We start from the raw sequence: 115,343 nt of genomic DNA on the forward strand, positions 1-115,343 counted from the left end.
CATTGTGCTCCGGTGCTTGTCGCTTGCTGCTACGGGTCTCGAAGCAGACCCCGTTTAACCCCGATTTGTCTCCCCACTTCTCGGGGTTTCTTTTGCCCGGCGTTTGCCCTGTGCGCAGTTTTCTGCTCGAAAACCAAACCTCCAGCGTTGTTCAAATGGCCCCGTCTTCGCGCAGCCGAGCGATTTGCGCCGCGTCGTAGCCCAGATCGCCAAGCACCTGCGCATTGTGTTCGCCAAGCTGCGGTCCGACCCATTCGGACGAGCCCGGCGTTTCCGACAGCTTCGGCACGATGCCGGGCATCTTGAAATCCTTGCCGTCCGGCAGCTTGGCATGCAGGAACATCTCCCGCGCCAGGTATTGCGGATCGTTGAACATGTCCTCGGCGCTGAAGATCCGGCTGACCGGTACGTCGGCCTGATTGAGCAAGTCGAGAACGGTCTGCAGCGGTAAGGAATTGACCCAGCGATCAATCACGCCATACAACTCGTCCCGGCGACTGTCACGTCCGTCGTTACTGGCCAGCACCGGGTCGTTGGCAAGATCTGCGCGGCCAATCACGAGCATGAAGCGTTTGAAGATCGCATCACCATTGGCGCCGATCTGTACATGTTTGCCGTCGGCACTGGTGTGGATCGAAGAGGGCGTGATGCCCGGCATGATGTTACCGCTGCGCTCGCGGATGAAACCGAAGACGTCGAACTCCGGCACCATGCTTTCCATCATCGCGAAGATAGCTTCGTACAGCGCAACGTCGACCACTTGGCCCAGTCCGCCATTGACCTCGCGATGACGCAGCGCCATCAGTGCACCGATCACGCCCCACAGCGCGGCAATCGAATCGCCGATGGAAATCCCGGTGCGCACTGGCGGCCGGTCTTCGAAACCGGTGATGTAACGCAAACCGCCCATGGATTCGCCGACAGCGCCGAAGCCGGGCTGATCTTTCATCGGCCCGGTCTGACCGAAACCGGAGAGGCGCACCATCACCAGTTTCGGGTTCAGTGCGTGCAGGGTTTCCCAGCTCAGACCGAGTTTTTCCAGGACGCCGGGGCGGAAATTCTCGATGAGGATGTCGGCTTCGCCCAGCAGTTGTTTCAGGATCGCCAAACCGTCGGGGTGTTTCAGATTGAGGGTCAGCGACTTCTTGTTGCGCGCCTGGACAAACCACCACAACGAGGTGCCTTCGTACAACTTGCGCCATTTGCGCAGGGGATCGCCGCCGTCCGGCGATTCGATCTTGATCACTTCGGCGCCGAATTCGCCGCAAATGCGCGTGGCAAACGGCCCGGCAATCAACGTACCCAATTCAATGACTTTCAGACCCGAGAGCGGTTTGCTGGTGAACGGCATGCGAAATCCTGTAGGACAAGGCTGAACGGATACAGGGTTTTAACATAGCCGGCTGTCAGACGCCGCAGCTGGATTGCCATCAATTCGATGATTGCCTGTGGCATCGGTTAGACTTGCCGACTTTCCTCGTATCAAGAAGCCCGTTCATGGCACAGCCGTCCACTACCTACAAATTCGAACTGAACCTCACCGACCTCGACCGCAGCGTCTACGAAAGCGTCAAGCAGACTATCGCCCGTCATCCTTCGGAGACCGAAGAACGCATGACTGTGCGGCTGCTGGCCTACGCGCTCTGGTACAACGAGCAGCTGTCGTTCGGCCGTGGTCTGTCAGACGTGGATGAACCGGCCTTGTGGGAAAAGAGCCTGGACGACCGTGTCCTGCACTGGATCGAAGTCGGCCAGCCGGATGCCGATCGCCTGACCTGGTGCTCGCGCCGCACCGAACGCACCAGCCTGCTGGCCTACGGCAGCCTGCGTGTGTGGGAAACCAAGGTGATCCCGGCGATCAAGAACCTGAAAAACGTCAACATCGCCGCCGTCCCGCAAGAAGTGCTGGAGACCCTGGCCAAGGACATGCCCCGCGTCATCAAGTGGGACGTGATGATCAGCGAAGGCACGATCTTCGTCACCGACGATCGCGGTCAGCACGAAGTCCAGTTGCAATGGCTGCAAGGTGAGCGCGGCTGAGGTCGCGACACCGCTGATATTTCCCACGAATCAAAGAGAAGCCTCCGTCGCCCCATGCGTATCGAACCTCGTGAATTGCCTGCCACGCTGCCTTTCCTCGGTGATCTGCCGCCACTGCTGACCCGCCTGTACGCGGCGCGGGGCGTGCAGTCGGAGGCGGAGCTGGACAAAAGTCTGGCGCGCTTGATCCCGTTCCAGCAGCTCAAAGGCATCGATGCGGCGGTTGACCTGCTGGTGACGGCATTGGAGCAACGCCAGCGCATTCTGATCGTCGGCGACTTCGACGCGGACGGCGCCACCGCCAGCACTGTCGGTGTGCTCGGTCTTCGCCTGTTGGGCGCGGCGCATGTCGATTACCTGGTGCCGAACCGCTTCGAATACGGCTACGGCCTGACGCCGGAAATCGTCGAAGTCGCGCTGACCCGTGAACCGCAATTATTGATCACCGTCGACAATGGTATTTCCAGTGTCGAAGGCGTCGCGGCGGCCAAGCGCGCCGGACTGAAGGTGTTGATCACCGACCACCATTTGCCCGGCGATGAACTGCCGCAGGCTGATGCGCTGGTCAATCCGAATCAGCCGGGCTGCGAATTTCCGAGCAAAGCGCTGGCCGGCGTCGGGGTGATCTTTTACGTACTCATGGCGTTGCGCGCGCGTCTGCGCAGCCTCGGCTGGTACGAGAGCAAGCCACAACCGAACATCGGCGAACTGCTCGATCTGGTGGCGCTGGGCAGCGTCGCCGACGTGGTGCCGCTGGATGCCAACAACCGCATTCTTGTGCATCAAGGGCTGGAGCGGATTCGCGCCGGCCGGGCACGGCCGGGGATCAAGGCGATTCTCGAAGTCGCCAAGCGAGAGGCTGCGCGGATCACTTCCACCGACCTGGGTTTCATCGTCGGCCCGCGCCTGAACGCCGCCGGACGTCTGGACGACATGAGCCTGGGCATCGAATGCCTGCTCACGGCCGACGCCAATCTGGCGCGGGAAATGGCTGCGCAACTGGACGGCATGAACCAGGATCGCAAATCCATCGAGCAGGGCATGCAGCGTGAAGCGCTGGCGCAGCTCAAGGATCTGCCGGTCGAGTCGATGCCGTTTGGTCTGTGCCTGTTCGATCCGGAGTGGCATCAGGGCGTGATCGGCATCCTCGCCTCGCGCATGAAAGAGCGCTATTTCCGCCCGACCATTGCCTTCGCCGATGCCGGTGATGGTCTGCTCAAGGGCTCCGGTCGCTCGGTGCAGGGCTTCCATATTCGCGATGCGCTGAGTGTGGTCGCGGCGCAGCATCCGAACCTGATCGCCAAGTACGGTGGTCATGCGATGGCCGCTGGTCTGACCTTGCCGCAGGAGAATTTTCAGCTGTTCGCCGAGGCATTTGACGCTGAAGTGCGTAGGCAACTTCGCGAAGAAGACCTCACCGGGCGCATGTTGTCGGACGGCACGCTGGCCGTTGAAGAGTTTCATCTCGAACTGGCTCGCGCCTTGCGCCAAGCCGGGCCGTGGGGGCAGCATTTTCCCGAGCCGCTGTTTCACGGTGTGTTTCAACTGGTCGAGCAGCGCGTGGTCGGCGAACGGCATTTGAAAGTGGTGCTGAAAAGCGAATGCGGTTCGGTGAAGCTCGATGGCATCGCGTTTGGCATTGATCGCGATGTGTGGCCGAACCCGACGATTCAATGGGTTGAACTGGCTTACAAGCTCGACGTTAACGAGTTTCGTGGCAACGAGACTGTGCAGTTGATGATTGCTCATATCGAACCGCGCTGAAGATCAAAAGATCGCAGCCTTCGGCAGCTCCTACAGGGGATCGCATTCCTCTGTTGGAGCTGCCGAAGGCTGCGATCTTTTCTGGAACCCCCAAGATCCCCCGTTGTCGACTAGGCTCTAAGCACTGCTTGATTGGCCTTGTGACGTCTTGTCGAATTTTTGCCCGCGGGGGCGGGTGCTGCACCCTTTTTCTGTCACTCGTCGACTTTTCAAACAGAACCCTGGAGCCTGCCCACTGATTCGAGAGGTGCCCCATGAGTCTGCTGCTTGAACCCTTTACTCTTCGCCAACTGACCCTGCCCAACCGCATCGCCGTGTCGCCGATGTGTCAGTACTCCAGCGTCGACGGCCTGGCCAACGACTGGCATCTGGTGCACTTGGGCAGCCGCGCGGTGGGCGGTGCCGGTCTGGTTTTTACCGAAGCCACGGCGGTTACCGCCGACGGACGCATCACCGCCGAAGACCTTGGACTGTGGAACGACGAACAGATCGAACCGCTGCAACGCATCACTCGCTTCATCACCGCCCAGGGCGCGGTCGCCGGTATTCAACTGGCCCACGCCGGGCGCAAGGCCAGCACCCACCGGCCGTGGATCGGCAAGCATGGCAGTGTCAAACCCGAGGACGGCGGCTGGACCCCGGTCGGGCCATCGCCGATTGCTTTCGACCCGCAGCACACCCAACCCAAGCAGCTGGATGAAGGGCAGATCGCCGAAGTGATCCAGGCCTTTGTCGACGCGGCAAAACGCGCGCTGACGGCGGGTTTCAGCGTGGTCGAGGTGCATGCTGCGCATGGCTATCTGCTGCATCAGTTTCTCTCGCCGCTGAGCAATCAACGCCGCGATCAGTACGGTGGTTCGTTCGAGAATCGTATCCGTCTGGTGCTGCAAGTCACTGAAGCGGTGAGGGCGGTATGGCCGGAGGAATTACCGGTGTTTGTCCGCGTCTCGGCGACCGATTGGGTCGAAGATGGCTGGAATCCGGATGAGACCGTGGAGCTTGCGCGCCGCCTTCATACGCTGGGCGCCGATCTCATTGACGTGTCTTCAGGAGGGACTGCTGCAAACGCGGAAATCCCGGTTGGACCCGGATATCAGACGCGCTTCGCCGAGCGTGTGCGCAAAGAGTCAGGCATCGCCACCGGTACTGTCGGAATGATTACCGAGCCGGCCCAGGCCGAGCACATTCTGCGTACCTGTCAGGCCGATATCATTTTCCTCGCCCGAGAGCTGCTGCGCGATCCGTACTGGCCGCTGCATGCCGACGATGATCTGGGTGGGCGCAAAGCGGTGTGGCCGGCGCAGTATCAGCGCGCGACCCATCGCGACCAGCCGATTCATGAATCGGATTTGCGCGATTGATTGAAGGCTGGAAAGGAAAAGCCCCTAGCCGGTGAGGGTCGGGGCTTTTCTATTCGGCACAATTTTGCGTTGTCAGGCGGGCCTCTTCGCGAGCAGGCTCGCTCCCACAATAGGAATGCGGACCCCTGTGGGAGCGAGCCTGCTCGCGAATGACGCCAGAACAGCCGCCTTAGAACCTCAAGGGTATTTACGCTTGTCCGGCGCCGGCGGGAAATACTGGTACAGCCAGGTCTCGCTCAACGTGCGGTCATTGGTGCGAATGAACAGGCGCAGTTCCACTGGCTCGACACTGTCATTGGTCGGATACCAATCGAACAGAATCCGGTAGCCCTTGATGTCATCCAGCACCAGCACGCTGAAGTCCTGCACCTTGCCGTTGGAACAGGTAATCACCGGCTCGATCCCGGTGCCCTGTGGCAGGCGCTCGAGGCCGCCACCGGTGAAGTCCACGGCAAAGCGCCGCGCCCAGACCGGCGGGTAGTGCTCACCCGGCGCCCAGCCCTCGGTGAAGCCGCCCATGCCCGAACGCGTCGCGTGCACTCGCGCCAGTGGCGTGCCGACCGGTGGCAGGGCGCTCCAGTAGAGCTTGTACCCGTAGTTCAGCGAATCACCGGCAGCCACGGGTTTCTTCGGCGTCCAGAAGGCGACGATGTTATCCAGCGTCTCGCCGGTCGTAGGAATTTCCAGCAGATCGATAGAGCCTTCGCCCCAGGCGGTTGTAGGTTCTACCCACAGGCTCGGGCGCTTGCTGTACCAGTCGACAGTGTCCTGATAGTTGGCGAATTCGTGGTCGGTCTGCACCAGGCCGAAACCCTTCGGGTCCTTGTCGGCAAATGCATTGAATTGCAGCTTTGCCGGATTGTTCAACGGACGGCAGATCCACTCGCCATTGCCGCGCCACATTGCCAGGCGATCGGAGTCGTGAATCTGCGGATGAATGGTGTCGCACATGCGCCGTTCGTGGGTGCCGCAGCTGAACATGCTGGTCATCGGCGCCACGCCCAACTGTTCGATGGTGGTGCGGGCGTTGATGTGCGCGTCGATTTCCATGACCACGCGCTCGGCCTGGCAATCGATGTCAAAGCGATAGGCGCCGGTCGCGCTCGGCGAGTCGAGCAGGGCGTAGACCACAAAACGCGTGGCGTTCTTGTCAGGCGTCTCGAACCAGAACTTGGTGAAGTCGGGAAACTCTTCGCGTTTCTTCGCGTAAGTGTCGATGGCCAGGCCGCGCGCGGAGAGGCCATATTGGCCAGTAGCATCGACCGCACGGAAATAGCTGGCGCCGAGAAACGACACCACGTCATGCCGATCCAGCTCCGGCGCCTTGAACAGCTTGAAGCCGGCAAAACCCAGATCGCCCTTGAGCTGCTGAGTGTCGACCGAAGTGTTCTCGTAATTGAACAGCGCCGGACGGAAATGCACCTCGCGCGCCATGCGCGTCTTCGGATCAACGCTGTACATGCGCACCGGCTGACGGAAACCCATGCCGACGTGGAAGAACTGCACGTCCAGCTGACCTTTGTTTTCCTTCCACAAGGAATGCTCGCCGTCGTAGCGGATCGCGTTGAAGTTCTGCGGAGTCATGGTCGCCAGGGTTGGCGGCAACACCTGTTTCGTATCCTGATAGGCACTGCCGGCGAGCTGCTTGGCCTGACGCTTCAACGACTCGAAATCGAAGGCCTGAGCCTCGCCATCGGCGGCGCCGCCATTGGCTGCCCAAGCGCGGGCGGCCAACAGGCCCGACGCGGAAAGACCGGTATAGGCCGCAATGGCCATGGACGCTTTGAGCAAATTCCTGCGGTGCATAAATACAACCTGTCGTGTGCAATCCAGCGCCGTTCCTGGCACCTGTCGGATCGGAAATTACGGTTCGGTCATGCCTTCGGCCAAACGCAACGGACTATAAACAGATGCCCGCTAGCTTAATCGGTTCGATTGTCGGGCAAAAAGGCTTGTTTGCGTTGCGTCACCTGGCAATGAAACAAGACATGTCTGTAATTTTTCTGACAGGGCTCTCTGATTTAGAGGGCATATCTGCTTTTTTCGATTAATTACTCTAAAAACCGCTTTTCAACGCCGATTTAATTCCTATTCTATGGGCAAGACCGGATACAAGCCTTCGTGCCGGCGGGGCACACGACGCTGCTCGAAGAGGCAGGGCGATGTGAGGTTCAGCAGTTTCTTGACTCAATAGAGAAGGACATCGTCCATGGCAAAAATACAGAGCATCACCGAAATGTTGGGCATCTTCCCTTGCTTGGGCGGCGGGCGCAGAAGACGCCGCCTCAATTCCGAAGAATTGAAACTTGTGGAGCGTTATCGAGAACTATCGGAAAGCGACCGGATCGCCATGCGCTATCTGGTGGATGCGATGCGGAGTGTTTCGCGATTCTAAGGGGGAGGGGAGAAGGGGCAGGCCGAGAAGCCTGCCCCTTTTTCATTTGCGTAACGCTCGAAACATGCCCTTCTGAGTGGCGAGCAACATCTCGAAGCACACTCACGGGGCGGTTTGGGGCACTTTCGAACTAGGCTGAGGGCCTTAGATCCGGATAACCCTTGTTTGGAGACGGAACATGAACACCCGTGGATTGCTCGATCAACTGCTCAAGTCCGGGCAGGAAATGCTGCAGAACAAGACTGGTGGCGCTTCCAACAAGTCGGCTGCCAGCGGACTGGGCGGTTTGCTCGGTGGCTCGTCTGGCTCCAGCGGCCTCGGCGGCCTGCTGTCCGGCGCGGGCGGCGGCGCATTGGCCGCGGGCGCGATGGGCCTGCTGCTCGGCAACAAAAAAGTCCGCAAGGTCGGCGGCAAAGTCGCCATCTACGGCGGCCTCGCCGCGCTGGGCGTACTGGCTTACAAGGCCTACGGCAACTACAACGCCCAAAAAGGCAGCGCACCCCAACGCGAACCACAAACCCTCGACCGCCTGCCACCCGCGCAAGTCGAAGAACACAGCCAGGCCATCCTCAAAGCCCTGGTCGCCGCCGCCAAGGCCGACGGCCACATCGACGAGCGCGAGCGCGAACTGATCGAAGGCGAATTCACCAAACTCGACAACGACCAGGAGCTGCAACACTGGCTCCACGCCGAACTCAACAAACCACTCGACCCCACCGACGTCGCCCGCGCGGCAAGCACGCCGGAAATGGCGGCGGAGATGTACATCGCCAGTGTGATGCTGGTGGATGAGGAGAATTTTATGGAGAAGAGTTATCTGGATGAACTGGCACGGCAGTTGAAGCTGGAGCCGGGGTTGAAGGTGGAGTTGGAGAGGCAGGTGCGGTTGGCGGCAGATTGATTCTATGGGGTGAGAAATCGCAGTGTTGTGCTGCGATTTTTCCTGTGTCGCTTATTGAGGCGTCAATACAGATTTAGCTCGGAAAGCCGTTTTTAATCTTTTTGATTCGTGAACAATGATGTAATCAAGCCTCAATCATAAAATCTTCAATTCTTTCAATGAATTCGATTTTGCTTTTGGTTCTGAATTCACCTAGAAACTTTTCGGAGTTTTTGATTGGCTCACCTCTTCTATCGTATTCGATCGTTAGCATATCAATCACAAATTCTCCGTCGGGATCCCCTTCGGGCTCGACTCTCATGTCAAAGCAATGGCCGGTACTCTGGCGGACTCCTCCGATCAGTACCGAACTAGAGAACCAGTTGCAAGTCTCCGGTGTCAGCTCCACCTCAAACAGATTGTTGATTGTTATTGTCCAGCCGCTTGGTACTCGGATGGGTTGGAGTTTGTATTCGAGTTTTGATCTCATTGGGTCTCTCCGAATCTTTGCATTCGTGAATACTTTGCTCTGATCATTCAAACGATAATCGTGCTTACTGCAGCGTTGAATAAATGCGCTGGCAAGTATCAATTTTTTTTACTTTAATTTGTATTCGAATTTTTCATCTAAGCCCAGGGATATGTCCTGATTTTCTGTTTGCTCGAATATAAATATCATTTTTTTAAAAGTTTCGCCCATGCTTTGTTCAGATTCTTTCGAATTTTTCCATACTATTTCAATCGGACGCTCCACGTCCGTACTGAGCAAATCCCACAGAGAATTTAGGTTGTTTCCATAGTACTGAGCCCAAAAAAATGCAGAAGCTATCCGCTTGTGGAAATCCTGCTCGGAAGAAATGGATAGGCCGTCAAGTTCAATTATCATTCAGGTTATTTCCACTTTCCTATTGGGCTGACAGCGCCCATCCGCTCTGAGCAGCCTGCCTTAAGAAAAGGGGACAGATTTATATTCAGTTTGAAGAAAGAAATCTGTCCTCTTTTACTCAGTCCCTTTTGCTCAGAAGACAAAGCGACCACATGATCGCTCTGTCTTCAGAGATGAATTAGACCTCCTGCCGCCAAGCGGAAAACGTGATCACTGTGCCGGCTTCTTTTCTATTGGTGATTTCTACTTTATAGGTACCACCATTGATGCGGCCTTCAACGAGCGCTTTGCGCTCGTTGCCGCTGACTTCGGCGTCCTTTGCATGTTGCTGATAGAAGTCGATAACATCCGCGTATTCGGTAAAAGTCCTGAGAATGACCTCATATTCATGCTGAGGGCGTCCGGCTATTTTGTCCCAGTCACCGTCAATTGACGTGCCCTCCATACCCGGTGTCGTAAAGACACCGTGAGCGCCGGCGCCAATCAAGTGAGCTCGCTGCGGAAGCAACGGCAGCATCGCTTTTGGAAAATCGGAAGGTAATTGAGCCGCAGTCCAGGCTCCCTGTTTCGGCTGAGTCACGATGTACTCAACGTGGGCAATCTTCTGCGCAGCGGCTCGGCGTTCTGGATCGTCACTCTCCGCCCACAGCGCCATCATAGGAGGCAGTTGCTTACTCCAGGGGATCAAAGCATCGGCGTCAGACTTGCCGGCGCCTTCTGGCTGGAAAATAGTCAGCACGGTTTCCGGCGCATCGTTACAAGTCAATGGTTCCTCGCGAGACTTGACGATGCAGTGGCCATTGACCAGTCCTACGGCGAGCAACTGCCCCTTGTCGTCCAGCAGCAATGCGGCGCGCTCGAACCCGTTGTTACCGTCGTCCATGGCAGTGATCATTTTTCTGCCGGGAGGCACACCATCAACAAAAGTCGACATTTCTGAGTCGAGCGCTTCAAGAACCTGCTGCACGATCATCGTATTGTCATTGGTGTAACTTCCGGTTTGGTAGCCAAAAAAATCAACGAGTGCAGAGCGAACCGCCGGGTCTTGGTTGAGCTTGTGAGCCCGTTCTGGACTGGCTTCGTTTGTAAGCAACAAGACAGTTGTGCCGTCGGGACGTTGTTCGGATCGTAGTGACAGCGCGCTTGCGCTTAGGGAGAAGGTAAGGGCTAGAAGCAAGGTGAGAGTGCGGCTTAAGTGTTTCAAGATAACAGTCCTTTGATTATTTAATCCGTGAGAGTGGTCGCAGAGATTTGATCTGGTGATTATGCGTTGAGCATAAGTTTTCTGTTTTTCATTATTCTTGAATGGAGAGTTTAAGTTGACAGTCGCCTTGAAGGTTTCAGTGACGTATTTTTCACGCATATCAGGCGGCTCAGCAGATTTCTTCGTACAGCTAAGCATTCAAGGCTTCCAGAATTCAATTCCCTCCACATGACGCTCTATGTCATCCATGTCATCCTCGCCAAGAGTTGAGTCAAAGTTTTTGCTGATAATTGTTCTGATTTTTGCTAGTCGCTGAGTTACGTTTTCATTGTCAATGAACTCGGTTGTAGCTTTTCGATATTCTTCAACCGGTTTGTCGCTATAGTAACTTCCCATTTTATGTAGGGAAATCATGATGAATTCAATATTTGCGAGTGCTTCCAGAGCATCTTCGCCAGTCAGTATGATTTTCTTGTTTTTTTCTAACATTATTTTCTCCGAGTAAAAGTTGGGTTCTCTAATTTTAAGTTTCCTTTAATGGTCAGCTCCATAGTTCCATACCTAGGGTTTTTAACCCATTCGAGCTGCGAGTCAGGTACGTCTGTCTCAATGTAATCCCGGCCGCGGCCTCTGCCAATTTGGTATTTTTCTTCAGCATCAAGCTGGCTCAGCGGCTTCTTGTTGGCGGGTTCGACGTAAACACGATTGTTATCCTGAGCTTGGATTACACCATCGCTTTCCATACCAGTAGAGCCTTTTCTGTTGGTGTAGTGCCGGACACGAGTAGTACTTTCTCCGCGAGGGACGGGGGAAGGTGTCGCTGGTTCGCCTTCGTTGACCTTGGCTTTTTCGGAAGGGTTACCGATATCGCCCTTAGATTTAGCTTTCTTCTGTGGACATTCGCTACTCAACCCCAAAGGATCCACCCACCCAGTAGGGTTAGGCACGTACTGGTAGCTATTCAACCCGCCCGCAAGCTTGATCGGATCCGGCGTCAAGAACCGGCCAGTCCCCGGATTGTAGTAGCGGTGGCGGTTGTAATGTAAGCCTGTCTCGGCGTCGAAATACTGACCCTGAAAACGCAGCGGGTTATCGATTTCGTTGACGTCCAGCGCGGCGAGGTTGCCATAGGCGCGGTACTTCGCCGACCACATGATCTCGCCGCTGTAGTCGGTCAGTTCCTGCGGCGTGCCGAGGTGGTCGAGTTGGTAATAGAACGGGGCCGCTTTTAGCGGGCCTTCGCCGTCGAGCATTGCCAAGGGTCGGAAGCTGCCCGGTTCGTAGATATAGCTGCGGTAGCGGTTCTTGGCGCTTTCGGCGATGAGGCGTTCGCCTTGCCAGAGGAATTCAGTGGTGTGGCCGTCGACGGTTTTCTCGATGCGGCGGCCGAAGGCGTCGTATTTGTAAGATGCGGTGCTGCCTCCCGGCAGGCTGACGCCAATCAGGCGGTGTTGGCAGTCGTAGCGGTATTCGGTGATGAGCTTTTGGCCGGTGCCGCGACGCTCGCGGATCAGATTGCCGTAGGCGTCGTAATCGTAATGGCGGTCGCCTTGTATCAGCAGGCGATTGCCTTTGACGTTGGCGAGGTTGGCTGCGGGCAGGTCATTCTGGCCGAGGAGGTTGCCTGCCGGGTCATGGGCGAAGCTCTCTGGTATGGCGCCGCGTACGCTGATCAGGCGATCCAGTGGATCGTAGTGATAGCTGCGGTTGCCTTTGCGGCTGTCGTTAATGCCGGCGAGGTTGCCGTTGGCATCGTAGTTGTAGCGACGCTGGAACAGGTGCTTGTCCCGCTGGCTCACGCTGTGCGCTTGCAGGCGGCCCTGTTCATCGTATTGGTATTGGCTGAGTAACAGACCTTGCTGGCGCTGTTGTTCGCGACCGGCGTTGAACTGGTGGCTGGTCAGGCGTGAGCCATTGAGGTCGATGCTGCTCAGGCGTCCACCGGACAAATGACGGTAATCGAGCGTGCAGCCATCCGGCAGACGGCAGTGGCTAAGTTGGCCGACGCTGTCGTATTCGTAGCGCAAGGAGCCCCAGACTTGGTGTTCCTCGATGAGTTGGTCTGCAAGTCATATTTATAGGCGAAAGGCTAACGACCGTCGTCGACGCTGGCTAGTCAACGCGAGCTCGTCGATCCATTAAATTTTTACTTTATTCAATGTATGGTCTAACGCTTTTTCAAGATCGGCCCAGGTTTTGGCCGTTTCGGTGTATATAGGCGATGCCCAATTTTGATTTGCTATTAATGAGATTCTGAAGGCGCCGTGTTCACTGAATTCGGGATACCAACCAATGTCTATTGTTTGCTCGTGCGGGAGTAGCGCTTGCAAAAGATCCTCCCTTAATTCATCTGTAATGAGCGAAATATCCGATCCGACTAGGCTGGATATTTCGTCAAAAGTTATCTTGCCACCAAGTTTTTTTATGTTTTCAAGATTCATAAATCATTTCTTCTTTTTCGTTAGTTTTCTAAACGATTCTTCTGATATTGGATGTCCATGTATTGTGTTTGCACTTAACTCCACTCTCATGTACTGAGTTTCTTTTCCGTCATTGGCGCCTATGGTTTTTCCCATGTCAATTACTTTCCATGGTTTTCCGTTGTTAACATCTTGACCATTTGCAAACGCGTGCCGCTCTAACGCTTCAATGTCCGTGCCGGGTAGATATTTAGCTGCACCTCCATTAGCGGTCGATTTTACAACAGATGGCCAAGGAGCCTTAGGCGCCACATGTTTATTGCCATGATTTGTCCATTGAACGTCGGGAGGAGGCGGGGCTCCATCGCTTACCCTGGCTTTTCCTTCAGGTATTTCAGCGCTTTGCCCCGGAACGCATTTATCTCCGCCTGGACAAGTATTCAACCCTAGGGGATCCACCCACCCCGTAGGGTTAGGCACGTACTGGTAGCTATTCAACCCACCCGCAAGCTTGATCGGATCCGGGGTCAAAAACCGTCCAGTCCCAGGATTGTAATAGCGGTGGCGGTTGTAATGTAACCCTGTCTCGGCGTCGAAATACTGCCCTTGAAAACGCAGCGGATTATCGATCTCGCTGATGTCCAGCGCAGCGAGGTTGCCGTAGGCGCGGTATTTTGCCGACCACATGATTTCGCCGCTGTAGTCGGTGAGTTCCTGCGGTGTGCCGAGGTGGTCGAGTTGGTAATAGAACGGGGCCGCTTTTAGCGGGCCTTCGCCGTCGAGCATTGCCAATGGGCGGAAGCTGCCCGGTTCGTAGATGTAGCTGCGATAACGATTTTCTGCGCTTTCGGCGATCAATCGTTCGCCTTGCCAGAGGAATTCAGTGGTATGGCCGTCGACGGTTTTCTCGATGCGGCGGCCGAAGGCGTCGTATTTGTAAGATGCGTTGCTGCCTCCCGGCAGGCTGACGCCGATTAAGCGGTGTTGGCAATCGTAGCGGTATTCGGTGACGAGTTTTTGTCCGGTGCCGCGACTTTCACGGGTCAGGTTGCCATAGGCGTCGTAATCGTAGTGGCGGTCGCCTTGCATGAGCAGGCGATTGCCTTTGACGTTGGCGAGATTCGCAACGGGCAGGTCATTTTGTCCGAGGAGGTTGCCTGCCGGGTCATGGGCGAAGCTCTCTGGTATGGCGCCGCGCACGCTGATCAGGCGATCCAGCGGGTCGTAGTGATAGCTGCGGTTGCCTTTGCGGCTGTCGTCGATTCCGGCGAGGTTGCCGTTGGCGTCGTAGTTGTAGCGACGCTGGAACAGGTGCTTGTCCCGCTGGCTGACGCTGTGTGCTTGCAGGCGGCCCTGTTCGTCGTATTGGTACTGGCTGAGCAGCAAGCCTTGTTGGCGCTGTTGTTCGCGGCCGGCACTGAACTGGTGGCTGGTCAGGCGCGAGCCGTTGAGGCCGATGCTGCTGAGTTGCCCGCCAGGCTGGTGGCGGTAATCGAGTTTGCTGCCATCGGGCAAGCGGCAGTGCTTGAGCTGGCCGACGCTGTCGTATTCGTAGCGCAGAGTGCCCCAGCCCTGGTGTTCTTCGATGAGTCGGTCTTGCAAATCGTATTTATAGGCGAGCGGCCAATGACCGTCATCGACATTGACAAGGCGACCGAGCGCATCGTGGCTGTAATGAATCTCGTCACCATCGGGCAGCGTCTTGACCAGCAAGCGGCCTGCGGCATCACGCTGGTATTCGGTCACCAGTTCACTACCGTCGTCACCGCACTCGGTTTTCTTCAGCAGTTGGCCGTTCAGGTCGTACTCGTAGGCAGTCCGACGACCATCGAAGCCTGTTTCCTGTTGGATCAGGCCGTTGGCGTAGTAATCGAGGTGGTAATGCTCGCCGCGCTCGTTTTCAATTTCAGTGAGCAGCAGGCGCGAGTTGTCGTAGCGATAGCGCAGTTGGCTGCCGTCGGGATTGATGCGGCGGCTGACGAGGTGCAGATTGTCGGCGTATTCGTAGCGGGTGATACGGCCGAGCTCGTCGCGTTCGGCGGTGACTCGACCGTATGCGTTGTATGTAAATGCCCGTGTTGCTCCACCGGGCAAAGTAATTTGTGCCAGGCGATTCGCGGCATCCCATTGGAAGTGCGTGATGGCACCGTTTTCGTCCTGACGTGTGATCTGCCGGCCGAGTGCGTCGTAACGGTATTTGCGCTGACTACCATCGGGCAGGCGCTCTTCCAGAAGCTGGCCGAGACTATTCCAGCCCAACTGGTGCCGGCTGCCATCGGGCAGGCCGATTTCCTGCAGGCGGCCCCGACGGTCATAGCTGTAGTAGGTGGTGTTGCCTTCTGGATCTGTCTGTTGGGTGATATCGCCTTGATTGTTGCGCTGATATTTCCAGACTGCTTTACCGCGAACAACCTTACTTACGAACCCACGGCTGTACTCGTAGCCGGTTGGTTCGTCTTCTGGAGGTATGACTGCGACCAGGTGCCCTGATTCGCTGTATCGGTATTCGGTGATAGCTCCGAGCGGATTTTGCTCTGCGATCAGGCGTCCCTTTTCGTCATATGCCTTGAGATTTTCGGCTCCGTCCGGATCAATTTGAGCAACCAGTCGGGCTTGGTCGTCGTGGGTGTATATCTCTTCGCTACCGTCTGCGTTCGTGACAGTGACACTTCCCTTATCATCCCAAACGTAGCGAGTATCCATCTGCGAGAAGTTCGCCCAGTGATGAATACAGCGTGCAGATTTGCCCTCTCTTTCCCATTCCCAGTAGAAGCTGGCACCTCCGGCTAGACGGCGCTCGAGAATGACGTTTTGATCGTTATAGGCGTAACGCTCGGCTTCTCCAGCGGCGTTTTTCGCTTCAATCAAGCGGTGTTGCGAGTCGTAGGCATAACTGATTATCGTCTGGACAGTGGTCCATCCGTCTTCCAGATTGTCTGCTGGTGTGAACTGTTGATAGTCGACCGCCACAATATGCGTGCGATCGTAGCGCAACAGCAAGGCACGACCGGCACCATTGTCGATACGTTTGATCCGACTGTGAATATCGCGCGTGACATGAAGGCGGTTGTCGTATTTGTCACTGATGGCTATCAGTGTTGCGCCTTTGCGATCGTAGCGGAAGTGATAGAACTGAGCATGCTCACCAGCCTGAGTGAGAATAAGTTCTGATGGATCGTCCCCGATGAAGATGGCTGCTTCCGAGAGGCTATTGGTTATCGCCGGGCGTTGGATGCTTGGAAGTGGGAAGGTGATCACCCGGTTTTCATGATCGGTCCATACCACTTCATCGACGTTGATTTCTAACCGCTGTGCTAACGCGTGGCTCCAGCCAAAACCCAGCCCACAATCGATTTCCGCTGCGCTGGTTCTATAGAGACGAGTCCAGCTAAATGGTACAGCCCCTCCGAGCTCTCCATCGGTCAGCGTCAGTAGCTCTTCGCCAGTGACCATGGAGACCGGGCAGCCGTTAGTGCAAGTGTTCTTTGCGCAAGTTGCGCTTTTTTCATCTGGGGTCTTGGATTGTGCAGGGGCATCGTGCCGGGTTTTCGGGGTTTCGACGGTGGTCACACGCTTCCCATCAAAACGCAACTCGGAAATCCCGTTCCTGACCTTCGCCGTCACCCCTCGGGCCGCCACTGCGGTGTACTTGGCGACATACTCCATAAAGCCGTTGATGATCTTGAACACCGACTTCACGAAGCCGATCACAGCCTTGATGACAAGCTCTCCGTACTTCTTCAGTCGGGCCGCAAGGTAGATGACGCCGGTACCTTCTGCCGCGATGGTCAGTACCACGCCGATCACGATGTCGATCGCAATGCCAACCACAATTGCCGTGGTCATCTTCGCTACATCGCCTGCCATTTTCATCGGCGGCAAGCCCGCCAGCCAGATCACCGCGCTGCGCACCAGCAAAAACAAGGCCGCTTCATCACTGGCCAGCAACATGGCTTTTTTCATGATGTCCGGCGAGCTTTTAGCGACTTTGATCAGCTCGTCTGCGCCAGCGCCGAGATCCTTGGCGAATTTCTTCGGATCCTGGAGGATATCGAGCACAAGGCTGATGCCGTCCCACACACCCTTGATGGCCTCCCAGCCACCTTCAAGAATGCCGTTGCCGATGGCCATGGCTGTGCCGGAGGTCGAAAGATTCGACCATTGCGGTTTGAAGCCGGCCCATTCCTTGCGCAGGAAACCTTCAAGGTCCGCAGTCACGCCGCTGTAAGAACTGAAGAGGGCGTCGATCTGCGCCGGGGTCACTTCGTTATGGACGCGAATCGTGTAGAACTTGCCGGGCACACCGCCGGTCCATGCGGCTTTGCCTTGGGCGTCGAGTTTGACCTTGCTGACAGCACCACCGTCCACGGCCACGATTTCGACTTCGATATCGCCGACGGGAATGTCGTAAACCGATTCGAATTTGCTCTCGATCAGCAACGGACCCTTGAGCGGACATTGAGCCACGTTCGAGGTGAAGTTACCGTCGGTCATGCTCACCGTTTTACTGGTGTTGCCCGCCTTGATGACACGCTCCATGCCCAACAAGGACGGCATGTCCGCGGCACGGCTACCCTTGTCGAGAGCCTGTGCGTACCAGGTTTTTGTTTGTTCCTGATACAGCTTCAGACTGTCCTTGAAGGTGTTCAGTTGGTTGTCAACAAAGGCAACGCGATCCATCAGCCTTGCTCCAGAATCAGGTGGTTTATCAATGCTTCTTTAAGATTTTGCGGCGCATCCGGGCGGCGCACGAAGCGGGTGATTTTCAGCTTCAGATTGTTCTCGGGCCATGCGGTGTAGAGGTCCGGGCGGTCTTCTTCCAGCCACTGCATCAGGTTGCTGACCAGCGTCGCCGGATTGTCCTTGCTCAACCCTTCCAACAACCCCTTCGGCACCTCCCACCACGGCCAGTCCTTGACCTTCGGCACCACCCGCGTGCCGACTTCCAGCGCCTGCCCATTGATCAGATACCGCTCAAACACCGGCAGCACTTCTCCAGCCTTCTCCCCAAGCCCCCGCAGAATCGGATAAATATGCCGGCCATCCCAAAACCGGAAAAACACCTCGGTGCCATCCGGCATTTTCACCTGCGTCAGGCTGCGCAGATGTTCGAACACTTCGTTTGGCTCTGAGCGCGATACGGCCAGCCAGCCCCAGTCGAGGGCGTCGGTTTCGGCGATCCATGGCAGGAAGGCGGAGTTGGCTTTGAGTTCGGTGAGGTAGGGCATCACCGGTTGCCAGGTGGAGTAGGGCGTGCCGCCCCAGATCGGGATGAGCTGGGCGGTGGGTTCGGTGAGGTACAGGGTTTTCAGGGCGTCGGCATCGCTGGCCGCGCTGACGACCAGATACAAGCGCTCGCCGCTTTGCAGCGGCTGTTGCGCCAGCCAGTCTTTGGGGGTGATTCGTTCAGATGGCACAGGCACCTGCCTTGCATTTTTCGCATTCTTCACAGAACGGCGCGTTACGTTTTAGGGTGTTGATCTGCGCCGGGGTCAGGACTTGGCCAGCCTTGTCGGCATCCGCCTGTTTCAGCACGCCGGGCATCAATGGCGCGGCGCCCGTTCCAACGCCGGGGCTGCCGCCGGAGTTCATGTTGATCACTGGCCCGCTCATGGTCACGCCGCCAGCATCGATCTTGATGAAGCTGCCGCCACCCACCAAGGTCAGCTCCGCACCAGCCTCCATCACTACCTTCATGCCACTGCTAAGGTGGATTTCCTGGCCGGCGTCGATGAACTGACCGGTGCCGATCTTGATGTGCTGGTTCACGCCGACGGTAAGGTGGTCGTTGGCGCGGGTTTCGACTTTGCGGTCGGCGTAGACGGTGTGGTGTTCTTCGGCTTTGAGCTCGGTGTAGCTGTTCTTTTCGACGGTGTCGTGTCGTTCGTTGCCGACGCGGATTTTCTGGTCGTGCTCGATGTTTTCGTCCCAGTCGCGCTGGGCGTGCAGGTAGATCTGCTCCTGACCTTTTTTGTCTTCGATGCGCAGTTCGTTGTAGCCGCCACCGCCCATGGAGCTCAGGGTCTTGAAGGTGCTGCGGGTCTTGTTCGCCGGCAGTGGATAGGGGACGGTGTTTTCCTTGTGGTACAGGCAGCCGCTGATCAGCGGTTGATCGGGGTCGCCTTCAAGGAACGTGACCAGCACTTCCATGCCGATGCGCGGGATGGCGATGCCGCCGTACTGGGCGCCGGCCCAGGCGCTGGAGACGCGCAGCCAGCAGCTGGTCTTGTCGTCGGCCTGACCTTCGCGGTCCCAGTGAAACTGGACTTTGACGCGGCCGTACTCGTCGCAGTGGATTTCTTCACCTTTCGGGCCAGTGACCACGGCGCTCTGGCTGCCGAGGATGCGTGGTTTCGGATGGCGTAGCGGCGGGCGGTTGGGCACGTCCCACGGCGTGGCCTGGAAGCGGTTGCGGTAGCCCTGGTGGAAATCGTCTTTCAGCGCCGTGGTGTCGCTGGTCACCGACTCTTCGAGCACCTGCGGCTGCTTGCCTTCATGCAGCACTTCGGTGAGCAGCCACAGGTCGTTCCACTTGGCTTTCGGGTGTTCGGTCAGGGCGAGAAAGTGGCCGCTGACCAGCAGTGGCTGATCACTCTTGCCTTCGGCCAATTGGAAGTCGCTGCGATGACGTTCGAGGGCGCGTTTGGCCAAATGTTTGCCGCGCTCGCGGTCGATGAAGCGGCCCGGGTAATCGTAGTCTTCGAGGTCGGGCAGGGCGTCGCCACGGTTTTCGCTTTCCAGGGTCAGGCGCGGTTTTTCGAAATCGTAATCGCGGCGCGTGGTGCGGCTGGTGCGGGTTTCCAGGCGCAGGTCGAAACGCTTGATCACCGGGTTGCTGGCGACCATGCCGGAGTCTTGCTGATAGGGCACCGGCTTGAGCTTCGGGAACACCGTCTGGTCGTCGCCGAACACCAACTTGTGCGCGTTGGCGCTGTGCTGGAAGTGGAAGTGAATGCCTTCCTCTTCGCACAGGCGCTGGATGAAGTGCAGGTCCGACTCGTCGTATTGCACGCAGTAGATGCGTTCGGGATAGATCGAGCCGGTCTTGAATTCGTAGGCGTTGCCTTGAATGCCGTGCTCTTCCAGCACCTGACCGATGATCTTCGGCACGCTGAGGTTCTGGAAGATGCGCTGGTTGATGCGGTGCGCGAGGTAAGCCAGTTGTGGGCGCAGCGTCACCGAATAACGGGTCAGACGCTTGCCGGAATCGCCTTGCGCGGCGCGGTAGATCTGGCCATGGATGCCGCTGCCGTCGGGCGACAGCTGCAGAAACGCTGGTTTGTGCAGCAGGGTTTCGAGGTCCAGCGACGGCTGCTCACTGACCAGCTCCACCTCAAAGACAAAAGGCTGGCTGATGGCTTCCCGGCCGGTGAGGGTAAACACCTGAAAGTCGGCGGAAAGCCCTTCGATGGTCAGGGCAAAGTGGGTTTCATTGGCCGGCGCGAACATCCCTTGTTCCTCGTGCTGTACAGCGGCGCTCGTCGACGACCGCAAAAAAAGCGGCTCAACGTACGCGAAATTCTGGAGGGGCGTAAACAACATCGACCAGCAGAGCTGGCCGATGCGTGTAACGGTCAGCCGTAATTAAACGACTGGAGCACGCCAGTCATCGGAACCCGAAGTACCGGATACTTCGTGGGTCCAGGTGATTTTGCGGTAGGTGAACTGCACTTCTTCCAGGTGGGTGAAGTGCGCGTTGCCTGGATCCTGGCAGTTGTGCATTTTGTTGTTGATGGCGACGATGATCGCGTCTTCCAGTTTGGTGGTGTAGTAGTGCTCTTGGGTGCCTTGAGCCGAAGTGCGGTACCACTGGATAACGATTTCGCTCATGCGCTCGCCGGAAGTCAGAGCTGCTTGCAGCAGTGGCGAAGCCTTGTCGTAGACCTTGGTGATCACAACTGGCTTGTGAACGCGCTGACCGGTTGGCTGACCGGATTGCGGGTCACGCGGGATGATCACGTCGTGGGTGAAAGCCTGAACCATGACCTGGTCTTCGTGGCCTTCCTGGTAGGTGTTGCCAACGGAGTCGGCGGTGAAAGCGCCGGCAGTGATCAGGCCTTGTTTTTCGCCGGTAACCGACATGTACGCTGGTGTTGCCATGGGGTGCTCTCCTTGCGGATAAAGTTAGGGTGCCCGGAGGCGAAATCGCCCGGTGGGTGGCTGAGAGTTATCAAGGAGCGTGCCAGGTTTTGCGCGGTGCCCGGATGGCGGGGACGCCACGGTAGTCGGTGACCATTCGCGGCGTTTTTCACCGGGATAACCGGGAGAAAGTGCGCAAGAAGTTGCGCAGTACTGCGCAACTTCTTGCGCACTTGGCTGCAGGCCTTGCGCCGCTTGAGCTGCAGAGGATTCAGGCCCTGAAATATTACGACCAACTGCGCAACTTCTTGCGCAGTTGGGTATTTGCCGAGATCGCGGTGTTGCCTTCGCGAGCAGGCTCGCTCCCACAAGGACAGTACTGCCAGCGAAAGCGTCTTATAAATGAAACACCGCCCTCGGCTATACTCCCCGCATTTCGATCAGGCACGAGGATTCACTGTGAAGAACTGGACGTTGCGCCAACGCATTTTGGCGAGCTTTGCGGTGATTATCGCCATCATGCTGTTGATGGTGGTGCTGTCCTACTCGCGGTTGTTGAAAATCGAGGCCAGTGAAAACAGCGTGCGCGACGATGCCATTCCCGGCGTCTATTACAGCTCGATGATTCGTGGTGCATGGGTCGACAGTTATTTGCAGACCCAGGAGCTGCTCGGCCTCAAGGAAGGCCAGGGCGTTTCCAGCGAAGACGCAGCGGACTACAAGGCGTTCGAGGCGCGTCTGCAAGAGCAGATGGCCAACTATCGCAAGACCATGGCCACCGATGAAGACCGCTCCGAATTCGCCTTGTTCGAGAAGTACCACGACACCTACATCCAGATTCAGGATGCCGTGCTGGACCTGCACAAGCGCAATCTGGAAGCCGATGCCATCAAGCTGTTCAACGAGAAACTGACCCCGGCGTGGTACACCGGGCGTATGAAACTCAACGACATTATTGGCGAAAACAAAGTCGTCGCTGATAACGCCATGGCCAACATCGACGATGCGGTCGCAACGGCCAAAGTCAGCATGGTCATTTCCCTGCTGGTCGCGGTACTGGTTGCCGGCCTCTGCGGTCTGCTGTTGATGCGCGCGATCATGGCGCCGATGAACCGCATCGTGACCATCCTCGACATCATGCGCACCGGCGATCTGAGTTCGCGCCTGAACCTTGATCGCAAGGACGAATTCGGCGCGGTCGAAACCGGCTTCAACGACATGATGACCGAGCTGACGTCGCTGGTGTCCCAGGCCCAGCGCTCCTCGGTGCAGGTGACCACCTCGGTGACCGAGATCGCCGCCACTTCCAAGCAGCAACAGGCCACCGCCACCGAAACCGCAGCGACCACCACCGAAATCGGCGCAACCTCCCGTGAGATCGCCGCGACTTCGCGGGATCTGGTGCGCACCATGACCGAAGTGTCCACCGCTGCCGATCAGGCCTCGGTGCTCGCCGGCTCCGGCCAGCAAGGCCTGGCGCGCATGGAAGACACCATGCACTCGGTCATGGGCGCGGCGGATCTGGTCAACGCCAAACTGGCGATCCTCAACGAGAAGGCCGGCAACATCAATCAGGTGGTGGTGACCATCGTCAAGGTGGCCGACCAGACCAACCTGCTGTCGCTCAACGCAGCGATCGAAGCCGAGAAGGCCGGCGAGTACGGTCGCGGTTTTGCCGTGGTCGCCACCGAAGTCCGGCGTCTGGCCGATCAGACCGCCGTGGCCACCTACGACATCGAACAGATGGTCCGCGAGATCCAGTCGGCGGTGTCGGCCGGGGTGATGGGCATGGACAAGTTTTCCGAAGAAGTGCGCCGCGGCATGTCGGAAGTGCAGCAGGTCGGCGAGCAGCTGTCGCAGATCATCCATCAGGTGCAGGCGCTGGCGCCGCGCGTGCTGATGGTCAACGAAGGCATGCAGGCCCAGGCCACTGGCGCCGAGCAGATCAACCATGCGCTGGTGCAGTTGGGCGATGCCAGCAGCCAGACCGTCGAGTCGCTGCGTCAGGCCAGTTTCGCTATCGACGAACTGAGTCAGGTGGCCGTCGGCCTGCGCAGCGGCGTTTCGCGATTCAAAGTCTGATGAGCGAAATCATCGCCAAACGAGGCAGTGCGCCAGTGGCGAAGCCGGCGCTGTTCCTGCTGTTTCGCATCGGCAGCGAACGCTACGCCCTGCGCGCCACGGAAGTGGCCGAAGTGCTGCCGCGCCTGCCGCTGAAACCGATTGCCCGGGCGCCGCAGTGGGTGGCCGGGGTGTTCGCCTATCGCGGGGCGGTGGTGCCAGTGATCGATCTCAGCGCGCTCACTTTCGGTCAGCCCGCCGAGGCGCGCACCAGCACGCGGCTGGTGCTGGTCAATTATCAGCCGGATCAATCGCAAGCAGCGCAATGGCTCGGGCTGATTCTCGAGCAGGCCACCGACACGCTGCGCTGTCATCCGCAAGATTTCCAGCCTTACGGCCTCGACAACCGTGAGGCGCCGTACCTCGGTCCGGTGCGCGAGGATGCGCAGGGATTGCTGCAATGGGTGCGGGTCAATGACTTGCTCGATGACGCCGTGCGCAGCTTGCTGTTCCCCGATCCGCCGCGTGATCCGGCGCAGCTTGAGGCGCAGTCATGAGCAGTGAGCAGCGCTTTTTCGATTTCCTCAAGGAACGCATCGGCCTTGATGTCGCGTCGGTGGGCGCGGCGATCATCGAGCGTGCCGTGCGCCAGCGCACGACCCTGTCCCAGGCCGCCCACGCCGACGAATATTGGCAGCTGTTGCAAGGCTCGCGGGACGAGCAGCAGGCGCTGATCGAAGCGGTGATCGTTCCGGAAACGTGGTTTTTCCGTTATCCGGAATCTTTCGCGACGCTGGGCAAACTGGCGCGAGGTCGGCTTAAAGAACTCAATAATATGCGCGCGCTGCGAATTCTGAGCCTGCCGTGCTCGACCGGCGAAGAACCCTACTCGATTGCCATGGCCTTGCTTGATGCCGGATTGCAGCCGCATCAATTCAAGGTCGACGGCATGGACATCAGCCCGTTGTCGGTGGACAAGGCGCGCCGCGCTGTTTACGGCAAGAACTCGTTTCGCGGGCAGGATCTGCAGTTTCGCGATCGGCATTTCATGCCTGAGCAGGACGGCCACCGGGTCAACGAATACGTTCGCGAACAAGTGCGCTGGCAGGTCGGCAATGTGCTCGATCCGACGCTTTTGGCGACCGAGCCTGCCTTCGATTTCGTGTTCTGCCGCAACCTGCTGATCTACTTCGACCAGCCGACGCAAAAGCAGGTGTTCGAAGTGCTCAAGCGCCTGACCCACGTCGACGGCGTGCTGTTTATCGGCCCGGCGGAGGGCAGTCTGCTCGGGCGCTTGGGCATGCGCTCGATCGGCATCCCGCAGTCGTTCGCTTTCAGCCGCCATAGCGAGCCGCACCCCGAACCGCTGCCGACGCCCAAACCGGTCGCCGTGCCGGTCAGCCAACCACTGCGCAGCGCGCCGCCGCCAGCGCCAGTGCGCAATCGGCCGTTCGCTGCCGTGACGGCTTTGCCGGTGACGAAAAAAACTGCCGACCCGGACGCCGCAACACTGCTGGCGCAGATTGCTGCACTGGCCAACGAAGGCAAAAGCGCCGAGGCCCGCGCCGCGTGCGAACACTATCTGTGCAGCCATGAACCCGTGGCGCAGGTGTTCTATTGGCTGGGCCTGCTCAGCGATGTCGCCGGGTTGAGCCTCGAAGCCCAGGGGTATTACCGCAAAGCGTTGTACCTCGAACCGCAACACCCCGAAGCGCTGATGCACCTGGCCGTATTGCTGCAGGCTCAGGGCGATACGGCGGGTGCCCGACGATTGCAGGAGCGCGCCGCCCGCAGCGGGCGCACCGCCGACAGTGAGCGTAAACGATGAGCGCGTCCGACACCTTGAACGTTACCCACGAAGACGCCCGCGCCATCGACGATTGCTGGAACCGCATCGGCATTCATGGCGACAAGTCCTGCCCGTTGCTGGAAGAGCATATTCACTGCCGCAACTGTTCGGTGTATTCCGCCGCCGCCACGCGCCTGCTCGACCGTTATTCGTTGCAGCAGGACCAGCGCGAAGCGGTGGTCAGCAAGGTCGAAACCGACGTCAAGACCCGCTCGCTGCTGATGTTCCGCCTCGGCGAGGAATGGCTCGGACTGGCCACGCGCACGCTTGTCGAAGTTGCGCCGTTGCAGGCGATACATTCGCTGCCGCACCAGCGCTCGCGGGCCTTGCTCGGCGTGGCCAATGTCCGTGGCGCACTGGTCGCGTGCCTGTCGCTGGTGGAGCTGCTCGACCTCGGCGCCAGCGTTGCGCCGGTCAGCGGCGGGCGAATCATGCCACGCATGCTGATCATCGCCGCGCACGGCGGGCCGGTGGTGGTGCCGGTGGATGAAGTGGACGGCATTCATGCCATCGACGAGCGCATCCTCGACGCCGCGTCGCAGTCCGGTGCGCAGAACAGTGCCAAGTACACCCGTGGCGTTCTGCAATATCGCGGTCGCAGCCTGCGCTGGCTGGATGAAGAACAGCTGTTGTCCGCCGTGACCCGGAGCCTGACATGACCCCCGAGCAAATGCGCGACGCCTCTCTGCTCGAGCTGTTCAGTCTCGAAGCCGAAGCCCAGACCCAAGTGCTCAGCGCCGGGCTGCTGGCGCTGGAGCGCAATCCGACCCAGGCCGATCAGCTGGAGTCGTGCATGCGTGCGGCGCACTCGCTCAAAGGTGCGGCGCGCATTGTTGGCATCGACAGCGGCGTCAGCGTCGCCCACGTCATGGAGGATTGCCTGGTCAGTGCGCAGGAAGGCCGTTTGTTGCTGCGTCCCGAACACATCGACGCGTTGTTGCAGGGCACCGACCTGCTGATGCGCATCGCCACGCCGGCCAATGCGCCGCAACCCACGGACATTGAAGCCTACGTGACGCTGATGGGGCGTCTGCTCGATCCTTCGGCGCCAGCCGCTGTGGTTGCCACGCCACCGATGGCCGAGTTGCAGATCGAGCCAGTGCCGATAGTGTCGGCGCCGATTGTCGACGAGCCCGCCGAACCGACCCCGCGCAAAAACAAACGCACCACCGAAGGCGGCGAGCGCGTTTTGCGCGTCACTGCCGAACGCCTGAACAGCCTGCTCGATCTATCGAGCAAATCGCTGGTGGAAACCCAGCGGCTGAAACCGCATCTGGCCACCATGCAGCGTCTCAAGCGCATGCAGAACAATGGCCTGCGCGCACTGGAAAATCTCAATGTGCACCTGAAGGACCACGCACTGAGCCTGGAAGCGCTCGAGTCACTGGAAGATGCGCGGCGCTTGCTCGCCGAGTCGCAGCAATTGCTCAGCGAGAAAAACGCCGAACTCGACGAGTTCGCCTGGCAGGCCAGCCAACGTGCACAAGTGCTCTACGACACCGCGCTGGCCTGTCGCATGCGCCCGTTTGCCGACGTGCTCAGCGGGCAGGCGCGCATGGTTCGCGATCTCGGGCGCAGCCTTGGCAAACAAGTGCGCCTGGAGATCGAAGGCGAGAAAACCCAGGTCGATCGCGATGTGCTGGAAAAGCTCGAAGCGCCGCTGACTCACTTGCTGCGCAACGCCGTCGATCACGGCATCGAATCCCCGGAGCAGCGCCTGCTCAAGGGCAAGCCCGAAGAAGGCCTGATTCGTCTGCGCGCCTCCCACCAAGCCGGTTTGCTGGTGCTGGAACTCAGCGATGACGGCGGTGGCGTCGATCTGGAGAAAGTCCGCCGCAGCATCGTCGAACGGCAGTTATCCCCAGCCGAAACCGCAGCGCAATTGAGCGAAGAAGAACTGCTGACCTTCCTGTTTCTGCCGGGATTCAGCCTGCGCGACAAGGTTACCGAAGTGTCCGGGCGTGGCGTCGGCCTGGACGCTGTTCAGCATATGGTCCGCCAATTGCGTGGGGCCGTGGTGCTGGAGCAGACGGCGGGCGAGGGCAGCCGTTTCCATTTGGAGGTGCCGTTGACGCTTTCGGTGGTACGCAGCCTCGTGGTGGAAGTCGGCGAAGAGGCTTACGCATTCCCCTTGGCGCACATCGAACGCATGTGCGATCTGGCCCCCGAAGACATCGTGCAGGTCGAAGGACGCCAGCATTTCTGGCACGAAGGCCAGCATGTCGGGCTGGTTGCGGCGAGCCAGTTGCTCAATCGCCCGGCCAGTCAGAACGATGGCGCTACCCTGAAAGTCGTGGTGATCCGCGAGCGCGAGGCGATTTATGGGGTGGCTGTCGAGCGCTTCGTGGGTGAGCGCACGCTGGTGGTGTTGCCGCTGGACGAGCGTCTGGGCAAGGTTCAGGATATTTCCGCCGGGGCCTTGCTCGATGATGGTTCGGTGGTGCTGATCGTCGATGTCGAAGACATGCTGCGTTCGGTGGACAAGCTGCTCAATACCGGGCGCCTGGAGCGCATTGCCCGCCACGGCAATCAAACTGCCGAAGCGGCGCGCAAACGGGTGCTGGTGGTCGACGATTCGCTGACCGTGCGCGAGCTGCAACGCAAACTGCTGCTCAATCGCGGCTATGACGTCGCGGTGGCCGTGGACGGCATGGATGGCTGGAATGCGCTGCGTTCGGAGAACTTCGATCTGCTGATCACCGACATCGACATGCCGCGCATGGACGGCATCGAACTGGTCACGCTGCTGCGCCGCGACAACCGTCTGCAATCGTTGCCGGTGATGGTCGTGTCGTACAAGGATCGCGAAGAAGACCGCCGCCGTGGACTGGACGCCGGCGCCGACTATTATCTGGCCAAAGCCAGTTTTCATGACGACGCCCTGCTCGATGCAGTGGTCGAGCTCATCGGGGGAGCGCGGGCATGAGGATCGCAATCGTCAACGACATGCCCCTGGCGGTGGAGGCCCTGCGCCGAGCGCTGGCCTTCGAGCCGGCGCATCAGGTGATCTGGGTCGCCAGCAACGGCGCCGAGGCGGTGCAACGCTGCGCCGAACAAACGCCGGACCTGATTTTGATGGACCTGATCATGCCGATCATGGACGGTGTCGAAGCCACGCGGCGGATCATGGCCGAGACCCCATGCGCGATCGTCATCGTCACCGTCGACCGCCAGCAGAACGTGCACCGCGTGTTCGAGGCCATGGGCCACGGCGCGCTGGACGTGGTCGACACGCCGGCGATCGGCGCCGGCAATGCCCAGGAAGCGGCGGCGCCGTTGTTGCGCAAGATCCTCAACATCGGCTGGCTGATCGGCGACAAGGCGCCGCGCTCGCGCCCGGCGCCGAGTTCACCGCGCAGTTCGCCGTCACGTCAGCGGCTGGTGGCGATCGGTTCGTCTGCGGGTGGGCCGGCGGCGCTGGAAGTGTTGCTCAAAGGCCTGCCGAAGGATTTTTCCGCCGCGATCGTGCTGGTGCAGCATGTCGATCAGGTGTTCGCCGCCGGCATGGCCGAATGGCTGGCCAGCGCCAGCGGCCTCGATGTGCGTCTGGCCCGTGAAGGCGAGCCGCCGCAAAGTGGCGCGGTGCTGCTGGCCGGGACCAATCACCATATTCGCCTGTTGAAAAACGGCACGCTGGCCTACACCGCCGAACCGGTCAACGAGATCTATCGCCCCTCGATCGACGTGTTTTTCGAGAGCGTTGCCAGTTACTGGAACGGTGACGCGGTCGGGGTTTTATTGACCGGGATGGGGCGCGATGGCGCGCAAGGGCTTAAGCTCATGCGCCAGCAGGGCTATTTGACCATCGCCCAGGATCAGCACAGCAGTGCGGTGTACGGCATGCCCAAGGCTGCCGCGGCAATCGATGCCGCGGTGGAAATCCGCCCGCTGGAAAAGATAGCGCCACGATTGCTGGAGATTTTCCCCAAATGAACAGGTTGATCGGCAATCCAGGCCCCCGCAGTACTCAGGTGACCGCTCATGAATGATTTACAGATCGACGACATTAAAACCGACGAGAACGCCGCCATGGTGTTGTTGGTGGATGATCAGGCGATGATCGGCGAAGCGGTGCGCCGTGGGCTGTCGAATCAGGAAAACATCGACTTCCACTTCTGCTCCGACCCGCAGCAGGCCATCGCCCAGGCGGTGCGGATCAAACCGACGGTGATTCTCCAGGACCTGGTGATGCCCGGCCTCGATGGCCTGAGCCTGGTGCGCGAATACCGCAATCATCCGGCGACCAAGGACATCCCGATCATCGTTCTCTCGACCAAGGAAGACCCGCTGATCAAAAGCGCGGCGTTCTCCGCTGGCGCCAACGACTATCTGGTGAAACTGCCGGACACCATCGAACTGGTCGCGCGCATTCGCTACCACTCGCGGTCCTACATGACATTGCTGCAACGCGACGCCGCGTACCGAGCGTTGCGGGTCAGCCAGCAGCAATTGCTCGACACCAATCTGGTGCTGCAACGGCTGATGAACTCCGATGGCCTGACCGGGCTGTCCAACCGACGGCACTTCGACGAGTACCTGGAACTGGAGTGGCGCCGTTCGCTGCGTGATCAGACGCAGCTGTCATTGCTGATGATCGACGTCGATTACTTCAAGTCGTACAACGACAGTTTTGGCCACGTTGAAGGCGACGAAGCCTTGCGCAAGGTCGCCACGGCGATCCGCGAGGCCAGTGCGCGACCGTCGGACCTGCCGGCGCGTTACGGCGGCGAGGAGTTTGTGCTGGTGCTGCCGAACACTTCGCCGGGCGGCGCGCGGCTGTTGGCCGAGAAACTGCGCCAGACCGTGGCGGCGCTGAAAATTCCGCATAACACGCCGGCCGAGGGCTCCAGTCTGACCATCAGCATTGGTCTGGCGACCATGGTGCCGCAGGCGGGCAGTGATTGCCGGCTGCTGATTTCGGCGGCGGATCGCGGCTTGTATCTGGCCAAGAACAATGGGCGCAATCAGGTCGGGATCGAGTAACGGCCGTTGCCCTCACCCCAGCCCTCTCCCGGAGGGAGAGGGGGCCGACCGAGGTGTCTCGGGCCAGACATCGACCTGAGAGATCGCAGCGATTATGGATCTTCAGGCTTGGCGATCACGGATTCGGTGAAGCCATTCTATTCGGCGTATGTTTCAAATATCCCCCGATCGGTCCCCTCTCCCTCCGGGAGAGGGCTAGGGTGAGGGCAGCAATCTCGGCCCATTCACCGCCAGACGGGCTGCCGCGACAGCCTGTTTACGTTATACTCGCCGGCTTTCAAAAGTTCGCCAACGAGTGCTGCCCGTCATGGAAATCAACCCGATCCTGAACACCATCAAGGACCTGTCCGAGCGCTCCGAAACTATTCGGGGGTATCTTTGACTACGATCAAAAGCATGAGCGTCTGACCGAGGTCAATCGCGAGCTTGAAGATCCGAGTGTCTGGAACAAACCTGAATACGCCCAGGAGCTGGGCCGCGAGCGTGCCGCGCTGGCGCAGATCGTCGACACTCTCGACGAACTGAACGGCGGTCTGGCCGATTGCCGCGACCTGCTGGACATGGCCGTCGAAGAGAACGACGAAGGCGCAGTGGGCGATGTCGTCGCCGAGCTGGCCCGTCTCGAGGAAAATCTGGCCAAGCTGGAATTCCGCCGCATGTTCAGCCATGAAATGGACCCGAACAACGCCTACCTGGACATCCAGGCCGGTTCCGGCGGTACTGAAGCGCAGGACTGGGCCAACATCCTGCTGCGCATGTACCTGCGCTGGGCTGACAAACGCGGTTTCGACGCAACCATCATGGAACTGTCCGCCGGTGAAGTCGCCGGGATCAAGGGCGCGACCGTGCACATCAAGGGCGAATACGCCTTTGGCTGGCTGCGTACCGAGATCGGCGTGCACCGTCTGGTGCGCAAGAGCCCGTTCGACTCCGGTAACCGTCGCCACACCTCGTTCTCCGCGGTTTTCGTCTCGCCAGAGATCGATGACAAGGTGGAAATCGAAATCAACCCGGCAGACCTGCGGATCGACACCTATCGTTCCTCCGGTGCCGGTGGTCAGCACGTAAACACCACCGACTCGGCCGTACGTATCACCCACGTACCGACCAACACCGTGGTCAGCTGCCAGAACGAGCGTTCCCAGCACGCCAACAAGGACACCGCCATGAAAATGCTGCGGGCCAAGTTGTACGAGCAGGAAATGCAGAAGCGCAATGCGGCCTCGCAGGCGCTGGAAGACACCAAGTCGGACATCGGCTGGGGTCACCAGATCCGCTCTTACGTGCTCGATGCCTCGCGGATCAAGGATCTGCGTACCAACATCGAACGCAGCGATTGCGACAAGGTGCTCGACGGCGACATCGATGAGTACCTGGAAGCGAGCCTGAAATCCGGCCTGTAACACCCTCTGTGGGAGCGGGCTCGCCCGCGATCCCCAGCCGAAGGCTGGGGGCAACGAACCTGATGGAATACTTAAAGACATGAGCGACCTACAACTCGACCCGCAAGCCCTGCAACAGGAAGAAAACTCCCTGATCGCCCTGCGCAAGGAAAAGCTTGCTGCCGAGCGCGCCAAGGGCAATGCCTTCCCGAACGACTTCCGCCGCGACAACTACTGCGATGCCTTGCAGAAACAGTACGCGGACAAGACCAAGGAAGAGCTGGCAGAGGCTGCAATCCCGGTCAAGGTTGCCGGTCGCATCATGCTCAACCGTGGCTCGTTCATGGTGATCCAGGACATGACCGGGCGCATTCAGGTCTACGTCAACCGCAAGACGCTGTCCGAAGAAACCCTGGCCGCGGTGAAAACCTGGGACATGGGCGACATCATTGCCGCCGAAGGCACCCTGGCGCGTTCCGGCAAGGGCGACCTGTACGTGGAAATGACCAACGTGCGCCTGCTGACCAAGTCGCTGCGTCCGCTGCCGGACAAGCACCACGGCCTGACCGACACCGAACAGCGCTACCGTCAGCGTTACGTCGACCTGATCGTCAACGAAGACGTGCGCCAGACCTTCCGCGTGCGTTCGCAAGTGATCGCACACATCCGCAGCTTCCTGATGAAGCGCGACTTCCTCGAAGTCGAAACGCCGATGCTGCAGACCATTCCCGGCGGCGCCGCAGCCAAGCCGTTCGAAACTCACCACAACGCGCTGGACATGGAAATGTTCCTGCGTATCGCGCCTGAGCTGTATCTGAAGCGTCTGGTGGTCGGTGGTTTCGAGAAAGTCTTCGAGATCAACCGCAACTTCCGTAACGAAGGCGTTTCGACTCGTCACAACCCTGAATTCACCATGCTGGAGTTCTATCAGGCGTACGCCGATTACGAAGACAACATGGACCTGACCGAAGAACTGTTCCGCGAGCTGGCGCAGCTGGTGCTGGGCAGCACCGACGTGCCGTACGGCGACAAGGTGTTCCACTTCGGCGAGCCGTTCGTGCGTCTGTCGGTGTTCGACTCGATCCTCAAGTACAACCCTGAGCTGACTGCCGATGATCTGAACGACATCGACAAGGCTCGCGCCATCGCCAAGAAGGCCGGCGCCAAGGTGCTGGGCTTCGAAGGTCTGGGCAAATTGCAGGTGATGATTTTCGAAGAACTGGTCGAGCACAAGCTGGAGCAGCCGCACTTCATCACTCAGTACCCGTTCGAAGTGTCGCCGCTGGCCCGTCGTAATGACGAAAACCCGAACGTCACCGACCGCTTCGAGCTGTTCATCGGTGGTCGTGAAATCGCCAACGCCTACTCCGAGTTGAACGATGCGGAAGACCAGGCCGAGCGCTTCATGGCGCAGGTGGCCGACAAGGACGCCGGCGACGACGAAGCCATGCACTACGACGCCGACTTTGTCCGTGCGCTGGAGTACGGCATGCCGCCAACCGCCGGTGAAGGTATCGGCATTGATCGTCTGGTGATGTTGCTGACCAACTCGCCGTCGATCCGCGATGTGATCCTGTTCCCGCACATGCGACCGCAAGCGTAAACGTTTCAGTTGAAAAGCCGCCTAAAACAGGCGGCTTTTTATTGCCTGTCTGGTACAAATGTATCAATTGGTTAATTTGCAAATAGCAGAGGAAGTGCTGTCGTGATGGGTGCAATAGCTCAAGAAGGTGCAGCGGGTATCGCCACTGCGGTCGCTGAAAGTGTTCAGTACCAGGGCCGCAAGGCCAGCCGACAGGGCAGTGAGCAGCGTCGCCAGGACATTCTCGACGCCGCGATGCGCATTGTCGTGCGCGACGGCGTGCGTGCCGTGCGCCATCGTGCGGTCGCGGCAGAGGCCGGCGTGCCGCTGTCGGCGACCACGTATTACTTCAAGGACATCGATGACCTGCTCACCGATACCTTCGCCCAATACGTTGAACGCAGCGCGGCATACATGGCCAAGTTGTGGATCAATAACGAAGGTCTGCTGCGCGAAATGGTGGTCAGCGCCGACGGCAGCCCGGAGTCGCGCTCGCAATTGGCCGATGACATCGCGCGGTTGATGGCCGATTACGTGCACCGGCAACTGATCAACCGCCGCGAGCATCTGATGGCCGAACAGGCGTTCCGCCAGGAAGCGCTGCTCAACCCGCGTCTGGCCATTCTGGTGCGCTCGCACCAGCAGATTCTGTTGCAGGGCACCTGCCAGTTGTTCCAGGTACTGGGCTCGCGTGAACCGCAGCAGGATGCCAAGGTGTTGACGGCGATTATCGGCCGGATGGAATATCAGGGCCTGCTCAATGACGCCGAGCCATTGGCCGAAGAGAACATGCTCGGGATTCTGACGCGGTATATGCATCTGGTGCTGGCGTCGGTCTAGCATTTCACGCTACACCCTGCGGGAGCGAGCCGTTGATGATCGTTCCCTCACTCCGCGTGGGAATGCATCCTGTGACGCTCTGCGTCACGCAGCAAAAAGGGACGCGGAGCGTCCCGGGCGACATTCCCACGCAGAGCGTGGGAACGATCAAGAGTCTGAGTTTCAGCACGTCACGTTTTCTACAGGAGTTTCGGGTGGACGATTACCAGCAGACGATACGCATGTTGTCCGATCGCATTGTGCTGGCGCAGACGCCGATCCGCGTGCTCGATGCGGTCAAGTGGGACGACAACGTGCGCAAGGGTTTTCTCAAGGCCAAAGGCAAGGAAATGCCGGCGGTGGATCGCGACTACTACCTCAACCGCCCGCTGTCGTTCGATTCGAGCCAGGTCAAACTGGAATTCCAGAACATCGAGCGCGACATCACCCGCCAGCTCGGCCAGTTCAACCCGGTCGGGCAGATCATGCGGCGCATGTGCAAGGAATACCGCATGGTCGTGCGCATGCTCGAAGCGCGCGGCACCGAGGACTTCGGTCTGATCTCGCAAGAGTTGTACGGCGCGGCGTCCGATGCCTTCCACGCCGGTGACCCGACCCTCGCCGACCTCGGCCTGATGATGTCCGATTACCTGAACAACATCGACGGGCGCGGCGATCTGAAGGACGAACCGAAAATCCTCACCGCCAAAGACGCGGTGCACCTGCTGCAAACCCGACTGAACAAGGTATTCGGTGAGGCCGAAGAAACCATTCGCGTGTTCGAGTCCGACGGCATCGTCGCCGACGCCGCGGCGGGCGCCGACTACATCAAGATCCGCACGGATGCGCTGTTCAACGACCGCGACGTGCGCGCACTGGAAGTCCACGAAGGTCTGGTGCACGTCGGCACTACGCTCAATGGCTTGAACCAGCCTATCTGCACTTTCCTGTCCAAAGGCCCGCCCTCGTCAACGGTGACCCAGGAAGGGCTGGCGATCCTGATGGAAATCATCACCTTCGCTTCTTACCCCAGTCGCCTGCGCAAACTGACCAACCGCACCCGTGCGATTCATATGGTCGAAGAGGGCGCCGACTTTTTGCAGATCTACGAATTCTTCCGCGAGCAGGGTTTCGAGATGGCCGAAAGCTACGGCAACGCCAGCCGGGTTTTCCGTGGCTCGACGCCGACCGGTCTGCCATTCACCAAAGACTTGTCCTATCTCAAGGGCTTCATCATGGTTTACAACTACATTCAGTTGGCCGTGCGCAAGGGCAAGCTCGAGCAGATTCCGCTGTTGTTCTGTGGCAAGACCACACTGGAAGACATGCGAACCTTGCGGCAACTGGTGGATGAAGGGCTGGTGGTGCCGCCGAAATATCTACCGGATCAGTTCCGTGACTTGAATGCGTTGTCGGCGTGGATGTGTTTCTCCAACTTCCTCAACCATTTGAGCCTGGACCGGATTGAGGCGGATTACTCCAATATCCTCTAGACCCACCACCGAACCCCTTGTGGGAGCGAGCCTGCTCGCGAATGCGATTTCACCTTCAACATTGATGTCGGCTGATACACCGCTTTCGCGAGCAGGCTCGCTCCCACAGGTTTGATTTGTGTTCAGTTCTCTTCTTTGCGAGGTTTCACCGGATGAGAATCCTCGGCATCCTTTGCCTGCTCTTGACCCTCGGCGGTTGCAGTTCGCTGCTGTTCTACCCTGAACCGGGCCAGATCTTCACCCCGGACAAAGCCAAACTCGAATACCGCACTGTCACTCTGAACACCGCTGATGGCTTGAAGCTCAACGCCTGGTGGCTGCCAGCCAAACCTGGTGTTGAGGTCAAAGGCACGGTCCTGCATCTGCACGGAAACGGCGGCAATCTGCCGATGCATCTGGGCGGCAGCTGGTGGTTGCCGAAGAATGGCTATCAGGTACTGCTGGTCGACTATCGCGGTTACGGTTTGTCCGAGGGCAAGCCGAGCCTGCCGGCGATCTATCAGGACATCGACGCCGCGTTCGCCTGGCTCGACAAAGCGCCCGAGGTCAAAGGCAAACCGCTGGTGCTGCTCGGGCAGAGCCTCGGCGGCGCGATGTCGGTGCATTGGCTGGCGCAGCACCCGGAACGGCAAAAACAACTCAAGGCCCTGGTGCTGGATGGTGTGCCGGCCAGTTATCGCAGTGTCGGCCAATTCGCCCTCAGCACTTCGTGGCTGACCTGGCCGTTGCAGGTGCCGCTGTCGTGGCTGGTGCCGGATGGCGACAGCGCGATCAACTCGATGGCGCAGCTGACCGGCGTGCCCAAGCTGATCTTCCACAGCATCGACGATCCGCTGGTGCCGATGGCCAACGGCATTCGCCTGTATCAAGCGGCGCCGCCGCCGCGCGTGTTGCAGCTGACCCGTGGCGGTCATGTGCAAACCTTCGGCGACCCGGTGTGGCGTCAGGTCATGCTGCGCTACCTTGATGATCCCGAACACTTCGACGGCCTGCGCCGCCTCGGCGAAATCCCCAACTATCCGCCGCCCCCGAATTCTGAAGATGAGAGCCCGCAATGAGTGAAGAACGTAATGCCATCCCGCTGATCATCACCGGTATCTGCAGCATCCTCGGCACCGTCGGGGCGCTGTGGTACTACGGCTACCTGCACTTTGCCAAGCCGGAGGATGCATTGCTGCTCAGCGAATTCACCATGCTCAAGACGGTGCCGGGCGAGGACTACAAAGTCTCGCTGACCCCCGCGCCGCAAGTGGCGCAGTGCATTGATGGTGTGCTGGTGTTGTTTGATACCGAGCAGAAAGGGTTGACCGGTGTGTTGATCAATGGCCAGAAAAAGGCTGTGCGCTGCATGGGGGAGGAGACGCCGCAGAAGCTGGAGCAGTGATTCTGCTGGATCACTTTCCCCCTCTCCCACTGGGAGAGGGGACTGACCGAGGTGTATTCCGCCATACATCGACCTGAGAGACCGTGTCGATTATGGATTCAATAAAGCACTTTCAGATCGATGTATCTCTAGAGCATCCCCCAATCGGCTCCCTCTCCCTCGGGGAAGGGTTGGGGTGAGGGGCTACAGTATGAAACTAAACAAAGAGCCCCTCCATTTGAACGAAGGAGCTTTTACAGCTAAGGGCTGGCTGTCACCGTGATTTTTCGATTGGCACTCCACGGCGAGCGCTTACCGTCAATGCTTTGCCATGCAGTCATGGAAAACGGGCCGACGGGTAAGCTCCAGACACTTTGCACCGACCAGTTGCCGTAAGCATCGGCATCTGTTTCCGCCAGTATGTTGTAAGGGCCGTTAACCTTGGTGACCCGGATATGGGCACCCGGCAGCGCTTTTCCCGAGAGCAGCGGATTTTGGCCGCTTTCACTGCCCTCTACCGGTGTGTCGATAACAGGCGCTGCGGGTGCGTCAGTTACCGTGATTTTTCGATTGGCGCTCCAAGGTGAGCGATGGCCATCGATACTTTGCCATGCAGTCATGGAAAACGGGCCGACGGGTAAAGTCCAGACACTTCGCACCGACCAGTTGCCATAGTCATCGGCGTCTGTTTCCGCCAGTACCTCGTAAGGGCCGTAGACCTTGGACACACGGATATGTGCGCGCGGAACAGCTTTGCCGGAGAGCAGAGGGTTTTGACCGCTGTCACTACCCTCTAGTGGGGTTTCTATGACTGGCGCCTCGAGCGTATCAATTACCTTGATTGTTCTATTGGCACTCCACGGCGAGCGCTTACCATCAATGCTTTGCCAGGCTGTCATGGAAAAAGGCCCTGAGGGTAATGTCCAGACACTTCGCACTGACCATTTGCCATAGGCATCAGCGTCTGTTTCCGCCAGTATTTCGTAAGGGCCGTAAACGCGGGTTACGCGAATATGGGCGCCAGGCAATGCTGTGCCTGAAAGCAAAGGGTTGTAACCGGAGTCAGCGTTTTCCACTGGCCTGGAGATAACCGGGGGAGGCACATCCACGATATCAACAACGTTGAATAAACGCTGCTCGGACGGCCCCGAGACTCTGTCGCCAAAGTACTGCCGAAGCACAAGCGCATTGGGGCCTGATGGCCTATCGGTAGGAGGGGTTATTGACCACCTGCCTTGTACATCCGCGATAGCTGTTGCGAAGAAAGTCTCCGGGGTTGCGGCTTCTGCTACCTTGATCGTTGCTCCCGGTCGCGCCGTTCCAGTGATCAAAGGTTTCAGCGTTGTTGTAGCGTTCTGCTCGGGTGTCATGACCAGCGGTGGCACGACTGTCGTTGTGCAATATGGGAGGCCTTGTCCGTTTATTGCAATTGCGAGCGATGCACCAGCCTTATCCGTCGCACAGACTTTGATTTTGATTTTTGCCGTCGCGTCTTCCAGCGTCCGTCCTGGCTGCAGGGTAGGATCGTTCGTTGTGGCAGTTTCTGGCGAGGCATCCAATTGCACGTTGCGCACCGTCCCGTTCAGTGACGAGTACCTGATCCAGACGCCGGTCACGCGATTATCGGTGGGAGAAAATTCGTCGAATGGTGTGGGCTGGCGGTACTCAAGCGCTATCAACTGAGGTTCTGTGGGCCGATTGATCATGTAAAGTTGAGGCCCTTCCTTACCCAATACCCCCAGGCGGTACAGACCTGTCTTACTGATCACGGCGGCTTGCGAGTCATCTAGCCAGCCGGAAAACCACCGGTTGATTGCCGGATAGAGTGTTCCGCCACCCGATACCGAGTCTCCAGTATCACCATACCCGACCGGGCTGCACTCTTCAGGAGCCTGAACAACGTCGTTACTCACCGGACATTTGGTATAAGTGCCGCCATGTGGGTATCCCAGATTGTGGCCGAATTCGTGCTTCCATGTATGCGGTGAGCCCGGCATACCTTTAACCCAAATCCAGTTTCCCGGCACCGTAGCGATTGCGCCGCCGCCACAGGGGACCGCCACAAAGAGGAATGGAAAATCTGCGGGATCAATGTTTTGTGCACGGGCCGCTTTGCGTCCTGCGTCGAGACTGCCTGAAGCGGAGCATGTAGCAGGTTTTGGACCGAAATCTGCCTCGATCTGTGTGCCTTCCAGTTTCAGTTTATTGCCGGAGGCAGCGAGGATGTAGGAGCGCAATGAGTTCCAGTGCGTTGAGAAAGTTTGCTCAGCAATTTTTCCGGAGTCCAGGCCCGGTTCGCCTGACCAGTGCCCGACCACCAGCAATACCTTTTGAACGCCTGTGATGGGGCGTTTTATCGAGGGAGTCAGTAGTTCGGGATCGGTGCTGATGACCATGTCATCGGGATCATACAAGGGCTCTGGTGGGATTGCCGCGTTGCTCCAGCTCATCGCTGCATGGAGTAGTGTCGACAAAAATCCGACTGCGATGATTGATCGTTTCATCGGGGAATCCTTGTGAGGATCAGGCTGACAGGTAACAGCCTCTTCCATGTACCGATTCTCGTCCACTGTCATAGTTGACAGTGGACTTCGCTTTCGGAAGACGAAACGGTCATGGGAATTGAGTCAACCGACTTTCACACTTCCACAAAAAAAGCCCCGCCAGATCAACTCAGGCGGGGCTTTTGCGTTACCGGGTGGAGCTTAGTTCGAGCTCACCGAAGAACGCGGTGCTACTGGCTGGTTGTCGTTGGAGATGGTCACTTCCACACGACGGTTCATCGCACGGCCCGAGACGCTGCCGTTATCCGCTACCGGGTATTCCTTGCCATAACCCTGAGCGACGATGCGCGAAGGGTCGACGCCCATCTTGATCAGGGCCATCTGCACGGAAGTCGCGCGACGCTCGGACAGCGACTGGTTGTAGCTCGCGGTGCCAGTGCTGTCGGTGTAACCCTCGACGATCACTTTGCGATCCGGGTTTTCCTGGAGGAATTGCGCCAGTTTGTTGATGTTCACCAGGCCGCTGGATTTCAGATCAGCCTTGTTGGTGGCGAACAGCACGTCACCGAAAGTCACCAGCGTACCGCGATCGGTCTGCTTGGCGTTGAGGCTGTCCTGCAGCTGTTTGATCTGCTGGTCACGGGCATCCAGACGAGCCTGGGCGCGTTGGGCAGCGGCGTTTTTCAGGTTGTTTTCAGCGGTGCGCAGAGCGATGGTCTGCTTGGCCACTTCCACGCGCTGGTTGGTCAGGTAAGCCAGTTGGTCAACCTTGGCTGCGTCTTCTTTGTCCAGATAGGCCTTGTCAGCCTTGTCCAGGTAATCGCTGGCGTCTTTGGTTTCCAGTGCCGCGACTTTGCTCGCCTGTGGGTTGGCCTGCAGGCCGGCGTAGTTGGTGCGCGCCTGTTCCAGGTTCGGGTTAGGCGGGGTGGAGCAGGCAGCCAGTGCAACGCTTGCGGCCAGAAGAGCGGGAATCATCAGTTGCTTACGCATAATTTGTCGTCCTTTCTATCGGTAAGAGTTTCAGCTTTGCGGTCGGGATGCGCGCTTACTGCAAAGTGCGCTGGCTTTCCTGACGCAGTTCCTGAACACCTTTCTGGGAATCCTTCACAGCCTGTTCGGCCTTGGCGGCCTGAGCCTTGCGTTCAGCGACGCGAGCGTCCCATTCAGCCTGTTCGGACAGGCGACGGGCCTCGTCATACTTCTTGTCGTGCATGGCGATTTCAGCTTGTTTCAGTTTGTCCTGAGCCTGCTTCATTTCCACCGCAGCGAATTCGGTACCGCCAGCGCTGACGGCGCTGTTGACGGCCGATTGGGTCACGGCGTACTGCTCGGTCGGTGGGTTACCGGCGCAACCGGCCAGTACGAAGCTGGTGCCGATGGCCAGAGCGGCCAGTTTCAGACCGCGCAGGTGGGAAAACGAGGTTTGGGTTTTCATGGTCTTCAACTCCATTAGGCATCTCCTGAAAATACAACTGAATCCATCCTGGCAGAGGAGGCGAAAGCATCGCTTGTAGACGCGAATTGAAACGCTCGTTCCAGGCGTGGTTACCTGTTCCGACCGGCGGCATTTTTGAAAAGTTCAGAAAAGATGGCCTATCGCCAAAAATTTAATTGACCGTTTGGACAAGGCTCTGGGGCGGGAACTTTGGGGCTTTGGAGCGGTACGCGCGGGTGTAATTTGTCTGTTGATAAACCAATTTGCGAACTGGAATACAGCCTATGTGGGAGCGAGCCTGCTCGCGAATGAGATGTGTCAGTCAGCGCAAATGCTGAATGAAAATCCGCATTCGCGAGCAGGCTCGCTCCCACGGTTTTGATGTGTGTCGAATCAGTGCTTCTGCTTGTTCTCAGCCGAGGACAGATCATGCAAATGCCGTCGCGACAACGCCAGAAAACGCGGCGTCGGGCCGACATCCTCATACAGCGGATCACCTTCCTCATCCGTCGCCACCACTGTTGAACCCTTCACATACGGCAGGCTCGCTTCGAATTCTTCAAGTGCGGCGCCGATCAGCTCGCCGAGCAGTTCCTCGGGATGACGCTTTGGGTACATTTCGGCAATCGCCGCCAGCCTTGCGGCGGCTTCGACGTCCAGATGAATCGTGTAGCCGGTGTCGGTCAGGCGACCTTTGGCGTTTTCTTCCCAATGCTGGGCGAGTTCACGAATTTTCATGATGACCTCATTTAGCGCCTGCTGACGGCAGGCCTGGGTGAGTGTCCGGCAGCGCCGGCGGCGGGCCGTCGTACGGCTTACTGTTGAGACTAGCTTTCGCCGGCAAGGTTTAAAGTCAATTCGTCGCCTGCTTGTAAGAAGCGGCGCAGAGCGGCACTCTCTGGCAAAGCATTCGTTTCTGCGCTGTCCCCGATTACCGCTGGAGAACTGCTGATGACCGATATTGATGCACGCTTGCGCGAAGATGTTCACCTGCTCGGAGAGCTGTTGGGCAACACCATTCGAGACCAGTACGGCGAGGCGTTCCTCGACAAGATCGAGCAGATTCGCAAAGGCGCCAAGGCCGACCGGCGCGGCTCGATGGACGCTGAACTGAGCGCCAGCCTCAATCAATTGAGTGAAGACGAATTGCTCCCGGTCGCGCGGGCCTTCAATCAGTTTCTCAACCTGGCGAACATTGCCGAGCAGTATCAGTTGATCCATCGCCGCGAGGAGTCGCAACCGGCGCCGTTCGAGTCGCGGGTGTTGCCGGAACTGCTCGCGCGCCTGCGCAGCGAAGGGCACAGCGCCGAATCTCTGGCCCGGCAACTGGCGCGGCTGGAAATCGAACTGGTGCTGACCGCGCATCCGACCGAAGTGGCGCGACGCACGTTGATCCAGAAGTACGACGCGATCGCCGCGCAACTGGCCGCTCAGGATCATCGCGACCTGACCAGCGCCGAGCGCGAGCAGATCCAGAGCAAACTGCAACGGCTGATCGCCGAAGCCTGGCACACCGAAGAAATCCGCCGCACCCGCCCGACGCCGGTCGATGAAGCCAAGTGGGGCTTCGCGGTGATCGAGCATTCGTTGTGGCAGGCAATCCCCAACCATATGCGCAAGGCCGATCAGGCGCTGTTCGCCGCCACGGGCCTGCGCTTGCCGCTGGAAGCCGCGCCGATCCGCTTCGCTTCGTGGATGGGCGGCGACCGTGACGGCAACCCCAATGTCACCGCCGCTGTCACTCGCGAAGTCTTGCTGCTGGCGCGCTGGATGGCCGCTGATTTGTACCTGCGCGATGTCGATCATCTCGCTGCCGAACTGTCGATGCAGCAGGCCAGCGATGCGCTGAAGGCCAAGGCCGGCGACAGCGCCGAACCCTATCGCGCGGTGCTCAAGCAATTGCGCGAACGCCTGCGCGCCACACGCAACTGGGCGCATGCCGCGTTGACCGCGCCGACCCCGGCAACCGCCGATGTGCTGCACGACAATCGCGACCTGCTCGAGCCTTTGCAGTTGTGTTTCAACTCGCTGCACGAATGCGGCATGGGCGTCATCGCCGACGGGCCGTTGCTCGATTGCCTGCGTCGGGCGGTGACGTTCGGCCTGTTCCTGGTGCGCCTCGATGTGCGTCAGGATTCGACCCGGCACAGCTCGGCGATGACAGAAATCACCGATTACCTCGGCCTCGGCCGCTATGAGGATTGGGACGAAGAACAGCGCATCGACTTCCTTACCGAGGAGCTGAGCAACCGTCGTCCGTTGCTGCCCGCGCATTTCAAACCGTCGGCGGACACCGCTGAAGTGCTCAACACCTGCAAGGAAATCGCCGCCGCACCCGCTGCGTCGCTGGGCTCCTATGTGATCTCCATGGCCGGCGCCGCTTCCGATGTGCTCGCGGTGCAACTGCTGCTCAAGGAATCCGGCGTACTGCGGCCGATGCGCGTGGTGCCGCTGTTCGAAACCCTCGCCGACCTCGACAACGCCGGGCCGGTGATGGAACGTCTGCTGCTGTTGCCGGGCTATCGCGCGCGTTTGCACGGCCCGCAGGAAGTGATGATCGGCTATTCCGACTCGGCCAAGGATGCCGGCACCACCGCTGCGGCGTGGGCGCAATATCGGGCTCAGGAGCGTCTGGTGGAAATCTGCCGCGAACAGCAAGTCGAACTGCTGTTGTTCCACGGTCGCGGCGGCACCGTGGGGCGTGGCGGCGGTCCGGCGCACGCGGCGATTCTGTCGCAGCCGCCGGGCTCAGTGGCGGGTCGTTTCCGTACTACCGAACAGGGCGAAATGATTCGTTTCAAATTCGGCCTGCCGGACATCGCTGAGCAAAACCTCAATCTGTATCTGGCCGCCGTGCTCGAAGCGACCTTGCTGCCACCGCCGCCGCCGACTCCGGAATGGCGCCATCTGATGGACGAACTGGCGGCGGACGGTGTCAGCGCTTACCGCCAGGTGGTGCGGGAAAATCCGCAATTCGTCGAGTATTTCCGGCAGTCGACCCCGGAGCAGGAATTGGGACGTTTGCCTCTGGGCAGTCGCCCGGCCAAACGTCGCGCCGGCGGTATCGAAAGCCTGCGGGCGATCCCGTGGATTTTCGGTTGGACCCAAACCCGATTGATGTTGCCGGCCTGGCTGGGTTGGGAGACGGCGCTGAGCAAGGCGCTGGAGCGCGGCGAAGGTGAGTTGCTGGGGCAGATGCGCGAACAATGGCCGTTCTTCCGCACCCGTATCGATATGCTGGAAATGGTTCTGGCCAAGGCTGATGCGGATATTGCGCAGTCCTACGACGAGCGTCTGGTTGAAGCTGATCTGCTGCCATTGGGCGCGCAGTTACGCGACCTATTGTCGCAGGCATGCTCCGTCGTGCTCGGTCTGACCGGGCAGTCGCAGCTGCTGGCGCACAGTCCGGACACCCTCGAATTCATCCGCTTGCGCAACACCTACCTCGACCCGCTGCATCTATTGCAGGCGGAACTGTTGGCGCGTTCGCGGCAGCAGGATGTCGAGCAGGGCAGCCCGGTGGAACAGGCGCTGCTGGTGTCTGTGGCGGGGATTGCCGCCGGATTGCGCAATACCGGCTAAGGTTGCTGAGCACCTCTGGCGGCATTCGCGAAAAGGGTCGGATGCCGCTTCTCCTGCCGTAGGAAAGTGCCGCGAGGCGACAGTTAATGTAGGGGTTGCGACTTGGGTTACCGCGTCGCGAGGTCACGGCGGGCGTCGGTTTCTCCGACTTTTGGCGTCTTGTGTGGGCGCAGCCTGCTGTGTATCTTGATCAGCCTTTGGCCGTTTGTGCGGCCACGACCCGTATTTTCAGGATCCGCCGGTTACGAGCGAATCCTTTGTTTTGTAAAGCTTTTATATAAAAAATTGAGGAGCACATCGATGCGCGTCATTCTGCTGGGAGCTCCCGGGGCCGGTAAAGGTACTCAGGCAAAGTTCATCACCGAGAAATTCGGCATTCCGCAAATCTCCACCGGCGACATGCTGCGTGCTGCGGTCAAGGCTGGCACTCCACTGGGCGTGCAAGCCAAGAGCATCATGGATGCCGGCGGCCTGGTGTCGGATGACCTGATCATCGCGCTGGTCAAGGACCGCATCGCTCAACCTGATTGCGCCAACGGTTTCCTGTTCGACGGCTTCCCGCGCACCATTCCGCAGGCTGAAGCGCTGGTCACTGCCGGCGTCGAGCTGGATGCCGTGGTCGAGATCGCTGTAGAAGACGAAGAAATCGTTCAGCGCATCGCCGGTCGCCGTGTTCACGAAGCCAGCGGCCGTGTTTACCACATCGTCTACAACCCGCCGAAACTGGCTGGCAAGGACGACATCACCGGCGAAGAGCTGGTACAGCGCAAGGACGACACCGAAGAGACCGTGCGTCATCGCCTGTCGGTCTACCACTCGCAGACCAAACCGCTGGTGGAGTTCTACCAGAACCTTTCCGCCAAGAACGGCGGCAAGCCAAAGTACAGCCACATCGAAGGCGTGGGTTCGGTTGATGCAATCACCACCAAGGTGCTGGCCGCGCTGAGCTGAAAAGTCTGATCGGCTGCATCATCCACGGCCCGCTTGCGGGCCGTTGTTGTTTATACTGACGCACTTTTTCCCACCCCTGTTTTGGAAACATCGATGAGCACCTTGCTGGCCCTGGACACCGCGACTGAAGCTTGCTCCGTTGCCTTGCTGCATGACGGCAAGGTCACGAGCCATTACGAGGTGATCCCGCGCCTGCATGCGCAGAAGCTGCTGCCGATGATTCAGCAATTGCTCGCCGATGCCGGCACCACGCTGCAAGCGGTCGACGCGATTGCTTTCGGCCGTGGCCCGGGCGCGTTTACCGGTGTGCGCATTGCCATTGGTGTGGTGCAGGGTTTGGCCTTTGCTCTGGATCGTCCGGTGTTGCCGGTATCCAACCTTGCCGTGCTGGCCCAGCGTGCCTTTCGTGAACATGGCGTAAGCCAGGTCGCGGCTGCGATCGATGCGCGGATGGATGAAGTGTATTGGGGCTGCTACCGCGAGACGGCGGGGGAGATGCGTCTGGTTGGCGCCGAAGCCGTGTTACCACCGGAAGTCGCCGCGTTGCCAACTGATGCCAGTGGCGATTGGTTCGGTGCCGGTACCGGTTGGGGTTACGGCGAGCGCATTGCGGTCAATCTGAGCGGCTCTGACGCCGGCATGCTGCCCCACGCCGAGGACCTATTGACCCTGGCGCGTTACGCCTGGCAGCGCGGTGAGGCGATCCCGGCAGATGACGCGCAGCCGGTTTACCTGCGCGATAAAGTTGCCACCCCCAAAGCCCGCTGATACGACACTTTCTCCTGTGGGAGCGAGCCTGCTCGCGAAGGCTTCTGTCAGTCAATGCATGTGTTGAATGTGCTGGACCCTTCGCGAGCAGGCTCGCTCCCACAGGTTCGCGGTCACATACAAATATCGCCAATCGTCAGTTTCTGCCCCCTCGCTTAAAACCTTTTGCGCTTTATGTGTTCTAGTTATCACTCGGCGGTTTGCTAAGTCGGTCAAGTGCCGCTAAATTGCCATCATTGATACCGAGCATGACATTATGCGTATAGACGGCGTTTCCACTCAGTCATATCCCATCAAGCGCAAGCCGCGTAAAGGCAATGCGGCGCTGGATGAGTCCGTCGAGATTATCGACGGCGAGCTGGAATTCCCGAGCGAAGAGCAGTTGGCCGCCCGTGCTGCCCAAGCTACCGCGCAACGCCTGAGCAACCTGCCTGCCCGTCAGCAAGACATGATCTACCACCGCGCGATGAAGAAAAGCGTAGCCATGGCCCTGGCCAGCTACCTGAGCACCGCCGGTTTTGTCGATTGGGACGCAGACGTGCTGGGCCTCGATCTGTATATCTGATGGATCTGCCTTACTACCTCGGTTGCCCGTCCTGGAGCGAAAATGCCTGGCGCGAGTATCTGTATCCGGTAGACGCAAAAACCTCCGACTTTCTCGCTCTCTACTGCCAAGTGTTCAACGCCGTTGAAGGCAACACCACCTTCTACGCCAGCCCGTCGCCAGCCACTGTGCAACGCTGGGCCGAGATCATGCCGGCGCACTTTCGCTTCACTGCCAAATTCCCCGGCGACATCAGCCACAGCGGCGACTTGCGCGAGCAACTGACCGCTGCCGAAACCTTCGTGCAATTACTCAAGCCGTTAGGCGAACGTGTTTCGCCGCTGTGGCTGCAACTGTCGAAAAGCTTCACGCCGCAGCGTCTGCCGGAGCTCGCGGCGTTTATCGATGCGCTGGATTGCCCGCTTGCGGTCGAGGTGCGCAATGAACAGTTCTTCGCCAAGGGCGAGAGCGAGCGTCTGCTCAATCGTCTGTTGCTGGATCGCGGTGTCGAGCGCATCTGTCTCGACCCGCGCGCGCTGTTCAGCTGCTTGTCGACCGAGTCCTCGGTGATCCACGCGCAGTCGAAAAAGCCGCGAGTGCCGACCCGTCCGGCGGCGTTCACCCAGTTTCCGCAGGTGCGCTTCATCGGCCATCCCGAGCTTGAGGCCAACGATGCGTTTCTCGTGCCGTGGGTGGCGAAAATTGCTGAATGGATCGAAGAAGGCCGCACGCCGTACATTTTCCTGCACACCGCTGACAACCTGTTGGCAGCGAAACTGGCGCAACGTTTTCATGCACAACTGATGCAACGTTTGCCTAGCTTGCCCGCGCTGCCTGAGCTATACAGAGAACCCGCCGCCGAGCAGCTTGGCTTGCTCTGAGGCGGGTTTTTTTCTGCCCGGGAGGCCGTCGATGAACGTCCAAGTCAGTCAACAGCAACGCCTCAAAGCCCAAGCCTTCAAAGCCCTGCATGATCGCCAGGGGATCTTCGTCATCCCTAATCCGTGGGATGCCGGCTCGGCGAAGATGCTCGCCGGTCTTGGCTATCAGGCCTTGGCCACCACCAGTGCCGGTTACGCGTTTTCCCAAGGCAAGCCTGATGGCGCGTTGAGTCTCGACGAGACCCTGGCCAATGTCCGCGCGATTGTCGCGGCGACGGATCTGCCGGTGGCGGTGGATCTGGAAAACGGCTTTGCCGATGACCCGGTCGAGTCTGCGCAGAGTCTTCTGCGCGCCGCCGAAGCGGGCGCGGTGGGCGGGTCGATCGAAGACGCTACGGGACGTCCGGACGCGCCGATCTATTGCTTCGAACACGCCGTTGCACGGATTGAAGCCGCTGTCGCGGCGGTGCGCACCCTGCCGTTTCCTTTCGTCCTCACGGCTCGCGCGGAAAATTACCTGCACGGCAACCCCGATCTTGACGACACCATTCGCCGCTTGCGGGCATTCGCCGAAGCGGGTGCCGACGTGCTCTATGCACCGGGTTTGCGCAGCGCCGAAGAAGTGCGCGCAGTGGTGCAAGCGGTGGCGCCGAAACCGGTCAATGTGTTGATGTCTGGCGGTTTGAAACTGACCGTGCAACAGCTCGAGGAACTGGGCGTCCGGCGGATCAGCACCGGGTCGGCGCTGGCGCTGGCGGCGTTCGGCGAGTTCTTCCGCGCGGCTGAAGAAATCCACCAGTGCGGCACGTTTGGTTTTACGTCGCAGTCGATGCCGTACGCTCGGGCCAACCAATTCTTCAAGGACTGAGCATGGGACGTTGGCTGTTCTGGGGGGTGTTGCTCGCGATCGCTGGTGGCGCGGTGAGTGTCTGGCGTGGCTGGCTGGACGTGCCGCCGCAGTGGAATCCGTGGGCGCCATTGGACATAAAAGCCGCGCCCAACTGGCTCACCGGTTACAAACTCATGCGCCTGCGCAGTGATCCCGAGCTTTGCGCACAGGCATTGAGCAGCTCGGATCTGCGCGTCAGCCCCCAGGCCGACAGCCCCGGCGCCAAGTGTCCGCTGGTCGGTGCTCTGCGGGTGCAGGGCGGTGGAGTGGGGCTGAGCAGCAGTTTCATCGCCAGTTGCCCGCTGGCGGTGGCCTACGCGATGTTCGAACACCACACCCTGCAAGCGGCCGCGCAATCGGTTTACGGCCAGAAAATCGCGCGGGTCGATCACCTCGGCAGCTTTGCCTGCCGCAATGTCTACAGCCGTGAGAGCGGTGCCCTCAGTCGACATGCCAGTGCCGACGCGCTGGACATTGCCGGTTTCCGTCTGGCTGACGGACGCACGATCAGCGTGCTCAGGGATTGGCCCAAGCAAAACCAGGACGCAGAGTTTCTCCGCCAAGTGCGTGACGGCGCCTGCGAGTCATTCAGTGTGGTGTTGAGCCCGGATTACAACGCCGCCCATCGCAATCACTTTCATGTCGATGTCGGGCGCTGGAGCGTGTGTCGCTGAGGATCAGGCGGCGAGGCGCAGGTTCTGCAGAACGATCGGGCGAGCCCAGCCATTATCGAAGTCCAGAGCTTTCTGCTGCTCGACGATTTCTTCCGGCGGGAACGGCGGGTAAGGCTTCTGCAGCAAGTCCAGATCGAACTCGGCAATCGGCAGGTACAGCGGACGTTTCTGCGGAGCAGGGCCTGGCTCCGGCACTGGCTGGCCATTGTTGATCACAATCGGGCGTACCCAGCTGCTGTCGAAATCCTGTTGCTCTTGCTGGGCTTTGAGCTCTTCCGGCGGGAACGGTGGGAACGGCTTGTCCAGCAGCTCCATTTCGAACTCGGCGATCGGCAGGAACAGTGGCTCCGGCGGGCGAACCTGGGTTTCAACCACGTCGCACTCACGCTGGCTGACGATGTGCGCGTGCAGCTCGCTGCCAACGGTCGGTTCTTCCGGGCTGTTCAGGTCAACCGGTGGAAACGTGCCACAGGCAGGCACCACTTCACTCGTCTGTTCGGCCAGGGCTTGGGCAAAGAAATCCTGCCACAGGTGACTGACGCCGCTCAGTGCTTGAGTGTTATGACGGCTGAAGTCGCCATGGGGCGAAACGTAACCAATCGATGTGGGAAGAATGCCTGACATTTTTTTCGGTTGACGCTCAGCTCTGGCAAAATGCGCGTTGAATGGTTTATCGGCGGTTTTTGTCGATCCTTAACTTTTTTGAGCGTTTTTTCATGATCGAGTCACCCGCGGCCTGCCGCATCCATGTCCAGGCCCTCGCCCCGACGTTTCAAGCGCAAGCCGCACACTGGGCCGAACGTCTCGGCCTGCCGCTCGGCGAGGCGGACGGCGAGTTCGTCTTGCAGGTCGGCGAGCAGGGTTTGCAGTTGCAGCAGCTTGGCCCGGATGCGCCTGGACCGGTGCGGGTCGACTTCGTCGAAGGCGGCGCGGCGCATCGTCGTTTGTATGGCGGCGGCAGCGGCCAGATGATTGCCAAGGCTGTCGGCATCGCCCAAGGCGTGCGCCCGCGTGTGCTCGATGCCACGGCGGGCTTGGGCAAGGATGCATTTGTGCTGGCCAGTCTCGGTTGTGAAATGAGCCTGATCGAGCGTCAGCCGCTGATCGGCGCACTGCTTGAGGACGGCTTGGCGCGGGCGGCGGAAGATTTCGACGTGGCGCCGATCGTGGCGCGGATGAAATTGCTCAAGGGCAACTCCATCGAAGTGATGCGCAGTTGGGAAGGGGAGCCGCCGCAGGTGATCTATCTCGACCCGATGTTCCCGCATCGCGAGAAAACCGCGCTGGTGAAAAAGGAAATGCGCCTGTTCCGCCCGCTGGTCGGTGATGATCCGGATGCACCGGCCCTGCTTGAAGCGGCGCTGGCCTTGGCCACGCACCGGGTGGTGGTCAAGCGCCCGCGCAAGGCGCCGTGCATCGAAGGGCCGAAACCGAGCCATGCGCTGGATGGCAAATCGAGCCGGTATGACATTTATCCGAAGAAAGCGCTGAAGCCCTGAGACCGCGTCGCCCCATTCGCGAGCAGGCTCGCTCCCACAGTAGGAAATGCATTCCAGTGTGGGAGCGAGCCTGCTCGCGAAGCGGTCTGCACAAGCACCGCAAAACTGTCAGGGTTTGTAAGCCCGCATAAACAACCCCACCACCTCCCGCACATGCCGCTCCGCTGCTTCTCCAGTCAGCGGCTCGCCGCAGCCATACAACAAACGAAAATTCCCCGCCCCTTTGATCAGGCAGAAGAAGTGCTCGGCGGCGTTGCGTGGCTGGTCGATGCTCAGCGCGCCGGTTGCATGGATTTTCGCCAGCAGACCTTCCATGCCGTTGACCACGCGCTCTGGGCCGGCCTCGAAGAAGATCAGCGACAGCTTCGGATCCTGACTGCCCAGCGCCATGATCAGGCGGTGCAGGTTCACTGATTCCTCGCTGTTGATCAGTTGGTGAAAGCCCCGGGCAATGTTCAGCAATACATTTTCCACCGCGATGCCGTCCGGCAATTCGAAGAACAGCGGCGGCAATTGTTCCTCGCATTTCGCGACGACGGCAGCGGAGAACAGCGTCTCCTTGTCGTTGAAATGGCTGTAGACCGTCAGCTTCGACACGCCCGCCTCGCTGGCCACCGCGTCCATGCTGGTGTTGGCGTAGCCATGGCAAAGAAACAGGGTTTTCGCCGCATCCAGGATCGCCTGGCGTTTGGCCAGATCCTTGGGGCGGCCCGGGCCGTTTGGAGCTGAAAGATTGTTCGACATTCTTCGCTTTTAATACTGGACTGGTGAGTTTGCTATTAATACCATACCCGCCAGTATAAATATTCCAAGCCTCATTCGCGAAAGGTCCGTCACCATGTTCCGCCATGCGTTGTCCTTTGCCGTGCCAGTCAGTCTGGCGTTCCTGTTATCGGCGTGCGGTCAGGAGGAGGTGACGAAAGTCACCGTGCGCCCGGCCATGGTGGTGCAACCCGAGCCTTCGGCGCAGGCGATGGAAAGTTATCCGGGCGAGGTGCGAGCCCGCTATGAGCCTGATCTGGCGTTCCGCATCGGCGGCAAAGTCAGCCGACGACTGGTCGACGAAGGCCAGCGCGTCAAAGCCGATCAGCCTCTGGCCGAACTCGATCCGCAGGATGTGCGCCTGCAACTGGAAGCTACCCGCGCGCAGGTCGCCGCCGCCGAGGCCAATCTGAACCTGGTCCGCGCCGAACGGGATCGCTATAAAACCCTGATGGATCGGCAGATGGTCAGCCGCTCGGCCTATGACAACGCCGAAAATCTATATCGCTCCGGCGAAGCCCGCCTTAAACAAATCAAAGCTGAATTCAACGTTTCGACCAACCAGGCCAGTTACGCGGTGCTGCGTGCGCCACAGGACGGTGTGGTGGCCAAGCGTTCGGTGGAAGTCGGTCAGGTGGTCGCTGCCGGGCAGACCGTGTTCACCCTCGCCACCGATGGTGAGCGCGAAGTGTTGATCAGCCTGCCGGAGCAAAGCTTCGGCCGCTTCAAGGTTGGTCAGCCGGTTACCGTGGAATTGTGGGCACAGCAAAATCAACGCTTCGCCGGGCAGATCCGCGAGTTGTCGCCGTCCGCCGATCCGCGCTCGCGCACCTTCGCCGCGCGTATCTCGTTCACCAGCGGCAAAGTGCCGGCTGAACTGGGGCAGAGCGCACGGGTGTTTGTGCAATCGGCTAACAGTGTCTCGCTGTCGATACCGCTTTCTGCGCTGACCGCTGAAAACGGCGCGACCTACGTCTGGGTGGTCAACGGCAACAACACGTTGAAGAAAACCCCGGTGCGGGTCGGTCCGTTCGGCGAGAAAAGCGTGGCGGTGCTCGAGGGGCTCAATGCCAGCGACTGGGTAGTGGCTGCCGGCGTTCATGTGCTGCTCGACGGCCAGCAGGTGCGGCCGGTGGATCGCTCCAACCGTGTGGTCAATCTGGCGAACAAGGAGTAAGCCCCGATGCGCTTCAACCTCTCCGAATGGGCGTTGCGTAATCGCCAGATCGTACTGTTCCTGATGCTTTTGCTCGCCGTTGTCGGCGCGTTGTCCTACACCAAACTCGGCCAGAGTGAAGACCCGCCGTTCACTTTCAAGGCGATGGTCATTCAGACCCGCTGGCCCGGCGCGACCGCGCAGGAGGTCTCGCGCCAGGTTACTGAACGGATCGAAAAGAAACTGATGGAAACCGGCGAGTACGAACGCATCATGTCGTTCTCCCGCCCCGGTGAATCCCAGGTGACCTTCATCGCCCGCGACTCGATGCACTCCAAGCAAATCCCCGATCTCTGGTATCAGTTGCGCAAGAAGGTCGGCGATATCCGCCAGACCTTGCCGCCGGGAATTCAAGGGCCGTTCTTCAACGATGAGTTCGGCACCACCTTCGGCAATATCTACGCATTGACCGGTGACGGTTTCGACTACGCCGTGCTCAAGGATTACGCCGACCGCATCCAGATTCAGCTGCAACGGGTCAAGGACGTCGGCAAGGTCGAACTGCTTGGGTTGCAGGACGAGAAAATCTGGGTCGAGCTGTCCAACGTCAAACTCGCCACCCTCGGCTTGCCGCTGGCGGCGGTGCAGCAGGCACTGGAGGAACAGAATGCGGTGTCCACTGCGGGGTTCTTCGAAACCGGCAGCGAGCGCTTGCAGCTACGCGTCTCGGGGAATTTTCAGACAGTCGATGAGATAAAGAACTTTCCGATCCGCGTCGCCGATCGTACGTTCCGTATCTCCGATATCGCCGATGTGCGTCGCGGTTTCAGCGACCCACCGGCGCCGCGCATGCGTTTCATGGGCGACGATGCGATCGGTCTGGCCGTGGCTATGAAGGATGGCGGCGACATTCTGGTGCTGGGCAAGGCGCTGGAGGGCGAGTTCTCGCGGATCCAGAAAAACCTCCCGGCCGGCATGCAGTTGCGCAAGGTGTCCGATCAGCCGGCAGCGGTAAAAACCGGCGTCGGCGAGTTCGTCCAGGTGTTGGTCGAAGCGCTGGCGATCGTCTTGCTGGTGAGCTTCTTCTCCCTCGGCGTGCGCACCGGCATGGTCGTCGCGCTGACCATTCCGCTGGTGCTGGCGATGACCTTCGCCTGCATGTATTACCTCGGGATCGGCCTGCACAAGATTTCCCTCGGTGCGCTGGTGCTGGCGCTGGGTCTGCTGGTGGACGATGCGATCATCGCCGTGGAAATGATGGCGATCAAAATGGAGCAGGGTTTCGACCGCATTCGCGCGGCGAGTTATGCCTGGACCAGCACTGCATTCCCGATGCTTACCGGCACGTTGATCACCGCCGCCGGTTTCCTGCCGATTGCCACTGCGCAGTCCGGAACCGGCGAATACACCCGCTCGATTTTCCAGGTGGTGACCATTGCCTTGCTCGCCTCATGGGTGGCGGCGGTCATGTTCGTGCCGTATCTGGGGGAAAAACTCCTGCCGGATCTGGCGAAAATTCATGCGGCGAAACACGGTACTGGCGATGGTCAGCCTGATCCGTATGCTACGCCGTTTTATCAGCGCGTCCGGCGTCTGGTGGAGTGGTGCGTGGCCCATCGCAAGACGGTGATCGTGCTCACCGTGGGCCTGTTTATCGCCTCGGTAATGTTGTTCCGTTTCGTCCCGCAGCAGTTCTTCCCGGCTTCGAACCGGCTGGAGTTGATGGTCGATCTGAAACTGGCCGAAGGTGTTTCGCTGGCCAATACCACCAGCGAAGTCAAACGCCTCGAAGCGCTGCTCAAGGAGCACGCCGGCATCGACAATTACGTGGCCTATGTCGGCACCGGCTCGCCGCGTTTCTACCTGCCGCTGGATCAGCAACTGCCGGCGGCGAGTTTTGCCCAGTTCGTGGTGTTGGCGAAAACCATCGAAGAGCGTGAAGCGCTGCGCAGTTGGTTGATCGAAACCCTCAACGAACAGTTCCCGGCCCTGCGTTCGCGGGTCACCCGTTTGGAAAACGGCCCGCCGGTTGGCTATCCGGTGCAGTTCCGCGTTACCGGTGAACACATCGAAGAAGTCCGTGCGTTGGCGCGCAAAGTGGCGGCAAAGGTTCGCGAGAATCCGCATGTGGTCAACGTGCATCTGGACTGGGAGGAGCCGAGCAAAGTCGTCTACCTGAACATCGACCAGGATCGCGCCCGCGCCCTCGGCGTAAGCACCGCCAATCTGGCGAAATTCCTGCAGAGTTCGCTGGTCGGCTCGACGGTCAGCCAGTATCGCGAAGACAATGAATTGATCGAGATTCTGCTGCGCGGCACCGTGCACGAGCGCACTGAATTGTCGTTGTTGCCGAGCCTCGCGGTGCCGACGGATAACGGTCGCAGTGTGGCGTTGTCGCAGATTGCCACGCTGGAATACGGGTTTGAGGAAGGCATCATCTGGCACCGCAATCGGCTGCCGAACGTGACCGTGCGCGCGGACATTTATGGCAAGGAGCAACCGGCGACGCTGGTCAAGCAGATCATGCCGACGCTGGACCCGATTCGCGCCGAATTGCCCGATGGGTATCTGCTGGATGTGGGCGGCACTGTGGAGGATTCCGAGCGCGGGCAGAAGTCGGTGAATGCCGGGGTGCCGATGTTCATTGTCGTGGTGCTGACCTTGCTGATGGTGCAGTTGCGCAGTTTCTCGCGCACGGCGATGGTGTTTCTCACCGCGCCACTGGGCCTGATCGGGGTGACGTTGTTTCTCATGGTGTTCAGGCAGCCGTTCGGGTTTGTGGCGATGCTCGGGACCATCGCATTGTCCGGGATGATCATGCGCAATTCGGTGATTCTGGTGGATCAGATCGAGCAGGATATTGCTTCGGGGCTTAAGCCTTGGCAGGCGATTATCGAGGCTACGGTGCGGCGGTTCCGGCCGATTGTGTTGACGGCGCTGGCGGCGGTACTGGCGATGATTCCGCTGTCGCGCAGTGTGTTTTTCGGGCCGATGGCGGTGGCGATTATGGGCGGGCTGATTGTGGCCACGGCGCTGACGCTGTTGTTTTTGCCGGCGTTGTATGCGGCCTGGTTTCGGGTGCGTAAGGAGGCTTGAGGTTTTTGTGTCGTGGCGGCCTTCGGGCCGACCATGATTTGGGGGTTTTGGGTGTATATCCGTTGCTGCGGTAACGGCTGCTTAGGGTTCCGCCCTTACGGCGGGTCACCTTTTTCAAACGCCAAAAAGGTAACCCAAAAGGCTTGCTCCTGCGTTCGGCCCTCGCAGGCTCGGGTTCCTTCGCTGCGGGATCGATCCGGGCGCAGCGGCTCCGGTTTGCTTCGCTGCACCTACACTCGCTGTGTACGACTGCGTCGTACGGTCGCTGCGCTCCCACGCCCGGATCAATCCCTCCACTCAGCCTTCCGACGTCGCCGGTGGATCAAGATCAAAAGCGGTACTCGAGCTTGCGCTCATTGTTGAGTGGGGCGGCTTTGCCGCGGGCAGCTGCGCTGCTTTGCTTTTGTGGGAGCGAGCCTGCTCGCGAAGGCGGTCTGACAGCCAATTCATTTCGAATCGCCAATTCACGCTGCCTTCCTACAGCTTTTTCAGAATCCTCCGATCTTGAGGCGCTGGCCGTCCAATGCTGTACTCCGGGTTCTGCTTTTCCGAGTCCTTGAGTCTGTCTGATGAAGAAACCACCGGCATTAGCCGGCAGAACGGATCCTGTTTTCGACCTGTTGGCCCGCTCGCCACACAAGCAACGACTTGCGGATTATCTGGCGCTGCTCAAGCCGCTCGATGATCAGGGGCGCTATCTGCCATTCGAGGCGTTGCGCTATCGCTGGGCGGCAGGGTTGGACGCGAATCTTTGTTGGGCGTTGGTGAAGAAGGCGCGCGCGGCCCAGTACATTCATTTGTTGCCGTTGGGCGAGCCGGTGCAGTGGGGCAAATACGTGCCAACGCCGTTGGCGCAGAAAACCTTGGCTGTGGTGGATCGTTACGCCAGTACGGCCGCGCTGGATTACATGACCAGTCAGATCGGCGAGCGGGCGCATTTCTCCTGTCTGCTCAATGATCTGATCGAAGACGAAGCCATCGCCAGTAGCCAGTTGGAGGGCGCGGCGACTACCACGCGCGTAGCCAAGGACATGCTCAAGCATCAGCGCCAGCCGCGGACGCCAGATGAGCGCATGGTCATGGGGAATTATCGAATGATGAATTTCGCTTGGGAAAAGCGTTATGAACCTCTGAGCATTGAGCTGATTGCAGAGATCCATCGAGTGGGTGTGGAGGGGATCGATGACGGGCAGTATTCCCCCGGATTGTTCCGGACCAATGATGAGGTGGTTGTTCAGGATGGTTCAGGCAACACCGTGCACCGACCACCTCCTGCTGCAGGATTGGTTGCGCGGTTGGCGAGGCTGTCCGCCTGGATCAACCGGCCCGCTGCCTCGATTCTGGACAAAAATTATCTGCATCCACTGACCAAGGCCGTGACGCTGCATTTCGCCATGGGTTATGAACATCCATTTCGCGACGGTAACGGACGGGTCGCGAGAGCCTTGTTTTACTGGTTCATGTTCAAACATGAGTTCGCGGTGTTTCGCTACATTGCGATCAGTCTGCTGCTGCGCAATGCACCGGTGAAATACGGACGCTCCTACCTGCACACCGAGGCAGATGAGCTGGATCTGACTTATTTCATCGAGTTTCAATGCGCGGTTGTTTTGCGAGCCGTGGTCGGTTTTACATCTGTGTACCGCAAGAGTCTGGCAGACACTCAGGACTTTCAGCGCTGGCTGACGAGCTCTGGCGTAATTGCTCAACTGACGGAACGGCAGCGCGCGGTTTATCAGGTGGCTAAAAGCGGGGAGGCGAAGGAGTTTACGGCGAGCAATGTCGCGGAAAATTTTTCCTGCTCGGGTAGCGAGGCGGCGTCGATTCTGGAAGAGCTGGACCAATTGCAGCTTTTTGAGAGAAGGAAGATGGGGCGGGAGTGGGTGTTTTTTTTACGTAGTTCTTTACGTGGAGGCAAGCATGGGAGCGAATTGAATCGCCCCCATGTTGTAACGACTTAAAGCGTACCAAACACCTTCTTCGCCAGACTCGTCGCCGCAGCGGCCGGGTTCTGGCGGATGGTTTCTTCCTGTTTGCCGATCATCTCGAACAGGCCATTCAGTGCTTGCTCGGTGACGTAGTTCTCGACATTTGCGCTCTTCGCGTCCACCACGCCAAACGCAGCGGCCTGGCCCGCGAAGGAGTTGTACTTCTGCGCGACGCCGACCTTGTCGGTGGCTTGCTTGACGATGGGCAGGAATTTCGCGCGGATCTGTTCGCGGCTGGATTTGTTCAGGTATTGGGTGGCCGAATCATTGCCGCCGCTGAGGATGCCTTTGGCGTCGGCCACGCTCATTTTCTTCACTGCATCGACGAGGATTGGCTGGGCCTGGGTCACGGCGGATTCGGCGGCTTTGTTCATCGCGTTTTCCAGTTCTTCGACCTGGGCCCCCATGCCGAAGGCTTTCATCTTGCTCGCGGCTTTGCCGAGTTTGCCCGGCAGTTCGATTTTCACTTCGGGGTTATTGCTGAAGCCGCCCGGGGTGCCGAGCTGTTTCACGGCGATCTGGGCGCCTTGGGTCAGGGCGTCCTTGAGGCCGCCGGTGGCGTCTTGTTGCGACAGGTCGTTGAGCGACAAGGCCAAGGCGTTGGCGGAGATCAGCAGACCGGCGCAGGCGGCGGCGAAGCGAAGGGTAGGGCGGCGCATGGCGTCTTCCTTTGGCGAGTGGATTAACGAACGGCGTCGACGCGGATTTTCAGCGGCTGCGGGTCGTTGCCGTCGAGTTGCACGGCGTGGTTTTCGGTGGTGATGAACATCAGCTCGCCGTTGACTTCAATGCGCGCGCTGATCGAATAACGATGGCCGGGTTTGACCTGCGCCGGATCGTAGCTCAAATGAAACGGCAGCGGCACTTGGCCTTTGATCGGGCCGTTCTGTTGGTCGAGGACGACGGCCGGTGCATCGGCCAGCGACACATCTTGCAGGCTCACGCTCAGGGTCGCGCTCGGGGGCAGGGCGATGCGTTGCAGGTAGAAAACTTCGCCGTCGAGGCTGGCCTTGCCGGCGGGTGTGGTTGATTGGCAGGCGCTGAGCAGCGTGGCGGCGGCGAGGGTCAGCAGTTTTTTCATGGGTGAATCTCCTTTCAATGTGGGAGCGAGCCTGCTCGCGAAAGCGCTGGGTCAGTCAAAATAAATGGCGACTGACACTCCGTCTTCGCGAGCAGGCTCGCTCCCACAGGGGTAAGGCTTCAAGCCTCAGGCTGTGGCGTGATCTGATCCGCCGCATCTTCACTGCGGTGCAGCGCGACCTGGCGGATCGACAGGCGAATCTCCGCCGGCAATACGCGTTTGGCCGCGCCTTCGGCCAGCTCGCCGAGCAGTTCGTGGTAGCTGAGCTTGCCGGCTTCGTCGCGGCGCAGGACGTCGAGGTCGAGCAGGGTCTGGATGAAGTGGCGGAACAGGCTCTTGTCGAAGAACTCCGGCGCATTGAGGCCATGGAGGATCGACAGGCGCTGGGCCATCACTGTGCAGAGGTCTTCCAGCTCTTCGGCGCTGATGCTGTTCTGGCCGCTGTTGAGCAGCAGGGACACCGTCATGTAGAAACGCTGCAGGGTCTGCGCGATGCTTTTCGACAGCAGCGTCAGCAGCACGAAATGCCGCGAACTCGGCGCCGGGCGCAGGTACAGGTCTTTTTCGAACCGCAACAAACCCTGCTCGACGAACGCTTCCAGCCACTGATCGATCACCGCGTCGAGTTCCTCCAGGCTCCAGCGGATGAACAACTCCGATTGCAGGTACGGATACAGCGCGCGGGTGTAGCGCAGGATCTGCTCGCGGCTCATGCGCGAGGTGCTCTGGAAGAAACTCGCGAGCAACGAGGGCAGGGCGAAGATGTGCAGGACGTTGTTGCGGTAGTAAGTCATCAGGACCGCGTTCTGCTCGTCCAGATACAGAATCTTGCCCAGCGCATCGTTCTGCTCGGCGAGCAGATCCATGTCTTTCACATGCTCGATCAGCGCGCGGCCATCGCCTTCCGGCAAGGTGGTGTGCGGCGAATACGGGACCTTGCGCAGCAGCGCCAGATACAGATCCAGGACCCGCGCCATGGCCCGATCGTCCAGGGCCAGACGCGTGGTCGACAGCAGGGCCAGCGCCACCAGATTGACCGGGTTGATCGCCGCCGCTTCATTGAGATGTCGGGCGACTTTCTCGCCGAGGCGGTTGGTGGTTTCGTTGAGCCACGCCGGTTTGAATTGCGGGCCGAGTTCCTGCTGGCGCCAGTCCGGTTGCTCGGCGTCGAGAAATTCCGCCAGTTTGATCGGCTCGCCGAAGTTGACCGCGACCTGACCGAAGCGCTGCTTGAGCGCGCCGATCACTTTGAAGATATCGAAGATCGACTCTTTCTTTTTGCTCGCGCCGCGCAGCTCACCGAGGTAGGTGCGGCCTTCGAGCACGCGCTCGTATCCGATGTACACCGGCACGAACACGATCGGCATCCGCGACGAACGCAGGAAACTGCGCAGGGTGATCGCGAGCATGCCGGTTTTCGGTTGCAGCATGCGCCCGGTGCGCGAGCGCCCGCCCTCGACGAAATACTCCACCGGGAAACCTTTGGTGAACAGCGTGTGCAGGTATTCATTGAACACCGAGGTGTACAGCGGATTACCCTTGAACGTGCGGCGCATGAAAAACGCGCCGCCACGGCGCAGCAGGCTGCCGATCACCGGCATGTTCAGGTTGATCCCGGCGGCGATGTGCGGTGGGGTCAGGCCGTTGCGGAACAGCAGATAGGAAAGCAGCAGGTAATCGATGTGGCTGCGATGGCACGGCACGTAAATCACTTCGTGACCCTGCGCGACGTTCTGCACACCTTCGATGTGATTGACCTTGATGCCGTCGTAGATCTTGTTCCAGAACCAGCTCAGCACCACTTCGAGAAAACGGATCGCGGTGTAGGTGTAGTCCGAAGCAATCTCGTTGCCGTAGCGCAGGGCCTGGGCCTTGGCCTTTTCCGGCGAGATTTTTTCGCGCTCGGCTTCGTCGAGGATCGCCTGTTTGACCAGCGGCTGATTGAGCAGGCCTTTGACTAGATTGCGCCGGTGGGAAATGTCCGGGCCGATCACCGCAGCTTTGAGGTTGCGGAAGTGCACGCGCAGGATGCGCTGGGCCATGCGCACGGTGCGCTCGTGGCCCTTGTTGTGATCGATCAGTTCGCGCAGGTGGATCGGCGCGGAAAATTGCACGCGGGTTTTACGCCCGAGGACGATGATGCTCAGCAGCCGGCGCAGACGGCCGGTGACTGCCCAGCTGTCGGCGAACAACAGTTTCCACGGACTGTTTTCGCTGTCTGGCGACTGGCCCCAGAACACGCTGACCGGAATGATCTGCGCGTCTTCGGCAGCATTCTGTGTCAGCGCGCTGACCAGGCGGGTGAGAGTCGGCGGCGCGCCGCGCTTGTCCTGGCGCCCGAGCCAGTCCGGGTCCGGTGTCAGATAAAAAAACGCCGCAGGTTCGATCAGCGTACCGACCGACACCGCCAGCACCGGGCGTGGCAGACAGGCCTTGGTGCACTCGGTGTCAACCACCGCCAGATCGGTCAGCGAAGGGTTTTGCAGGACGTAGAACACCGGACGACTGCGGTCGAGGTTAAGAGTGAACGACGACTGATTGATGGTCTCGGAGCGAACCCAGAGATACAACAGGCGGCGCAGGGTGCCAAACACAAGACGGCGGAACGGGGAACGGGTCATACGGCTTCTGCGTGAGTGAATAAAACCGAGCAGGCGCTCGGGGCGGACAGTTTGCCGTATTAGGCGAAAATCGGCAAAAAAGCGCCGAAGTAATCTCCTGTTGAGAGTTTCTTCACCTGTCATATACTCGGCGCTCTGTTGCCGGTGCCCTGTCATGGACGTCGGACGCAGGCTGACGTTCCTCTAAGGCTTTCCTGCGAAAAGCCCGTTCAATAATAAAAAAGGAGTATGAACAGATGGCAACACGCGAAACCGGCAACGTGAAGTGGTTCAACGACGCCAAAGGCTACGGCTTTATCCAGCGCGACGACGGCGTGGACGTGTTCGTGCACTACCGCGCGATACGCGGCGAAGGGCACCGCTCGCTGACCGAAGGTCAACAGGTCGAGTACGCGGTGATCACCGGCGAGAAGGGGTTGCAGGCTGAGGATGTTGTAGGTCTGTAACACAAACCTCCAGAACGCCAAAACCACTGTGGGAGCGAGCCTGCTCGCGAATGCGGTGTATCAGTCACCATTCATATCGACTGACACTGCGCATTCGCGAGCAGGCTCGCTCCCACATGGGCTCTACGTTGCCCTGATTACACGGTCTTCCAGGTGATCTCTTCTTCTCCGTCTTCGCTGATGCGAATCCAGCGATCGGCGGTTTCTTCACCTTCTTCTTCGACCCACGTCCCCGGTGCACAACGTACTTCGACGTTCAGTGCGGCAAAGGCTGCGCGGGCGCAGGCGATGTCGTCGTCCCAAGGGGTCTGGTCGCTTTCCAGGAACAGGCTGTTCCACTTGCCCACGGCTTTCGGCAGCCAGGTCACCGGCACGTTGCCGGCCTTGCACTTGTACGTCTGGCCTTTCTGTACCCAGTCGCTGCACGGGCCTAGCGCCTGGCCGAGCCAGGCGGCGATGGCCTTGTGGTCGACGTCGGCGTCTTTCAGGTAAATCTCGATGTCCGGTTGGCGCATGGATGTCCTCACTGCGGGTCTGAAAAATCCATTCGCGGATTTAGCCGGCCCCGGGCCTGTGCCCGAGACCAAAAGTTATTGAAGAACGAAATAATCGTAGCGCATCGACACGGTGGTCTCGAACGGCTCGGCCTGCTCGATCACCGCAGCACGACGCTCGGCACTGGCACGCCAGCCGTGAGGCGTCATCGCCAACAGGTTGGCGCGGTCCTCGGGCTTGTCCAGGGTCAGCTTGAACTCCAGCGTCTCGCTATGTGCCAGCGCCATGCCTTCCGGTACCAGGGCCAGATGCTTGTCGTCGGTGTACTCGCGCACTTCGTCGTACAGGCGTTCGCGCAACTCCATCAGATGGCCACGGGTCGGGCCGACTTTCATCAGCCCACCGCCGACGCTGAGCAGACGCTTGGCTTCCTCCCAGTCCAACGGACTGAAGACGCTGGCGAGAAACTGGCAACTGCCTGAAGCCAATGGCACGCGGGCCATGCTGGCGATCAACCAGGTGATCGCCGGGTTGCGTTTGCAGGCGCGTTTGACAGCTTCGCGGGAGATGTCCAGCGCGTAGCCATCAGCGTTCGGCAAAGCTTCGGCGATTTGCGCGGTGTAGTAACCCTCGCCACAACCGATGTCGACCCAGCGCTCCGGCGCATAACTCGCCGCCAATTCAGCCAGACGTTTGGCCACTGGCGCGTAATGCCCGGCGTTGAGGAAATCACGCCGCGCCTCGACCATCGCTTGATTGTCGCCCGGGTCGCGGCTGTTCTTGTGCTGCACCGGCAACAGGTTCAGATAACCCTGGCGCGCACGGTCGAACCGATGCCCAGCGGGGCAGACCACGCCGTTGTCCACCGCATTGAGCGGCTCACTGCAGATCGGGCACGCGAGCATCAGGCGAGCAACTTGATCAGGGTCTGGTAATAGATTTCCGTCAGCACATCGAGATCCGCCGCCAGCACGCGCTCGTTGACCTGATGGATAGTCGCGTTGACCGGGCCCAGTTCAACCACTTGCGTGCCCATGGTCGCGATGAAACGGCCATCGGAGGTGCCGCCGCTGGTCGACGCCTTGGTCTCGCGACCGGTGATGTCCTTGATGCTCGACGACACCGCATCGAGCAGCGCGCCCGGTTCGGTGAGGAACGGCAGGCCGGACAGCGCCCAGTCGATGTGCCAGTCCAGATCGTGCTTGTCGAGAATATCGGCAACGCGTTTCTGCAGGCCTTCGACGGTTGATTCGGTGGAAAAACGGAAGTTGAACACCGCCACCAGATCACCGGGAATCACGTTGGTCGCGCCGGTGCCGGAATTGACGTTGGAAATCTGGAAACTGGTCGGCGGGAAGAAGTCGTTACCGTGGTCCCAGTGCTCGGCGGCCAGCTCGGCCAGCGCCGGAGCGGCGAGGTGAATCGGGTTTTTCGCCAGATGCGGGTAGGCCACGTGGCCCTGCACGCCTTTGACCGTGAGCTTGGCACCGAGGGAGCCGCGACGGCCGTTTTTCACCACGTCGCCGACCAGGGTGGTGCTCGACGGCTCGCCAACGATGCACCAGTCCAGACGCTCCTTGCGCGCGACCAGACGTTCGACCACAGCCTTGGTGCCGTGATGCGCCGGGCCTTCTTCGTCGCTGGTGATCAGGAACGCAACCTTGCCTTTATGGTTCGGGTAATCGGCGACAAAGCGTTCAGCGGCGACGGTCATCGACGCCAGACTGCCTTTCATGTCTGCCGCGCCACGGCCGCAGAGCATGCCATGTTCGTCGATCACGGCATTGAACGGATCGATCTGCCATGCGGTAACCGGACCGGTCGGTACCACGTCGGTGTGGCCGGCGAAGCACAGCACCGGGCCGTCGTTGTTGCCGTGAGTCGCCCAGAAGTTATCCACATCTTCGATGCGCATCGGCTCCAGGGTGAAACCGGCATCGCCCAGGCGCTGCATCATCTGCTTCTGGCAGTCGGCATCGACCGGGGTCACGGAAGGACGGCGGATCAGGTCGATGGCCAGTTGAAGGGTCGGCGATAGGTCGGCGTGGGCCGTCATGGAAAACTCCGGGATCATGGGGTGTGAGCTTGGGCTTCTAATGTGGGAGCGAGCCTGCTCGCGAAAGCGGTCTACCAGGCACCTTAAAGGTTGAATGTTACAACGCCTTCGCGAGCAGGCTCGCTCCCACAAGGGACAGGGGTGGTCAGTCAGACCGGTTATCACGCCAAGCCCCGCAAAATGGCGGTTATCTTAAAGCAAAACGGCGACCATTGGCCGCCGTTTAGTGCTGCGTTGCGGATTTAGACGACCGGTGCCGGCTCAGCCTTGGCCGCAGGTTTGGGCAGCGACGACAGGAACGCCATGATCAGCGCTGCCAGGTACGGCAGCGACTGCACCAGCAGCATGGTCACCCAGAAGCGCATGTCATTGCTCGGAATGCCCTGCACCAGGAAAATCCCCAGCGCCGCGCCCCACAGCAACAGCATGATGAACAGCTCCTCGCGAGCCTCGCTGATCGCCACCCAGAAGCCGTGGTTGTCGGCGTTTTTCGGCGTGCGGAAGAACGGAATGCTGCTGGTGAAGAAACCGTACAGCACCGCTTTGGCGATGGTGTGCGACAACGCCAGCCCGGCCAGTGCCGCGCAGAACGCATCTTTCAGATTCACGCCGACGGCGCGACGGTAGAGGAAAATGATCTTGCCGACCTTGAACACGAACAGCGCCAGCGGCGGGATTGCGAAAATCAGCAACGGTGGATCGACCCGTTGCGGCACGATGATCATCGCCGCCGACCACAACAGCGCGCCAACGGTGAAGAAGATGTTCATGCCATCGGCAACCCACGGCAGCCAGCCGGCGAGGAAGTGATAACGCTGACCGCGAGTCAGTTCGGTGTCCTTGCCGCGCAGCAGGCTGCGGGTGTGGCGCTTGATGATCTGGATCGCGCCATAGGCCCAGCGGAAACGCTGTTTCTTGAAGTCGATGAAGGTATCCGGCATCAGGCCCTTGCCGTAGCTGTCGTGGTAATACGCCGCCGACAGGCCCTTCTCGAACACGCGCAGACCGAGCTCGGCGTCTTCACATATGCACCAGTCAGCCCAGCCCAATTCTTCCAGCACGGAACGGCGGGTCATGGTCATGGTGCCGTGCTGAATGATCGCGTCACGGTCGTTGCGAGTGACCATGCCGATATGGAAGAAGCCCTTGTATTCGGCGTAGCACAGCTTCTTGAAGGTGCTTTCGTTCTGGTCGCGATAATCCTGCGGCGACTGCACTACGGCGATTTTCGGGTCGGCGAAGTGCGGCACCATGTGCTTGAGCCAGTTCGGGTGCACGCAGTAATCGGAGTCGATCACCGCAATGACCTCGGCATCCTTGGCGGTGTGCGGAATCAGATAATTCAGCGCGCCCCCCTTGAAACCGGCCAGCGGCGAAACGTGGAAGAACTTGAAGCGCGGGCCGAGGGTTGCGCAGTAATCGCGCACCGGTTCCCACACCGCCGGATCCTTGGTGTTGTTGTCGATGATCAGGACTTCGAAGTCCGGATAATCGAGCGCGGCCAGGGCATCGAGGGTCTGTTTGACCATCTCTGGCGGCTCGTTGTAGCAGGGTACGTGGATCGACACTTTCGGCCGGTAGTCGGAATCGCCCAGCACCGGCAGGAATTCCCGACGGCGCTTGTGAATCCACACCGCTTCGGCCAGTTCATGGGCCTCGGTGAGCAGGACGATGAATACCCCGAGCGCACCGAGCGCCAGGAGGAATCCGACCGTGAGGCTGAACCACGTGCTGTATTGCTGGCTGTAGTCGTAACCGATGTACACCAGCACCGAGCCGCAGAGGAACGCGATAAAGGTCAGGAACGTACGACCGCGCTGGCGCAGGGCCGAGCCGTCGATCATCAGCAGGGTCAGCGACAGCAGCGCCAGCACCACCGAACCGATGGCCAGCACGCGCCATTGCGGAATCGCCACCACCGGGCCTTCGAAATTGAATTTCTGCTGGCGCGCGGCGTTGAACACGCCCCAGTAGGCGCCGACCGAACCTTCGTCGCTGGCCTTCCACGGTTGGTCAAACGCTTCGATCACGAAGTAGTTGAAGCCTTGGCGATTGAGCTTGTTGACCAGCGTGCGCAGATAAATTGCCTGATCTGCCGGCGATGCATCGGCGCCACCGCGCATGCGACCGTTGCTCGGCCAGCCGACTTCGGACAGCAGCAGCGGTTTTTTCGGAAAGAGTTTTTTCAGATCGCGGGCGCGGTCGAAGACGAACTGGCCGGCCTTGTCCACCGGAATGAATTCCCAGTAGGGCAAGACGTGGGCGGCGATCAAATCGACATGTTTGGCCAGTTGCGGGTATTTCTCCCAGATGTGCCATTGCTCGGAAGTGGTCACCGGTACTTTGACCGCAGCGCGCACCCGATCCAGCAGAACGATCAGGGCTTCCGGGGTGATTTCTTCACGAAACAGCGCCTCGTTGCCGACTACCACGCGTACGACGCTGCGCGAGGTGTTGGCCAGTTCGATGGCTTTGGTGATTTCCCGTTCGTTGCGTTCCTGATCCGGGCTGATCCAGATGCCGAGGGTGACACGCAGGCCGAATTCCTCCGCCAGTTTCGGGATGTCTCCCAGCGAACCGTCGACCGAATAGATACGGATGTTGTCGGTCAGCTTGCTCATGATTTCCAGGTCACGGCGCATTTCATCGTCAGACGGATACTGATCCTTCTGTGGGAATTGCCCCTGCTGGAATGGCGAATACGAGAAGCCGGAGATTTGCTGCGGCCAGTTCGGCGCCGTGACCGGGCGATTGACCAGCGCCCAGAAACCGGTGAACAAGGCAGCGATGGCCAGCACCACCACCAGGTTGAGTCCAAATTTACGCGATGACATAGCTGTTTCGGGTTCCAAAGGCTGTGGAACGAAGGATCGGTCGGATAGACGCCCGAGGGGCGCGCATCCTACACCGGCGGTTAACCAGTCGTACAACTGACGGGAAAATGCCTGACATTGGGCAGCCGTCTCTGACTTAAGTTCTTACACTTGTCGCTTGCAGCTTAAAACTTGTCGCTGCGTAGCCCTATAATGCGCGCCGGTTTTTGGGGTAATGGTCATGAGTACAGAAGATCCGCGGTTTGCAGGCATCGCCCGGTTGTATGGCATCGAGGGCCTGGAACGCTTGCGCGCCGCCCATGTGGCGATCGTCGGCGTTGGTGGCGTCGGTTCCTGGGCGGCGGAAGCGATGGCCCGTTGCGGGGTGGGCGAGATCTCGCTGTTCGACCTTGATGACGTCTGCGTCAGTAATGCCAACCGTCAGTTGCACGCCTTGGACAGCACTGTCGGCAAACCCAAGGTCGAGGTGATGGCCGAGCGCCTGCGCGGGATCAACCCCGATTGCACGGTGCACGCCGTGGCCGATTTCGTCACCCGCGACACCATGGCCGAATACATCACGCCGAACATCGACTGCGTGATCGACTGCATCGATGCGGTGAACGCCAAAGCGGCGCTGATCGCCTGGTGCAAACGCCGCAAGATCCAGATCATTACCACCGGCGGCGCGGGCGGGCAGATCGACCCGACGCTGATTCAGGTTTGCGACTTGAACCGCACCTTCAACGATCCGCTGGCCTCGAAAGTCCGTTCGACGTTGCGCCGGGACTACGGCTTCTCCCGCACCGTGACCCGTCACTACAGCGTGCCGTGTGTGTTTTCCACCGAACAGCTGCGCTACCCGAAACCGGACGGCAGCATTTGTCTGCAGAAAAGTTTTGTCGGCGACGGCGTGAAGCTCGACTGCGCCGGCGGGTTTGGCGCGGTGATGATGGTTACCGCGACATTTGGCATGGTCGCGGCGACCAAGGCTGTGGACAAGATTGTCGCTGGTGTTCGGCGCCCGGCGGACCGGGTCAAGCCTCAAGCCTGAAGGTATTAATGAGGGCCTCTTCGCGAGCAGGCTCGCTCCCACAGGAAATGCATTTCCACTGTGGGAGCGAGCCTGCTCGCGAAGGCGATTAGCGCGCCAACTCATTCATCCGCTGGAGCACCGCATTCAGGCCATTACTGCGCGAAGGCGAAAGCTGCCGCGACAGTCCCAGCTGATTGAACCACTCCGGCAAATCCACCTGCTGCAACTCCACTGCCGACAAGCCATTGACCCGCAACAGCAGCAACGCCACCAACCCGCGAATCATCCGCGCATCGCTGCTCGCCTTGAACTGCCAGTGCCCGTCGTGCAAATCCCCGACCAGCCACACCTGGCTCTCACAGCCATGCACCCGATTGGCCTCGCACTTTTGCGCGTCATCCAGCGTCGGCAAGCGATCGCCAAACTGCATCAGCAGCCGCGCGCGCTGTTCCCAGCCCGCCGCATTGTGAAACGTCTGCAGCGCTTCGGCCGCTTCCACCGGCAGGCTCATCGCAACAACTCCAGCGCCTGATCCAGCGCCTCGAAAAAGCGCTCCAGATCTTCCGAGTCGTTATACAGCGCCAGCGACACGCGAATCGCGCCAGCCAGTTCGAAGCTTTTCATCAGCGGCATGGCGCAGTGATGCCCCGCGCGTACGGCAATGCCTTGTTCGGTGAGCAGATGCGCCAGATCAGCGTTGTGCACGCCTTCGACGACAAAACTGGCCAGCGCCAATTGCGGCTTGCCGAGCAAGCGAATGCCATTGCGGGCGGCGAGGCCGCGCAACAGATAGTCGTGCAGCGCCGCTTCATGGGCAGATACGGCGTCCTGATCCAAACCGGCCAAGTAGTCGAGGGTCGCTCCGAGGCCGATGACACTGGCGATTGGCGGTGTGCCAGCCTCGAACCCCAACGGCGCCGGGCGAAAGCGCGAATCCTGATAGTTGGCGTCCAGCACCATCTCGCCGCCGAACTGCCATGGCTGCAATTGCTCCAGCGCAGCGTTGCGTCCGAACAGTACGCCCAGGCCCTCAGGCCCGTAGAGCTTGTGGCTGGAAAACACATAGAAGTCGCAACCCAGCGCCTGCACATCATGCCGGCCGTGCACCACGCCTTGCGCGCCATCGACTACCGTCAGCGCGTTCTGCGCCTTGGCCATGCCGAGCAAAGCGGTCAGCGGTTGCCAGGCACCAAGGACGTTGGACAGCTGACTGACTGCCAGCAAACGCGTGCGCGGGCCGATCAGATGCACGGCAGCGGCGAGGTCGATCAGGCCGTCGGCATCCAGCGGCAGGATCACCAGTTTCAGGTTGCGGCGTTGCGCCAGTTGCTGCCACGGCAACAGGTTGGCGTGATGCTCCAGAGCGCTGATGACAATCTCATCGCCCGGCTCGAACAAATGTTCAAGACCGTAAGCCAGCAGATTCAAGGCACTGGTGGCGCCGTGCGTGAAAATTATCTGCCCGCTGTCACCGGCATTCAGCCATTGACCAACCTTGCGCCGACTGTCTTCGAACGCTTGCGTCGCGTGAGCACCGGGCAGGTGTTGCGCACGATGCACATTGGCCGCGCCGTTGGCGTAGTAATGCGTCAGTGCGTCGAGCAGGGCCTGGGGTTTTTGCGTGGTGGCGGCGTTGTCCAGATAGGTCTGGTCTTGCCGTTGCAGCGCGGCGATGGCCGGGAAATCGGCGCGCCACGGGGAGGGGATCATCATGGGTTCAGCCCTGTGAAATTGGGCGGGGTGTACGCCAAACCTTGTGGGAGCGAGCCTGCTCGCGACAGCGTCCTTGAGGACGCCAGAAGCTTCGCGAGCAGGCTCGCTCCCACAGGAGGTCGATGTGCTGCTTAGTTGTGAGCGTGCAGCGCTTCGTTCAGTTCGATCGCCGATTTGTGGGTCTTGCATTCCACAGCACCGGTTTCCGAATTACGACGGAACAGCAGATCAGTCTGACCAGCCAGCTCACGCGCCTTCACAACCTTGACCAGATTGTTGTGCTCGTCCAGCAGCGCAACCTTGGTGCCGGCGGTCACGTACAGGCCCGATTCCACAGTGTTGCGGTCGCCCAGCGGAATGCCGATACCGGCATTGGCGCCGATCAGGCAGCCTTCACCGACCTTGATCACGATGTTGCCGCCGCCCGACAGGGTACCCATGGTCGAGCAACCGCCGCCCAGGTCCGAACCCTTGCCGACGAATACGCCAGCGGAAACGCGGCCTTCGATCATGCCCGGGCCTTCGGTGCCGGCGTTGAAGTTGATGAAACCTTCGTGCATCACGGTGGTGCCTTCGCCGACGTAGGCGCCCAGACGCAGACGTGCGGCATCAGCGATACGCACGCCGGCCGGTACCACGTAGTCGGTCATCTTCGGGAACTTGTCCACGGAGAACACTTCCAGCAGTTCGCCGCGCAGACGCGCTTCGAGTTGCATTTCCGCCAGTTCGCTCAGGTCGATCGCGCCCTGGCTGGTCCACGCCACGTTCGGCAGCAGCGGGAAGATACCGGCGAGGCTGACGCCGTGCGGCTTGACCAGACGGTGCGAGAGCAGATGCAGCTTGAGGTAGGCCTCAGGCGTGGAGGTCAGTTGCGCGTCTTCGGCCAGCAGCGTGGCAACCAACGGCTTGTGGCTTTCAGCCAGGCGAGTCAGCAGCTTGCCTTGCACAGCGTCGATGCCTTTCACGGCTTCAGCCAGTTGCGCGGCCTGGGCGGTGGTGAAGGTGATGGCCTGGTTGCCTTCGGTGTAACCGAGGATCGGCGCGACCGCTGCGACCAGTTCGGCCGAAGGATTGAGCAGTGGTTGTGCGTAGAACACTTCCAGCCATGCGCCTTGACGGTTCTGGGTGCCGACACCAAAGGCGATGCTGAACAGGGAATTGGACATGTGAATACCTCTACAAAGAGTGACGGGCTGCTTACTTCAGAGCGGCCGCGTAGATATCTGGCTTGAAGCCAATCAGGGTTCGGTCACCGAGATCGAGCACCGGGCGCTTGATCATCGAGGGTTGCGCGAGCATCAGTTCGATGGCTTTCGCTTGGTCGAGATCGGCTTTGCGTTCGTCGTCGAGTTTGCGAAAGGTCGTGCCGGCGCGGTTCAGCACGGTTTGCCAGCCGTGCTCGTCGCACCATTGGGTCAGGTGCTCACGGTCAATGCCGGCGGTCTTGTAATCGTGAAAGTCATAACTGACAGCGTGTTCATCGAGCCAGGTGCGCGCCTTTTTCATGGTGTCGCAGGCTTTGATGCCGAAAAGGTGCAACGTTTTACTTGAAACGGCCAAGGAATCGCCCCCTTTACAGGTGCTGGAAAAAAATGGTGACGGATTATGCCATGACCGGACGGTTTCGTCGGCCACGGTTGTCGTAACGCTGTAAAACCTGTGGGAGCGAGCCTGCTCGCGAAGAGGCCACATCAATCAATATCTCTGTGTGCTGAACGACCGCTTTCGCGAGCAGGCTCGCTCCCACAAGGGTGTCGCTTGCGGTCGTGCGACATAGGTGCAACGGTCAGCCACAGCCTAAGGCGCTAATATGGCAGTTCAACGCTGTCGATCGCCTGAGATTTTCGTTTTATGCAAACTGCTTACACCGTCCTGATCCTGTTGATGCTGGTCAGCGTCTCGCGCCTGGTCGGGCGGGTTATCCCGCTGCCATTGCCGCTGGTGCAAATCGCCGCCGGTGCCTTGCTCGCCTGGCCGACCCTGGGGCTGCACGTCGCCCTCGACCCGGAATTGTTCCTGTTTCTGTTCCTGCCGCCGTTGTTGTTTTCCGATGGCTGGCGCATGCCCAAACGCGCCTTCTGGCAATTGCGCGGACCGATTTTGACCCTGGCCGTCGGCCTTGTTCTGTTCACCGTGGTCGGTGCCGGCTATTTCATTCATTGGCTGTTGCCCACGATTCCGCTGCCGGTGGCCTTCGCCCTTGCAGCGGTTTTGTCACCTACAGACGCCGTAGCGGTTTCAGCGATTTCGCAGAACCGTCTCCCCACGCCGCTGATGCACATCCTTCAGGGCGAGGCGCTGATGAATGACGCCTCAGGCCTGGTGACCTTCAAATTCGCCCTCGCTGCAGCGGTCACGGGCGTGTTTTCGCTGACCAATGCCAGTCTGACCTTCGTCGCGGTGGCGCTCGGTGGGCTGGCGGTCGGTGTGGCGTTGAGCTGGCTGGTCGGGCGCCTGCGCGCGTGGATGATCGCCCGGGGCTGGGACGATCCGGCCACTCACGTGGTGTTCATGTTGCTGCTGCCGTTCGCCGCTTATGTACTGGCCGAACGTTTGGGCGCTTCAGGGATTCTCTCGGCGGTGGCAGCGGGGATGATGCAAAGCTGGCTCGACCTGCTGCCGCGCCAGACCAGCACGCGACTGCTTAATCGCAGCGTCTGGGCGCTGCTCGAATTTGCGTTCAATGGCTTGATCTTCCTGCTGCTTGGCCTGCAATTGCCAGACATCATCAAGGCCGTGGTCAGCCATGAGCCGACGCTGTGGCCAACGCTGTTCTATCGCTGCCTCGATGTGCTGGCGATTTTCGTCGCGCTGGTGCTGCTGCGGTTCATCTGGGTGCAGAGCATCTGGCGCTTGTCGGTGTTGCTGCGCCGAGTGCGCGGCAAGGGCGAGCTGACCCAAGTGCCGACGGCGCGTTCATGCTGGTTGCTGACGGTGGGTGGTGTGCGCGGGGCGGTGACGCTGGCGGGCGTGATGTCGGTGCCGATGCTGATCGGCGCCGAGGCTTTTCCTGAACGCGACTTGCTGATTTTCATTGCTGCCGGGGTGATTCTGCTGTCGCTGATCTCGGCCTGTATCGCGCTGCCCTTGCTGCTGCGCGGCATCGACAAAAGTCCCGACGACAAGCGTCGTCAGGAAGTGCGCGACGCCTGGCGCAAGACGGCCGAAGCGGCGATTCACTCGCTGGAAAGCGAAGAAGTGGTCCCACAGGATGCCGCTCAAGCAGCGCTGGCAGCGGAGCTCAAGGCGCGGATCATGTCCGAATATCGCCATCAACTTGATGTGTTCAACGATTCCGCCGAAGCCCAGGCGCTGGCGTTTCAGATGGATCTGCTTGAGCGTCGCCTGCGTTTGAAAGCGCTGCGCGCGCAGCGTCTTGAGCTTTACAGTCTGAGCCGTCAGCACCAGATCGGTGATGACGTGTTGCGAGAAGTGCTCGGGGAACTGGATTTGAGCGAGGCCAATCTGGGCCAGGTCAAATAGCCGGTTGAGCGCTTGCAGCAGGGGGCTGCCGCAAGCGCTCCGTGATCACTTCTGGCGGGTGATGAAGTCACGAATCCGTTCGGCGGCTTCGACGCATTCCGCCAGCGGCGCAACCAGTGCCATACGCACACGGCCGGCGCCAGGATTGACGCCATCGACATCGCGAGACAGATACGAGCCCGGCACCACGGTCACGTGCTCCTGTTCGAACAGATCGCGGCAGAACGCCGCATCATCGCCCTGCACATTCGGCCACAGATAGAAGCTGCCATCCGGGCGCTGCACGTCCATCACCGGGCCGAGGATCTCCAGCACCGCATCGAATTTCTCCCGGTACAGCGCACGGTTGGCGCGCACATGCACTTCGTCATTCCACGCGGCAACGCTGGCCAGTTGAGTCTGTACCGGCATCGCGCAGCCGTGGTAAGTGCGATAGAGCAGGAAACCCTTGAGGATGTCGGCATCGCCGGCAACGAAGCCTGAGCGCAGGCCTGGCAGGTTGGAGCGCTTGGACAGGCTATGAAAGACCACGCAGCGCTTGAAGTCATTGCGGCCCAGTTCGACGCAGGCGCTGAGCAGGCCCGGCGGCGGCGTCTGTTCATCGAAGTACAGTTCGCTGTAGCACTCGTCGGCGGCAATCACGAAGTCGTACTGATCAGCCAGGGCGATCAGCTTCTTCAGGGTCTCAACCGGAATCAGCGCGCCGGTCGGATTGCCCGGCGAGCACAGGAACAGAATCTGGCAGCGCTGCCAGATGTCTGGCGAAACGGCGTCGAAGTCCGGGTTGAAGCCGTTTTCATCCAGGCACGGCAGGTAATGCGGCTTGGCCCCGGCGAGAAACGCCGCGCCTTCGTAGATCTGATAGAACGGGTTGGGGCTGACCACCAGCGCATCGTCACCACGATTGACCACGGTCTGGGTAAAGGCGAACAGCGCTTCACGGGTGCCGTTGACCGGCAGCACGTTGCGCGCCGGATCGATCCAGCCGTTCGGCACACCAAAACGACGCTCGCACCAGCCGGCGATGGCTTCGCGCAGGGCCGGAATGCCGAGGGTAGTCGGGTACACCGCCATCTGATCCAGATTGTTCGCCAGCGCTTCGGCGACAAAACTCGGCGAACGGTGTTTCGGCTCGCCGATCGACAGGGCGATCGGGCGTTTGTCCGGGTTCGGCGTAACGCTGCCGAGCAGGGCGCGGAGCTTTTCGAACGGGTACGGCTGGAGCTGGTTCAGAGCGTTGTTCATTGGGGCCTCTTTTAAATGCTCAAGAGCTTTCTGTGGCGAGGGGCTTTATCCCCGTTGGGCTGCGCAGCGGCCCCAAAACCATCACTGCGGTTCAACTGAATGTCCGCATACACAGGTTTTACGACTGCTTCGCAGCCGAACGGGGATAAATCCCCTCGCCACAGGGGATTGTATGTACCGGAGGAAAGCATGGGCTGCATTCACAGGGATAAACGGGTGATTCAGATACTGATCCGCGAAAGTTTGATATCCGGTTCCTGATTGACGCTCAGTTGTTCGACGATCGCATCTTGCAGACGGCTGCACAGCAGCGGATCGGACAGCGGCTGGTTGTGCGCGTCGGTGATGAAGAACACGTCTTCCACGCGCTCGCCCAGGGTCGCAATCTTGGCGTTCTGCAGCGACAGGTCGAACTCGAGGAAAATCCCTCCGACCCGCGCCAGCAGGCCCGGCCGGTCAGGCGCGGTCAGCTCCAGCACGGTCACTGGACGTTGGGCGTCGTTGTGGATCGTTACTTGCGGGGCGAAGGCGAAGTGTTTGAGCTGGCGCGGCACACGGCGCTGGATGATCGTTGGGTAGTCGTCCGGGTTGCGCAGCGCTTCGGTCAGGCCTTCGCGGATCTGCTTGATCCGCGCCGGGTTGTCGCCGATCGATTCGCCTTCGTTGTCGAGCACGATGTAGGTGTCGAGGGTGAACTGGCTGCTCGAGGTGATGACCCGGGCATCGTGAATGTTCAGGTTGAGCTGGTCCATCGCCGCCACGGTCACGGCGAAGAAATCATGCTGGTCCGGCGCATAAATGAAGATCTGCGTGCCGCCTTCGAACTCGCGCTGGGTGGTTTCCTTGATCAGCACCAGCGGCCCGCCATCCACCGGTTGCTGCAGGATCGCATCGCTGTGCCAGGCGACGTCGCCGGCGGTGTGGCGCAGGAAATAGTCATCGCCCAATTGCGCCCACAGCTGCTCGACGTCGTCCGGGTCGGTGCCGCCGCGCACCAGAATGTCCAGCGCGGCGCTCTGCGTCTGGCGGATCTGCTCTTCGCGATCCACCGGGTTTTCCAGGCCCCGGCGCAGGGCTCGTTTGGTCTCGGTGTAGAGCTGGCGCAACAGGCTGGCGCGCCATGAATTCCACAGCGTCGGATTGGTCGCGTTGATGTCGGCCACGGTCAGCACATAGAGATAGTCGAGGCGTGTTTCGTCGCCGACCGCCTGGGCGAAATCGTGGATCACCTGCGGGTCGGACAGATCCTTGCGCTGCGCAGTGGTGGACATCACCAGGTGGTTCTGCACCAGCCAGACGATCAGGCGGCTGTCCCACACCGGCAACTGATGGCGCTGGCAGAACGCCTCGGCATCGACCGCGCCAATCTCCGAGTGATCGCCATGCCGGCCCTTGCCAATGTCGTGGTACAGGCCGGCCATGTAGATCAGCTCAGGTTTGGGCAGCTTGGCCATGAGCTTGGCGGCCAGCGGAAATTTCTCCGAGACCTGGGTGTACTGCAGTTTGCGCAGGTGCTTGATCAGATTCAGCGTGTGCGCATCGACCGTATAGATGTGGAACAGGTCGTGCTGCATCTGCCCGACGATAAAGCCGAACTCTGGCAGATAACGGCCGAGAATGCCGTAACGGTTCATTCGCCGCAGATTGCGATGGATGCCGATCTTGCACTTGAACAGCTCGATGAACAGGCTGGTGTTGCGGATATCGTTACGGAAGTTGTCATCGATCAGATGACGATGTTCGCGCAGCAGACGAATGGTGTCGGCGCGCACGCCTTTGATTTCCGGCTGCTGGGCCATCAGCACGAAAATTTCCAGCATGGCGAACGGCGTGCGGCGGAACACATTGTCATTGCGCGCCTCGATGTAACCGTCATGCAACTGGAAGCGCGAGTTGATCGGTTGCGGCGGCGCTTCGTCTTCCGGGGCGAGGATGACTTCCTCGAAGTGCTGGATGATCAGATCGCTCAGTTGGGCGATGCTCATCACGGTGCGGAAGTACTGCTGCATGAAGTTTTCGACCGCCTGTTTGGCGTCGTCTCCTTCAAAGCCGAGCAGGCCGGCAATGGTGCGTTGATGATCGAACAGCAAGCGGTCTTCGGAGCGGCCGGCGAGCATGTGCAAGGCATAGCGCACTTTCCACAGAAATTCCTGGGACGAGGCGAGCAGGGCGTTTTCGCTTTCGACCAGAAAGCCTTCTCCAGCGAGGGCGCGCAGGTTCAGGGTGCCGTACTGACGGCGGGCCACCCAGAGGATCGTCTGAATGTCACGCAGACCGCCGGGCGAGCCTTTGACGTTGGGTTCGAGGTTGTATTCGGTGTCGTTGTATTTGTGATGACGAGCCTTCTGCTCGGCTCGCTTGGCCAGGAAGAACTCCTTGGCCGGCCACATGTGCGCGGTGCTGGTGACGTCGAGCATGCGCTGGCGCAGACGCTCGGGGCCGCAGATAGTCCGGCTTTCCATCAGGTTGGTGACCACCGTCAGGTCGGCGCGGGCCTCTTCGGCACACTCATCGACCGAGCGCACGCTCTGGCCGACTTCCAGACCGATGTCCCACAACAGCGTCAGAAAACGCTCGATGGAGTCGCGGAAAACTTCGTGGTCAGCGCTGTCGAGCAGGATCAGCAGATCAATGTCGGAATAGGGATGCAGCTCGCCGCGGCCGTAGCCGCCCACTGCCACCAGAGCGATGTCGGCGTCTTCGCTCCAGTTGAACTGCTCCCAGGCCTTTTGCAGGATGTTGTCGACAAACCAGGCGCGGTCTTCGATCAGGCGGCGGATATCGCGGCCCTTGCGAAAACGCGTGTCGAGAACCTCGCGGGCCTGGCGGATCGCCTTCTTGAACGCCGCGATCGGACTCGCTTTAAGGGCCAGTTCAGCCTGGAACTGGCCGCGGTCGAAGAGTTCGGGATCCACCTGCGGCATCGATTGGCTTTCCTTCTATAGGCTGGGAGCGTTCTGGGTGTCAGGCCGAGATACGCGGGATGGTGTCATCGCTGCGCAAAGTGAAAATCTCGTAGCCGGTGTCGGTGACCAGCAGGGTGTGTTCCCACTGTGCCGACAGCTTGCGGTCCTTGGTGATCGCGGTCCAGCCGTCGCCGAGCACCTTGGTGTCGGCCTTGCCCTGGTTGATCATCGGCTCGATGGTGAAGGTCATGCCAGCCTTCAGTTCCATGCCGGTGCCGGCGCGACCGTAGTGCAGGATCTGCGGTTCTTCGTGGAAGACCTTGCCGATGCCGTGGCCGCAGAACTCGCGCACCACTGAGAAACCGTTCTTTTCCGCGTGCTTCTGGATTACTTCGCCGATGTCGCCGAGGCGGCAGCCGGGCTTGACGATCTCGATCGCCTTGTACATGCATTCCTGGGTGACCTGCGACAGGCGCTCGGCCCAGACCGGCACTTCGCCGACGTGGAACATGCGGCTGGTATCGCCGTGGTAGCCGTCCTTGATCACCGTGACGTCGATGTTCAGGGTGTCGCCGTTTTTCAGCGGTTTGTCGTTCGGGATGCCGTGGCAGACCACATGGTTGATCGAAGTGCAGATCGACTTCGGGTAGCCCTTGTAGTTGAGCGGGGCGGGGATGGCCTGCTGCACATTGACGATGTAGTCGTGGCAAATCTGGTTGAGCTGATCAGTGGTCACGCCCGGTTTGACATGTTCGGCAATCATTTCCAGCACATCGGCGGCCAGTTTGCCGGCGACACGCATGCCAGCGATGTCCTCGGGGGTTTTGAGGTTGACGGTCATACAGGCTCTCTCTGCGCTCGGCGGCGCTTACGGATACGAATTGGGTGGCAGGTGTATTTTTGCGACCCTGAAAAACGCGATTCTAACAGACGAGAGGCGCAAATCCGCGCCTGCATGTCTGGCTTGTGTCTATACAATGGTGCCCATCGAGCCGATTCCAAGGGGGCTGCGCCCATGTCACTGGTGCGAATACAGATTCCGGGTTCCGTTTCTGCGCACCCTGTGGTATAAAATGCGCCGCTTTCCGGGGATGCCCCGAAAAGCTTAAATCCACACACGTGTCGACACGATGACCTGGGTGCCTTGGGCTTTATGCCTCTGGTTGGTCATTGGGATACGTGGAGGCCAAACCCGACTTATCAAGGAACTATCATGTCCCAAGTCAACATGCGCGATATGCTGAAGGCCGGTGTGCACTTCGGTCACCAAACCCGTTACTGGAATCCGAAAATGGGCAAGTACATTTTCGGCGCGCGTAACAAGATTCACATCATCAACCTTGAAAAAACCCTGCCAATGTTCAACGAAGCTCTGACTTTCGTAGAGCGTCTGGCCCAGGGCAAAAACAAGATTCTGTTCGTCGGCACCAAGCGTTCCGCTGGCAAGATCGTTGCTGAAGAAGCAGCACGTTGCGGTTCGCCGTACGTCGATCACCGCTGGTTGGGCGGCATGCTGACCAACTTCAAGACCATTCGTGCTTCCATCAAGCGTCTGCGTGACCTTGAAGTTCAAGCCGAAGACGGTACTTTCGCCAAGCTGACCAAGAAAGAAGCGCTGATGCGCTCCCGTGATCTTGAGAAGCTGGATCGTTCGCTGGGCGGCATCAAGGACATGGGCGGTCTGCCAGACGCACTGTTCGTGATCGACGTTGACCACGAGCGCATCGCGATCACCGAAGCCAACAAGCTGGGCATCCCGGTCATCGGTGTTGTCGATACCAACAGCAGCCCGGAAGGCGTTGACTACATCATCCCAGGCAACGATGACGCCATCCGCGCTATCCAGCTGTACATGGGTTCGATGGCTGACGCAGTTATCCGCGGTCGCAACAACGTTGCTGGCGGTACTGTTGAATTCGCAGCTGAAGAAACTCAGGCTGCAGCTGAGTAATCGACGCCCCTGGCGTTGACTCAGTAAGCAAAAAGGGGGCTTGGCCCCCTTTTTGCCACCTCGAAAACCATTTGTCGGCGCCCACGTCTGTATTTGTCATGTGCGGCAGCCAACATGGGTGGTTCGGGAAGAATTGAACGCCCGTTCGATCGGGTGGAATGGTTGAAAACCTATCCAAGAGGAATTTGAAAATGGCAGCAATTACTGCAGCGTTGGTCAAAGAACTGCGCGAGCGTACCGGCGAAGGCATGATGGATTGCAAGAAAGCCCTGGAAAAGGCTGACGGCGACATCGAAAAAGCCATTGATGACATGCGTGCTTCGGGCGCCATCAAGGCTGCGAAAAAAGCTGGCAACGTTGCCGCTGAAGGCGCAATCGCCATCAAATCGAATGACAAGGCAGCCGTGCTGCTGGAAGTCAACTCGCAGACCGACTTCCTGGCCCTGCAAGACGATTTCAAGAACTTCGTTGCTGCCAGCGTAGAAAAAGCTTTCGACGAAAAACTGACCGACGCAGCTCCGCTGATCGCCGCTCAGGAAACGGCTCGTGAAGCGCTGGTTGCCAAAGTCGGCGAGAACGTCAACATCCGTCGTCTGGTACGCGTAGAAGGTGACGTTGTCGGCACCTACCTGCACGGTAACAAGATCGGTGTTGCTGTTGTCCTGAAAGGCGGTGACGTCGAGCTGGCCAAAGACATCGCTATGCACGTTGCTGCAAGCAACCCTGAGTTCCTGCTGCCTTCGCAAGTCTCCGACGAAGCGATCGAGCGTGAGAAAGCTGTGTTCCTGCAGCTGAACGAAGAAAAGATCAAAGGCAAGCCAGAAAACATTGTTGAGAACATGGTCAAAGGCCGTATCAGCAAGTTCCTGGCAGAAGCGAGCCTGGTCGAGCAGGCGTTCGTCAAGAACCCTGAAGTCAAGGTTGGCGAGCTGGCCAAGAAAGCCGGCGCTGAAATCGTTTCCTTCACTTACTTCAAAGTAGGCGAAGGCATCGAGAAGCCGGTCGACAACTTCGCTGAAGAAGTTGCTGCCCAGCTGGCTGCCGCCAAGCAATAAGACGGTTTTTCAACTGTCGCCCGAAAGAGGCTGCCCGCTAACGCGCGCAGCCTCTTTTCAGATGGGGTACCAATTTTTTATTTGGTTTCCACCCGGAACTGACTTACAAAGCCATGTTCCGATGGCGCTGCAGCAGCGCCAAGCTAGAGTGAACGCCAGCTGTAAACAGCTCGCAAAGAATTTTAAATACGCCGCAGGAGAGATTCGCAATGGCTCAGCAGGGCAGTGGTTATCAGGCTCGCTATAAACGCATTCTACTCAAGCTTAGCGGCGAGGCCCTGATGGGCTCGGAAGAGTTCGGGATCGATCCGAAGGTACTGGATCGCATGGCGCTGGAAGTCGGCCAGCTGGTCGGCATCGGCGTCCAGGTCGGTCTGGTCATCGGCGGTGGCAACCTGTTCCGTGGCGAAGCCCTGAGCAAGGCCGGGATGGATCGGGTCACGGGCGACCACATGGGCATGCTGGCCACTGTGATGAACGCCCTGGCCATGCGCGATGCGCTGGAACGTGCCAATATCTCGGCCATCGTCATGTCCGCCATCTCCATGGTCGGTGTGACCGATCACTACGATCGCCGCAAAGCCATGCGTCACCTGAACTCCAAAGACGTCGTGATCTTCGCGGCCGGTACCGGCAATCCGTTCTTCACTACGGATTCGGCAGCCTGCCTGCGTGCAATCGAAATCGACGCCGACGTTGTGCTCAAGGCCACCAAGGTTGATGGCGTGTACACCGCAGACCCGTTCAAAGACCCGCATGCCGAGAAGTTCGATCATCTGACTTATGATGAAGTACTGGATCGCAAGCTGGGCGTAATGGATCTGACTGCCATCTGCCTGTGCCGCGATCACAAGATGCCGCTGCGCGTATTCAACATGAACAAGCCCGGCGCCCTGCTGAACATCGTGCACGGCGGCGCTGAAGGGACTTTGATCGAGGAAGGCCAACAATGATCAACGAAATCAAGAAAGACGCCCAAGCGCGTATGCAGAAATCCCTGGAATCTCTGAACCACGCGTTCGGCCAGATTCGTACCGGCAAGGCTCACCCGAGCATCCTCGGCAGCGTCATGGTGCCTTACTACGGCACTGACACTCCGCTGAGCGGCGTTGCCAACGTCACCGTGAAAGATTCGCGCACCCTGCAGGTCGTGGCCTTCGAGCGCAACATGCTCGCTGCCGTCGACAAGGCGATCCAGAGCGCTGGGCTGAACCTCAACCCGACCAACCTGGGCGAGTTGCTGCTGATCCCGATGCCGGCCCTCACCGAGGAAACGCGCAAAGGTTTCACCAAGCAGGCGCGCAGCGCAGCGGAAGACGCGCGCGTTGCTGTGCGCAACATCCGTCGTGATGCCTTGGGCGAGCTGAAGAAACTGGTCAAGGACAAGGAAATCAGCGAAGACGAAGAACGTCGTGCCATCGCTGATATCGATAAGCTGACCAAAGAATCCGAGGCCCAGATCACCAAGGCCACGGACGAGAAAGAAAAAGACCTGATGGCCGTATAAGGGTCGAGCTTTAAATGGACAAGACCAAGCAGACTGCGCCGTCCGCGGTGCCGCGCCATGTCGCGATCATCATGGATGGCAATAATCGCTGGGCGAAAAAACGCTTTATGCCGGGTGTCGCCGGGCATAAAGCGGGCGTGGATGCTGTGCGGGCGGTGATCGAGGTGTGCGCTGAGGCCAAGGTCGAAGTCCTGACCCTGTTCGCCTTCTCCAGTGAAAACTGGCAGCGCCCGGCCGATGAAGTCAGTGCCTTGATGGATCTGTTCTTCAAGGCGCTGCGTCGTGAGGCCAAGCGTCTCAACGACAACAACATCAGCCTGCGCATCATTGGCGATCGCTCGCGCTTCCACCCTGAGCTTCAGGCGGCGATGCGCGAGGCCGAGGCCATGACGGTCGGTGCCAACCGCTTTGTCCTGCAGATCGCCGCCAACTATGGCGGCCAGTGGGATATCGCTCAGGCCGCGCAGCGTCTGGCGCGTGAAGTCCAGGCCGGGCATTTGCGCCCGGAGGACATTACCCCGGATCTGCTGCAGACTTGTCTGGCCACCGGCGATCTGCCGTTGCCTGACCTGTGCATCCGCACCGGTGGCGAGCATCGCATCAGCAACTTCCTGCTGTGGCAGCTGGCCTACGCCGAGCTGTACTTCTCCGACCTGTTCTGGCCGGACTTCAAACACGACGCCATGCGCACCGCGCTGGCCGATTTCGCTTCACGCCAGCGTCGCTTCGGTAAAACGAGCGAACAGGTCGAAGCTGGAGCCCGGGTTTAATGCTTAAACAACGAATCATCACTGCACTGATCCTGCTGCCGATCGCCTTGTGCGGGTTTTTCCTGCTCAAAGGTGCCGGCTTCGCGCTGTTCATCGGTCTGGTAGTCAGTCTCGGTGCGTGGGAATGGGCGCGTCTGGCCGGCTTCACCGCACAGTCGTTCCGCGTCGGCTTTGCCGCCGTGGTCGCCTTGATGCTGTTCGTCATGTACGTGCTGCCGGGCCTTGCGCCTTGGGTGCTCGGTGCATCGGTGATCTGGTGGGCGATTGCGACTTATCTGGTGCTGACGTATCCACGTTCCAGCGCGCACTGGTCCACAGCGGCGACCAAACTGCTGATTGGTCTGCTGATCCTGCTGCCTGCGTGGCAGGGTCTGGTGCAGATCAAGCAGTACCCGCTGGGTAACTGGTTGATCATGGCGGTGATGGTGTTGGTCTGGGGTGCGGACATCGGTGCTTACTTTTCCGGGCGCAAGTTCGGCAAGCGCAAGCTCGCGCCGCAGGTCAGCCCGGGCAAGAGCTGGGAAGGCGTGTACGGTGGTCTGGCTCTGAGTCTGGTGATCACTGCGATCGTCGGGCTGGTGCGCGACTGGACCGTGGCCGAGCTGCTCAAAGGCCTGATCGGCGCGGCAGTGATCGTCTTCATTTCCGTGGTCGGTGACCTTACCGAAAGCATGTTCAAGCGCCAATCCGGCATCAAGGACAGCAGTAATCTGCTGCCCGGGCATGGTGGCGTGCTGGATCGCATCGACAGCCTGACCGCAGCCATTCCGGTGTTCGCCGTATTGCTCTGGATGGCCGCACCGTGAGTCGTCCCCAGCAGATTACGGTGTTGGGTGCGACCGGTTCGATCGGTCTGAGCACCCTTGATGTGATTGCGCGTCATCCTGAGCGTTATCAGGTTTTCGCATTGAGTGGTTTCACGCGCCTCACTGAGTTGTTCGCGTTGTGCGTGCGTCATGTGCCGCAGTTTGCCGTGGTGCCTGAAGTGGCCGCAGCGCGCGGTTTGCAGGATGACTTGCGTGCAGCCGGTTTGCCGACTCGCGTCCTGGTAGGCGAGGAGGGCCTGTGTCAGGTTGCCTCCGCGCCCGAAGTCGATGCAGTAATGGCGGCCATCGTCGGTGCGGCCGGGCTGCGTCCGACACTGGCGGCGGTCGAGGCGGGCAAGAAGATTCTGCTGGCCAATAAAGAAGCGCTGGTGATGTCCGGCGCTCTGTTCATGCAGGCCGTGCGCAAAAGCGGTTCGGTACTGCTGCCGATCGACAGCGAACACAATGCGATTTTTCAATGCATGCCAGCGGATTTCGCCCGCGGCTTGAGCTCGGTGGGTGTGCGGCGGATTTTGCTGACAGCCTCTGGCGGGCCTTTCCGGCAGACACCGATGTCCGAGCTGGCGAATGTTTCGCCTGAGCAGGCGTGTGCACATCCGAACTGGTCCATGGGGCGCAAGATCTCCGTGGATTCAGCGAGCATGATGAACAAGGGCCTGGAACTGATCGAAGCCTGCTGGTTGTTCGACGCCAGGCCGGCTCAGGTCGAAGTAGTGATCCATCCGCAGAGCGTGATCCATTCTCTGGTGGATTACGTCGATGGCTCGGTGCTGGCGCAATTGGGCAACCCCGACATGCGCACCCCGATCGCCAATGCCCTGGCCTGGCCGGAGCGTATCGATTCCGGCGTAGCGCCACTTGATCTGTTCGCCATTGCACGACTGGATTTCGAAGCGCCCGATGAAAGCCGTTTCCCCTGCCTGCGTTTGGCCCGTCAGGCGGCCGAAGCCGGCGACAGCGCGCCGGCGATGCTTAACGCGGCCAATGAAGTGGCGGTTGCAGCGTTTCTCGACGGACGGGTTCGCTACCTGGAAATCGCGAGTATCATCGAGGAAGTCTTGAATCTGGAGCCGGTGGTGGCGCTGAACGATCTGGATGCCGTATTTACGGCGGACGCGAAAGCGCGATTGCTGGCCGAGCAATGGTTGAGTCGGCACGGCCGATAGTTTTTGCAACACAACGGCGACACGCGACACTGAACAGGATTGCGGAGAAAGTAGATGAGCGCGCTCTATATGATTGCCGGCACCCTGATCGCCCTGGGTGTGCTGGTCACCTTCCACGAATTCGGCCATTTCTGGGTCGCGCGTCGCTGTGGCGTCAAGGTTCTGCGTTTTTCCGTGGGCTTCGGCATGCCGCTGCTGCGCTGGCATGACAAGCAGGGCACTGAGTTCGTGGTCGCCGCGATTCCGCTGGGCGGCTACGTCAAGATGCTCGACGAGCGCGAAGGCGAAGTGCCGGTTGATCAACTTGATCAGTCGTTCAATCGCAAATCGGTACGTCAGCGTATCGCCATTGTTGCTGCCGGCCCGATTGCCAACTTCCTGCTGGCGCTGGTGTTTTTCTGGGTGCTGGCGATGCTCGGCAGCGAGCAGGTGCGTCCGGTCATCGGCGCGGTCGAGTCTGGCAGCATTGCCGCCAAGGCTGGTCTGAACGCGGGTCAGGAGATCGTCTCGATCGATGGCGAGCCAACGTCCGGTTGGGCTGCGGTCAATCTGCAACTGGTGCGTCGTCTCGGTGAAAGCGGTGCGATTCAATTGCTGGTGCGCGAGCAGGGCTCGACCGCTGAGTCGCCCCGCACGCTGGCACTGGATAACTGGCTAAAAGGTGCCGACGAGCCGGATCCGATCCGCTCGCTGGGCATTCGTCCTTGGCGTCCGGCCTTGCCGCCGGTGCTTGCCGAGCTGGACCCGAAAGGTCCGGCCCAGGCCGCCGGGCTGAAAACCGGCGATCGCTTGCTGGCTCTTGATGGTCAGCCGCTGAGTGACTGGCAGCAGGTGGTTGATACCGTTCGTACGCGTCCTGATACCAAAATCATGCTGCGCATCGAGCGCGACAATGCTCAAATCGACGTCCCTGTGACCTTGGCGGCGCGCGGTGAAAGCAAATCGCCAAGCGGTTATCTGGGCGCGGGCGTCAAAGCCATCGACTGGCCGCCAGAAATGATCCGCGAGGTCAGTTATGGCCCGCTGGCCGCGATTGGCGAGGGTGCCCGTCGCACTTGGACCATGAGCATTCTGACGCTGGATTCACTGAAGAAAATGCTGTTCGGCGAGCTCTCGGTAAAAAACTTGAGTGGACCGATAACCATTGCTAAAGTGGCGGGCGCTTCTGCCCAGTCGGGCGTCGCTGATTTCCTGAATTTCCTTGCTTATCTGAGTATTAGCCTGGGCGTTCTGAATTTGCTGCCCATTCCTGTACTGGATGGGGGGCATTTGTTGTTTTATCTGATCGAGTGGGTGCGTGGTCGCCCCTTGTCGGATCGGGTGCAAGGTTGGGGGATACAGATCGGTATCAGTTTGGTGGTCGGGGTGATGTTGCTTGCTCTGGTCAACGATCTGGGTCGACTGTAACGCTTCGCTGAATTGCGAATCTGCCGCATTTTGCGGCAGTTTGTTTATTGCCAGTTGGAATAAGAAAGGACTTCATGAAACGTCTGCTGCTAACTGCGGTTCTCACCGTATTGATGATCGCCGAAGTTCACGCCGAGTCCTTCACTATCTCTGATATTCGCGTCAATGGCCTCCAGCGGGTCTCCGCGGGTAGCGTCTTTGGTGCCTTGCCGTTGAACGTCGGCGAGCAGGCGGATGATCGTCGCCTGGTGGAATCCACTCGTGCGTTGTTCAAAACCGGTTTCTTTCAAGATATCCAGCTGGGCCGCGAAGGCAACGTTCTGGTCATCACCGTGGTCGAGCGTCCATCGGTCGCCAGTATCGAAATCGAAGGCAACAAGGCGATTTCCACTGAAGACCTGATGAAAGGCCTCAAGCAATCCGGTCTGGCCGAAGGCGAAATCTTCCAGCGCGCCACCCTCGAGGGTGTGCGTAACGAACTGCAACGTCAGTACGTCGCCCAGGGTCGCTACTCGGCAACCGTCGACACCGAAGTGGTTTCGCAGCCGCGTAACCGCGTGGGTCTGAAGGTGAAGATCAACGAAGGTACCGTTGCCGCCATTCAGCACATCAACGTGGTAGGCAACACGGTTTTCCCTGAGGAAGACCTGACCGACCTGTTCGAACTGAAAACCACCAACTGGCTGTCGTTCTTCAAGAACGATGACAAATATGCCCGCGAAAAACTTTCCGGTGACCTGGAGCGTCTGCGTTCCTACTATCTGGACCGCGGCTATATCAACATGGACATCGCTTCGACCCAGGTATCGATTACCCCGGACAAGAAGCACGTCTACATTACTGTCAACGTCACCGAAGGCGAGAAGTACACCGTTCGTGACGTCAAGCTCAGCGGTGACCTGAAAGTCCCTGAAGACCAGATCAAGTCGCTGTTGCTCGTGCAGAAGGGCCAGGTGTTCTCGCGCAAGCTGATGACCACCACCTCCGAGCTGATCACCCGTCGTCTGGGTAACGAGGGCTACACCTTCGCCAACGTCAACGGCGTGCCTCAGCCGCACGATGATGACCACACTGTGGACATCCTCTTCGCTGTCGATCCGGGCAAGCGTGCCTACGTAAACCGCATCAATTTCCGTGGCAACACCAAGTCCGAGGACGAAGTGCTGCGTCGTGAAATGCGTCAAATGGAAGGTGGCTGGGCTTCGACCTACCTGATCGACCAGTCCAAGACCCGTCTGGAGCGCCTGGGCTTCTTCAAGGAAGTCAACGTTGAAACCCCGGCGGTGCCTGGCGTCGACGACCAGGTTGATGTGAACTACGCCGTTGAAGAACAGGCTTCCGGTTCGATCACCGCCAGCGTTGGTTTCGCCCAGAGCGCCGGTCTGATCCTCGGTGGTTCGATCACCCAGAACAACTTCTTGGGTACCGGTAACCGCGTCAGCATCGGCCTGACCCGCAGCGAATACCAGAGCCGCTACAACTTCGGCTACGTTGACCCCTACTGGACCGCCGACGGCGTGAGCCTGGGTTACAACGCGTTCTATCGCACCACCGACTACGATGAACTCGATGCCGATATTTCCAGCTATGCGGTAGACAGCCTCGGTGCGGGCGTCAACGTCGGCTACCCGATCAGTGAGACTTCGCGTCTGACCTTCGGTCTGTCTGCCCAGCAGGACAAGATCAATACCGGTCGCTATACCGTTGACGAGATTTTCGACTTCGTCGAGAAAGAAGGCGATAACTACCTGAACTTCAAGGCCTCGGCCGGTTGGTCCGAGTCGACCCTGAACAAAGGCGTGTTGCCGACCCGTGGTCGTTCCCAGAGCCTGACCCTGGAAACCACCATTCCTGGAAGCGACCTGTCGTTCTTCAAACTTGACTACCGTGGTCAGCTGTTCCAGCCGATCACCGAAAACTACACACTGCGCCTGCACTCCGAACTCGGTTATGGCGATGGCTACGGTTCGACCGATGGTCTGCCGTTCTATGAAAACTACTATGCCGGTGGTTTCAACTCGGTTCGTGGCTTCAAGGACAGCACCCTCGGCCCGCGCAGTACGCCGAGCCGTGGCAACAACCCGGGCACTATTGCAGACCCGGACCAGGATCCGCTGCCGTTTGGTGGTAACGTCCTGATCCAGGGTGGCGTGGAAGTCCTGTTCCCGCTGCCATTCGTCAAGGATCAGCGTTCCCTGCGTACTTCGGTCTTCTGGGATGTCGGTAACGTGTTTGACTCGCAGTGCAAGGACACTACGAACGCCAATGGTTCGTCGTCCAACACCAAGTGCAACGACATCAGTCTGAGCAACATGGCCAGTTCCGTCGGTGTCGGCGTGACCTGGGTCACCGCACTGGGGCCGTTGAGCTTCGCCCTGGCGATGCCGATCAAGAAACCGGATGACGCTGAAACTCAAGTGTTCCAATTCTCCCTCGGCCAGACGTTCTAAGCGTCTGACCCAAGATAACGACAATGGATTTTGTAGGAGTGCATCGTGCGTAAGTTGACTCAATTGGTTCTCCTGGCCTCCGTACTGGTGGCAGGCCCGGCGTTCGCCGACATGAAAATTGCCGTGCTGAACTATCAGATGGCTCTGCTGGAATCCGACGCGGCGAAGAAGTACGCGGTGGATGCAGAGAAGAAGTTCGGTCCGCAACTGACCAAGCTGAAAACCCTGGAAAGCAGCGCCAAAGGCATTCAGGACCGTCTGATGGCCGGTGGCGACAAAATGCAGCAGGGCGAGCGTGAGCGTCTGGAGCTGGAATTCAAGCAAAAGGCTCGTGACTTCCAGTTCCAGTCCAAGGAACTGAATGAAGCCAAAGCCGTTGCCGACCGTGAAATGCTCAAGCAACTGAAGCCGAAACTGGACAGTGCCGTGGAAGAAGTCATCAAGAAAGGTGGTTTTGACCTGGTGTTCGAGCGTGGCGCAGTCATCGATGTCAAACCTCAGTACGACATCACGCGCCAGGTTATCGAGCGCATGAATCAGCTGAAGTAACCCATGACCGTGACTATCAGGCTCGGCCAGTTGGCCGAGCACCTCGGCGCCACCCTGCGTGGCGACCCCGAGACGCAAATTACTGGGCTAGCCACTTTGCAAGAGGCTGGCCCAGCTCAGTTGAGCTTTCTGGCAAATCCCCAATACCGCAAATACCTGGCCGGTTCTCAGGCAGCTGCACTGCTGCTCAAGGAAGCCGACGCCGAAGGTTTCGCCGGTAATGCCTTGGTGGTGCCGGATCCTTACCTGGCCTACGCACGCATCTCGCATCTGTTCGATCCAAAGCCAAAAGCGGCTGGCGGGATTCATCCGACAGCGGTGATCGCGGCGGACGCAGTGGTTGATCCAAGTGCCAGCATCGGTCCGTTCGTGGTGATCGAAGCCGGTGCACGCATCGCTGCACAGGTCACGCTGGGCGCGCATTGCGTAGTCGGCGCGCGCAGCGAAATCGGTGAAGGCGGCTGGCTGGCTCCGCGCGTCACGCTCTATCACGATGTGCGCATCGGCAAGCGTGTGGTTATTCAGTCCGGCGCAGTGATCGGCGGTGAGGGGTTCGGCTTCGCCAACGAAAAAGGTGTCTGGCAGAAAATCGCCCAGATCGGTGGCGTGACCATCGGCGACGATGTCGAGATTGGCGTGAACACCGCCATCGACCGCGGCGCTCTGGCCGATACGGTGATTGGCAACGGTGTGAAGCTCGACAACCAGATTCAGATCGCGCACAACGTCCAGGTCGGTGATCACACCGCCATGGCTGCGTGCGTTGGCATTTCCGGCAGCACCAAGATCGGCAAGCACTGCATGCTCGCCGGCGGTGTTGGTCTGGTCGGCCACATTGATATTTGCGACAACGTTTTCCTGACCGGGATGACCATGGTGACTCACTCGATTACCGAGCCGGGCGCCTATTCTTCCGGCACAGCCATGCAACCGGCGGCCGAATGGCGCAAAAGCGCGGCCCGAATCCGTCAGCTCGATGACATCGCGCGACGGTTGAAACAGCTGGAAAAGCGCGTTGGGGAAGTGACCCCTGACGGTAATGCTTCATCTGATGGCTGATACCATTTCCATATCAAGTGTGCACAGCCTCTGGACTGCCTCCTTGATTTGCTAGAGGAGTGCGCGTCAGTCGCGCTCCCAATCTTTACATAGGCTTTCCCCTGAAATGATGGACATCAACGAGATTCGCGAATACCTGCCTCACCGTTACCCGTTCCTGCTGGTGGACCGGGTGGTGGAACTGGACACTGAAGGCAAGCGAATTCGCGCCTACAAGAATGTCAGCATCAATGAACCGTTCTTCAATGGTCACTTCCCTGCGCATCCAATCATGCCGGGCGTGCTGATCATCGAAGCGATGGCTCAGGCTGCCGGGATCCTCGGTTTCAAGATGCTCGACGTCAAACCGGCCGACGGCACCCTGTATTACTTCGTCGGTTCCGACAAGCTGCGCTTCCGCCAGCCAGTCAAGCCGGGCGATCAGTTGATCCTTGAAGCGACTTTCATCAGCTGCAAGCGCAAGATCTGGAAGTTCGAATGCCAGGCTTCGGTGGACGGCAAGCCGGTCTGCTCGGCAGAAATCATCTGCGCGGAACAGAAAGTATGAGTTTGATTGACCCTCGCGCAATCATCGATCCGTCCGCCGTTCTGGCTGACGGCGTCGAGGTCGGCCCGTGGTCGATCATCGGCGCAGGTGTGGAAATCGGCGAGGGTACCGTGATCGGGCCGCACGTGATCCTCAAGGGGCCGACCCGCATTGGTAAAAACAATCGCATCTACCAGTTTTCTTCGGTAGGCGAAGACACCCCGGATCTGAAGTACAAAGGCGAGGAAACCCGCCTGGTGATCGGCGACCACAACGTCATCCGCGAAGGCGTGACCATTCACCGTGGCACCGTGCAGGACCGTTCGGAAACCACACTGGGTGATCACAACCTGATCATGGCCTATGCCCACATCGGCCATGACAGCGTCATCGGCAATCACTGCATTCTGGTCAACAACACTGCGTTGGCCGGGCATGTACACGTTGACGACTGGGCGATCCTCTCCGGTTTCACCCTGGTGCACCAGTACTGCCACATCGGCGCCCACAGCTTTTCCGGCATGGGCACGGCGATCGGCAAGGACGTTCCGGCGTTCGTCACCGTATTCGGCAACCCGGCCGAAGCGCGCAGCATGAACTTCGAAGGCATGCGCCGTCGCGGTTTCAGCGAAGACGCGATCCACGCCTTGCGTCGTGCTTACAAGACGGTCTATCGGCAGGGCCTGACGGTCGAGCAGGCGCTGGCCGAGCTGGCCGAGCCGTCTGCGCAGTTCCCTGAAGTCGCCGTGTTCCGCGATTCGATCCAGGCGTCGACTCGCGGCATCACCCGCTGATCATGGCCAGTCTGCGTATCGCGCTGGTGGCGGGTGAGGCTTCCGGTGACATTCTCGGCGCCGGCCTCATGCGCGCGCTCAAGACTCAGCACCCGACAGTCGAGTTCATCGGCGTCGGCGGTCCGCTGATGCAGGCTGAAGGCCTGACCTCGTACTTTCCCATGGAGCGCCTGTCGGTCATGGGGCTGGTGGAGGTCCTCGGTCGGCTGCGTGAGTTACTCAAACGCCGCAAAGAGCTGATTGCCACACTGATCGCCGCGAAGCCGGACGTGTTCATCGGCATCGATGCGCCGGATTTCAACCTCAATATCGAACTCAAGCTGCGTCAGGCCGGGATCAAGACCGTGCATTACGTCAGCCCGTCGGTATGGGCGTGGCGGCAGAAGCGGGTGCTGAAGATCCGCGAAGGCTGCGATCTGATGCTGACCCTGTTGCCGTTCGAGGCGAAATTCTACGAAGAGAAAGGCGTGCCGGTGCGTTTCGTCGGTCACACCTTGGCCGATACCATTCCGCTGCAAGCCGACCGCGCCGCTGCACGCACCGAACTAGGCTTGGCCGACGGTCCGCTGGTAGCGCTGATGCCGGGCAGCCGTGGCGGGGAAGTCAGTCGCCTCGGTGCGCTGTTCCTCGACACCGCCGAACGTCTGCGCGGCATGCGTCCGGGCGTGCGCTTTGTCATTCCTTGTGCAAACCCGGAACGCCGGGTGCAACTCGAGGCCTTGCTTGCTGGCCGGGATTTGCCGGTAACCTTGCTCGACGGTAAATCCCACTTGGCCCTCGCCGCGTGCAACGCCGTGTTGATCGCCTCCGGCACTGCTACCCTTGAAGCGCTGCTGTACAAGCGGCCGATGGTGGTGGCGTATCGGTTGGCGCCGCTGACATTCTGGATTCTCAAGCGTATGGTCAAAAGCCCATACGTGTCGCTGCCCAACTTGCTCGCTCAGCGCTTGCTGGTGCCGGAGTTGTTGCAGGATGATGCGACTGTCGAGGCGTTGGCGCAGACGCTGTCGCCATTGATCGATGGCGGTGATGAACAGACCCGCGGCTTCGACGAGATCCACCGCACGCTGCGGCGCGATGCTTCCAATCAGGCGGCGCAAGCCGTCCTTGACCTGATCGGCAAAACACAATGAGCAAGACAAGCATGCAAATGGGTCTGGATTTCACTCTGGTAGCCGAAGTCGAAGAACTGGTCGCTGGTGTTGATGAAGTCGGTCGTGGTCCGTTGTGCGGTGCGGTGGTGACGGCGGCAGTGATTCTCGATCCGAACCGGCCGATCCTCGGCCTCGACGATTCGAAAAAACTCACCGAAGCCAAGCGCGAAAAGCTCTATGACGAGATCTGCGAAAAGGCGCTGAGCTGGTGCATCGCTCGCGCCGAAGTCGAAGAAATCGACGATCTGAATATCCTCCACGCGACCATGCTGGCCATGCAGCGCGCGGTTGCCGGTCTGCACATTCAGCCGAAACTGGCGATGATCGACGGTAACCGCTGCCCGCATCTGCCGATGCGTGCCGAGGCGGTGATTCAGGGCGACGGCAAGGTGCCGGCGATCGCGGCGGCGTCGATTCTGGCCAAGGTCAGCCGTGACCGCGAAATGGCGGCATTCGAATTGATCTACCCGGGCTACGGCATCGGCGGCCATAAAGGCTACCCGACGCCCGTTCATCTGGAAGCACTGGCGCGGCTCGGCCCGACGCCGATTCACCGCCGCTCTTTCGCCCCGGTACGCCTGGCTTACGAGGCGCGGGAAAGCCTGACGCAGGTTTAGGCGCAAGGCTGATGTTTTATTCGAGGCCCGGTACAATCCGGGCCTCGTTGTCTCTATGTAACTGGACAGGATCACTATGCCGGCTTCATTCGTTCATCTACGCCTGCACACTGAATACTCCCTGGTCGACGGGCTGGTGCGGATCAAGCCGCTGGTCAAGGCGCTGACCGCCATGAACATGCCGGCGGTCGCGGTCACCGACCAGAACAACATGTGTTCCCTGGTCAAGTTCTATAAAAACGCCATGGGCGCCGGCATCAAGCCGATCTGCGGCGCCGACCTGTGGCTGGCGAACAAGGACCCGGATGCACCGCTGAGCCGCCTCAGCCTGCTGGTGATGAACGCTCAGGGTTATCGCAATCTCACCGAATTGATCTCGCGTGGCTTCATCGAAGGCCAGCGCAACGGCATGGTCATCGTCGAGCGCGAGTGGGTGGCCGAGGCCAACGAAGGTTTGATCATGCTGTCCGCCGCCAAAGAAGGCGAGATCGGCATGGCCATGATCGGCGGCAATCCGGCGGAAGCCGAAGCGCTGGCGCGCGAGTGGATGGCGGTGTTCCCGGATCGCTTCTATCTGGAAATCCAGCGCACCAACCGCCCCAACGATGAAGAACAGCTGCACGGCGCCGTGGCACTGGCCGACAAGCTTGGCGCACCGCTGGTGGCGACCAACGATGTGCGTTTCATCAAGCAGGAAGACTTCGCCGCCCACGAAACTCGTGTGTGCATCGGTGAGGGCCGCGCCCTCGATGACCCGCGTCGTTCGAAGAATTACAGCGATCAGCAATACCTGAAAAGCGCCGAGGAAATGCTCGAGCTGTTCAGCGATATTCCCGACGCCATCGAAAACACCGTCGAGATCGCCAAGCGCTGCAACATCGAAGTGAAGCTGGGCACACACTTCCTGCCCAACTTCCCGATTCCCGATGGCATGACCATCGACGAATATTTCCGCAAGGTCTCCTTCGAAGGTCTCGAAGAACGCTTGGCTGTGCTGCTGCCCAAAGACACTACTGAAGACTACGAAGCCAAGCGTCAGGTCTACGTCGACCGCTTGAATTTCGAGCTGGATATCATCATCCAGATGGGCTTCCCCGGTTACTTCCTGATCGTGATGGACTTTATCCAGTGGGCCAAGAACAACGGCGTGCCGGTAGGTCCGGGCCGTGGGTCGGGTGCCGGTTCGCTGGTGGCTTACGTACAGAAGATCACCGACCTCGACCCGCTGGAATATGACCTGCTGTTCGAACGTTTCCTCAACCCGGAACGGGTCTCCATGCCCGACTTCGACGTCGACTTCTGCATGGACGGTCGTGACCGGGTGATCGATTACGTGGCCGAGAAATATGGCCGCAACGCGGTGAGCCAGATCATCACCTTCGGTTCCATGGCCGCCAAGGCTGTGGTCCGTGACGTGGCGCGGGTGCAGGGCAAGTCCTATGGCCTGGCGGATCGTCTGTCGAAGATGATTCCGTTCGAAGTCGGCATGACCCTGGAAAAAGCCTACGAGCAGGAAGAGATCCTGCGCGACTTCATCAAGGTCGATGAAGAAGCGGCGGAAATCTGGGAGATGGCGCGCAAGCTTGAGGGCGTGGTGCGTAACGTCGGCAAGCACGCCGGTGGTGTGGTGATCGCGCCGACCAAATTGACCGATTTCTCGCCGATCTATTGCGACGAGGCCGGTGACGGTCTGGTGACCCAGTTCGACAAGGACGACGTTGAGGCCGCCGGTCTGGTGAAGTTCGACTTCCTCGGCCTGCGTACCCTGACGATCATCGACTGGGCGCTCAAGACCATCAACCGTGACCGCGCCAAGGTCAACGAGCCGCCGCTGGATATCGCCTTTATCCCGCTCGACGACAAGCCGACCTATCAGTTGCTGCAAAAAGCCGAAACCACGGCGGTGTTCCAGCTTGAATCCCGGGGCATGAAAGAGCTGATCAAAAAGCTCAAGCCCGACTGCCTGGAAGACTTGATCGCACTCGTTGCACTGTTCCGTCCCGGTCCGCTGCAATCGGGCATGGTGGACGACTTCATCAACCGTAAGCACGGTCGCGCCGAACTGGCCTATCCGCACTCGGACTACCAGTACGACGGTCTCAAGCCGGTACTGGCGCCGACTTACGGCATCATCCTGTATCAGGAACAGGTGATGCAGATTGCCCAGGTCATGGCCGGTTACACCCTCGGCGGTGCGGACATGCTGCGTCGGGCGATGGGTAAGAAAAAGCCCGAAGAAATGGCCAAGCAGCGCGGCGGCTTCATCGAGGGCTGCGCGACCAACGGGATCGACGCGGATCTTGCCGGTAACATTTTCGACCTGGTGGAGAAATTCGCCGGTTACGGCTTCAACAAGTCCCACTCCGCCGCTTACGGCCTGGTGTCGTACCAGACCGCTTGGCTGAAAGCTCACTACCCGGCGCCGTTCATGGCCGCGGTACTTTCGGCGGATATGCACAACACCGACAAGGTCGTGACCTTGATCGAGGAAGTGCGGACGATGAAGCTGCGCCTCGACGCGCCGGACGTGAACACTTCGGAGTTCAAGTTCACGGTGAACGACGACGGCCGCATCGTTTACGGCCTCGGCGCGATCAAAGGCGTCGGTGAAGGTCCGGTGGAAGCGATCACCGAAGCGCGTCAGGCCGGTCCGTTCAAGGATCTGTTCGATTTCTGCGCGCGGGTCGACCTCAAGCGCATCAACAAACGAACTCTTGATGGCTTGATTCGCAGCGGCGCGCTGGATCGCCTCGGCCCGTATTTCCACGACGAACAAAAGGCCTATCAAGCCAACATCGACCGTAACCGCGCGGTACTGCTGGCGGCGATGGAAGAGGCGATCAAGGCGGCCGAGCAGACTGCGCGGACCCACGACAGTGGCCACGCCGACCTGTTTGGCGGCTTGTTCGTCGAAGAAGACGCCGACGTTTACGCGTCTCATCGCAAAGCCAAGGAACTGACCCTAAAGGAACGCCTCAAGGGTGAAAAAGACACCCTGGGCCTGTACCTGACCGGTCACCCGATCGACGAATACGAAGGCGAAATCCGCCGCTTCGCCCGTCAGCGCATCATCGACCTGAAACCGGCGCGCGATACGCAGACGGTGGCGGGGATGATCATTGCCCTGCGGGTGATGAAGAACAAGAAGGGCGACAAGATGGGCTTCATCACCCTCGACGACCGCTCCGGACGGATCGAAGCGTCGCTGTTTGCCGATGCGTTCCATTCGGCGCAGTCGCTGCTGCAGACCGACGCGATGGTGGTGGTCGAAGGCGAAGTCAGCAATGACGACTTCTCTGGCGGTCTGCGCCTGCGGGTCAAGCGCGTGATGAGCATGGAAGATGCGCGCACCAATCTGGCCGAGAGCCTGCGCCTGAAGCTGCACACCCAGGATCTGAAAGGCGATCAGCTACGCTGGTTGGGCGAACTGCTCAAGCGTCATCGCGGCGCGTGCCCGGTGACCATGGAGTACACCAGCCCGGATGCGAAGACCTTGCTGCAGTTCGGCGAGACCTGGCGGATCGACCCGGCGGATACCTTGATTCAAGCCCTGCGTGACCAGTTCGGGCGAGACAACGTCTTCCTCCAATACCGTTGACCGGCAAGTGCCATCATTGCGCTTGCCCACAACCTGAATTTTTAATCTCGACCTCAGCGCGCCTCTCCCTTAAGGTAGGGCGCGAATAGACAACCGGCCGGCCCAAGCTCACTTGGGACACGACCCAAGACGGACGCCTATGAACCCGAATTTTCTAGATTTCGAACAGCCGATCGCCGACCTGCAAGCCAAGATCGAAGAGTTGCGCTTGGTCGGTAATGACAATTCGCTGAATATCGGCGATGAGATCTCCCGCCTGCAGGACAAGAGCAAGACGCTGACCGAAGACATCTTCGGCAAGCTGACCAGCTGGCAGATCGCACGCCTGGCGCGTCACCCGAAACGCCCTTACACCCTCGATTACATCGAGCACATCTTCACCGAGTTCGACGAACTGCACGGCGACCGTCACTTCTCCGACGACGCTGCCATCGTTGGCGGTATCGCCCGTCTGGAAGACCAGCCGGTGATGATCATCGGCCACCAGAAGGGCCGTGAAGTGCGTGAGAAAGTTCGCCGCAACTTCGGTATGCCGCGTCCGGAAGGCTACCGCAAGGCCTGCCGTCTGATGGAGATGGCCGAGCGCTTCAAGATGCCTATCCTGACTTTCATCGACACCCCGGGTGCCTACCCCGGCATCGACGCTGAAGAGCGCAACCAGAGCGAAGCGATTGCCTGGAACCTGCGGGTGATGGCGCGTCTGAAGACTCCGATCATCGCCACTGTAATTGGTGAAGGTGGTTCCGGCGGCGCACTGGCCATCGGCGTCTGCGATCAATTGAACATGCTGCAATATTCGACCTACGCGGTGATCTCGCCGGAAGGTTGCGCATCGATCCTGTGGAAGACCGCCGAGAAAGCACCGGATGCCGCTGAAGCAATGGGCATCACCGCTGAGCGTTTGAAAGGCCTGGGTATCGTCGACAAAGTGATCAGCGAGCCACTGGGCGGCGCCCACCGTGATCCGGCTGCTGCCGCCGCTTCGATCCGCGCCGAACTGAGCTCGCAACTGGCGATGCTCAAGCAGTTCGATAACGAAGCGCTGCTCAAGCGCCGTTACGATCGCCTGATGAGCTACGGTCTCTAATCAGACGCGTGCTATCACTGTGGGAGCGAGCCTGCTCGCGAAACCGGTATGACAGTCGACGAAATTGTTGAATGTCAAATCGCTTTCGCGAGCAGGCTCGCTCCCACAGAGGACCAGGCAAAGGTGCAGATATGGGCCAGTCCCCGATTGATTTGCCATCCCGTCTTCTGCTGAACCTTGAGCCTTGGCGCCACGCCGCTCACTGGCGCATCGCCTTCTCCGGTGGCCTCGATTCCACCGTCCTCCTGCATCTGCTCGCCACTCTGGCGAACACCGAATCCCTCCCTGCGCTCAGCGCCATTCATATCCACCACGGCCTTCAGGCTGCGGCCGATGCATGGCCGCAACATTGCCAGGCCGTCTGTAATGCGCTGGGCGTGCCGTTGCAAGTGAAGCGGGTGACCGTAAAGGGCGGGGCGAGCCTGGAGCGGGCGGCGCGGGATGCGCGTTATGCCGCGTTCAGTTCGCTGACGCAGAGCAATGACGTGTTGCTGACTGGCCAGCACCGCGATGACCAAGCGGAAACGCTGCTGTTTCGGCTGTTGCGCGGTACCGGTGTACGCGGGCTCGGGGCGATGCCGCAGCAGCGCCCAGTGGGGCAGGGCATGCTGGTTCGACCGTTGCTGGATGTCAGCCGTGCTGAGCTGGAAGGTTATGCACAGGCGCATCAGTTGCGCTGGATCGAAGACCCGTCGAACCAAGACCGGCAGTTTTCGCGCAACTATTTGCGCCATCAAGTCATGCCGGTTCTCACCGAGCGCTGGCCGCAAGCGCAGGCCAGCATGGCGCGCACGGCTGCGCATCTGCGTGAGGCGCAGGGCTTGCTCGATGAGCTGGCGCAGATCGATCTCGCACAAGCCGAAACGCCCCATGAATTCGCTTGGCTGGGTGTGCCATCGCTGGAGCTGACACCATTGATGGCATTGTCTGACGCGCGCCAGCGAAATGCCCTCAGCCACTGGCTCGAACCATTGACCCGGCTGCCAGATGCTGACCATTGGCCGGGTTGGACAACGCTGTGCAATGCCGGCGCCGACGCTTCTCCGATCTGGCGTCTGGCCGACGGAGAGCTGCACCGCAGCGTCGGTCGCGTCTGGTGGCTGAGCGGCAATTGGTTGGGCGCGCCAGTGATCGGCGCCGACTGGCAGACCCCGACTTCAGCGCTACGCTTGCCGGATAACGGACGCGTCATGCTCCACGGGCAAGCTCCATCCGGGCCTTTGCGTATTGCCTATCGGCAAGGCGGTGAGGTCATGCAACTGGCCGAGCGCGGCAGCCGTGATCTCAAGCGTCTGCTCAACGAGCGCGCGGTCCCGGCCTTCGTGCGTGGCAGATTGCCGCTGCTGTTTCGTGGCGAAGAATTGCTCGCCGTGGCGAACCTGCCGGGTCTTGATGGTCAGATGGACGAAGGCTGGACATTGCACTGGCAGCCAACAGACGAAGATCAAGGTTTGAGCTGAAAGGAGCATTCCGGTAGACTACGCTCCCTTCTTGATACAACTTCTGTGGATTCGCCTGAATTGCAGGAGTTGCCGATTACCAAGCAGTCTTTGCTGGGCGATTCCAAAAAATGTGTAGCGAGCAACGTACCGGTGTTTCATCTACCGGTCTGTCACAACGCGGCGGTTTTTTCGAAAGGTGCACTGTGATTAATGCAGGTGATCGGGGGCTTCGGCCTTCCTTCGCTTTCCCCGGCGGCTCGTTCCGCTTTAACGCAGACTTCTAGGGTTTTTCATGACGCGCTACATATTCGTCACGGGCGGTGTTGTTTCTTCATTGGGGAAAGGCATTGCCTCGGCTTCATTGGCGGCTATCCTGGAGGCGCGGGGGCTTAAGGTCACCATGCTGAAGCTGGATCCGTACATCAACGTCGATCCAGGCACCATGAGTCCGTTCCAGCACGGTGAAGTGTTCGTCACCCACGACGGCGCCGAGACCGATCTGGATCTGGGGCACTACGAGCGGTTCATCCGCACGACCATGACCCAGAACAACAACTTCACCACCGGCCGTGTCTACGAGCACGTGCTGCGCAAAGAGCGCCGTGGCGACTACCTGGGTGCAACCATCCAGGTGATCCCGCACATCACCGACGAAATCAAACGTCGCATCATCAAAGGTGCCGGTGACGCTGACGTGGCGATGGTTGAAATCGGTGGCACCGTCGGTGACATCGAGTCGCAACCATTCCTCGAAGCCATCCGCCAGTTGCGTTTCGAAGTCGGCGCCAAGCGCGCGATGCTGATGCACCTGACGCTGGTGCCGTACATCGCCACCGCTGGCGAAACCAAGACCAAACCGACCCAGCACTCCGTCAAGGAACTGCGCTCGATCGGTCTGCAGCCAGACGTGCTGGTGTGCCGCTCCGATCACCCGATCGATGTGTCCTCGCGTCGCAAGATCGCGCAATTCACCAACGTTGAAGAGCGTGCGGTAATCGCGCTGGAAGACGCCGATACCATCTACAAGATCCCGGGCATCCTGCACTCGCAGGGCCTGGACGATTTCGTCGTCGAGCGTTTCGGTCTGCAGTGCGGCAGCGCCGATCTGTCCGAGTGGGACGCAGTGGTCGATGCCAAGCTGAACCCGGAACACGAAGTGACCATCGCCATGGTCGGCAAGTACATGGAACTGCTCGACGCGTACAAGTCGCTGATCGAAGCGATGAGTCATGCCGGCATCAGCAACCGCACCAAGGTCAACCTGCGCTACATCGATTCCGAAGACATCGAGAACCAGGGCACTGCGCTGCTCGAAGGTGTCGACGCGATTCTGGTGCCGGGCGGCTTCGGTCTGCGTGGCGTGGAAGGCAAGATCACTGCCGTTCAGTACGCTCGCGAAAACAAGGTTCCGTACCTCGGCATCTGCCTCGGCATGCAAGTGGCGGTCATCGAATTCGCCCGTAACGTACTGGGCTGGAAAGACGCCAACTCCACCGAGTTCGATCGGGCCAGCGGCCATCCGGTGGTCGGTCTGATCACCGAGTGGGAAGACGCCACCGGCGCTGTCGAAGTGCGTACCGAAGCGTCCGATCTGGGCGGCACCATGCGCCTCGGCGCGCAGGAGTGCCTGCTCGAGCCGGGCTCCAAAGTGCACGATTGCTACGGCAAGGACGTGATTGTCGAGCGTCACCGTCACCGTTACGAAGTGAACAACAACCTGCTGCCGCAGATCATCGAAGCCGGCCTGAAGATTTCCGGTCGCTCCGCCGATGCTGCGCTGGTCGAAGTGGTTGAAGCGCCGGATCATCCATGGTTCGTCGCCTGCCAGTTCCACCCTGAGTTCACCTCGACGCCACGCGACGGCCATCCGCTGTTCAGCGGTTTCGTCAAAGCCGCGTTGGCTCAACACCAGAAGAAGGCGTAACCCGATGGCACAGAAGATCATCCGCGTCGGCGACATCGAGATTGCCAACGACAAACCCATGGTGCTGTTCGGCGGCATGAACGTGCTGGAAAGCCGTGACATGGCCATGCAGGTTTGCGAAGAGTACGTGAAGGTCACCGAAAAACTCGGTATCCCTTACGTGTTCAAGGCCAGCTTCGACAAGGCCAACCGGTCTTCTGTGACTTCGTATCGCGGTCCTGGCCTGGAAGAGGGCATGCGCATCTTCCAGGACATCAAGCAAGCCTTCGGCGTGCCGATCATCACCGACGTCCACGAGCCGGATCAGGCTGCGGTCGTCGCTGAAGTCTGCGACATCATTCAGCTGCCGGCCTTCCTGTCGCGCCAGACCGATCTGGTTGTCGCGATGGCCAAGACCAATGCCGTGATCAACATCAAGAAAGCCCAGTTCCTCGCGCCTCAGGAAATGAAACACATCCTGAACAAGTGCGTGGAAGCCGGTAACGATCAGTTGATCCTCTGCGAGCGTGGTTCGAGCTTCGGCTACAACAATCTCGTGGTCGACATGCTCGGCTTCGGCATCATGAAGCAGTTCGAATACCCGGTGTTCTTCGACGTGACCCACTCGTTGCAAATGCCCGGCGGTCGTTCCGACTCCGCCGGCGGTCGCCGTGCGCAGGTCACCGATCTGGCCAAGGCCGGCATGAGCCAGTCGCTGGCGGGTCTGTTCCTCGAAGCGCATCCGGATCCGGACAACGCCAAATGCGACGGCCCTTGCGCCTTGCGTCTGGACAAACTGGAGCCATTCCTGGCCCAGCTCAAGGCTCTGGACGAACTGGTGAAGAGTTTTCCGACGGTAGAAACCGCGTAACGCTCGATTCTCCGGTAAAGTACCGCACGATTTGTCGCTCATGCCCTCGGGCGTGAGCGTTGTCGTCTGCAAGTCTGCCCGCTGTACTTCGCTTGCCGACGATAAAGATTTCCTCTAGCTGCGTCGTTTTCGTCAACTTTGGAGTGTTTACAACAATGGCAAAAATCGTCGACATCAAAGGTCGTGAAGTTCTCGACTCCCGTGGCAATCCCACCGTGGAAGCGGACGTGCTTCTCGACAACGGCATCATCGGCAGCGCCTGCGCGCCGTCCGGTGCATCCACTGGCTCGCGTGAAGCGCTCGAGCTGCGTGATGGCGACAAGAGCCGTTACCTGGGCAAGGGCGTGCTCAAGGCGGTAGCCAACATCAACGGTCCGATCCGCGATCTGCTGCTGGGCACCGACCCGAGCGACCAGAAAGCCCTCGACCAAGCGATGATCAAGCTCGACGGTACCGAAAACAAAGCGACCCTGGGCGCCAACGCCATCCTCGCCGTGTCCCTGGCTGCGGCCAAGGCAGCTGCGCAGGATCAGGATCTGCCGCTGTACGCACACATCGCCAACCTCAACGGCACCCCGGGTGTGTACTCGATGCCGGTCCCGATGATGAACATCATCAACGGTGGCGAGCACGCCGATAACAACGTCGACATCCAGGAATTCATGGTTCAGCCAGTCGGCGCCAAGTCCTTCTCGGAAGGTCTGCGCATGGGCACCGAGATTTTCCATCACTTGAAAGCTGTGCTGAAGGCCCGTGGCCTGAGCACCGCCGTTGGCGACGAAGGCGGTTTCGCGCCGAATCTGGCGTCCAACGAAGATGCACTGAAAGTGATCTCCGAAGCCGTGGCCAATGCCGGTTACAAGCTGGGCACCGACGTGACCCTGGCGCTGGACTGCGCCGCGAGCGAGTTCTACGAAGACGGCAAGTACAACCTGTCCGGCGAAGGCCAGGTGTTCACTGCTGAAGGTTTCGCCGACTACCTCAAAGGTCTGACCGAGCGTTACCCGATCATCTCCATCGAAGACGGTCTGGACGAATCCGACTGGGCCGGCTGGAAAATCCTCACCGACAAGATCGGCGAGAAGACTCAGCTGGTGGGCGACGACCTGTTCGTGACCAACACCAAGATCCTCAAAGAAGGCATCGATAAAAAGATCGCCAACTCGATCCTGATCAAGTTCAACCAGATCGGCACCCTGACCGAAACCCTGGAAGCCATCCAGATGGCCAAGGCTGCCGGCTACACCGCCGTGATCTCGCACCGCTCCGGCGAAACCGAAGATTCGACCATTGCCGACCTGGCTGTGGGCACCTCGGCTGGCCAGATCAAGACCGGTTCGCTGTGCCGCTCCGACCGCGTTTCCAAGTACAACCAACTGCTGCGTATCGAAGAGCAGTTGAACGGCAAGGCCAAGTACAACGGCCGTGCCGAGTTCCGCGGTTAAGCGCAACCTGATCAAAGGACACCGGATTGTGTCGGAAAAGTCGTGACAGCGATGGATTTGCCACTAATCTGATGCCTTAAGCACAAGCCTGGATCTTTCCAGGCTTCGTGCTATCAGATGCTGCAACATTATGCGTGGCTGTCTTTTTTCACTGGATACCTGATATTCGATGCGCAGTCCTTACTGGTTGTTTCTTGTTTTGCTCTTGCTGCTGGCCGGTCTGCAGTACCGCCTGTGGGTGGGCAATGGCAGTCTGGCGCAGGTCGCCGAGCTGAAACAGCAGATCGCCGAACAACATGCCGAGAACGAAGGCCTGTTGGAGCGCAACCGGGTGATGGACGCGGAAGTCAGCGAATTGAAAAAAGGCATGGAGACCGTTGAAGAGCGGGCTCGTCACGAACTGGGCATGGTCAAGGATGGCGAAACCCTTTACCAGTTGGCCCAATGATCGATTCCCTGCCGGCCTTCTGGGCCGTGATTCCTGCTGCGGGCGTCGGTGCCCGAATGGCCGCGGACCGTCCCAAGCAATATCTGCAACTGGGCGGGCGCACAATTCTCGAACACAGCCTCGGCTGTTTCCTTGATCACCCGAGCCTCAAGGGCCTGGTGGTCAGTCTTGCTGTCGATGATCCCTATTGGCCGAATCTGGCATGCGTCAACGATCCGCGCATTCAGCGGGTTGATGGCGGGGCGGAGCGTTCCGCTTCGGTGCTAAACGCCTTGCTGCATCTGCATGCGCAAGGTGCCGACGATGACGATTGGGTGCTGGTGCACGATGCGGCCCGGCCAAATCTGAGTCGCGATGATCTCGACAAGTTGCTTGCCGAACTCGCGGATGACCCGGTCGGTGGTCTGTTGGCGGTGCCCGCTCGCGACACGCTCAAACGCATTGATAAAAACGGTCGTGTGGTTGAAACGGTGGACCGCAGTGTGATCTGGCAGGCGTATACGCCGCAGATGTTTCGCCTCGGCGCGTTGCATCGAGCGTTGGCCGATAGCCTGGTTGCGGATGCCGTGATCACCGATGAAGCTTCTGCGATGGAATGGGCCGGTCTGGCACCGCGTCTGATCGAAGGGCGGGCGGATAACCTCAAGGTGACCCGGCCGGAAGATCTGGAGTGGTTGCGCCAGCGTTGGGCGAATCGCCGCTGAGATTTGGGGTCGCTGTGGCATTGCCTTCGCGAGCAGGCTCGCTCCCACAGAGGGAATGCATTCAGCTGTCGAACTCGGTCAATTGTGGGAGCGAGCCTGCTCGCGAAAACGGTCGCACAGGCAACCAATAACTCAAAGTTTGTACTCCGGCCTTTCAGCCAGTCCCACCTTCAAATAATCCACCAACTTGCGCACCTTCGGCGACAGATGCCGCTGCTGCGGATACAACGCCCACACCGCCGTATTCGGCGGCTGATGCGCCTCCAGCAAGGAAATCAGCGCGCCACTGTGCAGGTGCTCGAGCACGTAATAGTCCGGCAACTGACACAACCCGACACCCTGAAGCGCCGCATCCAGCACCGCCTGCCCACTGTTGCAACGCCAGTTGCCCTGCACCCGCTGGGAAAATTCCCGCCCGTTCTGTTCCAGTTGCCAGATATCCGAACTGCCGATCAGGCAATTGTGTCGACTCAATTCCGACAAACTGTGTGGGCGCCCATACCGTTCCAGGTAGGAAGGCGACGCGCACAGGTACATTCTTCGTGGCGCCAGGCGTGTCGCGACCAAGCGCGAATCCTGTAGCCGACCCAGACGAATTGCCAGATCCAGCCCTTCATGCACCAGATCCAGCTGGCGATTGCTCAGCTCGATATCGATACGCAGCTGCGGGTACAGCCCCATGAAGCGAGTCACCAGCGGCACGATAAAACGTTCGCCGTAGGCCACCGCGCAGGTCATGCGCAGCATGCCTTTCGGTTCGCTGGTCAGATCGCCCACCGCGCGCAACGCTTCTTCGCGGCCGTCCTGCAGGCGCTGGCAATGTTGCAGGAAAGTCTGCCCGGCCTCGGTCAGCGTCACCCGCCGGGTGCTGCGGTAGAGCAGCCGCGTCTGCAAACGCTCTTCGAGCCGTACGATTTGTCGACTGATGTGTGAGGAAGAAACCCCAAGACGCTCGGCAGCGGCAGTGAATTGATTGCATTCGGCGACGGCAACAAACTCGTCGATGCCTTCCCAGCGGTTTTCCGACACTTGGATTATCCCTGTATGGCAATAATGTTTTGCTTTGGTCCGGATTATTCCTCAGGGCGCGCTGAACTACACTGACTGTCTGCTTTTTTATTTATTGGGTTCACTGGAGAGTCAGCATGATCAAGTCGCGCGCCGCCGTTGCCTTCGAGGCCAAGAAGCCGCTGGAAATCGTAGAAGTCGATGTCGCCATGCCCAAGGCCGGTGAAGTATTGCTGCGCGTCGTCGCTTCCGGGGTTTGCCACACCGATGCCTACACCTTGTCCGGCGCAGACCCGGAAGGCATCTTCCCGTCGATCCTCGGCCATGAAGGTGGCGCCATCGTTGAAGCGATCGGCGAAGGCGTGACTTCGGTCGCCGTCGGCGATCACGTCATTCCGCTGTACACCCCGGAATGCGGCCAGTGCAAATTCTGCAAGTCGGGCAAGACCAACCTCTGCCAGGCGATTCGCGCCACCCAAGGCAAGGGCCTGATGCCGGATGGCACTTCGCGCTTTTCCTACAAGGGCGAAACGATTTTCCACTACATGGGCACTTCGACGTTTTCGGAGTACACCGTACTGCCGGAAATTTCCGTAGCGAAGATCTCCAAAGACGCGCCGCTGGAAAAGGTCTGCCTGCTCGGTTGCGGCGTCACCACCGGTATCGGCGCCGTGCTCAACACCGCCAAGGTCAAGCCGGGTGACACCGTGGCCATCTTCGGTCTCGGCGGTATCGGCTTGTCGGCCGTGATCGGCGCGGTGAAAGCCAAGGCTGCGCGGATCATCGCCATCGACATCAATCCAGCCAAGTTCGAAATCGCCAAACAACTCGGTGCCACCGATTGCGTGAACCCGAAAGACTTTGATCGTCCGATCCAGGAAGTAATCGTCGACATGACCGATGGCGGCGTCGACTTCTCCTTCGAGTGCATCGGCAATGTGCAACTGATGCGCGCTGCGCTTGAGTGCTGCCACAAAGGCTGGGGCGAGTCGGTCATCATCGGTGTCGCCGGTGCCGGCCAGGAAATCGCTACCCGTCCGTTCCAGTTGGTCACCGGTCGCGTCTGGCGCGGTTCGGCGTTCGGCGGCGTGCGTGGCCGTACTGAATTGCCGAGCTACGTCGACATGGCCCAGAGCGGCGAAATCCCGCTGGATACCTTCATCACCCACACCATGGGCCTGGAAGATATCAACAAGGCGTTCGACCTGATGCACGAAGGCAAGAGCATCCGCACCGTCATTCATTTCTAAGGAGCAGCGGCAAGCTACAAGCCACAAGCTGCAAGCAGGCGCAATTCCCTCTTGCAGCTTGAAGCTCGCATCTTGCGGCTGAAGTGCTATGAATCTGGAAAACATTTCCTGTCAGAAGAGTTTTGGTGGCTGGCACAAGCGTTATCGCCATCGCTCCGAAGTGCTTGATTGCGACATGGTCTTTGCCGTGTACCTGCCGCCACAAGCGGAGCAGGGCGGCAAGCTGCCGGTGTTGTACTGGTTGTCAGGCCTGACCTGCACCGATGAGAACTTCATGCAGAAGGCCGGTGCGATGCGCATGGCTGCCGAGCTCGGGTTGATCATCGTCGCCCCGGATACCAGTCCGCGTGGCGCGGATGTCCCGGATGATGCCGACAAAGCTTGGGATTTCGGTCTCGGCGCCGGGTTTTATCTGAACGCCACGCAGGAACCGTGGGCGCGGCACTATCAGATGCATGACTATGTCGTGCAGGAACTGCCTGCTCTGGTCGAAGCGCATTTCCCCGCTTCCGACAAACGCAGTATCAGCGGTCACTCCATGGGCGGCCACGGCGCATTGGTCTGCGCGCTGCGCAATCCCGGGCGTTATCAGTCAGTGTCGGCGTTCTCGCCGATTACCCATCCAATCGATTGCCCGTGGGGTCAGAAGGCCTTTTCCAACTATTTGGGCGAAGACCGTTCGAAGTGGAAGGAGTGGGACGCCTGTGTGCTGATCGCAGAGGCGACGGAGAAGTTGCCGTTGTTGGTCGATCAAGGTGATCGTGACGATTTCCTCGCCACCCAGCTGAAACCCGAAGCCCTGCAACACGCCGCAAAACAAGCGGGGCATCCGCTGGAGCTGCGCCTGCAACCGGGCTACGACCACAGCTATTTCTTCATCTCAAGCTTCATTGACGACCACTTGCAGCATCACGCACGCGCTCTGCGCGGTTAATGCAGGTAGAATCACGCCCTGACAAAAATCGGGGCGTTTTTTTATGCGTATTGGCCACGGCTACGATGTGCACCGTTTCGCTGAAGGCGATTTCATTACTCTGGGCGGCGTGCAAATTGCACACAGCTTCGGGCTGCTCGCTCATTCCGACGGTGACGTCCTGCTGCACGCCTTGAGCGATGCCTTGCTCGGCGCGGCGGCGCTGGGTGATATCGGCAAACACTTCCCGGACACCGATCCGCAATTCAAGGGCGCCGACAGCCGTGTGCTGTTGCGTCATGTGGTCAGTCTGATCCACGCCAAGGGCTGGAAAGTCGGCAACGTCGACAACACCATCGTTGCCCAGGCGCCAAAAATGGCGCCGCATATCGAATCGATGCGCGCGCTGATCGCGGCGGATCTTCAAGTTGAGTTGGATCAAGTGAACGTCAAAGCTACCACCACCGAAAAGCTTGGCTTTGTCGGTCGCGAAGAAGGCATCGCCGTGCACTCCGTTGCCTTGTTGCTGCGCGCATGAATGAACTGCAATTACTCGGCTCACGGGCCTATGGCGAACCCCTCGGCACAGCGGTACTGAAAGCCATCGCCGAAGATTTCCAGGTCGATGAAGTGCTGGATATTCCGTTCAGCGGTGACGGCGAACACCTGTGGATCTGGGTGGAAAAGCGCGGCCTCAATACCGAAGAAGCGGCGCGGCGTATTGCCAAGGCAGCCGGCGTGCCGTTGCGTACCGTCAGCTATGCCGGGCTGAAGGACCGTCAGGCCCTGACCCGACAGTGGTTCAGCGTGCAGTTGCCGGGCAAGGCCGATCCGGATCTGTCGGCCGCGGAAAACGACACGCTGAAGATCCTCAAGACCACGCGCCACAAGCGCAAGCTGCAACGCGGTGCGCATTCGGCCAACGGTTTCACCCTGCGCCTGACGCAATTCAATGGCGACAAAGATGCGATTGAACAGCGGCTGCAACTGATCGCCAAACAAGGCATCCCCAATTATTTCGGCGCCCAGCGCTTCGGCCATGACGGCGGCAACGTTGTCGATGCCCGGGCGTGGGCGGCGCGCAAGGCTTTGCCGGAACAGCGCAATGTGCGTTCGCGGTTGCTGTCGACGGCGCGTAGCTTTCTGTTCAACCAAGTGCTCGCGTCGCGCGTCGCCGAAGGCACCTGGAACACCGCACTGGTGGGCGATCTGTTGGCCTTTACTGACAGCCGCAGCTTTTTCCCGGCCGGCGAAGCCGAATGCAGCGACCCGCGTCTGGCGATTCTCGACCTGCACCCGACCGGTCCGCAGTGGGGCGAAGGTGACTCGCCCACCGCTGGCGCAGTCCATGAACTGGAGCAGGCGATCGCCGCCCGCGAAGCGGATCTGCGCGACTGGTTGATCCACGCCGGCATGAGCCATGAACGTCGCATCCTGCGGCTGCCCATTGGCGGGTTGACGTGGCATTATCCCCAACCTGACATTCTGCAACTGGAATTCGTCCTCCCGGCCGGATGCTTTGCCACCGTATTGGTGCGCGAGCTCGTTGATCTGGTGCCGGTGGGGCAGACGGACAGCCCATGCGTATTCTGATTTCTAACGACGATGGGGTAACCGCGCCCGGTCTCGCCGCGCTTTATGCTGCGCTGGCGGATTACACCGAATGCGTGGTTATCGCCCCGGAGCAGGACAAAAGCGGCGCCAGCAGTTCGCTGACGCTCGACCGTCCGCTGCACCCGCAATACCTGGCCAACGGCTTTATCAGCCTCAACGGCACACCGACCGATTGCATTCACCTGGGCCTTAACGGCTTGCTTGAGCGCGAAGCGGACATGGTGGTATCCGGCATTAATCTGGGCGCCAATCTTGGTGACGACGTGCTGTATTCCGGAACCGTGGCGGCAGCGCTGGAAGGACGATTTCTCGAGCGCCCATCGTTTGCCTTCTCCCTGGTCTCGCGTCAGGTGGACAACCTGCCGACAGCGGCCTACTTTGCGCGCAAACTGGTCGAGGCCCACGCCGGGCTGGATCTGCCACCGCGCACGGTGCTCAACGTGAACATTCCCAATCTGCCCATCGATCACATCCGTGGCATTCAGTTGACCCGCCTCGGTCATCGCGCCCGCGCGGCGGCGCCGATGAAAGTGGTCGATCCGCGCGGCAAGGCCGGTTACTGGATTGCCGCTGCCGGCGACGCTGAAGACGGCGGCCCGGGCACCGATTTTCATGCCGTGATGCAGGGCTATGTGTCCATCACGCCGTTGCAGCTCGATCGCACCTTCAATGATGCCTTCAGAAGTCTGGATGGCTGGCTGGGAGGGCTGAGCTGATGCGCGAACACGACGACCGCCTGCGCAGCGGCATAGGCATGACCTCCCAACGTACGCGCGAGCGCCTGATCCAGCGTCTATATGAAGAAGGCGTGTCGAACGCCAAGGTGCTGGAAGTGATCCGCCGCACGCCGCGTCATCTGTTTGTCGATGAGGCGCTGGCACATCGCGCTTATGAAGACACCGCGCTGCCGATCGGCAACAACCAGACCATTTCCCAGCCTTATATGGTGGCGCGCATGAGCGAGCTGCTGCTGGAGGCCGGCCCGCTGGATAAAGTGTTGGAGATCGGCACCGGTTCCGGCTACCAGACGGCGGTGTTGTCGCAACTGGTCGAACGGGTGTTTTCGGTCGAACGCATCAAGGTGCTGCAGGATCGCGCCAAGGAGCGTCTGGTCGAGCTGAACCTGCGCAACGTGGTGTTTCGCTGGGGCGATGGCTGGGAAGGCTGGCCGGCGCTGGCACCATACAACGGCATCATCGTCACCGCCGTTGCCACCGATGTACCGCAAGCTTTGCTGGATCAACTGGCCCCCGGTGGGCGCATGGTGATTCCGGTCGGCTCCGGTGAAGTGCAACAACTGATGCTGATCGTGCGCGAAGAACATGGCTTTTCCCGACACGTTCTGGGCGCTGTACGTTTCGTGCCGTTGCTCAACGGGCCACTGGCCTGAGCATTTGCGAGCAGGCGCTGAATTCCTTTCAACGGCGCCGGTCTTACACCGGCAGCCAGAGTTTAAACGCAGCGTACTTGCCCCTGGCAAACGTGTGCGTCCGGTGATTTCGCTTCATTAAAGGTAAAGCCGGTTCGGCCCGTTATACTTGCGACACCTCATGCCGCAATGCGGCATTCAGAATTTTTAAGCCACCACAAAGGGAGCGGCGGGTGAGTCTCACAGTCATTGCGCAGCGTATGGGTAACACGAGCTTTCAGCGCCTGGTGACTGGCCTTGTCTTGAGCACCTTGCTGGTCGGTTGCTCCAGCACCAAATCGAGCAACGTGCGCGTTGTTGATCGCAACAATGCGGTGGCGCAACGTCCTACCGTTACCACCGGGCAATATGTAGTCCGTCCCGGCGATACCTTGTTTTCGATCGCCTTTCGTTACGGCTGGGACTACAAAACCCTCGCCGCCCGGAACAATATTCCTACGCCGTATACGATCCATCCGGGTCAGACAATTCGCTTCGACGGGCGCAGCGGTTCAACGCCGACAGCGGTGGTGAGCAACTCCAGTTCCTCGCCTTCTTCGTCGAGTAAAACCACAGTAATCCGGCGCCAGGCGAATGGCACCACAACCACTACAACCACCGGTTCCAAAGGGGTTGTACCGTCCGTCGCGAGCAAACCTGCACCCGCTCCACTGCCTCCGGCAGGCCCGGCCCCGACCGGCTGGGGATGGCCATCTAATGGCGTTCTGATTGGAAAATTCTCTTCAAACGGTAGTTTGAATAAAGGAATTGATATCGCCGGAGATTTGGGACAGCCTGTTTTAGCTGCGTCTGATGGGACGGTCGTATACGCCGGGAGTGGCTTAAGGGGCTACGGCGAATTGGTCATCATCAAACACAGCGAAACCTACGTCAGTGCTTACGGACATAACCGCAGGCTGTTGGTTCGGGAGGGGCAGCAGGTCAAGGTCGGACAGACAATTGCCGAAATGGGGTCAACGGGTACAGACCGGGTGAAACTGCATTTTGAGATTCGCCGCCAAGGTAAACCAGTGGATCCGCTGCAGTTCCTGCCAAGACGTTGATTTGAAGGCCAGCCTGTTCCGTCGCGTAGAGGGGACAGGCTCCAGCGTTGCCAAGGATAAAGGCGTCGCTTGAGCTTGGGGTCGAACTCACCAAAGGACTATAACAATGGCTCTCAGTAAAGAAGTGCCGGAGTTTGACATCGACGATGAGGTTCTCCTTATGGAGACCGGCATCGATTCGGATTCGATGTTGAATGATGAAGGGGCTGCTCCACCTTCCGTTCGTTCCAAATCCAGACACTCCGCCACACTCAAACAACATAAATACATCGACTACACTCGGGCACTTGATGCCACGCAGCTGTATCTCAACGAAATCGGCTTTTCCCCTCTGCTCTCCCCGGAAGAAGAAGTTCATTTTGCGCGCTTGTCGCAAAGTGGCGATCCTGCCGGGCGCAAGCGCATGATCGAAAGTAACCTGCGGCTGGTCGTCAAGATCGCCCGGCGTTACGTCAATCGGGGGCTGTCGCTGCTGGATCTGATCGAAGAGGGCAACCTCGGCCTGATCCGCGCGGTGGAAAAGTTCGATCCGGAGCGCGGCTTCCGCTTCTCGACCTACGCAACCTGGTGGATCCGTCAGACCATCGAGCGCGCGATCATGAATCAGACCCGGACCATCCGGCTGCCGATACATGTGGTCAAGGAGCTCAACGTCTACCTGCGCGCCGCACGTGAGCTGACGCAAAAACTCGACCACGAACCTTCACCCGAAGAAATCGCCAACCTGCTGGAGAAACCGGTGGGGGAGGTCAAGCGCATGCTGGGTCTCAACGAAAGGGTTTCTTCGGTCGACGTCTCGCTGGGTCCGGATTCGGATAAAACCCTGCTGGACACACTCACTGACGATCGTCCGACCGATCCGTGCGAACTGTTGCAGGACGATGATCTGTCGCAGAGCATCGATCAATGGCTGTCGGAGCTGACCGACAAGCAGCGCGAGGTGGTGATTCGCCGCTTCGGCCTGCGTGGTCACGAAAGCAGCACGCTGGAAGATGTCGGCCTGGAGATCGGCCTGACCCGCGAGCGGGTACGGCAGATTCAGGTGGAAGGGCTCAAGCGCCTTCGCGAGATCCTTGAAAAGAACGGCCTGTCGAGCGAGTCGCTGTTTCAATAAGCGCCTTCTCCTCCGCCCGCAAAAGCCCCGGCTGATTCAATCAGTCGGGGCTTTTTTGTTTTTCGCGTGCAGCAAATCGGGCTTTCGGCAGCCACCAGACAAGCGGTCGTCAATTTCTGAATTTGTAGTCTCGCGCTGTAAGCCTTTGCTTACTGTGTCGTAAGTGTTCGTTATTTTTACACTTCGGTGGAAGGCGATCGCGCTCACTCTCAGTGAGCAACCTTTTGATTTTGTTAATTATTTCGTAAATGTTATGTCCTTGTGACAGCGCGAGCGCGCGCCGAAGGCCAATTGCTCCTCTCCAGAAACTCTCTAATATCTCAACTGTGTCGACGGACAGACACGCCCTTCACGGAAGAGGGGAACGGACATCGCAGGAGGCGATTCATCAGGACGATGAAAAGGAATACAGGGAATAGGGAAAAAATGTGGGCGGGTCATACCGCCCCTTTTTTCGTCTGCAGAAAAGCAGAATCTGCAAAAGCAAAAAGGCCCGCAAGGGGCCTTTCAGTCGAGCGCGGGGTAGATCAGCGTTCGAGGTCTTTGATCTTGCCTTTGACACCATCCCACTCTTCAGCATCAGGCAGCGATTCTTTCTTTTCGGTGATGTTCGGCCAGATATCCGCCAGCTCGGCATTGAGCTCGATGAAGTTTTCCATGCCGCTTGGGATCTCGTCTTCCGAGAAGATCGCCACAGCCGGGCATTCTGGTTCACACAGCGCGCAGTCGATGCACTCGTCCGGGTGAATCACCAGGAAGTTCGGGCCTTCGTAAAAGCAGTCCACCGGACAGACTTCTACGCAGTCGGTGTACTTGCACTTGATGCAGTTGTCGGTGACGACGAAGGTCATTTCTAATTTTCTCCTCAGGCGGCGGCAGCGTTGCCCCTTCACGGTTGGGGTCGCCAGGTTCGGGAGCGATACCTGCTGACCAGGCTATGAGCCAGCAGCATCCCGAACCGCGCGAGATTCTAACAGCTTGAAGCGAATTGCGTTATATCCGCTTCTTCAGTGCTTATATCCGGTTCTTCAGTGCATAGAGCATTTCCAGCGCACGGCGTGGCGTCATGTCGTCCAGATCCACTTTCGCCAATTCATCGAGCACCGGATGTGGCAGTGAGGCGAACATGTCGCTTTGCTGCGGTGTCGACGGCTTGCCCTTGGCCGCCGGTTTCGGCGCCTCGTGGGGCAGGGCAGTGTCTTCCAGGCGACTCAGATGCTCGCGCGCTCGCAGAATCACCTCGCTCGGCACGCCGGCCAGTTGTGCGACTGCCAAGCCATAGCTCTGACTGGCAGGCCCAGGCAGAACATGGTGCAGGAACACGATCCGTTCGTTGTGCTCGGTGGCATTGAGATGCACGTTAGCGACAAGAGGTTCGGCTTCCGGCAGCACGGTCAGCTCAAAATAGTGCGTAGCAAACAGGGTGTAGGCGCGCAAATGGGCCAAGCGCTCGGCCGCCGCCCACGCCAGCGACAGACCGTCAAAGGTGCTGGTACCGCGCCCGACTTCGTCCATCAGCACCAGACTGCGCTCGGTCGCGTTATGCAGGATGTTGGCGGTTTCGCTCATCTCGACCATGAAGGTCGAGCGACCGCCGGCCAGATCATCGCTTGAGCCGATACGGGTGAAGATGCGGTCGACCAGCGACAACTCGCAACTGGCGGCCGGCACGAAACTGCCGATATGCGCCAGCAGCACGATCAACGCGGTTTGCCGCATGTAAGTGGATTTACCGCCCATGTTCGGGCCGGTGATGACCAGCATGCGCGTGTTGTCATCCAGGCTCAGATCGTTGGCCACGAACGGCGTGGTCAGCACTTGCTCGACCACAGGGTGACGACCCTGGGTGATGCGCATGCACGGCTCGCTGACGAAACGCGGGCAATTGAGGTCGAGATTCAGCGCACGCTCGGCAAGGTTGCTCAGCACATCCAGTTCGGCCAATGCGCCGGCGGTGTCCTGCAGCGGTGGCAGCTGGCTGATCAAGTCTTCGAGCAGCGCTTCGTAAAGCATCTTTTCCCGAGCCAGCGCGCGGCTCTTGGCGGAAAGTGCCTTGTCTTCGAATTCTTTCAGCTCGGGCGTGATGAAGCGCTCGGCGCCTTTGAGCGTCTGCCGGCGGATATAGTCGGCCGGCGCCGATTCAGCCTGCTTGCTCGGCAGTTCGATGAAGTAGCCGTGGATACGGTTGTAGCCGACTTTGAGGTTGGCCAGACCAGTACGGGCTTTCTCCCGGGCTTCGAGATCAATGAGGAACTGGCCGGCGTTTTCGCTCAGTGATTGCAGTTCATCGAGTTCGCTGTCGTAACCGGTTTTCAGCACGCCGCCGTCGCGGATCACCGCAGGCGGGTTGTCGATAATGGCTTTTGCCAGCAGCGCCGCCAGTTCCGGATAGGTGCTCGTGGTGGCTGCCAGATGCTGCAGGTGCGGCGCTTCCAGATCGGTCATCGCCACTTGCAG

The 115,343-nt window shown here is 59.6% G+C and carries 97 protein-coding genes and 1 pseudogene (1 of these 98 running past the window's edge); 63 read left to right on the top strand and 35 right to left on the bottom strand.

All coding sequences use genetic code 11. The features are described 5' to 3' along the window. Positions 1–151: 151 nt before the first annotated feature. Positions 152–1,351 (bottom strand): CaiB/BaiF CoA transferase family protein, encoded by a 1,200-nt coding sequence (locus tag AB4N73_RS00005; RefSeq protein ID WP_406228346.1) that lies wholly within the window; start codon positions 1,349–1,351, stop codon positions 152–154. A gap of 146 nt (positions 1,352–1,497) precedes the next feature. On the opposite strand from AB4N73_RS00005, the gene AB4N73_RS00010 reads away from it, so the two are divergent. The 3 genes from AB4N73_RS00010 to AB4N73_RS00020 all read left to right on the top strand — a co-directional run bounded on the left by AB4N73_RS00010 (position 1,498) and on the right by AB4N73_RS00020 (position 5,165). Further along, the gene (locus tag AB4N73_RS00010) at positions 1,498–2,040 is read left to right on the top strand and encodes a YaeQ family protein (RefSeq protein WP_007908961.1); all 543 of its coding nucleotides are present in this window, start codon (positions 1,498–1,500) and stop codon (positions 2,038–2,040) included. Between the two features lie 54 nt (positions 2,041–2,094). After that, positions 2,095–3,804 (top strand): single-stranded-DNA-specific exonuclease RecJ, encoded by a 1,710-nt coding sequence (recJ, locus tag AB4N73_RS00015; RefSeq protein ID WP_460142765.1) that lies wholly within the window; start codon positions 2,095–2,097, stop codon positions 3,802–3,804. A gap of 254 nt (positions 3,805–4,058) precedes the next feature. Beyond that, a complete protein-coding gene (locus AB4N73_RS00020; protein ID WP_039759093.1) occupies positions 4,059–5,165 on the top strand; it encodes an NADH:flavin oxidoreductase/NADH oxidase in 1,107 nt (368 codons plus the stop codon). Between the two features lie 177 nt (positions 5,166–5,342). On the opposite strand, the gene AB4N73_RS00025 is transcribed toward AB4N73_RS00020, so the two are convergent. Next, positions 5,343–6,971, bottom strand: a complete 1,629-nt coding sequence (locus AB4N73_RS00025; RefSeq protein WP_460142766.1) for a glucan biosynthesis protein D — start codon at positions 6,969–6,971, stop codon at positions 5,343–5,345. Between the two features lie 403 nt (positions 6,972–7,374). On the opposite strand from AB4N73_RS00025, the gene AB4N73_RS00030 reads away from it, so the two are divergent. Further along, positions 7,375–7,560 (top strand): hypothetical protein, encoded by a 186-nt coding sequence (locus AB4N73_RS00030; RefSeq protein WP_041478186.1) that lies wholly within the window; start codon positions 7,375–7,377, stop codon positions 7,558–7,560. A 178-nt stretch (positions 7,561–7,738) separates the two neighbouring features. Then, positions 7,739–8,461, top strand: a complete 723-nt coding sequence (locus AB4N73_RS00035) for a tellurite resistance TerB family protein (RefSeq protein WP_095180453.1) — start codon at positions 7,739–7,741, stop codon at positions 8,459–8,461. A 124-nt stretch (positions 8,462–8,585) separates the two neighbouring features. On the opposite strand, the gene AB4N73_RS00040 is transcribed toward AB4N73_RS00035, so the two are convergent. From AB4N73_RS00040 to AB4N73_RS00085, 10 genes and pseudogenes are all read right to left on the bottom strand, one after another. Further along, complete coding sequence (locus AB4N73_RS00040) at positions 8,586–8,930, bottom strand: hypothetical protein (RefSeq protein ID WP_460142767.1); 345 nt, start codon at positions 8,928–8,930, stop codon at positions 8,586–8,588. A gap of 108 nt (positions 8,931–9,038) precedes the next feature. Next, positions 9,039–9,326 carry a barstar family protein gene (locus tag AB4N73_RS00045; RefSeq protein ID WP_256810784.1) on the bottom strand — a complete coding sequence of 96 codons (288 nt, stop codon included), beginning with the start codon at positions 9,324–9,326 and terminating at the stop codon, positions 9,039–9,041. A gap of 178 nt (positions 9,327–9,504) precedes the next feature. Continuing rightward, on the bottom strand, positions 9,505–10,728 hold the full coding sequence (locus AB4N73_RS00050; RefSeq protein ID WP_256810787.1) for a hypothetical protein: 1,224 nt from the start codon (positions 10,726–10,728) through the stop codon (positions 9,505–9,507). Further along, positions 10,729–11,019 carry a hypothetical protein gene (locus AB4N73_RS00055; protein ID WP_041478181.1) on the bottom strand — a complete coding sequence of 97 codons (291 nt, stop codon included), beginning with the start codon at positions 11,017–11,019 and terminating at the stop codon, positions 10,729–10,731. It lies immediately after the preceding gene. Further along, positions 11,019–12,646, bottom strand: a pseudogene (locus AB4N73_RS00060) (RHS repeat-associated core domain-containing protein); the annotation flags it as partial. The pseudogene AB4N73_RS00060 and the gene AB4N73_RS00055, both read right to left, overlap by 1 nt. Positions 12,647–12,668: 22 nt before the next feature. Continuing rightward, positions 12,669–12,971, bottom strand: a complete 303-nt coding sequence (locus AB4N73_RS00065) for a hypothetical protein (RefSeq protein ID WP_041478175.1) — start codon at positions 12,969–12,971, stop codon at positions 12,669–12,671. A gap of 3 nt (positions 12,972–12,974) precedes the next feature. Then, a complete protein-coding gene (locus tag AB4N73_RS00070; RefSeq protein WP_460142768.1) occupies positions 12,975–17,630 on the bottom strand; it encodes an RHS repeat-associated core domain-containing protein in 4,656 nt (1,551 codons plus the stop codon). Continuing rightward, positions 17,630–18,367, bottom strand: coding sequence for a DUF4123 domain-containing protein (locus AB4N73_RS00075; RefSeq protein ID WP_056783139.1), 738 nt, complete (start codon positions 18,365–18,367; stop codon positions 17,630–17,632). The genes AB4N73_RS00070 and AB4N73_RS00075 overlap by 1 nt, the downstream gene beginning before the upstream one ends. Next, positions 18,357–20,399, bottom strand: a complete 2,043-nt coding sequence (locus tag AB4N73_RS00080) for a type VI secretion system Vgr family protein (protein ID WP_056783140.1) — start codon at positions 20,397–20,399, stop codon at positions 18,357–18,359. Before AB4N73_RS00080 ends, AB4N73_RS00075 begins: the two co-directional genes overlap by 11 nt. Before the next feature lie 135 nt (positions 20,400–20,534). Next, positions 20,535–21,050, bottom strand: coding sequence for an Hcp family type VI secretion system effector (locus tag AB4N73_RS00085; RefSeq protein WP_007949952.1), 516 nt, complete (start codon positions 21,048–21,050; stop codon positions 20,535–20,537). A gap of 438 nt (positions 21,051–21,488) precedes the next feature. Here AB4N73_RS00085 and AB4N73_RS00090 point away from each other — a divergent pair, with 438 nt between their 5' ends. From AB4N73_RS00090 to AB4N73_RS00150, 13 genes are all read left to right on the top strand, one after another. Further along, positions 21,489–23,111 (top strand): methyl-accepting chemotaxis protein, encoded by a 1,623-nt coding sequence (locus AB4N73_RS00090; protein ID WP_071174505.1) that lies wholly within the window; start codon positions 21,489–21,491, stop codon positions 23,109–23,111. Continuing rightward, positions 23,111–23,647: a chemotaxis protein CheW gene (locus tag AB4N73_RS00095; protein ID WP_457264250.1), complete on the top strand. Its 537-nt coding sequence runs from the start codon at positions 23,111–23,113 to the stop codon at positions 23,645–23,647. The genes AB4N73_RS00090 and AB4N73_RS00095 overlap by 1 nt, the downstream gene beginning before the upstream one ends. Beyond that, a complete protein-coding gene (locus AB4N73_RS00100) occupies positions 23,644–24,918 on the top strand; it encodes a CheR family methyltransferase (protein ID WP_460142769.1) in 1,275 nt (424 codons plus the stop codon). Before AB4N73_RS00095 ends, AB4N73_RS00100 begins: the two co-directional genes overlap by 4 nt. Beyond that, complete coding sequence (locus AB4N73_RS00105) at positions 24,915–25,598, top strand: chemotaxis protein CheW (protein ID WP_150636275.1); 684 nt, start codon at positions 24,915–24,917, stop codon at positions 25,596–25,598. Before AB4N73_RS00100 ends, AB4N73_RS00105 begins: the two co-directional genes overlap by 4 nt. Continuing rightward, the gene (locus AB4N73_RS00110; protein ID WP_406228361.1) at positions 25,595–27,865 is read left to right on the top strand and encodes a hybrid sensor histidine kinase/response regulator; all 2,271 of its coding nucleotides are present in this window, start codon (positions 25,595–25,597) and stop codon (positions 27,863–27,865) included. Before AB4N73_RS00105 ends, AB4N73_RS00110 begins: the two co-directional genes overlap by 4 nt. Next, positions 27,862–28,872 (top strand): chemotaxis response regulator protein-glutamate methylesterase, encoded by a 1,011-nt coding sequence (gene cheB, locus AB4N73_RS00115; RefSeq protein ID WP_150636279.1) that lies wholly within the window; start codon positions 27,862–27,864, stop codon positions 28,870–28,872. The genes AB4N73_RS00110 and cheB overlap by 4 nt, the downstream gene beginning before the upstream one ends. Positions 28,873–28,920: 48 nt before the next feature. Then, entirely contained in the window at positions 28,921–29,922 is a 1,002-nt protein-coding gene (locus tag AB4N73_RS00120; RefSeq protein ID WP_041478162.1) for a response regulator, read from the top strand. Positions 29,923–30,229: 307 nt separating this feature from the next. After that, positions 30,230–31,325, top strand: a protein-coding gene (prfB, locus tag AB4N73_RS00125; protein ID WP_099758102.1) for a peptide chain release factor 2 whose coding sequence is annotated in 2 segments (ribosomal slippage) — positions 30,230–30,301 and positions 30,303–31,325 — 1,095 coding nt in all. Because the reading frame shifts where the segments join, the coding sequence is not laid out codon by codon here. A gap of 79 nt (positions 31,326–31,404) precedes the next feature. After that, positions 31,405–32,907, top strand: a complete 1,503-nt coding sequence (gene lysS, locus AB4N73_RS00130) for a lysine--tRNA ligase (protein WP_024011743.1) — start codon at positions 31,405–31,407, stop codon at positions 32,905–32,907. A gap of 105 nt (positions 32,908–33,012) precedes the next feature. Next, positions 33,013–33,726 carry a TetR/AcrR family transcriptional regulator gene (locus AB4N73_RS00135; protein ID WP_252885431.1) on the top strand — a complete coding sequence of 238 codons (714 nt, stop codon included), beginning with the start codon at positions 33,013–33,015 and terminating at the stop codon, positions 33,724–33,726. A gap of 221 nt (positions 33,727–33,947) precedes the next feature. Then, complete coding sequence (locus AB4N73_RS00140) at positions 33,948–35,198, top strand: flavohemoglobin expression-modulating QEGLA motif protein (protein ID WP_166554750.1); 1,251 nt, start codon at positions 33,948–33,950, stop codon at positions 35,196–35,198. 152 nt (positions 35,199–35,350) lie between these two features. Next, positions 35,351–36,256 carry an alpha/beta hydrolase gene (locus AB4N73_RS00145; RefSeq protein ID WP_460142770.1) on the top strand — a complete coding sequence of 302 codons (906 nt, stop codon included), beginning with the start codon at positions 35,351–35,353 and terminating at the stop codon, positions 36,254–36,256. Beyond that, positions 36,253–36,582, top strand: a complete 330-nt coding sequence (locus AB4N73_RS00150; RefSeq protein WP_095180465.1) for a hypothetical protein — start codon at positions 36,253–36,255, stop codon at positions 36,580–36,582. Before AB4N73_RS00145 ends, AB4N73_RS00150 begins: the two co-directional genes overlap by 4 nt. Positions 36,583–36,821: 239 nt before the next feature. Here the strand turns inward: AB4N73_RS00150 and AB4N73_RS00155 are convergent, their stop codons facing one another. The 4 genes from AB4N73_RS00155 to AB4N73_RS00170 all read right to left on the bottom strand — a co-directional run bounded on the left by AB4N73_RS00155 (position 36,822) and on the right by AB4N73_RS00170 (position 41,238). Next, a complete protein-coding gene (locus AB4N73_RS00155) occupies positions 36,822–39,065 on the bottom strand; it encodes a metallopeptidase domain-containing protein (protein WP_460142771.1) in 2,244 nt (747 codons plus the stop codon). A 201-nt stretch (positions 39,066–39,266) separates the two neighbouring features. Next, a complete protein-coding gene (locus AB4N73_RS00160) occupies positions 39,267–40,055 on the bottom strand; it encodes an OmpA family protein (RefSeq protein WP_024011746.1) in 789 nt (262 codons plus the stop codon). A gap of 55 nt (positions 40,056–40,110) precedes the next feature. After that, positions 40,111–40,515: a DUF4398 domain-containing protein gene (locus AB4N73_RS00165; RefSeq protein ID WP_460142772.1), complete on the bottom strand. Its 405-nt coding sequence runs from the start codon at positions 40,513–40,515 to the stop codon at positions 40,111–40,113. A 378-nt stretch (positions 40,516–40,893) separates the two neighbouring features. Next, positions 40,894–41,238 (bottom strand): hypothetical protein, encoded by a 345-nt coding sequence (locus AB4N73_RS00170; protein WP_016771500.1) that lies wholly within the window; start codon positions 41,236–41,238, stop codon positions 40,894–40,896. Between the two features lie 213 nt (positions 41,239–41,451). On the opposite strand from AB4N73_RS00170, the gene ppc reads away from it, so the two are divergent. The 7 genes from ppc to AB4N73_RS00205 all read left to right on the top strand — a co-directional run bounded on the left by ppc (position 41,452) and on the right by AB4N73_RS00205 (position 48,789). After that, positions 41,452–44,082: a phosphoenolpyruvate carboxylase gene (gene ppc / locus AB4N73_RS00175; protein WP_236168076.1), complete on the top strand. Its 2,631-nt coding sequence runs from the start codon at positions 41,452–41,454 to the stop codon at positions 44,080–44,082. Positions 44,083–44,382: 300 nt separating this feature from the next. Next, positions 44,383–45,033: an adenylate kinase gene (gene adk / locus AB4N73_RS00180; RefSeq protein ID WP_056783171.1), complete on the top strand. Its 651-nt coding sequence runs from the start codon at positions 44,383–44,385 to the stop codon at positions 45,031–45,033. A gap of 93 nt (positions 45,034–45,126) precedes the next feature. Continuing rightward, a complete protein-coding gene (tsaB, locus tag AB4N73_RS00185; RefSeq protein ID WP_256810825.1) occupies positions 45,127–45,801 on the top strand; it encodes a tRNA (adenosine(37)-N6)-threonylcarbamoyltransferase complex dimerization subunit type 1 TsaB in 675 nt (224 codons plus the stop codon). 256 nt (positions 45,802–46,057) lie between these two features. Next, on the top strand, positions 46,058–46,366 hold the full coding sequence (locus tag AB4N73_RS00190; protein WP_016771497.1) for a hypothetical protein: 309 nt from the start codon (positions 46,058–46,060) through the stop codon (positions 46,364–46,366). Beyond that, positions 46,366–47,226, top strand: coding sequence for a DUF72 domain-containing protein (locus tag AB4N73_RS00195; RefSeq protein ID WP_460142773.1), 861 nt, complete (start codon positions 46,366–46,368; stop codon positions 47,224–47,226). Before AB4N73_RS00190 ends, AB4N73_RS00195 begins: the two co-directional genes overlap by 1 nt. Positions 47,227–47,257: 31 nt before the next feature. Then, positions 47,258–48,094: an isocitrate lyase/PEP mutase family protein gene (locus AB4N73_RS00200; RefSeq protein WP_460142774.1), complete on the top strand. Its 837-nt coding sequence runs from the start codon at positions 47,258–47,260 to the stop codon at positions 48,092–48,094. Positions 48,095–48,096: 2 nt separating this feature from the next. Next, on the top strand, positions 48,097–48,789 hold the full coding sequence (locus tag AB4N73_RS00205; RefSeq protein ID WP_460142775.1) for an extensin-like domain-containing protein: 693 nt from the start codon (positions 48,097–48,099) through the stop codon (positions 48,787–48,789). A gap of 3 nt (positions 48,790–48,792) precedes the next feature. On the opposite strand, the gene AB4N73_RS00210 is transcribed toward AB4N73_RS00205, so the two are convergent. Continuing rightward, positions 48,793–49,413 carry a hypothetical protein gene (locus AB4N73_RS00210; RefSeq protein WP_056783179.1) on the bottom strand — a complete coding sequence of 207 codons (621 nt, stop codon included), beginning with the start codon at positions 49,411–49,413 and terminating at the stop codon, positions 48,793–48,795. Positions 49,414–49,505: 92 nt separating this feature from the next. On the opposite strand from AB4N73_RS00210, the gene AB4N73_RS00215 reads away from it, so the two are divergent. Beyond that, a complete protein-coding gene (locus AB4N73_RS00215) occupies positions 49,506–50,288 on the top strand; it encodes a class I SAM-dependent methyltransferase (RefSeq protein WP_041478224.1) in 783 nt (260 codons plus the stop codon). 108 nt (positions 50,289–50,396) lie between these two features. On the opposite strand, the gene AB4N73_RS00220 is transcribed toward AB4N73_RS00215, so the two are convergent. Then, on the bottom strand, positions 50,397–51,032 hold the full coding sequence (locus tag AB4N73_RS00220; RefSeq protein ID WP_460142776.1) for a TetR/AcrR family transcriptional regulator: 636 nt from the start codon (positions 51,030–51,032) through the stop codon (positions 50,397–50,399). A gap of 94 nt (positions 51,033–51,126) precedes the next feature. On the opposite strand from AB4N73_RS00220, the gene AB4N73_RS00225 reads away from it, so the two are divergent. The 3 genes from AB4N73_RS00225 (at position 51,127) to AB4N73_RS00235 (ending at position 57,263) form a co-directional block, all read left to right on the top strand. After that, positions 51,127–52,227: an efflux RND transporter periplasmic adaptor subunit gene (locus tag AB4N73_RS00225; protein WP_460060021.1), complete on the top strand. Its 1,101-nt coding sequence runs from the start codon at positions 51,127–51,129 to the stop codon at positions 52,225–52,227. Between the two features lie 6 nt (positions 52,228–52,233). After that, entirely contained in the window at positions 52,234–55,302 is a 3,069-nt protein-coding gene (locus AB4N73_RS00230) for an efflux RND transporter permease subunit (RefSeq protein WP_041478146.1), read from the top strand. 569 nt (positions 55,303–55,871) lie between these two features. Next, a complete protein-coding gene (locus AB4N73_RS00235) occupies positions 55,872–57,263 on the top strand; it encodes a Fic family protein (RefSeq protein WP_460142777.1) in 1,392 nt (463 codons plus the stop codon). Here AB4N73_RS00235 and AB4N73_RS00240 read toward each other — a convergent pair. From AB4N73_RS00240 to plsB, 3 genes are all read right to left on the bottom strand, one after another. Continuing rightward, positions 57,260–57,949, bottom strand: a complete 690-nt coding sequence (locus AB4N73_RS00240) for a DUF4197 domain-containing protein (RefSeq protein ID WP_256810838.1) — start codon at positions 57,947–57,949, stop codon at positions 57,260–57,262. The two genes, AB4N73_RS00235 and AB4N73_RS00240, sit on opposite strands and share 4 nt — an antisense overlap. A gap of 23 nt (positions 57,950–57,972) precedes the next feature. Continuing rightward, the gene (locus tag AB4N73_RS00245; RefSeq protein ID WP_137215256.1) at positions 57,973–58,371 is read right to left on the bottom strand and encodes a YbaY family lipoprotein; all 399 of its coding nucleotides are present in this window, start codon (positions 58,369–58,371) and stop codon (positions 57,973–57,975) included. Between the two features lie 119 nt (positions 58,372–58,490). Beyond that, complete coding sequence (gene plsB, locus AB4N73_RS00250) at positions 58,491–60,992, bottom strand: glycerol-3-phosphate 1-O-acyltransferase PlsB (protein WP_460142778.1); 2,502 nt, start codon at positions 60,990–60,992, stop codon at positions 58,491–58,493. A gap of 236 nt (positions 60,993–61,228) precedes the next feature. Between plsB and AB4N73_RS00255 the strand changes: the two genes are divergently transcribed. Continuing rightward, complete coding sequence (locus AB4N73_RS00255) at positions 61,229–61,438, top strand: cold-shock protein (protein ID WP_016771489.1); 210 nt, start codon at positions 61,229–61,231, stop codon at positions 61,436–61,438. 137 nt (positions 61,439–61,575) lie between these two features. Here AB4N73_RS00255 and AB4N73_RS00260 read toward each other — a convergent pair whose 3' ends face one another. The 4 genes from AB4N73_RS00260 to AB4N73_RS00275 form a co-directional block, all read right to left on the bottom strand. Continuing rightward, on the bottom strand, positions 61,576–61,953 hold the full coding sequence (locus AB4N73_RS00260) for a hypothetical protein (RefSeq protein WP_056783189.1): 378 nt from the start codon (positions 61,951–61,953) through the stop codon (positions 61,576–61,578). Between the two features lie 75 nt (positions 61,954–62,028). After that, positions 62,029–62,838 (bottom strand): putative RNA methyltransferase, encoded by an 810-nt coding sequence (locus AB4N73_RS00265; protein WP_056783191.1) that lies wholly within the window; start codon positions 62,836–62,838, stop codon positions 62,029–62,031. Then, a complete protein-coding gene (dapE, locus tag AB4N73_RS00270) occupies positions 62,838–63,989 on the bottom strand; it encodes a succinyl-diaminopimelate desuccinylase (RefSeq protein ID WP_236168067.1) in 1,152 nt (383 codons plus the stop codon). Before dapE ends, AB4N73_RS00265 begins: the two co-directional genes overlap by 1 nt. Positions 63,990–64,231: 242 nt before the next feature. Then, positions 64,232–66,823 (bottom strand): glycosyltransferase, encoded by a 2,592-nt coding sequence (locus tag AB4N73_RS00275; RefSeq protein ID WP_110645889.1) that lies wholly within the window; start codon positions 66,821–66,823, stop codon positions 64,232–64,234. Between the two features lie 214 nt (positions 66,824–67,037). On the opposite strand from AB4N73_RS00275, the gene tcdA reads away from it, so the two are divergent. Next, positions 67,038–67,856, top strand: coding sequence for a tRNA cyclic N6-threonylcarbamoyladenosine(37) synthase TcdA (gene tcdA / locus AB4N73_RS00280; protein WP_039762445.1), 819 nt, complete (start codon positions 67,038–67,040; stop codon positions 67,854–67,856). An 88-nt stretch (positions 67,857–67,944) separates the two neighbouring features. Here the strand turns inward: tcdA and AB4N73_RS00285 are convergent, their stop codons facing one another. From AB4N73_RS00285 to AB4N73_RS00300, 4 genes are all read right to left on the bottom strand, one after another. Next, a complete protein-coding gene (locus AB4N73_RS00285; RefSeq protein ID WP_460142779.1) occupies positions 67,945–68,349 on the bottom strand; it encodes a SufE family protein in 405 nt (134 codons plus the stop codon). Next, the gene (locus AB4N73_RS00290) at positions 68,346–69,551 is read right to left on the bottom strand and encodes an aminotransferase class V-fold PLP-dependent enzyme (protein WP_056783198.1); all 1,206 of its coding nucleotides are present in this window, start codon (positions 69,549–69,551) and stop codon (positions 68,346–68,348) included. The genes AB4N73_RS00285 and AB4N73_RS00290 overlap by 4 nt, the downstream gene beginning before the upstream one ends. A 131-nt stretch (positions 69,552–69,682) precedes the next feature. Further along, positions 69,683–70,717 (bottom strand): 2,3,4,5-tetrahydropyridine-2,6-dicarboxylate N-succinyltransferase, encoded by a 1,035-nt coding sequence (gene dapD / locus AB4N73_RS00295; RefSeq protein WP_003222105.1) that lies wholly within the window; start codon positions 70,715–70,717, stop codon positions 69,683–69,685. Between the two features lie 31 nt (positions 70,718–70,748). Then, positions 70,749–71,111 (bottom strand): ArsC family reductase, encoded by a 363-nt coding sequence (locus tag AB4N73_RS00300; protein WP_038860603.1) that lies wholly within the window; start codon positions 71,109–71,111, stop codon positions 70,749–70,751. A 291-nt stretch (positions 71,112–71,402) separates the two neighbouring features. Here AB4N73_RS00300 and AB4N73_RS00305 point away from each other — a divergent pair, with 291 nt between their 5' ends. Then, a complete protein-coding gene (locus tag AB4N73_RS00305) occupies positions 71,403–73,034 on the top strand; it encodes a Na+/H+ antiporter (RefSeq protein ID WP_460142780.1) in 1,632 nt (543 codons plus the stop codon). Between the two features lie 45 nt (positions 73,035–73,079). Here the strand turns inward: AB4N73_RS00305 and dapC are convergent, their stop codons facing one another. The 3 genes from dapC to map form a co-directional block, all read right to left on the bottom strand. Next, positions 73,080–74,279 carry a succinyldiaminopimelate transaminase gene (gene dapC, locus AB4N73_RS00310; RefSeq protein ID WP_041478132.1) on the bottom strand — a complete coding sequence of 400 codons (1,200 nt, stop codon included), beginning with the start codon at positions 74,277–74,279 and terminating at the stop codon, positions 73,080–73,082. 221 nt (positions 74,280–74,500) lie between these two features. Then, the gene (locus AB4N73_RS00315; protein ID WP_041478131.1) at positions 74,501–77,203 is read right to left on the bottom strand and encodes a [protein-PII] uridylyltransferase; all 2,703 of its coding nucleotides are present in this window, start codon (positions 77,201–77,203) and stop codon (positions 74,501–74,503) included. 40 nt (positions 77,204–77,243) lie between these two features. Next, positions 77,244–78,026, bottom strand: a complete 783-nt coding sequence (map, locus tag AB4N73_RS00320) for a type I methionyl aminopeptidase (RefSeq protein ID WP_024011828.1) — start codon at positions 78,024–78,026, stop codon at positions 77,244–77,246. 372 nt (positions 78,027–78,398) lie between these two features. Here map and rpsB point away from each other — a divergent pair, with 372 nt between their 5' ends. From rpsB to ispD, 23 genes are all read left to right on the top strand, one after another. After that, a complete protein-coding gene (gene rpsB, locus AB4N73_RS00325) occupies positions 78,399–79,136 on the top strand; it encodes a 30S ribosomal protein S2 (RefSeq protein ID WP_003222119.1) in 738 nt (245 codons plus the stop codon). A 191-nt stretch (positions 79,137–79,327) separates the two neighbouring features. Beyond that, positions 79,328–80,191, top strand: coding sequence for a translation elongation factor Ts (tsf, locus tag AB4N73_RS00330; protein WP_095180487.1), 864 nt, complete (start codon positions 79,328–79,330; stop codon positions 80,189–80,191). A 209-nt stretch (positions 80,192–80,400) separates the two neighbouring features. Continuing rightward, positions 80,401–81,144, top strand: a complete 744-nt coding sequence (gene pyrH / locus AB4N73_RS00335) for a UMP kinase (RefSeq protein WP_003222124.1) — start codon at positions 80,401–80,403, stop codon at positions 81,142–81,144. Further along, complete coding sequence (gene frr / locus AB4N73_RS00340; RefSeq protein WP_007954771.1) at positions 81,141–81,698, top strand: ribosome recycling factor; 558 nt, start codon at positions 81,141–81,143, stop codon at positions 81,696–81,698. The genes pyrH and frr overlap by 4 nt, the downstream gene beginning before the upstream one ends. Before the next feature lie 14 nt (positions 81,699–81,712). Continuing rightward, positions 81,713–82,468: a polyprenyl diphosphate synthase gene (gene uppS / locus AB4N73_RS00345; protein WP_016771475.1), complete on the top strand. Its 756-nt coding sequence runs from the start codon at positions 81,713–81,715 to the stop codon at positions 82,466–82,468. Beyond that, complete coding sequence (locus AB4N73_RS00350) at positions 82,468–83,274, top strand: phosphatidate cytidylyltransferase (protein ID WP_016771474.1); 807 nt, start codon at positions 82,468–82,470, stop codon at positions 83,272–83,274. The genes uppS and AB4N73_RS00350 overlap by 1 nt, the downstream gene beginning before the upstream one ends. Continuing rightward, entirely contained in the window at positions 83,271–84,461 is a 1,191-nt protein-coding gene (gene ispC / locus AB4N73_RS00355; protein WP_217852627.1) for a 1-deoxy-D-xylulose-5-phosphate reductoisomerase, read from the top strand. The genes AB4N73_RS00350 and ispC overlap by 4 nt, the downstream gene beginning before the upstream one ends. Before the next feature lie 54 nt (positions 84,462–84,515). Next, on the top strand, positions 84,516–85,868 hold the full coding sequence (gene rseP, locus AB4N73_RS00360; protein WP_056783211.1) for a sigma E protease regulator RseP: 1,353 nt from the start codon (positions 84,516–84,518) through the stop codon (positions 85,866–85,868). Between the two features lie 74 nt (positions 85,869–85,942). Beyond that, positions 85,943–88,318, top strand: a complete 2,376-nt coding sequence (gene bamA, locus AB4N73_RS00365; RefSeq protein ID WP_041478127.1) for an outer membrane protein assembly factor BamA — start codon at positions 85,943–85,945, stop codon at positions 88,316–88,318. Between the two features lie 45 nt (positions 88,319–88,363). Then, positions 88,364–88,867 carry an OmpH/Skp family outer membrane protein gene (locus AB4N73_RS00370; RefSeq protein WP_003222140.1) on the top strand — a complete coding sequence of 168 codons (504 nt, stop codon included), beginning with the start codon at positions 88,364–88,366 and terminating at the stop codon, positions 88,865–88,867. Between the two features lie 3 nt (positions 88,868–88,870). Further along, positions 88,871–89,926, top strand: a complete 1,056-nt coding sequence (lpxD, locus tag AB4N73_RS00375; protein WP_056783213.1) for a UDP-3-O-(3-hydroxymyristoyl)glucosamine N-acyltransferase — start codon at positions 88,871–88,873, stop codon at positions 89,924–89,926. A 106-nt stretch (positions 89,927–90,032) separates the two neighbouring features. Further along, positions 90,033–90,473 (top strand): 3-hydroxyacyl-ACP dehydratase FabZ, encoded by a 441-nt coding sequence (gene fabZ, locus AB4N73_RS00380; protein ID WP_016771469.1) that lies wholly within the window; start codon positions 90,033–90,035, stop codon positions 90,471–90,473. Then, positions 90,470–91,246: an acyl-ACP--UDP-N-acetylglucosamine O-acyltransferase gene (gene lpxA / locus AB4N73_RS00385; protein ID WP_150636319.1), complete on the top strand. Its 777-nt coding sequence runs from the start codon at positions 90,470–90,472 to the stop codon at positions 91,244–91,246. The genes fabZ and lpxA overlap by 4 nt, the downstream gene beginning before the upstream one ends. Positions 91,247–91,248: 2 nt before the next feature. After that, the gene (lpxB, locus tag AB4N73_RS00390) at positions 91,249–92,379 is read left to right on the top strand and encodes a lipid-A-disaccharide synthase (protein WP_370695114.1); all 1,131 of its coding nucleotides are present in this window, start codon (positions 91,249–91,251) and stop codon (positions 92,377–92,379) included. A gap of 11 nt (positions 92,380–92,390) precedes the next feature. After that, positions 92,391–93,017 carry a ribonuclease HII gene (gene rnhB / locus AB4N73_RS00395; protein WP_016771466.1) on the top strand — a complete coding sequence of 209 codons (627 nt, stop codon included), beginning with the start codon at positions 92,391–92,393 and terminating at the stop codon, positions 93,015–93,017. 76 nt (positions 93,018–93,093) lie between these two features. Beyond that, positions 93,094–96,615, top strand: a complete 3,522-nt coding sequence (gene dnaE, locus AB4N73_RS00400) for a DNA polymerase III subunit alpha (RefSeq protein ID WP_122747625.1) — start codon at positions 93,094–93,096, stop codon at positions 96,613–96,615. 139 nt (positions 96,616–96,754) lie between these two features. Beyond that, positions 96,755–97,702 (top strand): acetyl-CoA carboxylase carboxyltransferase subunit alpha, encoded by a 948-nt coding sequence (locus AB4N73_RS00405; protein ID WP_016771465.1) that lies wholly within the window; start codon positions 96,755–96,757, stop codon positions 97,700–97,702. Between the two features lie 131 nt (positions 97,703–97,833). Continuing rightward, entirely contained in the window at positions 97,834–99,162 is a 1,329-nt protein-coding gene (tilS, locus tag AB4N73_RS00410; protein ID WP_460142781.1) for a tRNA lysidine(34) synthetase TilS, read from the top strand. A gap of 274 nt (positions 99,163–99,436) precedes the next feature. Next, positions 99,437–101,068, top strand: coding sequence for a CTP synthase (locus AB4N73_RS00415; protein WP_076566135.1), 1,632 nt, complete (start codon positions 99,437–99,439; stop codon positions 101,066–101,068). Positions 101,069–101,072: 4 nt separating this feature from the next. Next, positions 101,073–101,918 carry a 3-deoxy-8-phosphooctulonate synthase gene (kdsA, locus tag AB4N73_RS00420; RefSeq protein WP_007954807.1) on the top strand — a complete coding sequence of 282 codons (846 nt, stop codon included), beginning with the start codon at positions 101,073–101,075 and terminating at the stop codon, positions 101,916–101,918. A gap of 155 nt (positions 101,919–102,073) precedes the next feature. Next, the gene (gene eno / locus AB4N73_RS00425) at positions 102,074–103,363 is read left to right on the top strand and encodes a phosphopyruvate hydratase (RefSeq protein WP_041478121.1); all 1,290 of its coding nucleotides are present in this window, start codon (positions 102,074–102,076) and stop codon (positions 103,361–103,363) included. Positions 103,364–103,532: 169 nt separating this feature from the next. Next, a complete protein-coding gene (ftsB, locus tag AB4N73_RS00430; RefSeq protein ID WP_016771460.1) occupies positions 103,533–103,811 on the top strand; it encodes a cell division protein FtsB in 279 nt (92 codons plus the stop codon). Beyond that, the gene (ispD, locus tag AB4N73_RS00435) at positions 103,808–104,515 is read left to right on the top strand and encodes a 2-C-methyl-D-erythritol 4-phosphate cytidylyltransferase (RefSeq protein ID WP_056783224.1); all 708 of its coding nucleotides are present in this window, start codon (positions 103,808–103,810) and stop codon (positions 104,513–104,515) included. The genes ftsB and ispD overlap by 4 nt, the downstream gene beginning before the upstream one ends. A 132-nt stretch (positions 104,516–104,647) precedes the next feature. Here the strand turns inward: ispD and AB4N73_RS00440 are convergent, their stop codons facing one another. Then, positions 104,648–105,544, bottom strand: a complete 897-nt coding sequence (locus AB4N73_RS00440) for a LysR family transcriptional regulator (RefSeq protein ID WP_056783227.1) — start codon at positions 105,542–105,544, stop codon at positions 104,648–104,650. Between the two features lie 116 nt (positions 105,545–105,660). Here AB4N73_RS00440 and AB4N73_RS00445 point away from each other — a divergent pair, with 116 nt between their 5' ends. The 8 genes from AB4N73_RS00445 to rpoS all read left to right on the top strand — a co-directional run bounded on the left by AB4N73_RS00445 (position 105,661) and on the right by rpoS (position 112,886). Then, complete coding sequence (locus AB4N73_RS00445; protein ID WP_007908835.1) at positions 105,661–106,773, top strand: S-(hydroxymethyl)glutathione dehydrogenase/class III alcohol dehydrogenase; 1,113 nt, start codon at positions 105,661–105,663, stop codon at positions 106,771–106,773. A gap of 88 nt (positions 106,774–106,861) precedes the next feature. Beyond that, positions 106,862–107,707: an S-formylglutathione hydrolase gene (gene fghA, locus AB4N73_RS00450; protein ID WP_056783229.1), complete on the top strand. Its 846-nt coding sequence runs from the start codon at positions 106,862–106,864 to the stop codon at positions 107,705–107,707. A 43-nt stretch (positions 107,708–107,750) separates the two neighbouring features. Continuing rightward, positions 107,751–108,224: a 2-C-methyl-D-erythritol 2,4-cyclodiphosphate synthase gene (ispF, locus tag AB4N73_RS00455; protein ID WP_016771456.1), complete on the top strand. Its 474-nt coding sequence runs from the start codon at positions 107,751–107,753 to the stop codon at positions 108,222–108,224. Then, the gene (gene truD / locus AB4N73_RS00460; RefSeq protein ID WP_460142782.1) at positions 108,221–109,279 is read left to right on the top strand and encodes a tRNA pseudouridine(13) synthase TruD; all 1,059 of its coding nucleotides are present in this window, start codon (positions 108,221–108,223) and stop codon (positions 109,277–109,279) included. Before ispF ends, truD begins: the two co-directional genes overlap by 4 nt. After that, positions 109,267–110,016, top strand: a complete 750-nt coding sequence (gene surE, locus AB4N73_RS00465; RefSeq protein WP_024011837.1) for a 5'/3'-nucleotidase SurE — start codon at positions 109,267–109,269, stop codon at positions 110,014–110,016. The genes truD and surE overlap by 13 nt, the downstream gene beginning before the upstream one ends. A 38-nt stretch (positions 110,017–110,054) precedes the next feature. After that, entirely contained in the window at positions 110,055–110,690 is a 636-nt protein-coding gene (locus AB4N73_RS00470) for a protein-L-isoaspartate(D-aspartate) O-methyltransferase (protein ID WP_160768345.1), read from the top strand. Between the two features lie 212 nt (positions 110,691–110,902). After that, the gene (locus AB4N73_RS00475; RefSeq protein WP_041478115.1) at positions 110,903–111,772 is read left to right on the top strand and encodes a peptidoglycan DD-metalloendopeptidase family protein; all 870 of its coding nucleotides are present in this window, start codon (positions 110,903–110,905) and stop codon (positions 111,770–111,772) included. Positions 111,773–111,878: 106 nt separating this feature from the next. Next, positions 111,879–112,886: an RNA polymerase sigma factor RpoS gene (gene rpoS / locus AB4N73_RS00480; RefSeq protein ID WP_016771451.1), complete on the top strand. Its 1,008-nt coding sequence runs from the start codon at positions 111,879–111,881 to the stop codon at positions 112,884–112,886. Between the two features lie 527 nt (positions 112,887–113,413). Here the strand turns inward: rpoS and fdxA are convergent. Then, positions 113,414–113,737 carry a ferredoxin FdxA gene (gene fdxA / locus AB4N73_RS00485; RefSeq protein WP_150636333.1) on the bottom strand — a complete coding sequence of 108 codons (324 nt, stop codon included), beginning with the start codon at positions 113,735–113,737 and terminating at the stop codon, positions 113,414–113,416. Positions 113,738–113,900: 163 nt separating this feature from the next. Continuing rightward, positions 113,901–115,343, bottom strand: partial view of a DNA mismatch repair protein MutS gene (mutS, locus tag AB4N73_RS00490; protein ID WP_200890491.1) — the 3' portion only. It continues 1,128 nt past the right edge of the window; only the last 1,443 of its 2,571 coding nucleotides appear in the window; the start codon falls outside the window, past its right edge; its stop codon occupies positions 113,901–113,903.

The organism is Pseudomonas sp. S3_B08, assembly GCF_054667725.1.

What these genes read in the sequence shown, in the direction of transcription:
- lpxD (WP_056783213.1), top strand. Translation starts at nt 88,871, where the DNA reads ATGACCGTGACTATCAGGCTCGGCCAGTTGGCCGAGCACCTCGGCGCC.
- AB4N73_RS00165 (WP_460142772.1), bottom strand. Translation starts at nt 40,515, where the DNA reads ATGGAGTTGAAGACCATGAAAACCCAAACCTCGTTTTCCCACCTGCGC.
- fabZ (WP_016771469.1), top strand. Translation starts at nt 90,033, where the DNA reads ATGATGGACATCAACGAGATTCGCGAATACCTGCCTCACCGTTACCCG.
- adk (WP_056783171.1), top strand. Translation starts at nt 44,383, where the DNA reads ATGCGCGTCATTCTGCTGGGAGCTCCCGGGGCCGGTAAAGGTACTCAG.
- surE (WP_024011837.1), top strand. Translation starts at nt 109,267, where the DNA reads ATGCGTATTCTGATTTCTAACGACGATGGGGTAACCGCGCCCGGTCTC.
- tilS (WP_460142781.1), top strand. Translation starts at nt 97,834, where the DNA reads ATGGGCCAGTCCCCGATTGATTTGCCATCCCGTCTTCTGCTGAACCTT.
- AB4N73_RS00160 (WP_024011746.1), bottom strand. Translation starts at nt 40,055, where the DNA reads ATGCGTAAGCAACTGATGATTCCCGCTCTTCTGGCCGCAAGCGTTGCA.
- rseP (WP_056783211.1), top strand. Translation starts at nt 84,516, where the DNA reads ATGAGCGCGCTCTATATGATTGCCGGCACCCTGATCGCCCTGGGTGTG.
- truD (WP_460142782.1), top strand. Translation starts at nt 108,221, where the DNA reads ATGAATGAACTGCAATTACTCGGCTCACGGGCCTATGGCGAACCCCTC.
- kdsA (WP_007954807.1), top strand. Translation starts at nt 101,073, where the DNA reads ATGGCACAGAAGATCATCCGCGTCGGCGACATCGAGATTGCCAACGAC.
- map (WP_024011828.1), bottom strand. Translation starts at nt 78,026, where the DNA reads ATGACCGTCAACCTCAAAACCCCCGAGGACATCGCTGGCATGCGTGTC.
- recJ (WP_460142765.1), top strand. Translation starts at nt 2,095, where the DNA reads ATGCGTATCGAACCTCGTGAATTGCCTGCCACGCTGCCTTTCCTCGGT.
- AB4N73_RS00215 (WP_041478224.1), top strand. Translation starts at nt 49,506, where the DNA reads ATGATCGAGTCACCCGCGGCCTGCCGCATCCATGTCCAGGCCCTCGCC.
- AB4N73_RS00080 (WP_056783140.1), bottom strand. Translation starts at nt 20,399, where the DNA reads ATGTTCGCGCCGGCCAATGAAACCCACTTTGCCCTGACCATCGAAGGG.
- rpoS (WP_016771451.1), top strand. Translation starts at nt 111,879, where the DNA reads ATGGCTCTCAGTAAAGAAGTGCCGGAGTTTGACATCGACGATGAGGTT.
- AB4N73_RS00220 (WP_460142776.1), bottom strand. Translation starts at nt 51,032, where the DNA reads ATGTCGAACAATCTTTCAGCTCCAAACGGCCCGGGCCGCCCCAAGGAT.
- AB4N73_RS00120 (WP_041478162.1), top strand. Translation starts at nt 28,921, where the DNA reads ATGAATGATTTACAGATCGACGACATTAAAACCGACGAGAACGCCGCC.
- ppc (WP_236168076.1), top strand. Translation starts at nt 41,452, where the DNA reads ATGACCGATATTGATGCACGCTTGCGCGAAGATGTTCACCTGCTCGGA.
- AB4N73_RS00150 (WP_095180465.1), top strand. Translation starts at nt 36,253, where the DNA reads ATGAGTGAAGAACGTAATGCCATCCCGCTGATCATCACCGGTATCTGC.
- AB4N73_RS00290 (WP_056783198.1), bottom strand. Translation starts at nt 69,551, where the DNA reads ATGATGATCCCCTCCCCGTGGCGCGCCGATTTCCCGGCCATCGCCGCG.
- AB4N73_RS00255 (WP_016771489.1), top strand. Translation starts at nt 61,229, where the DNA reads ATGGCAACACGCGAAACCGGCAACGTGAAGTGGTTCAACGACGCCAAA.
- AB4N73_RS00260 (WP_056783189.1), bottom strand. Translation starts at nt 61,953, where the DNA reads ATGCGCCAACCGGACATCGAGATTTACCTGAAAGACGCCGACGTCGAC.
- AB4N73_RS00025 (WP_460142766.1), bottom strand. Translation starts at nt 6,971, where the DNA reads ATGCACCGCAGGAATTTGCTCAAAGCGTCCATGGCCATTGCGGCCTAT.
- AB4N73_RS00055 (WP_041478181.1), bottom strand. Translation starts at nt 11,019, where the DNA reads ATGTTAGAAAAAAACAAGAAAATCATACTGACTGGCGAAGATGCTCTG.
- AB4N73_RS00275 (WP_110645889.1), bottom strand. Translation starts at nt 66,823, where the DNA reads ATGTCATCGCGTAAATTTGGACTCAACCTGGTGGTGGTGCTGGCCATC.
- AB4N73_RS00105 (WP_150636275.1), top strand. Translation starts at nt 24,915, where the DNA reads ATGAGCGCGTCCGACACCTTGAACGTTACCCACGAAGACGCCCGCGCC.
- bamA (WP_041478127.1), top strand. Translation starts at nt 85,943, where the DNA reads ATGAAACGTCTGCTGCTAACTGCGGTTCTCACCGTATTGATGATCGCC.
- AB4N73_RS00045 (WP_256810784.1), bottom strand. Translation starts at nt 9,326, where the DNA reads ATGATAATTGAACTTGACGGCCTATCCATTTCTTCCGAGCAGGATTTC.
- AB4N73_RS00170 (WP_016771500.1), bottom strand. Translation starts at nt 41,238, where the DNA reads ATGAAAATTCGTGAACTCGCCCAGCATTGGGAAGAAAACGCCAAAGGT.
- AB4N73_RS00065 (WP_041478175.1), bottom strand. Translation starts at nt 12,971, where the DNA reads ATGAATCTTGAAAACATAAAAAAACTTGGTGGCAAGATAACTTTTGAC.
- AB4N73_RS00110 (WP_406228361.1), top strand. Translation starts at nt 25,595, where the DNA reads ATGACCCCCGAGCAAATGCGCGACGCCTCTCTGCTCGAGCTGTTCAGT.
- AB4N73_RS00200 (WP_460142774.1), top strand. Translation starts at nt 47,258, where the DNA reads ATGAACGTCCAAGTCAGTCAACAGCAACGCCTCAAAGCCCAAGCCTTC.
- AB4N73_RS00030 (WP_041478186.1), top strand. Translation starts at nt 7,375, where the DNA reads ATGGCAAAAATACAGAGCATCACCGAAATGTTGGGCATCTTCCCTTGC.
- cheB (WP_150636279.1), top strand. Translation starts at nt 27,862, where the DNA reads ATGAGGATCGCAATCGTCAACGACATGCCCCTGGCGGTGGAGGCCCTG.
- pyrH (WP_003222124.1), top strand. Translation starts at nt 80,401, where the DNA reads ATGGCTCAGCAGGGCAGTGGTTATCAGGCTCGCTATAAACGCATTCTA.
- AB4N73_RS00190 (WP_016771497.1), top strand. Translation starts at nt 46,058, where the DNA reads ATGCGTATAGACGGCGTTTCCACTCAGTCATATCCCATCAAGCGCAAG.
- AB4N73_RS00405 (WP_016771465.1), top strand. Translation starts at nt 96,755, where the DNA reads ATGAACCCGAATTTTCTAGATTTCGAACAGCCGATCGCCGACCTGCAA.
- ispD (WP_056783224.1), top strand. Translation starts at nt 103,808, where the DNA reads ATGATCGATTCCCTGCCGGCCTTCTGGGCCGTGATTCCTGCTGCGGGC.
- AB4N73_RS00230 (WP_041478146.1), top strand. Translation starts at nt 52,234, where the DNA reads ATGCGCTTCAACCTCTCCGAATGGGCGTTGCGTAATCGCCAGATCGTA.
- tsaB (WP_256810825.1), top strand. Translation starts at nt 45,127, where the DNA reads ATGAGCACCTTGCTGGCCCTGGACACCGCGACTGAAGCTTGCTCCGTT.
- frr (WP_007954771.1), top strand. Translation starts at nt 81,141, where the DNA reads ATGATCAACGAAATCAAGAAAGACGCCCAAGCGCGTATGCAGAAATCC.
- AB4N73_RS00350 (WP_016771474.1), top strand. Translation starts at nt 82,468, where the DNA reads ATGCTTAAACAACGAATCATCACTGCACTGATCCTGCTGCCGATCGCC.
- AB4N73_RS00020 (WP_039759093.1), top strand. Translation starts at nt 4,059, where the DNA reads ATGAGTCTGCTGCTTGAACCCTTTACTCTTCGCCAACTGACCCTGCCC.
- ftsB (WP_016771460.1), top strand. Translation starts at nt 103,533, where the DNA reads ATGCGCAGTCCTTACTGGTTGTTTCTTGTTTTGCTCTTGCTGCTGGCC.
- AB4N73_RS00305 (WP_460142780.1), top strand. Translation starts at nt 71,403, where the DNA reads ATGCAAACTGCTTACACCGTCCTGATCCTGTTGATGCTGGTCAGCGTC.
- AB4N73_RS00005 (WP_406228346.1), bottom strand. Translation starts at nt 1,351, where the DNA reads ATGCCGTTCACCAGCAAACCGCTCTCGGGTCTGAAAGTCATTGAATTG.
- lysS (WP_024011743.1), top strand. Translation starts at nt 31,405, where the DNA reads ATGAGCGACCTACAACTCGACCCGCAAGCCCTGCAACAGGAAGAAAAC.
- ispF (WP_016771456.1), top strand. Translation starts at nt 107,751, where the DNA reads ATGCGTATTGGCCACGGCTACGATGTGCACCGTTTCGCTGAAGGCGAT.
- AB4N73_RS00245 (WP_137215256.1), bottom strand. Translation starts at nt 58,371, where the DNA reads ATGAAAAAACTGCTGACCCTCGCCGCCGCCACGCTGCTCAGCGCCTGC.
- dapD (WP_003222105.1), bottom strand. Translation starts at nt 70,717, where the DNA reads ATGTCCAATTCCCTGTTCAGCATCGCCTTTGGTGTCGGCACCCAGAAC.
- rpsB (WP_003222119.1), top strand. Translation starts at nt 78,399, where the DNA reads ATGTCCCAAGTCAACATGCGCGATATGCTGAAGGCCGGTGTGCACTTC.
- AB4N73_RS00315 (WP_041478131.1), bottom strand. Translation starts at nt 77,203, where the DNA reads ATGCCGCAGGTGGATCCCGAACTCTTCGACCGCGGCCAGTTCCAGGCT.
- AB4N73_RS00210 (WP_056783179.1), bottom strand. Translation starts at nt 49,413, where the DNA reads ATGTCAGGCATTCTTCCCACATCGATTGGTTACGTTTCGCCCCATGGC.
- AB4N73_RS00035 (WP_095180453.1), top strand. Translation starts at nt 7,739, where the DNA reads ATGAACACCCGTGGATTGCTCGATCAACTGCTCAAGTCCGGGCAGGAA.
- fghA (WP_056783229.1), top strand. Translation starts at nt 106,862, where the DNA reads ATGAATCTGGAAAACATTTCCTGTCAGAAGAGTTTTGGTGGCTGGCAC.
- AB4N73_RS00265 (WP_056783191.1), bottom strand. Translation starts at nt 62,838, where the DNA reads ATGCTCGCGTGCCCGATCTGCAGTGAGCCGCTCAATGCGGTGGACAAC.
- AB4N73_RS00145 (WP_460142770.1), top strand. Translation starts at nt 35,351, where the DNA reads ATGAGAATCCTCGGCATCCTTTGCCTGCTCTTGACCCTCGGCGGTTGC.
- AB4N73_RS00155 (WP_460142771.1), bottom strand. Translation starts at nt 39,065, where the DNA reads ATGAAACGATCAATCATCGCAGTCGGATTTTTGTCGACACTACTCCAT.
- AB4N73_RS00205 (WP_460142775.1), top strand. Translation starts at nt 48,097, where the DNA reads ATGGGACGTTGGCTGTTCTGGGGGGTGTTGCTCGCGATCGCTGGTGGC.
- rnhB (WP_016771466.1), top strand. Translation starts at nt 92,391, where the DNA reads ATGCAAATGGGTCTGGATTTCACTCTGGTAGCCGAAGTCGAAGAACTG.
- AB4N73_RS00140 (WP_166554750.1), top strand. Translation starts at nt 33,948, where the DNA reads ATGTTGTCCGATCGCATTGTGCTGGCGCAGACGCCGATCCGCGTGCTC.
- lpxA (WP_150636319.1), top strand. Translation starts at nt 90,470, where the DNA reads ATGAGTTTGATTGACCCTCGCGCAATCATCGATCCGTCCGCCGTTCTG.
- plsB (WP_460142778.1), bottom strand. Translation starts at nt 60,992, where the DNA reads ATGACCCGTTCCCCGTTCCGCCGTCTTGTGTTTGGCACCCTGCGCCGC.
- AB4N73_RS00085 (WP_007949952.1), bottom strand. Translation starts at nt 21,050, where the DNA reads ATGGCAACACCAGCGTACATGTCGGTTACCGGCGAAAAACAAGGCCTG.
- dnaE (WP_122747625.1), top strand. Translation starts at nt 93,094, where the DNA reads ATGCCGGCTTCATTCGTTCATCTACGCCTGCACACTGAATACTCCCTG.
- AB4N73_RS00285 (WP_460142779.1), bottom strand. Translation starts at nt 68,349, where the DNA reads ATGAGCCTGCCGGTGGAAGCGGCCGAAGCGCTGCAGACGTTTCACAAT.
- AB4N73_RS00135 (WP_252885431.1), top strand. Translation starts at nt 33,013, where the DNA reads ATGGGTGCAATAGCTCAAGAAGGTGCAGCGGGTATCGCCACTGCGGTC.
- AB4N73_RS00100 (WP_460142769.1), top strand. Translation starts at nt 23,644, where the DNA reads ATGAGCAGTGAGCAGCGCTTTTTCGATTTCCTCAAGGAACGCATCGGC.
- uppS (WP_016771475.1), top strand. Translation starts at nt 81,713, where the DNA reads ATGGACAAGACCAAGCAGACTGCGCCGTCCGCGGTGCCGCGCCATGTC.
- fdxA (WP_150636333.1), bottom strand. Translation starts at nt 113,737, where the DNA reads ATGACCTTCGTCGTCACCGACAACTGCATCAAGTGCAAGTACACCGAC.
- AB4N73_RS00415 (WP_076566135.1), top strand. Translation starts at nt 99,437, where the DNA reads ATGACGCGCTACATATTCGTCACGGGCGGTGTTGTTTCTTCATTGGGG.
- AB4N73_RS00095 (WP_457264250.1), top strand. Translation starts at nt 23,111, where the DNA reads ATGAGCGAAATCATCGCCAAACGAGGCAGTGCGCCAGTGGCGAAGCCG.
- tsf (WP_095180487.1), top strand. Translation starts at nt 79,328, where the DNA reads ATGGCAGCAATTACTGCAGCGTTGGTCAAAGAACTGCGCGAGCGTACC.
- AB4N73_RS00470 (WP_160768345.1), top strand. Translation starts at nt 110,055, where the DNA reads ATGACCTCCCAACGTACGCGCGAGCGCCTGATCCAGCGTCTATATGAA.
- AB4N73_RS00225 (WP_460060021.1), top strand. Translation starts at nt 51,127, where the DNA reads ATGTTCCGCCATGCGTTGTCCTTTGCCGTGCCAGTCAGTCTGGCGTTC.
- AB4N73_RS00050 (WP_256810787.1), bottom strand. Translation starts at nt 10,728, where the DNA reads ATGCTTAGCTGTACGAAGAAATCTGCTGAGCCGCCTGATATGCGTGAA.
- AB4N73_RS00235 (WP_460142777.1), top strand. Translation starts at nt 55,872, where the DNA reads ATGAAGAAACCACCGGCATTAGCCGGCAGAACGGATCCTGTTTTCGAC.
- dapE (WP_236168067.1), bottom strand. Translation starts at nt 63,989, where the DNA reads ATGACGGCCCACGCCGACCTATCGCCGACCCTTCAACTGGCCATCGAC.
- eno (WP_041478121.1), top strand. Translation starts at nt 102,074, where the DNA reads ATGGCAAAAATCGTCGACATCAAAGGTCGTGAAGTTCTCGACTCCCGT.
- dapC (WP_041478132.1), bottom strand. Translation starts at nt 74,279, where the DNA reads ATGAACAACGCTCTGAACCAGCTCCAGCCGTACCCGTTCGAAAAGCTC.
- lpxB (WP_370695114.1), top strand. Translation starts at nt 91,249, where the DNA reads ATGGCCAGTCTGCGTATCGCGCTGGTGGCGGGTGAGGCTTCCGGTGAC.
- AB4N73_RS00445 (WP_007908835.1), top strand. Translation starts at nt 105,661, where the DNA reads ATGATCAAGTCGCGCGCCGCCGTTGCCTTCGAGGCCAAGAAGCCGCTG.
- AB4N73_RS00010 (WP_007908961.1), top strand. Translation starts at nt 1,498, where the DNA reads ATGGCACAGCCGTCCACTACCTACAAATTCGAACTGAACCTCACCGAC.
- AB4N73_RS00240 (WP_256810838.1), bottom strand. Translation starts at nt 57,949, where the DNA reads ATGCGCCGCCCTACCCTTCGCTTCGCCGCCGCCTGCGCCGGTCTGCTG.
- AB4N73_RS00040 (WP_460142767.1), bottom strand. Translation starts at nt 8,930, where the DNA reads ATGAGATCAAAACTCGAATACAAACTCCAACCCATCCGAGTACCAAGC.
- AB4N73_RS00070 (WP_460142768.1), bottom strand. Translation starts at nt 17,630, where the DNA reads ATGGATCGCGTTGCCTTTGTTGACAACCAACTGAACACCTTCAAGGAC.
- tcdA (WP_039762445.1), top strand. Translation starts at nt 67,038, where the DNA reads ATGGTCATGAGTACAGAAGATCCGCGGTTTGCAGGCATCGCCCGGTTG.
- AB4N73_RS00195 (WP_460142773.1), top strand. Translation starts at nt 46,366, where the DNA reads ATGGATCTGCCTTACTACCTCGGTTGCCCGTCCTGGAGCGAAAATGCC.